Origin of the sequence: Flavivirga aquatica, assembly GCF_001747085.1 — a bacterium.
In the GTDB taxonomy this organism is placed as follows: domain Bacteria; phylum Bacteroidota; class Bacteroidia; order Flavobacteriales; family Flavobacteriaceae; genus Algibacter_C; species Algibacter_C aquatica.
Genome location: NZ_MDJD01000049.1, coordinates 57,672 through 173,014 on the forward strand (window position 1 = coordinate 57,672; position 115,343 = coordinate 173,014).

The following is a 115,343-nucleotide window of genomic DNA, read 5'->3' on the forward strand; positions in this document are numbered from 1 at the left end:
CCTGTTGAAAAGCTTCAGTTTTTAAATCCATCATATAAATTAGATATAATTCCTTTTATCAAGGATGAAAATTATACATTAAGGTTACCTATTGATGTTATTGGTGATTTTGTAAATAATGAAGATAAGATTTATGCATTTGCTAAGGCTGAGTTTGATAAAAGAGAAAAACCATTACCTCAATTTTTTAATGCACAAGATAGAGTAAGATACCGTGTGAGGTCTGGTGATTATTTAGGTAAAATATCTAGGAATTTTGGAGTTAGAGTGAGTCAAATAAAAAAATGGAATGGTTTAAGAAGTAATAATTTAAGAATAGGACAACGCTTAACTATTTATCCTAGAAAACCATATGTAGTAGCTTCTTCCGTTAAAAAATCTAAAAAAGTAAAACCTATTTCTGGAAAAGCTATAACTTATACAGTCTTAAGTGGAGACTCACTTTGGAGTATTTCACAAAAATTCCCTGGAGTTTCTGTTCAAAATATTAAAGATTGGAACGGTATTAGTAGTAATAAATTAAAACCAGGAATGAAACTTAAAATATCTAAAGGATAAATTCCTAAAAATTAAAACTTATGAGAAGATATATTCTTTTTTCGGTATTATCATTAATGATATTAACGGCTTGTGGAGATAAAAAAAAATCGAACAAAACATTTCTTCCAGACTCTTCAGGTACTATTAATAATGTATCTGTCGTTACAGAAAATGAATTTTGGAATGGTCGAGTAGGAGAAGCTATAAGAAATGTTTTAGCTAAGCCTATATATGGTTTACCGCAAGATGAACCTACATTTACTATTAGTCAAATACCACCAGCAGTTTTTTCTGATTTTGTAACAAAGAATAGAACCGTTTTAAAAATTGAAGTGAATAAAGAAGCTGGCATAAAATTTTTAAAAGATGTTTATGCAAAACCTCAAAAAGTTATAGTTATTTCTGGGAAAACTAAAGAAGACATTATTAATGTAGTTACAGAAAATGAGTCTAAAATAATTGAAGTATTTAGAAATGAGGAATTAGCAGAAAGACAACGCCAAATGGCTAAATCACCTCATAGCTTTAAAGTTATTAAAGAAACATTAGGTTTGACTGTAGATTTTGCTTCTGTTTATAGAATGGCAAAACAAACAGATAACTTTTTATGGATTAGAAAAGATATTACTACAGGAACTTCTAATTTGATGATTTATGAGCTACCTATTAATGCTATTAAAAGAAATGATAGCGTTGTAAATCAAATAATAAAAATTAGAGATTCTATAGGCAAGGTTCACATAGAAGGCCCTATAGAAGGTTCTTATATGATTACTGAAAATGCCTATACACCATTTCATGGAGAGACTGTTTTAGATAATAAACCGACTTTAGAAACAAAAGGTATTTGGGATGTTAAAAATGCACGTATGGGTGGTCCTTTTATTAATTACGCTATTGAAGATAAAATTAATAAACGTTGGATCGTTATTGAAGGTTTTGCATTTGCGCCTTCAGTTGAAAAACGAAACTATATGTTAGAGCTTGAATCTATAATTAAATCTATTAAAATAGATTAATAAAGATTTCTTATAAACATAAAAACCAGCATTCTGCTGGTTTTTATGTTTATAAATAAAATAGGTTTTATTCTTTTTTATCGTCTTTAGACTCTTCCTCTTCTTTACTAGCGTCTTTAAATTCTTTAATACCGCTACCTAATCCACGCATTAATTCTGGTATTTTTTTACCTCCAAATAAAAGCAAAACAATAACTACAATTAGTGCAATTTGCCATGGACCAATCATTCCTAAATATATACTTGATGATATCATAACTATTTCTTTTGTTACGCAAAGTTAATAATTAAAGTTTAATAAAGTCGTTTTAAGAATAACTTTAGCATGTAGAGAGTCAAGTCTTGTGATAATTTTATTTAATTTTGTTTTCAACATGAAAAAAGAGAAAAAAGAATCTAAAAAAATAAAACGTAAATTACTCGATAAATATCGATTGGTTATACTTAATGAAAACACATTTGAAGAGCGTCTTTCATTCAAGTTAAACAGATTAAATGTTTTTGTGTTTGGTTCATTATTGTCCATATTTTTAATCACTTTAACATACTTATTGATTGCGTTTACACCGCTTAGAGAGTATATTCCAGGGTATTCATCGACAGCTTTAAAAAAGAAAGCCATGTTTTTAAATTATACGGCAGATTCTTTACAACAAAAGGTCGATTATAACCAACGCTATTACGAGTCCATAAAAAAAGTGCTAGAAGGCGAGGCTAATGAAGTTGATTTTAATAAGGACTCTATAATTAAAGCAGTGAAATTAGAAGCCAGTGAGGTCGATTTAAAACCGATAGCAGAAGACTCTCTTTTAAGAGAGAAAGTGGATAAGGAAGACAAATATAATTTGTTTGAATCTGCTACATCGTCAACAAATTTTGTGCTATTTCCACCAGTAAGTGGAGGAACAATTAGTGAGTCGTATAATGCAAAAGAGAAACATTACGCAGTAGATATTGTGGTAGCAAAAGACACACCTATAAAAGCGACAGCAGATGGAGTAGTTATTTTTTCAGAATGGACAGCCAATACAGGTTACGTTATAATTATTGAGCATAGTTATGGCTTAATTTCGGTTTACAAGCATAATGCTTCTTTAACAAAAGTACAGGGTGATCTAGTTAAATCTGGAGAGGTTATTGCAACTGCAGGAAACACAGGAGAGCTATCTACTGGTCCTCATTTGCATTTTGAACTTTGGAATGATGGTTATCCTATTAATCCAACAACTTTTATAGATTTTAAATAATGGGGTCATTAAAATCTGTTTTAGCAAAACCATTTGCTAAACGCGTTTATAAAAAAATTCAGAAATGGGCAAGAAAACCCATAGAAACACAAGAGCGTGTATTTCAAGATTTGATAGTACAAGCTACAAGCACAGAGTTTGGAAAAGACCATGACTTTGTAAGTATAAATAACTATGATGATTTTGTTAAACGTGTACCAGTAAGAGATTATGAAGCGCTTAAACCTTATGTAGAAAAGGTTGTAGCCGGAGAAGAGGATATTCTTTGGAAAGGCAAACCTATTTATTTTGCTAAAACCTCAGGAACTACATCTGGATCTAAATATATTCCTATTACCAAAGAAAGTATGCCTAGTCATATTGAGGCTGCAAGGAATGCTATTTTAATGTATATTCATGAAACAGGAAATAGTAAATTTGTTGATGGAAAAATGATTTTTTTACAAGGTAGCCCTATCCTTAATGAACAAAATGGTGTTCAATTAGGTCGTTTATCAGGTATTGTAGCTCATTATGTACCTAAATATCTTCAAAAAAATAGATTGCCTTCATGGGAGACAAATTGTATTGATGATTGGGAAACTAAAGTAGATGCTATAGTTGAAGAGACCCTACCAGAGAATATGACTATTATTTCTGGAATTCCATCTTGGGTTCAAATGTATTTTGAAAAACTCCAGGAAAAAACAGGTAAAAAAGTAGGTGCTATTTTTAAAAATTTCAATCTATTCATTTTTGGAGGGGTTAATTATGAACCTTATCGAGCTAAGTTTGAAAATTTAATAGGAAGAAAAGTAGATAGTATAGAACTATACCCAGCTAGTGAAGGTTTTTTTGCCTTTCAAGATAAACAAGATGAAAAAGGGATGCTGCTTCAGTTAAACTCGGGTATTTTTTATGAATTCATAAAAGCAGATGAGTTTTTTAATGAAAACCCTAAACGAATTACCATTAAAGATGTTGAGGTCGATGTAAATTATGTCATGATTATTTCTACTAATGCAGGGCTTTGGGCATATAATATTGGAGATACAGTTCAGTTTACTTCAACAAAACCTTATCGTGTTATAGTTTCAGGTAGAATAAAACACTTTATTTCGGCTTTTGGAGAACATGTTATTGGTAAAGAAGTAGAACAAGCTATACAAGAAGCGCTTTTAAATTCAACAGCAAGTGTCTCAGAGTTTACTGTGGCTCCACAAATAAACCCTAAAGAAGGTTTGCCGTATCATGAATGGTTTATTGAGTTTGAAAATGAACCTGAAGACCTTTCAGCTTTAGCTAAAAAAATTGATGAATCTCTTCAAAAACAAAACACATATTATTTTGATTTAATTCAAGGTAAGGTATTACAACCTTTAAAAATTAATAAAGTTAAAAAATCAGGATTTCAAGAATATATGAAATCTATAGGTAAATTGGGTGGACAAAATAAATTACCTAGATTATCTAATGATAGAAAGATTGTAGAAGGCTTTTCACAAATTAATTAGGGTAAGAATTGTTTTAAAATACATGTTCTTCTTATATGTGTAGGTAAAACCTTTCAGAACCATATAGGCTTGTAGGGAAAAGTAATTGTGTTATTTTTGTTAAAAAAGAAGATATTAATATTAAATTATAAGAAATGCAAAAAAAGATAGCGTTGATTACTGGTGTTACTGGACAAGATGGAGCTTACCTTAGTGAGTTTTTATTAAAAAAAGGTTACGAAGTTCATGGCGTTAAAAGAAGAGCATCTCTTTTTAATACCGATAGAATAGATCACTTATATCAAGACCCGCATGTAGAAGACCGTAATTTTTTCCTTCATTATGGAGACCTTACAGATAGTACTAATTTAACAAGAATTATTCAAGAAGTTCAACCAGATGAGATATATAATTTAGCAGCAATGAGCCATGTTCATGTATCCTTTGAGATGGCAGAATATACCGCTAATGCAGATGGTATAGGAACATTAAGAGTTTTAGAAGCGGTTAGGCTTTTAGGTCTTGAGAAGAAAACAAGAATTTATCAAGCATCAACTTCAGAGCTTTATGGTAAAGTTCAAGAAGTTCCTCAAACAGAAACAACACCTTTTTATCCTAGAAGCCCATATGCTGTTGCAAAAATGTATGCATATTGGATAACTGTTAATTATAGAGAAGCCTACGGGATGTATGCTTGCAATGGTATTTTGTTTAATCATGAATCTCCCATTAGAGGAGAAACTTTTGTTACACGTAAAATTACTAGAGCGACTTCAAAAATAGCTTTAGGACTTCAAGATAAAGTGTTTTTAGGGAATTTAGATGCTAAAAGAGATTGGGGCCATGCTAAAGATTATGTTCGAATGATGTGGATGATTCTTCAAGCAGATGAAGCAGAAGATTGGGTGATTGCAACAGGTAAAACAACATCGGTTAGAGATTTTGTTAGAATGTGTTTTTCGCATATTGGTGTTGAATTAGAGTTTAAGGGAGAAGGAGTTAATGAAAAAGGATATATAAAGGCATGTAATAATCCAAAATATAATATTGAAATAGGAAAAGAAGTTATTGCTATTGATGAAAAATATTATAGACCAACAGAAGTTGATTTGCTTATTGGAGATGCTACTAAAGCTAAAGAAAAATTAGGGTGGATACCAGAATATAATTTACAAGATTTGGTGGATGATATGATGAGTAGTGATATAAAACTCATGAAAAAAGAACAATTTCTTCAAGAAGGAGGCTATAGAATAAAAAACTATTTTGAATAGTGTTATGAATAAAGATTCTAAAATATATGTTGCTGGTCATAGAGGGCTTGTAGGAAGTGCTATTCTTGAAAACCTTAAAAAAAAAGGCTATTCAAACATTATTACCAAAACACATAAAGAGTTAGATTTAACAAAACAAATAGATGTAGCTAATTTTTTTGATAGAGAAAAACCTGAATATGTAATTTTAGCAGCAGCTAAAGTAGGAGGTATAGTAGCAAATAATACCTATAGAGCTGAATTTATTTATGAAAATATGATGATTCAGAATAATGTGATTCATCAAAGTTATTTAAGTAAAGTCAATAAATTATTGTTTTTAGGAAGTACTTGTATTTATCCTAAAAATACGACTCAACCAATGAAAGAGGAGTATCTATTAACAAATACTTTAGAGTACACTAATGAGCCCTATGCTATTGCAAAAATAGCTGGTATAAAAATGTGTGAGAGTTATAATTTACAATATGGCACTAATTTTATATCGGTAATGCCAACTAATTTATATGGACCGAATGATAATTTCGATTTGGAAAAGTCTCATGTATTACCAGCATTGATTAGAAAAATTTATTTAGCAAAATTACTATCAGAATCAAAAGAAGACGATGTAATTAAAGATTTAAATTTAAGCTCAATAGAAGAAGCTAAAAAATATTTAGAGAAGTTTGGCGTAACAAAAGATAGTGTGGAAATTTGGGGAACAGGAAAACCTATGCGTGAGTTTTTGTGGAGTGAAGATATGGCAGAGGCATGCGTTTTTATTATGGAAAACAGAAACTTTAAAGATACTTATTCAGAATCACAAAAAGAGATTATAAATACACATATTAATATTGGTTCAGGTAAAGATATTTCAATAAAAGATTTAGCAGAAAACATTAAAGATATAATCGGTTTTAAGGGAGACCTTGTATTTAATACAGAAAAACCAGACGGAACAATGCGTAAATTAACAGATGTTTCAAAGCTGAATAATTTAGGGTGGAATCATAAAGTTGAAATAAATGAGGGGATAAAAAAACTTTATAAATGGTATCTTAATAATTAAAAAAATCAGGGTTTTAAAAATAAATGAAGTCCATAGGAAAATTTAGAAAAGTAAATAAGTTATTAAACCTACCTAGGCGATAGAAAAGATTATTGAAGTTTTATCTCATATTAATTAAGTCAAATAATATATCTTTGGCAAGATATATAAGCTATGAATAGTAAAAAACATTATGAAAGAACGAGGGCTCAAGAGAGCTCTAATGCTATAGAGAGGATGTACGTTACTATGCGTCATTTGTTTAATAGAGGGTTTTATAAACCCATGGGTATTTCTGGAGAAACATTAATAGAGTCCTTATTGCTTTTACGTCCAGAAATATATGGATCTATTGGAGAAGAAAAGGCAGAATTAGAAGGCTTGCTTTATGTTATTGATAGGCTTCCCATTGGAATTGAAGAATGTTCCTTTATTAATTTGACAAGTGACGAAGGTTACTCGAATTCTCATTTTAAGCCTTTAATACCTAAAAAAAGACGACGTAATTGTTATAGAATAGATGATGAACAGATGAATATTGAGATTACTCGGGGTCGTTCTGAAATCTATGATATTTTAACACATCTTACATTTCTTTTTATTGAATCACATAAAATAAGTAAACGCGTTTTAATTGATGAAGAAGGTTCTACTACTAGGGATTGGATGAAACTTGAAAAAGTGGTTTTATCAAAAAAGAAACTTACTCAAGAAGAACGAGAAGTAGCAATTACCCATACAGCTAATATTTTAGGAAGAACCTTTAATGAGTTAACAGAAGTTTATAATGAGTTTGCTATACCTACACAGCCAGAAAGGTTACTTCATATTGTATATTGGTTAAGTAAATTAGCTATAGAAGAAGAGGTTAATCATGTTAAAAGAACGATTACTTTTAGTTCTATTTTAAGAGATCAGATAGGACATCATATACATGGTGAAATTTGGGCAGATAAAGTAAAAGGAATACTATATGAAAATGATTTTCTGGAAAGACCAATTCATATAATTAGTGCCAACATGCATAGCGTTATGAACACGCTTTTTGCTTCTAATGCTTTAAAGCAAAATAGATCTAAAAAAGATGTTTTTGAAGTATATGAATCTTTGAGTAATAGAGAAAATGAAGGATTACGAAATAAGGTAAAAAAAGAAGCGTTACAAAAAGGCATGATTTATATCAAAGATAAATCGGGAGCCAATATAGATGTTCAAGTTTTTGATACTACTAAAATAGATATTGCTAAAACAGATATTAAAATAAACGAAACTGTTTTAAAACAAAAAAAACCTATTATATTGGTCATGGATTATGCTTTTGGAGAACAAGCATACGAAACTATTGATGAGTTACTTAAGCCATATAATATACAAGGAAAACAGATTCATTTAAACGTAGAGTCTGTATCTATTATGGGTAAAGCAGGTATATTAGAAGGAGATAAAGGAGATATTATGATACCGTCGGCGCATATTTTTGAGGGAACTGCGGATAATTATCCTTTTAAAAATGAACTTAAAAAAGAAGATTTAGAAGGTCAAGGCGTTGATATTTATGAAGGCTCTATGATTACTGTTTTAGGAACTTCATTGCAAAATAAAGACATTTTAAAGTTTTTTTATAATTCAACCTGGCAAGTTATAGGCTTAGAAATGGAAGGAGCACATTATCAAAAAGCAATTCAAGCAGCTTCAAAAGTTAGGGGAAGTATAAGTTCTAATGTGAAAGTAAGATATGCTTATTATGCTAGTGATAATCCTTTAAAAACAGGAGCTACATTAGCTTCTGGGGGTTTAGGGGAATCAGGTGTTAGACCAACGTATTTAATAACAAGAACGATACTAGAACAAATATTAAATTAAAATTATATTATGAGTAAAGATTTGCATCAACCACAGCAATCTGAAGAAGTAGATTTAGGACAACTTTTTAAGTTAATAGGAAGTACTTTTGACAAGTTTTTTAATTTTATAGGAGGAATATTTAAGAAAATATTTTTATCTTTTGTTTGGTTGTTATTTTTTGTTAAGAAACACATTATTAAGTTTGTAATTGCAGGTGGTATTGGATTAGTATTAGGAATTGTGTTAGAGAAAACATCAGACCCTGTTTATAAATCATACATCACAGTTAAGCAAAATTATAATACAGGAGAAAATTTATATAATACAATTGGTTATTATAATGATTTAATTAGTCAAGATATTACAACTTTAGAGAGCGTTTTGGGTATTGATGAAAATCAAGCAGCTTCTATATTAAAGTTTGATATGGAATCAGCAATTAGTGAAAACCAAAAGCTAGAGAATTTTCATTTATACATAAAAGAATTAGATACTTCTTTGGCTTCAAAAATTGATTACAAAACTTTTGTAAAAAATTCTAAAGATTATTCACATCAATTGCAACAAATTACTATAAAATCTAAAGTTAGAAATAATTTCAAAGAAGTATTTGAAAAACTTATTAATAATATTAATTCAAACCCGTATTTTAAAAGAGAGCAAGAAAAAGATTTAAAGGAGTTGAAAAATGAAGAATTAGCATTAAAGGAGGCTTTAATTAAATCGGACTCTTTGCAAAAGACGTATAAACGAGTTTTAGAAAGAAGTGTTAATAAATCAGGATCAGAAATAGGGATTACTATTGAAGGGAAAAGTGATAAAAATATAACGAGAGAGTATGATTTATATCTAAATGATTTAGATTTAAGAAAAAGATTAGTTGAAAATGAAAGAAAACAGGAAGATAAAAAGTATATTTTAGAGATGATATCAAGTAAGCAAGATAGTGGAACTATTGATACTAATAAAGAGTTTTTAGGATTGTCATTAAGTCCGAAGTTATACTATATTTTTATAATGCTTGGACTTACATTTATATTATTATTAGGAATACAGTTTATGAAGTTTTTAGAACGAATTAATAATATTGATTAAATACTAAATCTTATTTACAAAAAATATGAAGTATAATATTCCAATTTTAATAACTGGAGGTGCTGGGTTTATAGGATCTCATGTCGTAAGACTTTTTGTTGAAAAATACCCACACTATAAGATATATAATCTAGATGCACTTACTTATGCGGGTAATTTAGAAAACCTTAAGGATATTGAAAATAATTCTAATTATACATTTATCAAAGGAGACATAACTAATGAACATTTAGTGATGAGCTTATTTGAAAAATATAAGTTTGAATACGTTATACACTTAGCAGCAGAATCGCATGTAGATAGGTCTATTAAAGACCCTTTGGCGTTTGTTAAAACAAATGTTATAGGAACTATGATTCTTTTAAATGCTTTTAAGAATTTCTGGAAAAATGATTTTAGTGATAAACTTTTTTATCATGTGAGTACAGATGAAGTCTATGGTTCTTTAGGGGAAAGAGGTTTGTTTACAGAAACAACACCTTATGACCCAAATTCACCATACTCAGCATCTAAAGCAAGTTCAGATCATTTTGTAAGAGCGTACGGAGAAACCTATAAAATACCATATGTAATAACAAATTGTTCTAATAATTATGGTCAAAATCAGTTTCCTGAAAAATTAATCCCTTTATTTATTAATAATATAATAAATAATAAACCTTTGCCTGTTTATGGTAATGGAAATTATACTAGAGATTGGCTTTATGTAAAGGATCATGCAATAGCAATTGATTTAGTTTTTCATAAAGGAAAAAATAAAGAAACTTATAATATTGGAGGTTTTAATGAATGGAAAAATATTGATTTAGTAAAACTATTATGCCGTCAAATGGATAAAAAATTAGGTAGATCGGAAAATAGTTCGGAAGAGTTAATAACTTTTGTAGAAGATCGACCAGGTCATGATTTAAGATATGCTATTGATGCTTCAAAAATTAAAAGTGAACTAGGATGGATGCCATCGGTAACCTTTGAAGAAGGATTAAGTGAAACAATAGATTGGTATTTAAGCAATGAAATTTGGTTAAATAATGTGACTAATGGAGTTTATCAATCTTATTATGAAAAACAATATAATCACTAAGAGATGAAAGGAATTATATTAGCAGGAGGATCTGGTACTAGGTTACATCCATTAACGTTATCTGTAAGTAAGCAATTGATGCCTATTTATGATAAACCAATGATATATTACCCACTTTCAACACTAATGTATGCAGGTATTAAAGAAATATTAATTATTTCTACACCAAAAGATTTACCACTATTTCAAGATTTATTGGGAAATGGTGAAAAGTACGGATGTAGGTTTGAATATGCTGTTCAAGAAAACCCTAATGGTTTAGCCGAAGCTTTTATTATTGGTGAAGAGTTTATTAAAAAAGATAAAGTAGCACTAATCCTTGGAGATAATATTTTTTATGGTACAGGTTTGTCTAAACTTTTACAAGCTAATAATGATCCAAAAGGGGGTGTTATTTATGCTTATCATGTTCATGACCCAGAGAGGTATGGAGTTGTTGAGTTTAACGAAAAAGGAAAAGCTATTTCTATACAAGAAAAACCTAAGGAACCTAAATCCAATTTTGCTGTGCCAGGAATTTATTTCTATGATAATACCGTAGTTAATATTGCTAAAAACATTAAACCAAGTCATAGAGGAGAACTTGAAATTACAGATGTGAATAAAGAATATCTTAAACAAGGAAAACTTAATGTAAGTATATTAGATAGAGGAACAGCTTGGTTGGATACAGGAACGTTTCAGTCTCTAATGCAGGCATCTCAATTTGTTGAAGTAATTGAAGAACGCCAAGGTCTGAAAATTGGAGCCATAGAGGCTGCAGCATTCGAAATGGGGTATATTAATAAAAAAGAATTTAGAGTTTTAGCCGAACCTTTGCTTAAAAGTGGATATGGTAAAAATTTGTTAGGATTACTTAATAAATAAATAATGACGGTAAAAGAAACTAAATTAAAAAACTGTTTTATAATAGAACCCAAAATTTTTGAAGATGAGAGAGGCTATTTTTTTGAAAGTTTTAATCAGTTAATGTTTAATAAATTAACAGGTAAAAGCGTAAATTTTATTCAAGACAATGAATCCTTTTCTTCAAGAGGAGTTTTAAGGGGTTTACACTACCAAGTTGGAGAATATGCCCAAGCAAAATTGGTTAGAGTGATAAAGGGCAACGTATTAGACGTAGCGGTTGATATAAGGAAGGATTCATTAACATATGGAGAGTATGTAGCGATAGAGTTATCAGAAGATAATAAAAAGCAATTATTTATACCTAGAGGGTTTGCTCACGGGTTTATTGTTTTAAGTGAGACAGCAATTTTCTCATATAAATGTGATAATTTTTATAATAAAGAATCAGAAGGAGGTATTATTTTTAATGATAAAACTCTTGCTATCGATTGGAAATTATCATCAGATAAATTTATTGTATCCGAGAAAGACAAGGTCTTACCAGCAATGGAAAATGCTAGACTATGAAAAATATTTTAGTAACTGGAGGTAGAGGGCAATTAGCTTCTTGTATTAAAGTTTTAGATAATAAGTTGATTGATTTTAATTTTATCTATGTAGATTCTGATGGATTAGATATTACCAAAAAAACAAAGATTGTTGCTTTTTTTGAAAAACAAAAAATCGACTATTGTATAAACTGTGCAGCTTATACCGCTGTAGATAAGGCAGAATCAGATCAAGAGTTAGCTAAAAGTGTTAATGAAACTGGTGTCAAGTATTTAGTAGAGTCATGCAAGAAATTTGACGCAATATATATACAGATATCTACAGATTTTGTTTTTGATGGAAAACAATCAACACTTTATAACGAAGAGGATGATGTAAACCCATTAAACGTTTATGGGCTGACCAAGTTTAATGGAGAAAAAGCTACCTTAGCGCATAAAAAACATTTTATAATTAGAACATCTTGGTTATACTCAGAGTATGGGAATAATTTTTTAAAAACAATGCTAACATTAGGACAAGAAAGAGATGTGCTTAGTATTGTTAGTGACCAAATAGGCACTCCTACTTATGCTGGAGATTTAGCAGAGATTGTTTTAAGGATAATAAGAGATAATAATAGTTCTTTTGGAATTTACCATTATAGTAATGAAGGTGTAGCAAGTTGGTATGATTTTGCGTATGCAATTTTTGAAGAAATAAAAATTAATATTAAGTTACTTCCAATTAGAACTGAAGCATATCCAACACCTGCTAAACGGCCAAGTTTTAGTGTTATGGATAAATCTAAAATTAAAAAAGAACTAAATATTGAAATACCATATTGGAAAGAAAGTTTAGAGAAGTGTTTAAAGAAAATGGTTCTTTAGTTTTGCTATACCTTGGCTAAGAAAGAAAAATGATTCTATATTAATTTAGTTAATAAAAAAGAAATTTTACTAGAAGAAACTAGGTTACAGAATACAAAAAAAATTATGATTTTAGGAAAATATAGTAGGATATGTTGAAAATTGAATTGGGAAGTAATAGAATCTTTGGTCTAGATTTATTAAGGTTCTTTGCTATTATTATGGTATTGATTTCTCATGGGAGATCAATTTTAAATCCTATTTTTAATTCTACAGATTTTATGTCTTTGGGAGGATTTTGGGGAGTAGAATTGTTTTTTGTTTTAAGTGGGTTTTTAATTGGAGGGATTTTAATAAAAATATTCGAAAAAGAAGATTCATTTGATAAAGAAATAATACTGTCGTTTTGGAAAAGAAGATGGTTTAGAACACTTCCAAATTACTATCTAATTCTTATAATAAATGTTTTAATTGCAATTGCAATTGGTCGATTCGTTTTTAACGATATTAGATATTATTCGATTTTTTTGTTTTTTCAAAATTTTTTCACTCGTCATCCTGGTTTTTTTGGTGAAGCATGGAGTTTAGCAGTAGAGGAATGGTTTTATTTAATTTTTCCTGTAATTTTATTTTTTGTCAATAGCTTATTGTTTCCTTTACAGAAAAAGCAGAGTAAATTTCTTATTAGTATTATAATTGTTTTTCTGTGTTCTTTTATTTTGAAGTTAATTACAGTAATATATTTAAATGCGGAATGGGACTCAGGTATAAGAAAGATAGTACCGTTGAGGTTGGATTCAATTTTGACGGGAGTATTGTTTGCTTGGTTGAATTATTATAAAATAGATGTATTTGTTAAATATAAAAAGATAATGTTGGTATTTGCATTTTTTTTATTGACAATATCTTTATTTAATTATTACAATGATATATTGAAAGAAGGTATACTAGAATCTTCTTTTTTTAGTAAAACATTATATTTTAATATAACAAGTTTAGGATTTGCATTTTTATTGCCATATGCTAATTCAAACAGAACAGTTGGTTTGAAATCAATATGGAGAAAAGGAGTAACTTTAATATCTCTTATTTCGTATTCAATGTATTTAATACATTATTCTTTTGTTTTTTTAGTTATCAATAGGCTTTCTAAGATTAATGATTCTATTATGTTTTCCATCATTATGTACTGTTGCTATTTTGGGATTACAATTATATTTTCCATTTTATTGTATAAATATTTTGAAAAACCAATGACAGATTTAAGAGATTTTAACTCAAATACGAAAGGTTTAAATAGTGTTAAAAGTTATGTAAAAAAAGGGGTTATGGTCGTTAGTAATGCTATAAAACCATAAGTTTATGATATTTGATACGTAATGTTTAAAAATAAATTATTTTTAATTATAAGAGAAGTAATGAGTTTTAAAATTTTAGATTGCACGCTTAGAGATGGAGGTTATTATACCAATTGGGATTTTGATAAACAATTATTGATTAAATATAGTAGAGCAATGGAGGAATTACCAATTGATTATGTTGAAATTGGCTATAGAAGTATTACTTTAGAGGGGTATTTAGGTAAGTGTTTTTATTGTCCAGAGTATGTAATGAAAGAGCTAGAAGCCATAAATTTCACTAATGTTTCAAATAATTCTCCTATGGTTTTAGCTGTCCAAACGGCTTTGGATCTTGGAGTAACATCTATTCTAATGACTGGGTTTGATGACTATGATGATTCTCTAAACCAATCACAGTTAATGTTGGCTTAAGAAAATCAAAAAATAACTAGCGACATTATAAAAATTAAAAACGTCACAGTTTCTACTGTAACACCAACAAAATATAAATAAAAATAGCTTCAATTTATAATTTAATATAATGATAACAGTATTTTTACCTTGTAGGGCAGGGAGCCAAAGAGTCCCTAAAAAAAACACTAAAAATTTCTCAGGAATAGAAGGTGGATTACTACGTATTAAATTAGAGCAATTACTAAAAGTTTCAATGATAGATAGAATAATTGTTTCTACAAATGATCAAGAAGTCATTAGAATTGCATCAAAAATAAGCAGCGATATTGTTATTGATGTTAGACCAGAATATTTGGCTACATCTTTAACTAGTACAGATGATTTAATAAATTATGTGCCAAAAATAATCAAAGAGGGTCATATTTTGTGGACACATGTAACATCTCCATTTTTAACCAATACGGTTTATGAGGATGTAATAAAAACATATTTTGAAGTTTTAAAAAAAGGTGAAAATGATAGTTTAATGACGGTTAATAAAGTACAGACTTTTTTGTGGAATAAAGAAGGTAGTATTAACTATGACAGGAATATTGAGAAATGGCCAAGAACACAAACCTTACCCGAACTATTTGAAGTAAATAGTGGTGTTTTTATTAACTCTAGAGATAATTATGTAAATGGAGGTGATAGAATTGCTGAAACTCCTTTTCTTTATAGGACAAAAGGCTATGCTTCTTTTGATATTGATTGGGAACATGATTTTAGCTTAGGTGAATTAATATATAAAAAACTCAATGAATAATATACAAAATGTCTTATGGGGTTTTGATGGTGTTATATTTGACTCATTAGGATTTATTAAAGAAAATCATAATAAATATAAGCTTCATATTATTTCTTGGGTATTTGATGATCAAGCCCCCTCTTTTTTATGTAAAGGAATAGATATATTGATAAGTTCTCAACATTTAAACAGTAAACAATGTCTTTAGCTCGAAATACTTTATTTGTTTCACTTGCTAATTTCTGTACTACTTTGTCCAATTTAGCTTTAACCATAGGATTAGCTTGGCTATTAATAGATAAAGAGGACTTTGGAAAGGTACAGCAGCTATTTATGATAGCGAGTTTTACATTGTCTATCTTGTCTGGTTTCCCTACGGGTTTAAGTTATTTTTATGGTTTTCATAAATCCTATAGTGATAGAGTTAAGCTTTTCAAAAAGTTTGTGTTATCAATGTTAATTGGTTTAGGAGTAATTTGTATAGGCATATTTGCATTTAAAAATGTAATTGCTGTAAGTTTTGAGAATAATTTGATAATACATTATTTCTTTTTATTTATAGGAATAGTTTTTTTAAAAGCTCTAACAAGTTATTTTGTTAATTATTTTGCTATTATTAAAAAGACAGATAAACTTTTTATAATAAATTTTTCATATTTTATTTTTATAATGGCGTTTTTGACTTTATTATGGTTAAAAAAGGAATTAGTTTCAATTGAATTAATATTAGTCTATATTCTTCTCCTAGAAATAGTAAAAATGATTTTTTGCTTTTTATTTATTATGAAGTATTTAAAAGTCAAGGGAGAGCTACTAATTAATAAAAAAGAATTCTTATATATTTTACCAATCACAGGAGTAACTTTACTAAATACATTATATGTCTTTATAGACAAGTATATGATTTCGGTAATGCTTAACCCTAAGGCTTACGCAGAGTATCAAGTAGGAGCATTTATTATACCGTTTGTTGGGATAATTACTGGGTCAATAATGGTAACGTTGTTACCTGTTTTTTCAAAACTATCTAAAGAAGAAAAATTTAGTGAAATAGTTTCTATATTAAAAGAAACGACAAAAAAAACCACGTTACTTTTAATCCCTATTTTTTGTTATTGTTTAATTTTTGGAAAAGAGCTTATAATTTCAGTTTATTCTGAAAAGTATTCTTTTTCTGGTGAAATATTTAAAATATATACGTTGCGTTTTTTTACTACTGTAATACTGTTTTCAATAACAATGGCTTCTATCGGTTTGCAAAACTGGGTGGTATTAACGGCATTTATTTCGTTAGTTTTAAATGTAATATTAAACTATTTTTTCATATTGAACTATGAGGTGATGGGAGCAGTTTATGCGACTATAATTACTGGGTATTTGGGAATAATTCTTCCAATATATCTCATAAATAAAAAGTTAAAAACAAAATTTTTAAATTATTTCCCTTTAAAAGAATATGCTTTTATTGTTTTGACATCAATTTTGGTAGCATATATAATGTATTTCATTGCATTTAAAATTTTGATGTTATCTGGAGTTTGGTCATTGTTTATGGCTGGGTTCTATTATTTTATTATTTTATTGTTTTCTAATAAATTATTTAAAGTTTTTGAAATGAAAAACTTATTTGAAAATCTACGATCAAAAATAGGAATATAGTATGAACGTTTTTTCTTTAGAGAAGCTTAAAGAACTTGAGCACCAAATAGGAGATTATAAAGAATATGATTTGTTTAAAATTATGGCTATTGAATTAGCTTTAATTAGCTCGAACAATGAAGCTATAAAACTAGCTACTTTTGGCAAGTTTTTCTTTTTTTATAACTTTGAGAAGTTAAGATTAAATAGAAATTTGTTTTTTGCTATTGGAAATCACGGTAGAAAGGATTATAACGAAATAATAAATTATGTAAAAAATAAATTTGAAAAATCGTCTTATTCGTTTTTTGATTATGGTAAAGCAAAAATAAGGCTTAAAATAAATGTAAAAAATATTCTAACATCGCTTATTACTGGAATACGTCTTAAAGGAAATATAAGTTACAAAAATAGATTCCTAATTGCCTCAAAAATTTGTTTTTATAAAAACACTATAGATAATCTTGAAAAAGTAAAACTTGAAGACTCTTTAAAAAAAGCAATTGTATTTAGCAGTGTTCATCCTTTAGAGGGACTGTTTTTGTATTTTTTTAAGAAGAGAAAAACACCTGTATATTCATTACAACATGGAGTATACTACATTTACAAGAAAACTCCGCCTATAGATTGTATTCTTTATGAAAACTTTAATGCCGATTTTCACTTATGCTGGGGAGAGTATTCTAAAAAAGAATTGATTAGTTATGGAATAAATAGAGATAAAATACTAGTAGCAGGTTATCCTAAGAATTCTGAACTGAGAATTAATACAAATATTATTACTGAAAAGTGTATTGTTTTGTTAGCTAGATCTATTTTTAATGAATCTAATAAAAAACTTATTTCAGTTTTAAAACAATTTATTAAAAAGGAACCAAAAGCAGAATTTTATTTTAAATTACATCCTTCGTTAAATAGAGGAGATTATAATGATGTTTTAAATACCAATAATTTTTTTCTCATTGATGATGAAATAACGTTGAAAGAGATTTTAATTAAAAGCGATTATTCAAAAGCTATTTGTGTTTATACTACAGCTTATTATGAAGCCTATCTAAATGGAATAGTTGCATTGAGATATTATGATGGTAAATCAGAACTTTCTGAGGGTGTTCAAGATGACGTTTTTGAAAATATAGATGATTTGCTAAGAGTATTTAATTTGAGTTTTTCTAAGAATGAGATAGAAAGAAAATTACAGCATGTAATAGGCTTGAATGTAGATAACTATTTTGAAATTTTAAATTAAATTAACTTGATATCAGACTTAGCTTTTTTATTAATAGGAACGTTGTTTTACATCCTTTTTTTTTATTCTTTTCTTTTAAAGAATAAAACGCCCTTTTTTATAACATGCCTTTTTTTGATAATTGCTCATGATTTTATATTTATAAATTTAAGTTTTTTTGCATCTAAAACTACAACGTATATTCTAAAAGCGTGGCAAGAATATCTTTTTTTGTTTTTATTATTAATATTTCTATATAATAAAAATAAAATTCAAAAACAGGTATTTAGTATTTTTATAATAATAATATTTTTATCTATATACGGTTTTTTCATTTCTATATTAACATCGCAAGATTTATTAAATACTATACTGTCTTGGAGAAGTTATTTATTGCCAATTATGATACCATGTTTATTATATATAAACAATGGGTTTAAGAATGTTTCGATAAAGACATTAATAACTACATTAAGTGTAGTTTTGTTTGTTTTAATTATATATGCTAAATATCAAACCTTTTTATTTGATATGTCAGGGGGACAAAACTTAACGTTTTTAAAAGGAGATTTTAGAGCCAATGCTAGACGAGCCATGAGTGGATCATTATGGTTTTATGATTTTTTTGGAGATGATCATTTAATACCAAGGTGGTTTAATATGATTAGAGATAATAAATTAAGAGCAACAAGTATATTTGTAAGCCCAATAATTTTTGCTCAATTTTTAGGTGTCTTAGGTTCTATTTTTTTAGCGTACTATCATAGAGGTATAAAAAAAAGAAAATATTTAATTTTAATAATTGTGTTAATTGCTCTATATGGTGTTTTATTATCACAAGTTAGAGCTGGTTTTGTGTATTTCGCAATTACTTTTTTAGCTATTTATGTATTTAAAAAATTCAAGCAAAATTATATTTTATTAGTACTAGTGCCTCTTACATTTGTTTTTATTACTTTTTTTGGCTTAATATTCTTTAAGTTAGGAGATTCTTCTTCAGTTGGAAGACTAAATCAGTATGTTGATTTAATTAATAATTTTAAAATTTTTGGTTACGGTTTAGGAGCAAGAAGAGCTATAGTTTATTATGACTCACTCATAATATCTACAATGATGGCGTTCGGGGTTTTTAGTTTTTTATATTTTAAAGTACATTTTACGTTATTAAAAAGTATTTTTAAAATTGAAAAAAGTCAAGTAAGAGGAGATTCTATTAATTTTTTAGGACTAGGTTTATTAGGAAGTTTTTCTGCATTCATTTACTTCATATTTTTCCATTATTCTATTGGGTCTACACCATTAAGATTTTTGTATTTTGTGGCTTTTTATTTTATGTATAAAATTTATGAAGATGATAGTTAAAAACAATTTTTTTTTAATTGGAGTTGTATTATTTAAAGAAAAACTTTTAGAAGCTTCAACTATATGTTCACTCATTAAAATAGTAGATGATCTCAATAAGTTTGGATCTAAATTAGTAATTTGGGATAATAGCCCATATAAACAAGAAGAAAAGGATTGCGAGTTCTTAGAGTCTTTATTTAATCAATTTTACTACAAGCATACTCCAGAAAATATGTCTTTAGCTAAAGTATATAACAATATGTACAAAGCTAATTTAGGTTATAGTTTTTTTGTACTCTTTGATCAAGATAGTGAGTTTTCAGTAGATTATTTTAACAAAGTTCTATTAGAAAGTTTTATAAATAAAAAGATAAATCTTTTTTTACCCATAATTAAAACAGGTGATTTAATAGCGAGTCCTGCTAATCGCTTTTTTGTAACAGGTAGATATTGGAAAGAAAAGAGAACAGGGTTAGTTGATGCTAAAAACAAGCTTGCTATTACTAGCGGAATGGCTATTTCAATTAATTATTTAAAGAAAGAATTTAAAGAGTTTAATGAAAATTTAAATTTATACGGAATAGATTCTCATTTTATGATAAATTATGAAAAATTCAATGACTATTTTTTTGTTTTAGATTATGAAATGAAACATGATTTGTCATATTTTAATAATGAGGATTTAGAAAAAAAATTATTTAGATTTTTGAACCATAAAGAATCAATAATTGAAGTCTACAAGAAAGAATCTGTTTTACTAAATATTATTTCTAGGTTCTTTATTTTAGGAAGTAGCATAAAAATGTCAATCTTAAATAAAGATATAAGATTTCTTATAAAAAAGAAGAATGGATAAAGAAAAGGCAAGTAAGATAAAGGTATTAATGGTAAGTAGGTCAACATTGTATAGTTCTCCTGGTGGAGATACAATACAAATTAAGGAAACTGCAAACTTTTTAAGGAAATTAAAAGTATGTGTTGATATAAAACTTACAAATGAATTAATCAATTATGATGATTATGATTTGATTCATTTTTTTAACATAATCAGACCTAATGACATTCTTTATCATATAAAAAAAGCAAAGAAGCCTTTTGTAGTTTCGACGATATATGTTGACTACACGGAGTATGAGCATAAGAATAGAGGAGGACTTATGGGGTTAATCTCTAAAATATTTTCGCCAGATCAAATAGAATATATTAAAACAATTGCTAGAGCTATAATTAACAATGAAAAAATATATGATTTAGAATATATTTTTAGAGGACATAAGAATTCTATAAAAAAAGTTATAGAAAAATCGAGAATGTTACTACCAAACTCTAAAAGTGAAATGGATAGAATTGTGAAATCTTATGGATTAGAGGCAAATTATAGAGTAGTACCAAATGCCGTTAATCCATTGCTTTTTGATAATTTAAACGAAAAAAGAATAGAGAGTAATGAAAGGTCAGGAGTAATTTGTGTTGGTAGAGTTGAAGGGAGGAAAAATCAATTAAATCTAATAAAGGCTTTAAACGATACTAATTATAATTTATATATTATAGGTAACCCCTCTCCAAATAATATTAAATATTATGAAAAATGCAAGGAAGTAGCAAAAGAAAATGTAATATTTATTAATCATTTAAGTCAAAATGAACTTATAAAATATTACAAGAAAGCAAAAGTACATATATTGCCTAGTTGGTTTGAGACGACAGGTTTAACATCTCTGGAGGCTGCTTATTTAGGTTGTAACATAGTAGTTACAGATAAAGGAGATACATTAGAGTATTTTAAAGATTTTGCAAATTATTGCGAACCAGATGATATCGATTCTATAAAAAAGGCAGTTAAATTAGCTTATAGTAAAAAAAACAATGATAAGTTTGTAAAGTATATTGAAGAAAATTATACTTGGCAAAAAACGGCAGAAATAACAAAAAAAGCATACCTTGAATCAATTACTTAAAGCCTGTAGAAAAACTCTAAATAATCAATATTTAAAGGAAAATATTTTTTACATATCAATATGTCTTGTTGCATTCACAATGCCTCTAGATATGAATATAAATACATACGCAATAATATTTTCTTTATCTATTGCTGTGATTAATTTTATAAAAAAAAAGCAGTTTACATATTTTAAATCTATTGTAATTTTACCTGTTTTTTTTTTAATATTAATCTTATCATTAATAGTTACTGATAATATAAAGGGAGGATTAAAGTTTTTAGAATATAATTTAAGTTTTATTGCAATACCTTTTATTTTTTTTCAATTCGGAAAAGTAAACCAAAAACAAAAAAGAACTCTTTATAATTGTTTTTCTTTTGGAGTACTATTAATAGCGGTTTTTTTGTTGATAAAAGCGGTTTTTAGATTCATAGAAATTGGCAGTACTGAAGACTTTTTTTATCATGCTTTTACATCTCCAATTGATTTCCATCCTGTTTACCTATCTATCTATGTTTATTTTTCTATATTAATCACAATTTATTTTATGATTAAGAAGAAAAAGATAGAAATCTTAAATGTGATTAAATTAATTTTTTATCTGTTTACCTTACTACTGCTATCTTCTAAAAGTATATTAATATTTACAAGTATTACATTATTAATACTTATAATTTATAATTTAAAGTATTATAAGTTAAAAATATATTCATTTTTTTTTGTTTTATTAGTTGTTTTAACATTAGTTCTAAAGGTTGGTTTTATAAAAAACAGATTTAGTGAAGTCTTAAATATTAATAGTTTAAGTGAGTTGAAAGAGGAAAGAATGACAGATTTTAAAAAGGTCAATGGCTTGACTCTACGATTAATGTTTGTTAAATTCTCCATCCAAGATTTTATAGAAAGCCCTAAAAATATACTTTTTGGAGTAGGGGTCGGAGATAGAAAAGAATTTTTAAATTCTGTGTATGAGAATCATAATATGGCTAGAAAAATAAAAGAGAAAAGCTTAGGGTATTATAATTATAACACTCATAATCAGTATGTAGAGATTTTTTTAGGGTTAGGCACTGTTGGACTTTTATATTTTATTTGGATGTTTTTTTATTGTGTAAAGCGTACAAAAGAAGAATTTATAGCAAAATATATTTATGGATTATTAATTTGGAGTTTCTTTTTTGAAGCTGTTCTTAATAGAAATAAAGGAATAGTTTTCTTTGTGTTTTGGACAACTGTTTTTCTATGTATAGAATATAGTAGCGAAAAAAATAATAGTATAATTCTAGATTAAAAGACTTATAAGTTTTATGAAAATAGCAATATTAGGAACAAGAGGAGTTCCAAATAATCATGGAGGTTTTGAACAATTTGCAGAGTTTTTTTCTAAATACTTAGCGGATAAAAACCATGAGGTTTATGTTTATAATTCTCATAACCATCCTTATCAGGAAAGGATGTGGGAAGGTGTTAATCTTTTACATATATATGATCCAGAATTTAAAATGGGAACAGTTGGACAATTTATATATGATTTCAATTGTATAAGAGATACAAGAAAAAGAAATTTTGATATTATTCTCCAATTAGGATATACTTCAAATTCAATTTGGCATTGGCTTTTGCCTAAGAAATCTATAATTATAACAAACATGGATGGTTTAGAATGGAAACGATCTAAGTATTCAAGTTTAGTTAAAAGTTTTCTTAGATACGCTGAAAAATTAGCAATTAAATCGAGTGATTATTTAATTTCGGACTCTATAGGGATACAAGATTATATTTTAAAAAAATATAAAAGGTCATCTAAGTTTATTGCATATGGTGCATCAATTTTTCACAAACAAAATGAAGACGTATTAGCAAAGTTTAATGTTACAAAGTATAATTATTGTGTTATAATAGCGAGATTAGAGCCTGAAAACAATATTGAAACCATAATTGAAGGATATCATAAATCAGCTGTTCCATACAATTTAATTGTTTTTGGATCAATAAATAGTTACGGTAAGTATTTGAAGTCAAGGTATTTAAGTGACAGTCGGATATGTTTTTTAGGGGCTAATTATAACCTAGATGAATTAAATAATTTAAGATTTTTTTCCAGGTATTATTTCCATGGACATTCTGTAGGCGGAACAAACCCATCGTTGTTAGAAGCAATGGCATCTAATGCGTTAATTATAGCAAATAACAATATATTTAATGAAGCAATATTAGGAAAACATGCTAAATATTTTAATGATTCTAAGGATATTGAAAATCTTTTAAATCAAGATGTATTATTTGAGAACAAAGAAAATTATACAAAAGGAAACATAAAAAAAATTGATACTTTGTATAATTGGGAGAAAATTAATGATACTTATGAAAAGTATATTCTAGAACAGTTGGAGAAAAAAAATAAAGATGATTAATAATAAATTAATTTCAAAGTTTAACCAAAACCTAATTATAGGTTTTATTGGGTTTAGTTTTTTCTTTGATTTCATTGACAAAATTGATATATTTTATAAAGCTGATTTTTTTAAATTTAATAGAGCTCTTAAATTTTTTTTTGTTCTGTATTTGGTGTTTTTTAATGCTAAATTTTTTAAGTATATATATATGAACCTCAGACATGTAGTTTATGCTTTTGTAATAATATCCATTGTTTTTTTATTAAAAAACAATTATTCTTTGCTGTATTTAAATGAATATATAAGGTATGTTTTTGTGTTATTTGTCTTTCCGTTATTGTATCATACCCATACGCATCAAAATTTATTGCCAAAAGTTCATTCAATATTTAAAGTATTTATTATAATAAATGCAATATTGATTTTAATTGGTTTTATTTTTGAAATTAGAGTTTTTCAAGTGTATAGTTCGCAAAGATTTGGTTTTAATGGTATTATTTTAAGTCAAGGGGTAACACCATATATTTATTTAACTGCAACAATTTTATTTTGGTTTCTTAAAGATAAAAAAATGTTAATACTAACATTGTTATTATCTATTGTTTCTGGAGTTAAAGGGGTGTATTTTGCTGAATTTGTATGCCTTAGTTTATTAGTATTGTTTAGTGAAAAAAACAGTAAAGGATTTAAAATAAAAGTTATAGTTACTCTGTCTGTTTTTTTTATTCTTTCAGTCTTAATTATATTTAGTCAACCTACATTTAGAAACGTAATTAATTCCGATGGTTTGTTATCTGCTTTGTTCTCTAATAGAACAGATTACACATTAGAATTATTAAATCAGATAAAACCTGATAATTTTAATATTTTAATAGGAGCAATAGACTTATTAAAAGTGAGATTAGAACTTCAAATAATTGATGTTGTTTTGTTTTTTGGAATTATTGGTTTATTGGTTTATTTTTCATTTTTCTATTTTATTCATAAAGAGTTTATAAAGGGAAGTGTTTCCAATATCTTTTTTTTTACATGCCTTTTTCTCTCATGTTTGAGCGGCAATCTTTTATATATTCCATTTGCTTCATTTTTATTTTTTACGATGTTATTATGTTTGTCTAAGTTTTATTCTAAATAGTTGATGTATTAAAAAAGACCTAGTTTAGATTCGATAACATAATTTTGGTATAAATGATTAAGTAAAACTATATAGAATTGGCAATAACTTACAGTATTAGATTTAAAATATTTAACGATTTTAAAAATAGATATACTTAATTAATTTTTTAAACTTACTTTATTACTTTTGTTCAATAATTTGTGTGTATGAATATAAAAAATATCTGCTGCATTGGTGCAGGCTACGTAGGCGGTCCAACTATGGCTGTAATAGCTAAACAATGTCCTAATATAAAAGTTACTATTGTAGATATTAATGAAGCGAGAATAGCAGCATGGAATTCCGTTAATTTTGATGATTTACCAGTTTTTGAACCAGGTTTAGCAGATATTGTAAAAGAAACAAGAGGGAAAAATTTGTTTTTTTCAACAGATGTAGATAAGGCAATAGATGAAGCTGAAATGATTTTTATTTCTGTAAATACACCAACCAAAACCTATGGTAAAGGAAAGGGAATGGCTGCAGATTTAAAATATATTGAACTATGTGCAAGACAGATAGCAAAAGTAGCTAAACAAAATAAAATAGTTGTAGAGAAGTCTACTCTACCAGTAAGGACTGCTTCTGCTATTAAAAGCATATTGGATGAGACAGGTAATGGTGTTCAGTTTCAAATTTTATCAAATCCAGAGTTTTTAGCAGAGGGGACAGCAGTACAAGATCTATTAATGCCTGACCGAGTACTAATAGGAGGAGATACATCAACTAAAGAAGGAGAAATAGCAGTTCAGTCTTTAGTAAACATATATTCGGAATGGATTCCTAAAAAACAGATATTAACAACTAATGTTTGGTCTTCAGAGCTTTCTAAACTGACAGCTAATGCTTTTTTAGCACAACGCGTTTCATCTATAAATGCGATGTCTGAAATTTGTGAAAAAACAGGAGCAGATGTTAGAGAAGTTTCAAAAGCTATTGGAATGGATTCACGAATAGGCTCTAAGTTTTTAAATGCTTCTGTTGGATTTGGAGGGTCGTGCTTTCAAAAAGATATTTTAAATTTAGTTTATATTGCTAAAAGTTATGGTTTAAATGAAGTTGCCGACTATTGGGAGCAGGTTATCATAATGAATGAGCACCAGAAAAATCGTTTTTCAGATAATATAGTAAGTACATTATATAATACTGTTTCTGGAAAAAAAATAACATTTTTAGGATGGGCATTTAAAAAAGACACTAATGATACTCGCGAATCTTCAGCTATTAAAATTGCTGATAATTTATTAAGTGAACAAGCTAAAATATCTGTCTACGATCCAAAAGTAACTCCTAGTCAAATATATTCAGATATAGATTATTTAGGAACCAGAGCTTATGAAGACAATAAGGCTTTGTTAACCGTGTCAAAAGATGCTTATGAAGCCTGTAATGAGTCTCATGCAATAGCTATATTAACAGAATGGGATGAGTTTAAAAATTACGATTGGAATAGGATTTATAAGAATATGCAAAAACCTGCTTTTATATTTGATGGAAGAGGAATCTTGGACAAGAATACAATAGAAAGTATTGGTTTCACGTATTATAAAATAGGTAGTGGAAATTAGGTAAATATGAAAAAAGTATTAATAACAGGAGCTGCTGGGTTTTTGGGGTCACATTTATGTGATCGACTTATAAAGGAAAATTATTATGTTATCGGAATGGATAATTTCATAACAGGAGATAAAAAAAATCTTGAGCATTTAAATAAAAATCCAAATTTTGAGTTTATTGAACATGATATTACAGAATTTGTAAAAATAGAAGGAGGTCTGGATTATATATTACATTTTGCATCACCAGCTAGTCCTATAGACTATCTAAAAATACCAATTCAAACTTTAAAAGTGGGATCTTTAGGAACTCATAATTTGTTGGGTTTGGCAAAAGCTAAAAAAGCAAGAATATTAATTGCATCAACTTCTGAAATTTATGGAGACCCTCTAGTACATCCACAAACAGAAGATTATTATGGAAATGTAAATACTATTGGTCCAAGAGGTGTTTATGATGAAGCTAAACGATTCCAAGAATCTATAACAATGGCTTATCACAGGTTTCATGGCTTAGAAACAAGGATTGTTCGTATATTTAATACTTATGGTCCAAGAATGAGACTTAATGATGGTAGAGTTATCCCAGCTTTTATGGGGCAAGCCTTAAGAGGAGAAGATTTAACTGTTTTTGGAGATGGATCTCAAACACGATCATTTTGTTATGTAGATGATCAAGTTGAGGGTATTTATAGATTATTGTTAAGTGATTATGTGGAACCTGTAAATATTGGAAACCCTCATGAGATAACGATTAAAGATTTTGCAGAAGAAATTATAAAATTAACAGAAACTAATCAAAAGATAATTTATAAAAATTTACCAATAAACGATCCTTTACAGCGCCAACCAAATATATCGTTAGCTAAAAAAGTATTAGATTGGACGCCCAAAGTTGGAAGAGAAGAGGGTATGAAAATTACATTTGATTATTTTAAAAGTTTGACAGATGAAGAACTTTTTAAGAGCGAGCATAAAGATTTTAAAAACCATATAAAGAAATAAGTGGATTATAAACAAGGAAGATATTCAGGTTTAATAAAACCATTATTTGGATTTATTGATCTTGTCATTATAAATATGACAATTTATCTATTTGAAATAAATTTAAACAACACACCCTTGTTTAGTTTATATATATCCATATTATGGATAATAATTTCAGTGAAAAATCATTTTTACGAAGTTCAAAGACGCTCTAAAATAATCCAAATTATACCACTTTTATTAAGACAAATGCTGCTTTTTGCAATTATCTTATATGCGTTTATAGGTTTTTTTAAACAACCAGTCATTAGTAGATTGGGGCTAGGTAATTATTTTTTATGTGTTTTTGTTGCAATTTTTGTTTTTAAGATTTTTACGTTTTTTTTAATAAAAAAATACAGAACAGTTTTAAGTGGAAATACTAGAAATGTTATTGTTATTGGTAAAAATGAGAAAACTAGACAATTAATAAAAACATTTAATGCGAGATTAGATTTTGGATATATTTTTAAGGCCCAATTTAGCATTAATGATGAGTATTTTTCTTTAGAAAAGTGTTTTAGGTATATTATAGATAATAATATTGATGAAATATATTTTTCTGTTGCAGAGTTAACTAATAAGCAGATAAATGAATTAGTTGATTTTGCAGATAATAACTTAAGAGAACTAAAATTTATACCAGATAATAAGGATATTTATTCTAAAAAACTTAAATATGAATATTATGATTATATTCCTGTTTTATCTTTAAGAGCTATTCCTTTGCAGGAATCAGTAAATAAATTTATTAAAAGATCGTTTGATATATTATTTTCTGCTTTTATTATAATTTTCGTGTTATCATGGCTAACTCCAATTTTGGCTATTTTAATTAAATTAGAATCAAAAGGTCCTGTTTTTTTTAAGCAGTCTAGAAATGGTTTTAATTATAAAGAGTTTGATTGTTATAAATTTAGGTCTATGATGCCTAATAAAGATGCACATTTATATCAAGCTACAAAAGGAGATTTAAGAGTTACTAAAGTTGGAGCTTTTATTCGTAAGACAAGTATAGATGAATTACCTCAATTTTTTAATGTGCTTTTTGGAGATATGTCTGTTGCAGGTCCACGACCGCATATGGTAAGTCATACAAATATGTATGCTCAAAGAATTGATAAGTTTATGGTACGTCATTTTGTAAAACCAGGTATTACAGGTTTAGCTCAAATAAGTGGATTTAGAGGCGAAATTGAGAAAGATAAAGATATTATTAATCGAGTGAAGTATGATATCTTTTATATTGAGAACTGGTCTTTATTATTAGATTTAAAAATCATTATACAAACCTTTGTTAATGCTTTAAGAGGAGAAGAAAAAGCATACTAAAATCATCTTGAAACCACTAGTTTCTATAATAATGCCCATTTATAATTCTGAAGATTTTCTTTCAGCGGCTATATCTAGTGTTATAAATCAAACTTATAAAAATTGGGAATTATTATTAATTGATGATAAGTCAACCGATAAATCTTTAGAAATAGTCCATTTGTTTTTGGACAAGCACTCCAATATTAGGTTTTTTAAGAATGAAACTAATCAAGGAGCAGCTATTTCAAGAAATGAAGGGATTAAGGCAGCAAAAGGAGGTTATATTGCCTTTTTGGATGCGGATGACTTATGGAAGCCAGAAAAATTAGAAAAACAATTAGCATTTATTAATAAAGAAGGATGTGATGTGTGTTTTAGCACTTACGATTTAATTAATGAACAAGGAGAGCTATTAAATAAACAAGTTAAAGCATTAACTATTGTAGATTATAATAAACTTTTAAAAAGTAATTATATAGGTAATTTAACCGGTATTTATAATGCGAAAACTTTAGGTAAAGTCGTATCACCTAATTTGAGAAAAAGACAAGATTGGTTATTGTGGTTAACTGCAATAAAAAAATCTAACAAACCAGCTCAAGGTATTCAAGAGTCTCTTGCTTATTATAGAATTAGAAAAAACTCAATGTCATCAAATAAATTCAATCTTGTAAAACATAATTATTGGGTTTATAAGAAAGGTTTGGGATTTTCTAGAGTAAAATCTATGTATTGTATGTTTGTTTTTTTAAAAGAACATTTTTTTGTAAAATCTAAACAAACAACTTTTACAAATAAGATTTAAATTGCTTTAATTTACCTCTATTAGATCTATCTAAAGTTGTTTTTTGTTCAAAAATAATTGTTAATCCAGGTTCTAAGTACTTTTCGATAGCTTTATTAACACTTTGTATTTTTATATCAGTAAGTTTTTGAGAGCTAGTATAGCTTATTTTAAAAGTATCTATTTTTTGTTGTTCAATAATAAATTCTTTAACATTCAAATTATCTTCGATAACAGTTTTAGTTATATAGTAAAAAGTTAATCCAGCAGCTTTTTTTCCACTAGGTAAAATGGCAATATCGTTTGTTCTACCAATTAGTTTTTCGAGAATAAGCTTATTCTTTAAACTTTTTTGAGAAAGTACTCCAATATCACCTAAATCATATCTTATAAATGGATGAGCCTTATTGTAAAGAGATGTAATAACTATGCGTCCTTCTTGTCCGTTTGGTAAAGGGTTATCATTTTCATCAAGGATTTCAACAAATAAATCATCAGTATTAACAATCCATTCATCCTTTGTATTTTGAAAAGCAATTAATCCAAGCTCAGCAGCACCGTATTCATTTATAATTGGTATTCCAAATTGAGTTTCTAATAAGATTTTATCAGATTCAAAAAGCATTTCAGATGTAACGATACAAGCATTTAATGTAGGGCATATGGTGTTTAGAATAATGTTTTTTCGGTTCAAGTATTTAGCAAACTGTACTATGGAACTTGTATACCCATTTATATAATGAAAAGGAGTAGATTTAAATTTTTCAAGCATCTTTTTAAGCTGAGAATCACTTAAATCAAAAACTGAAAATCTATAACGGTTACTTAAAGCATCTTTTAAGCGCTCCTTATAATATCCTTTTTTGTCTAAAGGAATACCATAGAAACGAGCCTGTTTAGAGGTACTAAAGTTTAAATTGAACCAATCATAGCGATCTATAAAACCAGCCCAAGTTAAAGCGTGGCAAAATTTGTCTTTTGCAAAAATAAAGGGATTACCAGAAGAGCCAGAAGTTTTATTTATATAAACATTTTTTTTAGTAAACCCTTTAGATAACCTATTGGCTAATGGTTGTTGTAAATCATTTTTTGTCATTACAGGGAGACTATTCCAATCTAACGGATTAGTGTTTTTAGCAAAGTCCCTATAAAACGCGTTATGTTTTAAATGATAAGAAACTATTTCTTGCTTTTTAGTTTCATTATAAACTTTAAAGTCGTTTTCATTTTTGTTTTGAATAGTTTTTAAAACCTGTTTAGCTTCCTTGATAGGAAATCCATTGATACGTAATGAAAGGTTGAATAAATTCAAAAGCAAATGATGTTTATAATAACAAAAAAACAAATCTAAATATAAATCCTAATTTTAAACTTGAATAATAGAAAAAAATAGTAATGAATTCGTTACAGATTCTAAAAACACACTATTTTTGCATTTCAATAAAAATAATATACAATGAATATCTTAATTCTTGGTTCTGGCGGAAGAGAACACACATTTGCATGGAAAATTGTTCAAAGCCCAAAATGCGAACATCTATTTGTAGCACCAGGAAATTCAGGAACAGCAGAAATAGCTACTAATGTAAATATTGGTGTAACAGATTTTGAAGCGATTAAAGAATTGGTTTTAGATAAAAACATTGATATAGTTGTTGTAGGGCCAGAAGATCCTTTAGTGCAAGGTGTTCATGATTATTTTTTGAATGATGAAGCCATTAAACATGTTTCTGTTATTGGACCACAAAAAGTAGCAGCAGAATTAGAGGGAAGTAAAGAGTTTGCTAAAGAATTCTTATACCGACATAATATTCCAACAGCAGCTTATGAAAGTTTTACAAAGGAAACGGTTGAAAAAGGCTATGTTTTTTTAGAAACCTTAAATCCTCCTTATGTACTTAAAGCAGATGGTTTAGCAGCAGGAAAAGGAGTTGTTATTTTAAATGATTTAGATGAAGCTAAAGCGGAACTAAAAAGTATGTTGGTTGATGCTAAATTTGGAGCAGCAAGTACAAAAGTCGTTATAGAAGAGTTTTTAGATGGTATTGAGTTAAGCTGTTTTGTATTAACCGATGGTGAAAACTATAAAATTTTACCAACAGCAAAAGATTATAAAAGAATAGGAGAAGGCGATACAGGCTTAAATACAGGAGGAATGGGAGCAGTATCTCCAGTACCTTTTGCAACTGAAGAATTTCTTGCTAAAATAGAAGAACGTATTGTAAAGCCTACAGTTAACGGTTTTAAGAAAGATAATTTACCTTATGTAGGGTTTGTATTTATTGGGCTTATTAAAGTAGGGGACGATCCTAAAGTAATTGAATACAATGTGCGTATGGGAGACCCAGAAACAGAAGTTGTTCTGCCAAGACTTAAAAATGATTTTGTTGAAATATTACAAGCCATGTCTAATGGAACATTAGATAAAATCAATATTGAGATTGATGAGCGTGCGGCAACTACTATTATGTTAGTGTCTGGAGGTTATCCTGAAGCTTATGAAAAAGGAAAAGAAATAGTAGGTGTAGAAGCTATTGAGGGTTCTATACCTTTCCATGCAGGAGCACAAATACAAGAAGATGGAAAAATAGTGACTTCTGGAGGCCGTGTTATGGCTATAACGTCTTATGGAGAGACGTACCAAGAGGCTATAAAAAAATCTTACCAAAATATAGAAAAACTACATTTTGATAAGATGAATTATCGTAAAGATATTGGATTCGATTTATAAAAAAGAATGTGAAGAAACACTTTTGTCTTCTTCATTATTATCATTAAATATTTTTAGTTGCTTCATCCAGTAAACCATAGCAACAAACCCAATTATAATAAAAATCCAAGAAATTGTATTAGCTGCAAACCAGTTTTCAAGTTCTAATGCTCTTAAAGCATCAAGAGGCGTTAAAAGCACATTTACAAATAAATCTTGTATAGCGTAAAATAAATCTTTCATGAGTGTTTGTTTATTGTTTTCTAACCATTATATAGTTAGTATATTTACGGGGCAAAAATACAAAAACAGTTAATGATAACAAGTATTTTTAATAAATCTAAGCCAATAAACTTTATCCTTGTTTTTTTTATTACGCTTTTAGCTTTTATTATAGCTAGAATAGGACAAGTGAATGAGGGGGATACTTTGATGTTTGTTATAAAGCAAGTTGCTGTGCTTTTTATAGCCTATATATCTATTTTGCTTTTAAATTTTATAGCAAGTAAGAATAGTTTAACTATAAAAAACAACTATGAAATTTTATTGTTTAGCTTATTTCTGTTATTGATTACGCAAACGACAAGTCAATCAAATGTGCTTTTATCTAATTTTTTTGTGTTGTTAGCGCTCAGAAGAATCATGAGTTTGCGTTCTCAAAAAGATGTTAAAAGAAAGCTTTTTGATGCCTCTTTATGGATTGCCATAGCCTCTTTATTTTATTTTTGGTCTATTCTATTTTTTGGTCTAATAATTTTTTCACATATTTTATATGTAGATAATAATATTAGACATTGGATTATACCATTTTTAGGGGTTTTTACAATTTTTGTTTTATCTATAGCTATTTCTATAGTCTGTTATGATAGTTTTTTTGAGATATGCAATATTACACCACAGGTGAGTTATGATTTTAGTAATTATAATTCTTTAAAATATTTAATAGCCATTACGCTTCTTTTTTCTTTTGGAATATGGTCATCAATATTTTACCTTCAAAATATTAAAAAGCAAAAAAAAGCATTTAGAGCTTCATTTAAAATCATAATAATAGCAGCGATAATAGGATTCTTAATTGTAACTCAGGTACCAGAAAAAAATGGTAGCGAGTTTTTATTTTTGTTTGCGCCTTTAGCTATTATTATTTCAAATTATATTGAAATTATACAAGAAAAATGGTTTAAAGAGGTATTTGTGTCTATTCTAGTTATAATACCCTTTATACTTTTAATGTTGTAGTTTTTCTCCAAAAGCTAGATCACCTGCGTCACCTAGACCAGGAACTATATAACCCTTTTCATTGAGCTCTTTATCAATAGCAGCAATCCATAAATGGATGTTAGAATTAAGATTTTTTTCAACAAAATTAATTCCTTTTTGTGCACCTATAACACTAACTAAATGGATTTCCTTAGGCGTTCCAAAAGGTTTTAAAGCTTCAAAAGTAGCTATCATAGATTGTCCAGTAGCTAACATGGGATCTGCTAAAATAAGTGTTTTGTTATCTAAATTAGGGCAAGCCAAGTATTCAACAATAATTTCAAAACTTTCAGGATCGTTTTTATGGTGTCTGTATGCAGATATAAAAGCATTCTCGGCAGTATCAAAATAGTTAAGTAATCCATTGTGTAATGGTACACCTGCTCTTAAAATAGAACATAAAACAATATTGTTTTCTGGTAAATTTATATTGCAAGTTCCTAAAGGTGTTTTAATTGTTGATGGTTTGTAGTTTAGGGCTTTACTCATTTCGTAACCTAAAATTTCACCAATACGTTCAATATTTCTTCTAAACCGCATGCTATCTTTTTGGATATCAGTATTTCTAATTTCCGAAATAAAGGTGTTTAATATAGAGTTTTGCTTAGATATATTATGAATATGCATGAGGTCTAATTAGGTTTTTCAATAGTAAAGTTAATTAAATATAAAGTATATTTACGCTTTAAAATTTTATAGAGTATGTTTACAAGTATAGCCAACAAAATATTTCAAGATGTTATTGAAAAATACCATATCATTAATACAGTAGATCAACCTTTTGAAAATGCTTATCCAGAAAGCGATTTATTAGAACATTTGTTATATAGAAAATGTTGGATTGATACTGTACAATGGCATTATGAGGATATTATACGTGATCCTCAAATAGATCCAGTAGCGGCTTTGACTTTAAAACGTCAAATAGATGCATCCAATCAAGACAGAACGGATATGGTGGAGTATATAGATAGTTATTTTCTGGAGAAATATAAATCTACAATTGCCAAAGAAAATGCTACTATCAATACAGAAAGTCCAGCTTGGGGAGTAGATAGGTTGTCTATTTTAGCTTTAAAGGTTTACCATATGAATGAAGAGGCAACTCGTGAAGACGCTTCAAGTGAGCATAAAACAGCTTGCCAAAAGAAGTTAGACATTTTGTTGGAACAACGCGTAGATTTATCAACAGCTATAGATACACTTTTAAGTGATATAGAAAAAGGTGATAAATATATGAAAGTATACAAGCAGATGAAAATGTATAATGATGATGAGTTGAATCCTGTTCTACGTTCACAAAAATAATTATTTGTCATCCTGAATTGTTTTCAGGATCTCATCCTTTTAAGTTGAGATGTCAAAATTACCTAAACACATTTTAGTTATTCGTCTCTCTGCAATGGGAGACGTTGCTATGACTGTTCCTGTAATACGAGCATTAGTTCAGCAATATCCAGAAGTAAAAGTAACTATTTTAACACGTGGTTTTTTTAAGCCCTTTTTTAGAGATCTACCAAGTGTTAATATTTTTCCAGTAGAGGTAAAAGGAAAGCATAAAGGTGTTTTAGGGATGTATAAACTCTCAAAAGAACTTAAAAAGCTAGGAATTGATGCTGTTGCAGATTTGCACAATGTATTACGAAGCAATATTTTAAAATATTTTTTCTTTGGAAAACCTTTCATTCAAATAGATAAAGGAAGATCTGAAAAGAAAACTCTAGTATCCGGTGAATTATTTCAGCAATTAAAAACAACGCACCAGCGATATGTTGATGTTTTTAAGACTCTAGGGTACAGCTTAGATTTATCCAATCCTTCATTTCCTAATAGAATAGTTTTAAATGAAAAAACTCAAGAATTAATAGGTGTAGGTTCTAAAAAACGAATTGGAATAGCGCCTTTTGCAGCTCATGAAGGAAAAATGTATCCTTTAAATTTAATGAAGGTTGTTATTGAAACACTTTCAAAAGATTATAAGGTTATTTTGTTTGGAGGCGGAGCCAAAGAAGTTGATATTTTAAATAACTTAGAGAGAGATTTTGAAAACGTAATTAATGTGGCAGGAAAGCTATCTCTTGATGAAGAGTTAGACGTTATTTCAAATTTAGACATTATGCTTTCTATGGATTCTGGAAATGCGCACATAGCAGCTATGCTAGGAATTAAAGTAATTACTATATGGGGCGTCACACATCCATTTGCTGGTTTTGCACCTTTTAATCAGTCTAAAGACTATGCATTGTTACCAGATAGAAATCAATTTCCAGAAATACCAACATCAATTTACGGGAATAAATACCCTGAAGATTATAAAGAAGCTTCGGGTAATATTTCTCCAGAAACGATTGTTAAAAAGATTAGATCTATTTTTTAAAAGGATAGAACTCCAATAGTCTAAACACTTATATTTTTAAACATCATCAAAATCAATAACAATTTTAGGTGTTGTTGGGTGTGCTTGGCAAGTAAGAATTAAACCTTCAGCAACTTCGCTTTCGGTTAAAATATTGTTTTGTCTCATAGTCGCTTCTCCTTCTTTTACTCGAGCTAAACAACTACTGCAAATACCTCCTTGACAAGAATAAGGAGCATCTAAATCTTCATCTAAAGCGGCCTCAAGAATAGTTTGCTTTTGAGCCATTTCAAATGTAGTAGTTTCATCATCTACAGTAACAGTAATCTTTGTGTTACCAGTAGCTACTATTTCTTCTTGTATTTCAGCTGGTTTTGCGGCTTTAAAAAGTTCAAAGTGGATGCGGTTTTCATCAATATCATGCTCCGTTAAAACATCTTTTACAGTATGAATCATAGCTTCTGGTCCGCAAAGAAAAAAGGCATCAACATCAATATGTTTATGCTTGTTTTTCATTACATAATTAACGGTGCTTTTTTCTATTCGTCCAAAAATAGCATCATTTTCGTCTTGTTGACTAAATACAAATTGAACAGAAAAACGATCTTTATATTCATGTTGAAGCTCTAAAAGCTCGTTTAAAAACATAGTGTCATTAGTTTTTTTATTGCCATAAACTAATATAACTTTACTTAAGACCTCTTCTTCTAAAGCACATTTTATAATACTTAAAATAGGAGTAATACCACTACCAGCAGCAAATGCAGCAATGTTTTTTGTTTTATTGTCATTAGGTTCAAAAACAAAACGTCCTTTTGGTGGAGCAACTTCTAGAGTGTCTCCAACTTTTAATTCATTATTGGCATAAGCAGAAAAAGTACCGTCTTTCACTTCTTTTATAGCAATCTTTAATTCGTTGCTTTTAGGAGAAACACATAAAGAATAATCACGTCTTACTTCATTTCCATTAATAGTAGTTTTTAAAGTAATGTATTGACCAGCTTTGAAATTATAGGCTTCTTTAAGGTTTTGAGGTACATTAAAAGAAATACTGATAGCTTTATCGGTTTCTCTTTGTATAGCTTTAATTGCAAGTTTGTGAAATGATGACATGTATAAATTTTTGACAAAAATACTAAAGTTGATTTGTAAAACTTTAATTTGTTTGTAACAATTAAGTCAAAAGCATTACTAACAGTTAAAATCTCGATATTTTTATTGGAAATTAATCCATTAAACATTAAAATGAAAAAAGTATTATTATTCTGTTTATTTATGATACCTATAGTTTTTTCAGGCTCAAGATAATTCAGAATTTAAAAAAGAAACTATTGAATATTTTAAATTAATTGCTCCTGCAGTGATTTATAAAGATCATTATAAATGAAATAGGGGAGGTAGTGCCTCAAGAAATTTCAGAAAAATATAATTAGTTAAACTATGATTAAGCATTTTTTAAGTTTAGAATGGAAGGGTGCTTTTAGATCTCTTAATTTTGGGAAAAACTTAGCGATAAAAATCTTTATGGGTTTTATAGGGGTTTGGATTCTTTTAATGTTTTTAGGAACAGGGTTAAGTTTATATCCAATACTAAAAAAAATATTTCCAGAAAAAGATCCATTACTTGTTGTGAATAGTTTTTTGTTTTACTGGATTTTAGGGGATTTAATTTCGAGATTTTTCATTCAAAAACTACCTGTAATGAGAGTAAAACCATTATTAATATTACCAATTAAAAGAAGTAAAGTTATAAATTATGTTTTAGGCAAATCGTCACTTTCATTCTTTAATTTTTTATCACTTTTTATAATTGTTCCTTTTGGGGTCTCTTTAATTGTTAAAGGTTATTCTTTAAATTCTGTTTTAATCTGGATGTTGGCAATAGCAATAGTAACTCAAATTAATAATTTTTTAAATTTTATTATTGAGAGTTTTTCGTCAAAAAAAGAACTGTCATTTTTGCCACTAATAGTGTTTTCTGGTGTTTTGTATGGGTTGAATTACTTTAATGCTATTTCTTTTAGTGAGATAATTGGTTCAGGGTTTAATGCTATTTATGAATCTCCAATTTTTGTTATAATTCCTATTGCTATTCTGGCATTATTCTATATTATTAATTTTAAAATTTTGTATAAGAAGCTGTTTTTAGATAGTTCGTTAAAAAGTAAAGTTGAAGCTGTTAATACATCTAATTTAGAGTGGACTAAAAACTTTGGAGATATAGCTCCTTTTATGCAGTTAGATTTAAAATTAATTTGGAGAAACAAACGAACTAAATCTACTATTTGGATGCTCGCTTTAGGATTACTCTACGGTATGTTTTTTTATCCAAATCCAACTTATGTAGATAAACCATGGTTTTTTATATTCATAGGTGTTTTTACCTCGGGCATTTTTTTAATGAATTTTGGGCAGTTTATTCCAGCTTGGGATAGTAGCTATTATAAAATGCTAATGAGTCAAAATATCAAGTATGAAAAATATTTGAAATCTAAATTTACGCTAATGGTAATTAGTGTGTTAATCTTATTTCTTTTAAGTGTTCCATACGTTTATTTTGGTTGGGAAATATTATTAGCGCATTTTGTCACAGCGATATATAATGTAGGTGTTAATACGCATGTTATTATGTATGGAGGGGCGTATAATCGCAAAAAAATAAACCTAGATGAAAAGGCAACTTTTAATTATCAAGGTACAGGTGTTGTACAGTGGTTAATAGGTATTCCTCTAATGGTGATGCCTGCTTTGATTTTTGGAGTCTTTTATGCTGTTTTTAATTTAGAAGTAGGATGTTTAGTAATTGCTTTATTAGGGATTGTAGGTATTGTGTTTCATCAAAAATGGATGTCATTAATCACAAAAAAATATTTAGATTCAAAATATAAAATGATTGACGCTTTTAGTCAAGATAATTCATAAAATGTTATGATAACTACATCTAATTTATTAAAAAAATATAACAAAAATCAAGTTTTAAATATAAAACTCTTAGAAATCCCTAAAGGACAAAGCTTTGGGTTGGTGGGTAACAATGGCGCTGGAAAAACTACCTATTTTAGTTTGCTTCTAGATTTAATTAAGCCCACAGCGGGTTATATAGAAACTAATGGTGTACGAGTAGACGAAAGTGAAAATTGGAAACCATTTACAGCAGCATTTATTGATGAAAGTTTTTTAATAGGTTATTTAACACCAGAAGAATATTTTTATTTCATTGGAGAGTTAAGAGGTCAAAATAAAGCTGATGTAGATAAGCTCGTGTCAGGGTTTGAAGATTTTTTTCATGGTGAGATATTGGGTCAAAAAAAGTATTTGAGAGACTTAAGTAAAGGAAATCAAAAAAAAGCAGGTATTGTAGCCGCTCTTATTGGAAATCCTAAAGTTATAATTTTAGATGAACCCTTTGCCAATTTAGATCCAACAACACAAATTCGCCTAAAAGGGATTATAAAAAATCTAGTAGAGAAACAGGATGTTACTGTTTTGATTTCTAGTCATGATTTACTTCATATAACAGATGTTTGTGAGCGTATTGTGGTATTAGAACATGGGGAAATTGTAAAAGATCTAGTTACAAGCGAAGCAACATTAAAGGAGTTGGAAGCTCATTTTTCTAGGACAGAAGTTTTGTAGTAATAAGATTTCTTAATCTATTTCTTTACGAATAAATAAAAGTTTGATAAGAGGAGTGCTCTAGTCAAAAGTCTATACATTTTATGGGTTAATTCAAAAAGATGCTTATTTTTACCAATCTATATAATAATAGTGTGAGATTATAGTTATTATTTTATACTAAAAAAACTAGCGTTGAAAACACCATTTAAAGCCATACTAGCTATTGTTCTTTCTACTTTTTTCGTAGTAAGTTGTTCAAGAAAAAAGAATAATTTTGTTACGCGAAACTTTCATGCGGTAACCGCAGAGTTTAATGCGCTTTATAATGGTCATGTAGCATTAGAGCAAGGAAGAATCAGTCTTAACGAAGCATACTTCGACAATTATTGGGAGGTTTTGCCAGTAGAGCGTATGCAAATAGTTGAAGATAATATGGCTCCTGGTCAATCGCCTAGAAACGAAAGTTTTACTAGAGCAGAAGAGAAAGCAGCAAAAGCTATTCAGAAACATAGTATCAATATTGAAGGGAAAGAAAAAAACCCTCAAATAGATGAAGCTTATTTGTTGTTAGGTAAATCAAGATATTTTGATCAGCGTTTTATACCAGCACTAGAAGCTTTCAATTACATATTATACAAATACCCTGCTAGCGATAAGATTAATCAAGCAAAGGTGTGGCGGGAAAAAACTAATATTCGTTTAGATAATAATGAGCTAGCAATACAGAACTTAGAAAGGTTATTGCGACAAGAAGATTTGGAGGGACAAGATTTAGCTGATGCAACATCTATACTTGCTCAAGCATATTTAAATACCAAAGTTATAGATACTGCTATTACACAGTTAAAAATAGCATCAAAAGCGACAAAAAGTAATGAGGAGCGCGGGCGTTACCTTTTTATACAAGGTCAATTATACAATAAGCTAGGTTATAAGGATAGTGCTAACGTTGCGTTTGATAAGGTAATTGCTCTTAATCGTAAGACGCCTAGGATTTACATGATAACTGCTTATATAGAAAAAATTAAAAATTTCGATTACGAAAATGGCGATAAGTTAGAGGTGAGAGAACTGCTTTCGGAGCTTGAAGAAAATAGAGAGAACCGTCCATATTTGGATAAGATATATCATCAAATAGGAGAATATTATTTAAAGAATAATTTAGATTCTTTAGCTATAGTTCATTACAATAAATCCTTACGTACTAATACAAAAGACAAATTATTAAAAGCTAGGAATTATGAAATTCTTGGAGATATTAATTTTGATAAATCTGTTTATCGTGAGGCAGGAGCTTATTACGATAGTACGATGACTAATTTAGTGCTTAACTCTAAACCATATCGAACTATAAAACGTAAAAGAGATAATCTTGAGGATGTTATCTATTATGAAGCTATTGCTAAGGTAGACGACAGTATTATGAATTTAGTAAACTTATCGGAAGAAGATCGTGTTGCTTATTTCGAGTCTTTTATTGAAAAACTTAAAATTAAGGCTGAAGAAGAAAAAGAAAGAGAAGAAGCGGCTAAACGTAATAGTGGTTTAGTAACGGTTAATAATGCACTAGGAGGTGCTTCGGGAATTAAATCGGGAGGTAATCAAGGTGCTTTATTCTATTTTTATAATCCTACAACGGTGGCGTACGGTAAAAATGAATTTGTAAAAGTATGGGGAGATAGAACATTAGAAGATAATTGGAGGTTGTCAAATAAAGGAGCTTCAGGAATAGTTGCGGCTTCAGATAATAGTGTTTTAGATTTAGCATCAGAAGAAGAGAAGTTTGATCCACAATTTTATATATCAAAAATTCCTTCAGAAGAAAAACAAATTGATAGTATCTCTAAAGAACGCAATTATGCATATTATCAATTAGGATTAATTTACAAAGAGAAATTTAAAGAGTACGGATTAGCAAAAAATAAATTTCAGAACTTACTTGAAAGTAATCCAGAAGAACGCTTAATATTACCATCTAAGTATAATCTATATAAGATATACGAGGCGTTAGGTGAAAATGGTGAGGCTACAATTGCTAAAAATGAAATTATAGCAAAGTATCCAGAATCTAGATATGCAACTATTTTGAATAATCCAGATCAGGCATCCGAGCGAGATGAGAATAGTCCTGAAAGTTTATATGAAGCACTTTATGAGCAGCATGTAAAACAAGAGTATGCTGAGGTTATTTCTAAAAGTGAAAATTACATTAATATATTTGATGGAGAGCCTATTGTTTCAAAATTAGAACTTTTAAAAGCAATAGCAACAGGGCGTTTACATGGCTATGAAGCTTATGGAAAGGCTATAAATTATTTAGCAATTACATATGCTAATACACCAGAAGGTAAGCAAGCACAAAATATTGAAACTAATATTTTACCTAAATTAGCAGAGAAAGAATTTGTTGTAGAAAATGATAGTATAACGAATAATTATAAAGTCATCTTTCAATTTAAAAGCCAAGAGTCTGATAAAATTTTAGAGTTTAAAAAGATATTGGATGAGGTTTTAAAAGATATGAGGTATTATACCTTAAAATCATCAGTAGATGTTTATGATGTTAATACAACATTTGTAATTGTTCATGGTATAAAGAATGCTCAAGTAGCTAAAACTTTTGATCAGTTACTAACAGAAGAAAATAAGAAAAAGATAAAAGAACCTTATTTTTCAATAGCATCTGCAAATTACCAAATCATTCAAATTCATAAGAATTTGGATGTTTATATGAATAAAGATAACAACTAAATATAATACATTATGTTCACCGACACCAAAAAAGAAAAGCAAACAACAGAAGGGAAATCTAGTCAAAACCTAATAGCACAAGGGACTAAAATGGTTGGCGATTTTAATAGTGAAGGAGATTTTAGAGTCGATGGTATTATAGAAGGAAATGTAAAAACTTCTGGAAAGGTAGTTGTTGGTAGAGCAGGATTAATTAAGGGTACATTACAAGGCACAGATGCTTATTTTGAAGGTAAGTTTTCTGGTAAGTTAACTTTGTCGGGTACATTAACTTTAAAGTCGTCTGCGCATGTTGATGGTGATGTAGTGGTTAGTAAATTAGCAGTAGAACCAGGAGCTATATTTAATGTAACTTGTGTAATGACTAATAATGCCAAAAAAGAAATAAATAATGGCAGCAAACAACAACGAAGACCAGAAGCCGAAAAAACAGCTTAATCCATATATAGGATTTACAACTGTAGCGTTTCAAATGGGGCTAACTATTTACTTAGGAAGTGAATTAGGTAATTGGTTAGATCTTAAATATGATAAAGCTTTTTGGAAACCTACATTAACATTGTTTTCTGTTTTTATAGCTATGTATCTTGTAATTAACCAAGTTGTAAAAATATCGAATAAAAAATAGTTTATAAAGAATAATGATCAAACGTATTATATATGCTACTATAGTTATATCACTTTTATTTATAGTAGCATTTAATCTTCATAATTATATAAATACTTCAATATTGTCGTTTTCGTTATTAAATGTTTATAGTTTTCATGCTATAGCAGCTATAATAGTGTGTATAGTTGTAGAGCTTGTGGCTAGTAAATTACCTAATCAAGCAGGATATGCCTATTTAATGCTCATTTTTTTTAAAATTGGCGCATTTGTGCTTCTATTTCAAACTTCAGTGTTCTCTAAAGTAGATTTAACTCAGTCTGATCGTGTAGGATTAGTCGCTCCTTTATTTGTTTTTCTATTAGCAGAAGCTTTCATTGTTTACAAGACTTTGAATATCAGTAATTAGTGTTTTTTTTGAGGTGAATTTTTTATTAAAAAATTCTAAACGAAAAAGAGTTTGGTATTTTAAATTATTCCGTAGATTTGCACAAAATTTACAAAGCATAAATTTCATTAGTTAGAAAAAGTATGATGGTAGCAAAAAAATCTATCAAGTTTATTGCAGTTTTAATATTATGTTCAATTACAGCATTTGCTAGTGATGAGAAGAATAATCATAAAGGCAATAAAATAGACTCACCTACAGAAATCAAGGAATATATTAAACATCACTTAAAAGATTCACACGATTTCCATTTATTTACTAACAATGAAACTGGAACTCATGTGAGTTTTTCGTTGCCAGTTATTGTTTGGACAAACAATGGTTTAAAAACCTTTATGTCTTCTGCCTTTCATCACGATGATAATGGAGAAGTTATTGTTGACCAAGGTGATACGAGATTAGTAAAACTTCATAGTAAAATATATGAGTTAGATAATGGTGCTTCAACGGTTAGTTTTGATGAGCATCACCACCCAACCAATGCACATAAAGTGTTAGACTTTTCTATAACAAAAAGTGTTTTTGGAATGCTGTTAGCAGGGTTGTTAATGCTGTTAGGTTTTGGCGCTTTAGCAAGAGGTTACAAGAAAGGAAAAGTTATTCCTACAGGCTTCTCTAGGGTTTTAGAACCTTTAGTTCTTTATGTTCGTGATGAAATAGCAAGACCAAATATTGGAGAGAAAAAATACAAGAAGTTTATGAGCTTCTTATTGACTGTATTTTTCTTTATATGGATATTAAATTTATTAGGTTTAACACCATTAGGCTTTAATGTTACGGGACAAATAGCTGTAACGGTTTGTTTAGCATTATTCACTATGGTTATCTATATGTTTAGTGGTAGTAAAGATTTCTGGGCTCATACACTTTGGATGCCAGGTGTACCAGTAATATTAAGACCTATTTTAGCACTAATCGAATTAGTAGGGTTTATAGTTATTAAACCTTTTTCATTATTAGTTCGTTTATTTGCAAATATGACAGCAGGGCACTTTGTTGTTATGAGTTTAATAGCATTAATGATTACTATGAAAGAAGCCTTTGGTCCAGTAGCATCAACAGGTATGTCTTTAGTGTTAGCATTATTTATATCGGTTATTGAAATTTTAGTAGCCTTTTTACAAGCATTTATTTTTACGATGTTATCATCGTTATTTATAGGGATGGCAGTTGAAGAACATGACCATCATTAATAAGAATTTGTTTAATTAATATATTTCAAAATCAATTAGTATGTACAATTTAATTGGAGCAGGATTAATCGTAATCGGAGGAGGAATCGGATTAGGTCAAATTGGAGGAAAAGCAATGGAAGGTATTGCTCGTCAACCAGAAGCAGCTGGAAAAATTCAAACTGCAATGATCATCATCGGAGCCTTATTAGAAGGTTTAGCATTTGGTGCATTAATCTTAGGGAAGTAAAATTCCTAGAAAAACAAAGAAACAAGTTTCTGTAACGGTTGGTTACAGAAACTGTTTTAAATTAAACAAAACAGAAATTAAGTAATCTAGACCAAATGGAAACTTTATTAAATGATTTTTCAGTAGGCTTATTTGTTATGCAAGCCTTAATCTTATTAATATTAATTTTATTAATGAGGAAATTTGCCTGGAAACCTATTCTAGGTGCTTTAGATAGTAGAGAAGAGGGTATTCAAAATGCATTAGACTCTGCCGAAAAAGCGAAGATGGATATGGAAAATCTTCAAGCAGATAATTTAAAAATGTTACAAGAAGCAAGAACTGAGCGTGAAGAAATGCTTAAAGAAGCTCGTGACATGAAAAATAAAATGATTGAGGACGCAAAAAAAGAAGCAAATGAAACAGCTTCTAAACTTATTACTCAAGCACAAGCAACTATTGAGTCTGAAAAGAAAGCAGCTATTGCAGATTTAAAATCACAAGTAGCTATCCTATCAGTAGAGATCGCAGAAAAAGTAGTACGTACTGAATTATCTAACAAGGATCAACAATTAAAATTGGTTGAAACAATGTTAGGTGAAAAATCATTAAACTAAGTTATAATGGCGGGAGCAAGAGCAGCAATACGTTACGCAAAAGCAGTATTAAGTTTAGCATCAGATCAAAAAGCAGCAGATGTTGTTAAAAAGGATATGACGTTAATAGCTAATACTATTGTAGATAGTAAAGAGTTAAGTGATGCGCTTCAAAGTCCTGTAATAAGTTCTTCAATAAAAAAATCGGTTTTATTAGAAGTTTTTAAAGACACTAATAAAACGACAATTAGCTTAATAGATATCTTAGTTGCAAATAATAGAATTGATATTTTAAAAGATGTTGCTTTAAAATATAATCAATTATTTGATGCTTCAAAAGGTATAGAGTTGGCAACTGTTACAACGGCAATAGCTTTAACAGACGATTTAAAAAAGAGCGTTTTAGCAAAAGCTAAAGAACTTACAGGAAAAAATGTTGAAGTAGAAAATATTATAGATGAAAACATTTTAGGTGGTTTCATTTTACGTATAGGAGATGTACAATACAACGCAAGTGTTGCAAATCAACTAAACAAATTAAAAAGAGAATTTACATTAAATTAAAGGAGTTTAGATACAGATGCACCCGTGTCTTATGTCTAACATCTAAATACTAAATAAAGATGGCAGAAGTAAAACCAGCTGAAATATCAGCAATCTTAAAACAACAACTATCGGGTTTTGAAGCAAGTGCTTCATTAGACGAAGTAGGAACTGTATTAACTGTAGGTGACGGTATTGTTCGTGCTTATGGATTAGCTAACGCTCAATATGGAGAATTAGTAGAATTCGAAGGTGGTTTAGAAGGTATTGTACTTAACCTTGAAGAAGATAACGTAGGTATTGTATTATTAGGCGCTTCTAAAGGCGTTAGAGAAGGATCTACTGTTAAACGTACATCACGTATTGCTTCTGTTAATGTAGGTGAAGGTATTGTTGGACGTGTTGTAGATACGTTAGGTAATCCAATTGATGGTAAAGGACCTATTTCTGGAAAAACTTACGAAATGCCTCTAGAGCGTAAAGCGCCTGGTGTTATTTATCGTGAGCCAGTAACAGAACCATTACAAACAGGTATCAAATCTATTGATGCTATGATTCCTGTAGGTCGTGGTCAACGTGAGTTGGTTATTGGTGATCGTCAAACAGGTAAAACAGCTGTTTGTATAGATACCATCTTAAATCAAAAAGAATTTTACGATGCAGGTGAGCCTGTATATTGTATATATGTTGCCGTAGGTCAAAAAGCATCTACAGTAGCTTTAATTGCTAAAACTTTAGAAGAAAAAGGAGCTTTAGCTTATACTACTATTGTTGCTGCAAATGCATCAGACCCTGCTCCAATGCAAGTTTATGCGCCTTTTGCAGGTGCTGCAATTGGTGAGTATTTTAGAGATACTGGACGTCCAGCTTTAATTATCTATGATGATTTATCTAAACAAGCAGTAGCTTACCGTGAGGTATCATTATTATTACGTCGTCCACCAGGACGTGAGGCGTATCCTGGAGATGTATTTTTCTTACACTCACGTTTATTAGAACGTGCTGCAAAAGTTATCAATAATGATGAGATTGCTAAGAGCATGAACGATCTTCCAGATTCGTTAAAGCCAATTGTAAAAGGTGGGGGTTCTTTAACAGCTTTACCAATTATTGAAACACAAGCGGGAGATGTATCTGCATATATTCCAACAAATGTAATTTCTATTACAGATGGACAAATCTTCTTAGATGGAGATTTATTTAACTCGGGTGTACGTCCAGCTATTAATGTAGGTATTTCGGTATCTCGTGTTGGAGGTAATGCACAAATTAAATCAATGAAAAAAGTATCTGGTACTTTAAAATTAGACCAAGCACAGTTTCGTGAATTAGAGGCGTTTGCTAAGTTTGGATCAGATTTAGATGCTGTTACTTTAAATGTAATTGAAAAAGGTAAACGTAACGTTGAGATCTTAAAGCAAGCTCAAAACGATCCGTTTACAGTTGAAGATCAAGTTGCAATTATTTATGCAGGATCTAAAAATTTATTAAAAGATGTACCTGTTAATAAAGTTAAAGAATTCGAAAGAGATTTTATTGAGTTTTTAAACGCAAAACACAGAGATATTTTAGATACTTTAAAAGCAGGGAAATTAACTGATGAAGTTACAGATACATTAACAGCTGTAGCAAAAGATTTATCAGGAAAATATTTAGCATAATTAATATTCCCTCGAAAGAGGGAATCTTATTTCATATTTTAAAATATGGCAAATTTAAAAGAAATACGTAACAGAATATCATCAGTATCTTCAACGATGCAGATTACTAGTGCCATGAAAATGGTATCTGCTGCTAAGTTAAAGAAGGCGCAAGATGCTATTACAGCAATGCGTCCTTATTCAGATAAGTTAACCGAGCTTTTACAAAGCTTGAGTGCGACTTTAGATGCAGATTCTGGAAGTGCATATTCTGAAGAACGTGAATTAAAAAAAGTACTTATAGTTCCAATTACTTCTAATAGAGGCTTGGCAGGTGCTTTTAATTCAAACATTATTAAAGAAGTTAACAGGTTAGTTTCTGAAACTTATGCTAATCAAGATGTATCTTATTTAGTTATAGGTAAAAAAGCAAATGATGCTTTTAAGAAAACTAATAACGTTATTGCAAATAAAAGTGAAATCTATGATGATTTAACGTTCGATAATGTCTCTGAAATAGCTCAATTGTTAATGGATAAATTTGTTTCAGGTGAATTCGATAAAATCGAAATTATTTATAACAAATTTAAAAATGCAGCAACTCAAATTATAATGACTGAGCAGTTTTTACCAATAGTTCCTGTTGAAGGAGAGGTTAATGCTAATTCAGATTACATCTTTGAGCCATCAAAAATCGAAATTATTGAAGAGCTAATTCCTAAGTCTTTAAAAACACAATTATATAAAGGTATTAGAGATTCTTTTGCTAGTGAACATGGTGCACGTATGACGGCAATGCACAAAGCAACAGATAATGCAACAGAGTTAAGAGATCAGCTTAAATTAACTTATAACAAAGCGCGTCAAGCAGCAATTACTAACGAAATCCTTGAGATTGTTGGTGGTGCCGAAGCATTAAACAACTAATCGTTGTATAGTTAATTTTACTATCAAAATATAATATCAAGCCTCACTTTTAGTGAGGCTTTTTTTATTTTTAAAATTTTCATGTGACATTTTTTGATTTTGTATCTAAAGGGAAAATCAAATAAAAATGTATATCATGAAATCAATTAAAACATTTACATTATTAGCTATTATTTTTCTTAGTATATCTTTAGGTACTCAAAACAAGGCTTTTGATGTAAAGGTTATTGGAAAAGGAGAACTTATTCTATTATTTCCTGGGTTTGCATGTACGAAGTATGGAATAATGTTGTAAAAGAATTATCAAAAACGAATGCATGTCATGTTTTTACTCTCGCTGGTTTTGGTGATGTGTCCACAATAGAAAAACCTTGGTTACCAAAAGTTAAAGTAGGAATTGAGAATTATATTTCTGAAAACAAATTAGAAAAGGCAACATTGATAGGGCATAGTTTAGCTTTATGGTTAGCAACAGATGACACATTTGAATTTGCCAAAATTATTGTAATAGATGCACTGCCTTCTATAGGAGCACTTATGATGTCTAACTTTAAAAGTGAAGACATGGTATAATCATTACAAATAAATCAATTGTACCAATGTATTAATACCTTAAATAAGGATAGCAAAAGTATTATTCTATTAGAATTAGAAGGCTTACGACAAAAAGAAATAGCAGAAATAATGGGACTTAGCCATGAAGCAATTCGGGTAAGAATCTATAGAATTAAAAATGAATTAACTAAATGTGTTAAACAATGATAATTTTTGAAAATATAAAATCCCAATGGGAAAATCAATCTGAACTAATGCCGCCTAAAAATGGTTCTAAATTAATTATTGAAAGAATAACTTTTATTAAAAAGAAACAACGAATTACCAATGTTATATTGAGCATAACAGGGATAATACTAATCGCGTTCTTTTTTTATATAGCAGCATATAATAATGTTTTAGTTGCCGTAGCATTATTATTAATGCTTGGTTCATTATTAGTAAGAATAATTATTGAACAGTTTAGCATTAAAAAGCTTAAACAAATAAAAGTTACTATTAGTGCTACTGCTTTTAAGCAAGAAATGATTAATTATTATAGGAAGCGAATAAGGACACATTATATTATTACTCCAATTGTAATTGTATGCTATGCTATTGGTTTTATTATATTATTACCTTTTTTTAAAGAAAGTTTGTCTAATGGCTTTTATACTTATATTCAAGTTTCGTCGATAGTTATTTTAGTGGTTTTGACACTTTTTATTATAAAGGAAGTATAAAAAGAGTTATTAATATTAAAAGAGTTTTTTGAATAGTTTGTCTGTATGTAAAGAGAGAGTGTTTTTTGAATAAATTTAGAAGCACAAATAAAAGTCAGTTAAGATTAATCTTAGCTGGCTTTTACCACAATCAAACGAATTTCCAACATGTCCTTAAATAATGAAGCAAAACCAGAGTCATTATTAATATTATCTAACAATACATCTTGAATATTTCCTATGGTTTGGTTAGGCACTTTGTTTAAATCATCAAAACCTTTACGACTACCTGGCTCTAAATGGATAGTAATTCCTTTTTACCAGAAATGTTTTTAAAGTAAATTTTACGATCACTATAAATTTGAGCTGTAGCATAACCTGTTGCAATATTTTCAGCATGACCATTTATAATTACACCATTTTGTGGAATTCTATGAAATGTTGTTAAATCATAGCTTCCTCCACTAAATTTACTATCTGCTATAATAAATACAGATGGATTTTTTGTGTAGTTATCTTTTATAAAGAAGTTTGAAATAGCAAAGTTATTTACAAAAGCAATTTTAAAAGGAGATGCAGATTGTGCACGATTAAAATTACTCCAGCTTCAACCTCAATTTGTGTATTTGATTTTAATTTCACCTAATGTATAGTTACCTCTCTTAAAAAGGAAAATACCTACAGCCCTAATTTCAAAATAGACATAAATATTTATGTTAATAATATTTGCTGATAATAAATTAAGGCATGATTATTTGGAAATAAAAGAAAAGGAAAAGAAGGCTATTTTTCTGAAAGCAAATTTTAAAAATATGCCCATATTTAAATGGATGAAAACAAAATAATCTAAAATAAATAACAGTTTTAAGATCTACAATCATGTTTCTCTCGTAAATGCTGTAAATTAAAGATATTATTATGAAAAAAATTTCAATGTTATTATTAGTAGCTCTAGTTTTTTCTTGTGTTTCAAAGAAGAAGTATGTTGCTTTAGAAGAAGAAAAAGGTCAAATTGAAAGTGAATTAACAAAAACAAAAGTGGCTAATGAAGAGTTAGAGGCTAAGTTTCAGGCAATACAAACCAGAGTTGATTCATATAATTCTAAAATATCATCTTTAAAAGAAGATATTGGTACTCTTACTAAAGAAAATAATTCTAAGCTTGATGTTATAGATAATGGTACTGTAATTTCTAATGATGCTAAAGTGAAAATGCGTGCTACCTTAGCTAAGGTTGATCCTGCTAAGCTAAGCCAAGCTAAAACTCTTAAAGATTCTATGAATTTAGCTGTAGCTCATAATTTAGAAAAAACGATGCAAGCAACTAGTCTTAAAGAAGACGAAGATATTGCAGTTAATATTAATGAAACTGTGGTTATGATTTCTATTTCTGATAAGATGTTATTTAATAGTGGAAGCTATCAAGTGAGCTCTAAAGCAAATAAGATTTTACAAAAATTAGCTGATGTTATAAACTCAGAAGAAAGCTTAGAAGTAATGGTTGAAGGACATACAGATTCTAGAGGGATTAATACAGAAAAGATTTCAGATAATTGGGATTTAAGTGTTTTAAGAGCAACATCTGTAGTTAGAAAATTACAAAATAAATTTAAAGTGGCACCTGAAAAAATGATAGCAGCAGGAAGAAGTAGTTTTCAGCCACTTACTGATAATAAAACGCCTAAAAGTAGAGCAAGAAACAGAAGAACACGTATAGTTATTCTTCCAAATATTGATAAATTCTTTGCTTTAATGGGATCTTCTAATGAAGAAATATAGTAAATTAATTTATTGAAAAAATAATAAAAAGAGCATCTAAATGAGATGCTCTTTTCTGTTTATAAGAGTATTATTTATGGGAAAATGGTTGGTTACTCTTAAAAACATAATCTAAAATTATTTTTTAGGACTCAATGTAGCTTGAATAACATTAGATGTAATGATATATTTTTTAGCAAAATCTTGTATTTTTTCAAGTGTTATGTCATCAATTTTATTTTTATAATCTTCAAAAGAGATATGCTTTCTTTTAAAAAGCTCTATGTTAATAATTTCCTCTTCCCAAAAAAAATCGCTTTGTTGGTTGTCTTTTCTATTATCTAAAAGATATGTTTTTGCATTTTTTAAATCGGTAGAATAAGTGTCATCATTAGTCAGGTTATTTAATTCTTGTTTAATAATCCTTATCATGTTTTCTGTCTTTTCTGGATCTGAATCCAGATCAATGCTAACACTTAGTTCGCTTTTTGGTATATCTGTTAATGTTACATAGGATTGTGAGCCATAGGTACCGCCTTCATCTTCTCTAAGCGTCGATAAAAACCGAGTATAAAGCATAGCCTCTATTACTTGAGAGATTAAGGCGTTTTCTGTAGTATACTCTATTTTATTATTTACAAGATTATAACTTATACTAGTTTTAGGAGTTTGCATATCTTTTTCTATTTCTCTTATAGAAATTCCTTTAGCACTTTCTATTTTGTGATCTATAAAACTTTCTGAACTAGGTTTAGTACTCAGATTGCCTAAATATTTTTGTATAAGAGGAAGTGCTTTTTTATGATCAAAATTTCCAATGAAAACAAAACTAAAATCATTAGCATCAGAAAAGCGTTCTTTAAAAATGGTTTTGCATTGTTCAAAAGTAATAGCATCAAAATCTTCTTCCTTATTTGGGAAGGATCTTGGGTGTCCATTAGAAGATAATATACTTATAGCATCATAAAGTTCGCTTTTTTCTGTATTTAGATAATAGCGTTTGAAATCGTTTTTCCAATCTTGTTTCTTATTTTCGAAAACAGTTTTATCAAATCTTGGTTTTTCAAAATATAAATAAGTTTGTTGAAGCATGCTTTCTAAATCTTTAACTAATCCTCTGCCTTGAATGATATCGTGAAATCCTCTATAACTTAAACTAACTCTAGCAGATTGTGTTGAAAGTTTTTGAGATAAGTCTGAAGCATTAAAATCTCCTAGTCCAGAATTTTGAACAAGTTCAATAGCAGAATCAATGAAAATTAAGTCTTTGGTTTTTAAGCTTGCTAAACCTCCTGGGCTAACGGCTTGCATAGAGATATTACTGTTTTTTTCTTTAGAAGGCATTAGTATAACACGAACCCCATTATTAAGAACATAACCTTTAGCTTCACCAATACCTTCAATATTAAATTTGTCTTTTATTTTTTTGATAGGTAATTTTTCAGACAATAATGGTTTTTTTAAGACTTCATCAAGGTTGTCATTAAACTTTTTAATTTTACTTGCTTTTACTTTTTTTATTACTGCTAAAATTTCTTTTTGAGAAGGATAGTTTGTGTCATCATTTTCCGGTCCAGAGATGATAATAGTACATTTGTTTAAGTCTTGAAAACTATTTACATAATTACCTATCTCTTCAGTAGTTATACTAGGTAATGTTTTATCTAAAAAGTCTAAAGTCCATTTAGCAGATAGTACAGGTTTAGCTTCTATAAAATAACTTACCAATTGATTTGCCCATGCAGAATTGCTTTTATCTTTTTCTCTGTCTGCTCTATTTTCGAAAGAAACTTTTAGGTTCTTTTTAGCCAAGTCTAGTTCACTTTTTAGAAAACCATATTTTTTTACTCTTTCTAACTCAGTAAAAGCAGCAGCGACAGCATTTAATTCTTGTCCTGCTCTTGGTGATATTGATATTTGGTTTATTCCATCTAAAGCGGTTAGTTTAGTGTGTCCCACCCTAATACTTTGAGCAGAAGATTTTTGTTTATTAATAACTTGTCTGTAACGTTTGGAAATCATACTTGAAAACAGACTTTTTATAAAGTTTGAACGTAATTGGGCTTCGTTAATGATTTTAGGCTCTTTTTCTCTGAAAATAAAAGTCATATTTACATCAATAATATCGTCTGCTTTTTCTGTAGCTAGAAGATATTGTGTTTCTTTATTTTCTGGAATTTCAATATAAAATCGCTCTTTTGGGTTTGTTGCTTTTGGAATTTTAGAAAAAAGAGCCTTTACCTTATTTTCTATAATATCTACATCAATGTCTCCTACAATAATTATAGCTTGTAAATCTGGTCTGTACCATTTTTTATAAAAATTTCTTAATAGATCACTATTAAAAGATTTTATATAGCTAACATCTCCCATAACATCCCTGTCTGTGTATTTTGAATTATTATAAAGTGCAGGCCATGTCTTTTTTTGAAGCGTATAATTTGAACTTTGAAGTTCTCTCCATTCTCCTGATATTATATCACGTTCGTCATTAATATCTTTTTCACTTAAATTAAGTGATCCAGACCAGTCATGTATCATTAACATGATTTGATCTATAAAGGCGTTATCTTTAGCAGGAACTTGTTGAACATAGTATAGTGTTTGATCCCAATTGGTGAAAGCATTATATTGTTCTCCAAGAACAAACCCTTTTGATTGTAAAAAGTTATCTATACCATTGCTTTCTTGAAAGTTTTTAGAGCCTTTAAATGCCATATGTTCCAAGAAGTGGGCTAAACCATCCTCATTATCCTCTTCAAGTATAGCGCCTACATTTTGAGCAAAATAAAAACTTGCTTTTCCTTTAGGGTTTTGATTTTTTAAAATGTAGTAAGTCATACCATTGTCCAGCTTTCCTTGTTTTATTTCACTGGGTAATGGGATTGTCGTTTTAGTTTGAGCTCGAGTAAATGTGCTTAAGAAAGCTATTAGTGTTATACTTACGCTTAATTTTATTTTGATCATCTTTATAGATTTTAATTTAGTCTTAATTTTATTTTTCTTCATGAAGAAATTTGTTTAAGCAATTTTTTGTTTGAGATAAGTCTAAACTTTTATTTAAAATTTTTCCATTCCTATCTAAAAGGTAAATGGTAGGTATAAAACTTAAATCGTAGGACTTAAGCTGATCTCTTTTAGAATTAGTAATTAATTGAGGCCAAGTTAATTGATGCTTTTTAATAGTTTTTTGCCATGGTTTTATTTCAGGATCATCAGAAATACTTACGATTTCAAAATCTTTTCTGTCATAAGATTTATAAAGTTTTTTTAATTCAATAAAATCATCCTTACAACTATTTCCACACCAATGAGTCCAAAAATAGAGTAGGACATATTTTCCTTTGAATGTACTCAAGGAAGTTGGTGTTCCTTCTGCCGATTCTAATAAAAAGTCTGGTGCTGCGGTATTTTTAGCAAGTTTTCTTGCTTTTACTAAAATATTTTGACACATTCTTGTATAATAACTATCCTTCTGTTTGGATTGAAAGATTTTGCATATCTTTTGCATATCTTGAATGGAATAGGTGTAATCATCAAAGCCATTTCCTTCATTTAAAATGATATAAGGAGCAATTTTAGAATGTCCATTTTCAATAACAAAACGCATTCTTAAATCGTCTATTTTTTCATCTAAAAGAGTTTTAGAAGTTAAGATTTGTTCTTTGTAAATGGGATAAGAATGATCTAATTTGTTTAATTGCGTACTATCATTTTGGTGCCAATTATACAAGTTTTTAAATTCAGGAAGACAATAAATACTATCTTCTTTATGTAGATATTTGGTAAAAAGTGTATTTACTTCAGAGTTTATAATAGTTGGTTCTAAACCTATATAATTATCGTGTTCATATAAAGGTTTTTCAATGTTTAATTGTATTTGCATTTTGGCAGGTTCTAAAATAAAAAATGCTTCATACTTATGGTTTACAACTAAATAGCATTCATGTATGTTTTTAATAGAACCTTGAAGGTGAAATAGTCCATCTTTTATCTCTGCTTGATTAAAGACTTGACCAAATTCATAATATGTGTAATCAATTAATTCAACTGTGCCCTCATTTATTCCATCAATAGTTCCCACGATGTAGTACATAGGTAATGTGTGCTTCTTCGTTTCACATGAAATAAAGAGACACATACATACCAAGTACAGAGGCCATTGTTTTTTAAATTTTATTTTACAAATAGAGGGCATTTATAATGGTTTTTAATGACCAAAAATAGTGTGTAATTCATTGTCTAAATCTTCTGCGTAAAGATCTATAGCTATTATTTTTCCTTCTTTGTCTATTAAAAAAGTAGTTGGTAGTTTTGATATATTGAATTGTTTAGATACTGTTTTTTCTTTGTTGTCAATAACTTGAGTCCAAGATGGTTTGTGTTTGTTTAAAGCTTTAATCCATTGTTCTTGATTAGGATCCGAAGATATTCCAAGAATTTCAAAGCCATCTGTTCTGTACTTTTTGCGAAGTTTTTCTAAATGAGGAAAAGCAGCAACACAAGGTTTACACCAGTAAGCCCAAAAATCTATTAAAACATATTTACCTTTAAAAGAAGATAGGCTTATGGTTTCTCCATTTCTATTCTTTAGCGCAAAATCTGCTAAAGTAATGCCTACTGCGGTATTTCTTGAAGCGACCACATATTTTTTAATACTTTCATAGTACTTGTTACCGTTTAAACTGTTATCGTAAGCATCAAAAAAGTCAATAATTTCTTTAGCATTAAAGGCATCATTAAAGCGATAGTCTTCAAAAAGAACAATATATGGAGATACCATTTTATCATTATGTTTCACAATGAAATCTTTTTTGATTTTCATAAGCATGGAGTCTCTTTTAGAGGAGATGTTTTTAAATTGATGCATTTGTTTATTCAACAAATCAAAATCTGCATAAAGGTCAAACATCGTCTTGTCAAAAGCTCTTACTTTAACAAATTCGGGAGATGTTAAAATGTTATATCGTTTATCTCTGTATTGTGTAAAAAGAGTGTTATTTATAGTTCCAGTTCTTTTAGCTCTTACTTCTATTCCTGTAAAATATTCAGTATAAATGGTGTCTCTTGGAGAAATTTCGACGTTAATAGTTCCTGGTTCTAAAAATACAATGGTATTAATAGTGTCTCCAAAGGTTAGTTTTACTGCTCTAGGGTCATCAACTTTTATATTGTCAAACGAAAATTTTCCATTTTTTAAACTTACAGTGCTTATCGTGTCAATGCTTTCGTTATCTAAATCGGCATTAATTTCTGTTATTGAAATGCTGTTTCCATTAACATGTCCTTTAATGGTACCAGTTATAGATGCTATAGTGGAATTTTTAACAATAGACTGTTCTTCTTTCTTTTTTTGAGCACAAGAAAGGGCTGTTCCTGATATAATAGTTAAGCCAATTAAAATGGCAGTTATGCTTTTAATGTTTATATGTTTCATGCTTTTGGGTTAAGAATTTTATATTTAGTGAGTTGTTTTATTTAATTAAGACTTGATCATTTTTTATAGTATAGGAAAGATCGTTGTCTGTCTTGAAAGCATTTAATATTTGATCTAAGGTTTCATCAGTAAACTTTGCAGTAAAAATTTCATGATCGAGTGCTTTGTTTTTATTAATTATGGTAACATTGAATCTACGTTCTAACGTTTTTAAAATTGAAATAAAGGGGGTTTCCTTGAAAATGAGTTTTTGTGATATCCATGCAGTGTGGTTGTAGGTATTAACTGTTTTTACAAGTGCTCGTTTTGAATGTTCGTTGTAGGTCGCCATTTGCCCAGGAACAAGACTAATTAGTTTAGTTGTATTAGCTAGAGTATGTTTTAATTTAATTTTAACTAAGCCTTCGACTAATACTGTTTGCGTGGTACTATTATTATCGTAAGCAGAAACATTAAATTGAGTGCCTAATACACGAACATCCATGCTATTCGTATTAACAATAAAAGGATTTTTAACATCACTAACCACATCAAAAAAGGCTTGCCCAGATAGGCTTACTTTTCGTTCACCAGTTTTAGGGAATTTTGTTGGGAATTGTAGTTTTGTTCCAGCGTCACAATATACTTTTGTTCCATCTGAAAGTATAATTCTAAGGGTTTGACCGTAGGGTACTTTTATTTCCTGAATTAATTGTTCTTTTTGAGAATTGTGATCTATTGTATTATAATTTATTTCCTTTCCATTTTGAAAGGCTATAATTTCTCCGTTAGCATTTGTAATTTCAGTATTTCCTGATGTTTTAATATATTTTGTGCTTTCTCCTAAAATATTTAACTGTATTGTTTTTTCTTGCTGTTTTGTTGTTAATTGGTGTTTATTTTCTTCAGTCTGGTTTTGAATAAAAAAGAATAAACCAAAAGATATTCCAATAGCAATAGCTGCATATTTTAAAGTAGATTGCCAAATAGATGTTGTAGGTTTTGGAGTAGTATTTTTAGAAGTTTTAATTTTTTGCTCAAATTGAGTCCAAGCTTTTTCAGTATTAATAGTATTATACAGTTCTTGTTTTGAAACTACCGATTTAAGATATTCTGAATCTTCGGTCTTAAATGTACCTGTAGAAGAAACATCATTATCTTTTTTAAAAAAGATATCAAGAGCTTTTTTTAATCTTACTATTGCTTTTTTTCTAGAGTCCAAAAATTGTTTTTAGTTATAACAACTTAAAAAGAAAAGGGTGTTACTAGAAAATTGTTTTTTAAAAAAAAAAGATTAATTAGGACTAAAAAAGGTAAGTTTTGAGTTAATTTTAACTCAGAAATTTCATGGCGTATGGTAATTAACGCTTTTCTTATCTGGCTTTCTACTGTACGCTCAGAAATATTTCGCATAGAAGCAATTTCTTTATATTCGTAATTTTTTAATTTACTTAATATAAATATCTCTTTTCGCTTTTGGGGAAGTTTGTCTATAATATTTTTAAGAGCAGATAATCTTTCTTGATTTATTTCTGCTTCTGAACTTTCAATATCAATAATAACTTCCATACGTAGTTGTTCTCTTAAAGAAATCTTACGTTTTTCGTTATTACAAAAATTCATGTACTTGTTGTAAACAGACTTATATAAGTAAGCATTTAATGAGGCTATAGAAAGGGTTTCTCTTTTTATCCATAATTGCATAAGTTGTTCTTGAACAATATCTTCAGATAGGCTAGCATTGCCTGAAAGTGAAAACATGTAGCGACATAACTTAGCGTGGTAGGTAATGTAAATTTGCGTATAAGCATCTTTATCGCCTAGCTTAAGTTGAGAGAGTAATATTTCTTCTTGTTTACTGGTTGCCATTTACAAATTTCAAAATACGAAATATTTACAAATAAAAGTAAAAAAAGTTTATCATTGGGTAAGGGTTACGAAAAACTTTTTGGTCATAACCTTGAAAAATAGCATCAAATGACCAATTTATCTAGCATTTCGGTTTTAACAAATAAATTATTAGAAGGAAAAATTTCTGATAGTGAGGCTAAAGAATTAGATGTATTACTCTTACAAAAAGAGAATGCGGAATTCTTTAAGAATGCTATTAAAGATGATTATTTGTTTAAAACTGTTGGAGAAAAATTTGATACAGGTGAGGCTATTTTTAATGCATTAAAAGAAATTGAGAATTCTGAAAGAAAATCATGGAGGTTTCCAAAGAAATTCTATAAATATGCAGCTACTGCGGTTTTATTTTTAAGTATAAGTTCAGCTTGGTTTATATCTAAAGGAAATAAAGAGGTCGCTCCTACGGTTGTTAATACCTCAGAAAAAAATATAGAACTATTATTAGATAATGGTTATAAGCAATTAATAAAAGGGGACGAAAATTATAGTATTAAAAATGATCATAATACTACGATAGGTCACTTGAATAATGATAAATTAAGCTATTTAGAAAATTCGACGCATACAGTAGCATATAATACTTTAAAGATTCCTTATGGGAAAAAGTTTCAGGTTATTTTATCAGATGGAACTAAAGTCGACTTAAATTCAGGGACTGTTTTTAAATATCCTGTTAATTTTGTAGAAGGTCAACCTAGACAAGTATATCTTGAAAATGGTGAAGCTTATTTTGATGTTACTCATGATAAAGAACATAGGTTTATCGTTAATACAAATAACCATAATATAGAGGTTCTAGGAACTCAATTTAACATATCTTCTTATAAAGAGGATTCTGTAATAAGAACAACACTTGTAGAAGGATCTGTACGTGTTTTTGATTCGTCTAAAGAACGTAAAGCTTTGCTTTTAATTCCTAATGAACAATCTTCATGGGATAAAAACAATAAGGTTATTAGTAAAAATGTTGTAGATCCTTACTTTTATACAGGTTGGCGCACAGGAGAGCTTTTGTTTAAAAGTAACTCTTTTGCTGAAATTGTTAAAAAGTTAGAACGAAATTTTGATGTAAGTATAACTGGTTATAATGAAAAATTAGGGCAAGAAAGATTTACAGCAAGGTTTGAAAATGAAACTATAGAGCAGATAATGCGCTATTTTAGCGAGGTTTACATGTTTAATTATACTGTTAAAAGGGACAAAATTATTATAGTAGTAAACTAAAAAACCGAGAGGTGCTCCACCACCCCTCGGTAGAATTAAAAGTGATAAAATAAAATATCACCTAAACTAACATTCCAAAAATATGAAAAAAACTTTAAAGAGCACTGGGCGTGTATGCATTTTGCTGTTAAACCCCAATCTAAAAATGAAACTTACTTACTTCTTTTTTATAGCATCCTTTTTTCAGATATATGCTAGTAGCTATGGGCAAAATACAAAAGTAACTCTTGATTTAGATAATGTAACGGTTGAAAAAGTTTTTAGCCACATTGAAAAAATCACAGACTATAGATTCCTCTACAATATAAGTAGTGTGGATTTAAATAGAAGAGTTTCATTGAGTTCTGATAAAGAACCTTTGAACGGAGTTCTAAAGCGACTTTTTAAGTTTACCAACATAAACTTTAAAGTGCTTGAAAAGCAAATTGTCCTTAAAGTTTTAGAGAAAAATAATATTAGTAATGAAACAGCTGTTCAGCAATCTATTTCTGGTCTGGTTGTAGATGAAAATGGAATTCCATTAGCTGGAGTTACTATTTTAATTGCTGGTACTCAAAATGGTGTAGTTACAGATTTTGATGGTAAGTTTACTTTACAAGCGAAGAAAGGTGATGTAGTGGTGTTTAATTATTTAGGGTATATTGACCAAGAAGTTCCAGTTACCGAGGAAACGGTTTATAATATCCAAATGAAACCGACTTCTTTTGAATTAGATCAAGTGGTTATATCAACAGGATATCAAACTATAACAAGAGAAAGAGCAACAGGTTCTTTTGGTACAGTTGGAGCTAAAGTTTTAGAAACTAAGATAGATCAAAACATACTATCAAAAATAGCAAATGAAACTCCTGGTTTATTATTAGATAATAATGAGGGGTTTTTAGTTCGTGGAATTAATTCTATTAGTGGGCAACGTACACCGTTAATTGTTGTTGATGGAGTAGCATTGCCTGAAGGTAGTAACGTTTCGAATATAAATCCTAACGATGTAAAAAGTATAAATGTTCTCAAAGATGCTGCGGCATCGTCAATTTGGGGTATAAAATCAGCCTCAGGTGTTATTGTTATTGTTACTAAAAAAGGTTCTAGAAACAGTAAAACGATGGTAGAGGCTTCAGTTAACACATCTATAACATCCAAGCTAGATATTTTTGATACTAATATAGCTGGTCCTAGTACACAAATAAACTACCAAAAAGCGTATTTTAATGCTAATAATATAAATGTTGGAGTTGATAATTTATTTTCAGGACCGACAGAAACAATTGATGCTAACCAATTTTCTCAGCTTAATCCTGTCTTAGAAACATTATTAATGCAAGAAAGAGGTGAATTAACTCAAAGTCAGGCTAATGCTAGATTAAATAATTTGTCTCTTTTAGATGCTAGAAAAGAATATAGTAATAAAGTGCTTAGGCAAACCATTTGGAATCAGTATAATTTAGCTATATCCGGTGGGGGTGAAAAACAAGATTTTAGAGCTTCAATTACATTTAATAATAATGAAAGTGGATTAGTAAATGTTGATTCTAAACAAATTATAGCTAACATTAGGAGTTCTATAGATCTTTCAGATAAACTTAATGTTAGTTTTATAACAAATTTTTCGCAATCATTAGAGAATGCAGGACCTACTCAATTAAATGATGGTTTATCTATATTTTTTGATAATCCAGCAACACCGTCTGGTTTTTTATCTAGTATACCAATTAATAGTCGTTTATTAGATAATTCAGGTAATTATGTAGCTCAATTTGGAGGAGCCAATAGTGGTTTTTCTGATTTTTTATTAAGTAGAGGAGTGCCATACGATTATACTTATAATGTGCTTCAAGAGTATGATAATGCAGATAATACTATAGATAATGCAAATTTAAGATTGCAAGCAGCTCTTAATTATGAGTTTTTTGAAGGGTTGGATTTGTCGTTGACTTATAGATATGCGCTAAATGCAAGAGAGACAAAAAATTTATTTAATGAAAATACGTTTGCCGCTAGACATCGTGTTAATCTTTTTGCTCAAATAGATTCTAATACTAATAGAGTTAATAACCCAGATACAGATTATGTTTTAAATAAGGGGGCTATTTTAAATAATTCCTTTTTTAGAAGAGCTTCACATATTTTAAGAGGTCAATTTAATTTTGATAAAGGGTTTAAGGATGGTTTACATCACATTACAGCGATAGCGGGATATGAAGTAGGTATAACAAATTTTGGAACAGATTCTAGGCGTTTATATGGATACAATGATGTGTCATTAAAATTCCAACAAGAGCTTGATTTTGGTAGGTTGTATGACAATTTTTATAATGATGCTCTTCCTTTAACTAGAAATTTTAAAATTCCTGAAGGGAATTTTTTAGATGATCAGCAAGATAGAATTTATTCTTATTATTCTAATTTGGCTTATACATTTAATGATAAATATACTCTATCAGGAAGTATACGACTAGATGATCAAGATTTTTTTGGTGCCGAAGATGATTTTAGAAATAAACCATTATATTCTGTTGGTTTAAAATGGGATGCATACGAAGAATTGTTTTCTTCTAGTAATATTGTCAATTCACTATATTTAAGGGTTTCTCATGGTACTAACGCTAATACAGGAGATAAAGAAGCAGGGCGTTTTTTGACTATTGTAATACCTCAACGGACAAGTGCTATATTTGGTAGTCAATTTGCTAGGATAAGTAATATCCCTAATAATTTATTACAGTTAGAAAAAGTAAGTAAAACTAACTTTGGTGTTGATTTTAGATTACTTGAAAATTTTATTAGTGGTAGTGTTGATTTTTATTCAGAAGTTAGTGAGAATTTATTTTCTTCAATCGCTTTTAACTCCACATTGGGAATTAGTGAACAAGAGGTCAATGCAGGTGAATTAACAAACAAAGGACTTGATGTTGAGCTTAATTTTGATTTTAGTAAACCTCAGAGTGCTTTTTCTTATAACACAAGCTTGAATTTTAGTTTAAATAAAAATGAATTAACAAAAGTAGAGTTTGATAATGAAGATATTTCTGCTCATATAAGAGGGGCAATACCTAGATTAGGGAAAGCTCTTTCTACAATATATAGTTATCGTTATGCTGGTTTGGATAATACTGGTGCTCCTCAATATTTTGATAGAAATGGAGATATTATTGATTTAAGTGAAGATGGTTCAGAAATAAAAGAATCGGAAGATTTAAAGGAAGAAGGGACATTAGTTCCTATTTATTATGGCTCATGGATTAATGAGTTTGCATATAAGAATTTTTCATTACGTGTATTAACTAGTCTTAAGGCTGGTCATGTGTTTAGATATAATAATAGGTTTATACCAGGTCAGTATGGAGATGTTGTTAATGTAACAAAAGATTTTAACAACCGTTGGAAAGAAGCTGGAGATGAAAATCAAACATCAATTCCTGGAGTTCCAACATTTTCTGCAGGAGGAGGAGTAAAATATAACTATTATTCGAGTGTAGATTCTTTTGTTGATGACGCTTCTCATATAAGACTTAATCAAATTAATTTTGGATATAACTTACCATTAATTGTATTAAAAAAGATAGGGTTTGATAGTTTAAGAATGAGTTTTCAAGTAGATAATGTAGCTGTTTGGAATTTTAATAAATGGGATGTGGATCCAGAAAATCAATTTTTCCCTCTACAAAGAGCATTCAGTTTTAACATAAACACTAGATTTTAAAAATGAAAAAATTTACATATAAAATAGTAATCCTGTTATTAACAGTAGTTGTTTTTATTTCTTGTTCTAAAAATGAATTTTTAGATATTGATCCGCAGGGTATAGCAATTCCATCAACAATTGAAGATTATAGATTGTTATTAGATGATGCAGAAATATATACATTAAAGCATGGGTTAACACCTTACGCATCAGATATAGTTTTACTTGATGATAATTTAAATGATGAATTGGGTTATTCTCAAGAACAACGTAATTTGTATAGGTTCAATGAGTTTATTTATGGTGCTACTAATGATGATGATGATTGGAATACTTATTATGGACAAATATTTAATATTAATATTGTTTTAGACGGTTTATCAAAATTAGAAGATGAGGTTTCAGGAAATAGTGTTGCTCAATTAAAAGCAGAAGCAAAATTACATCGCGCTTATGCGTATTTTAATTTGGTTAATATTTATGGTTTGCATTATAATCCTGCTACAGCTGCTACAGACCTTGGAGTTCCTATAAGGGAAGGCTTCGACTTGTTTAATGTTGACTTAACTCGAGCAAGTGTACAAGGGGTTTACGATTTAGTTATTGATGATATAACGACAAGTATAAATAACTTAAAAGATACGCAACCATTGGAATTAAGCTTTAGACCGTCAAAAACTGCTGCTCATGCTTTATTATCAAAAGTGTACTTGTATCAAGGAAAATATCAAGAGGCTTTAGAGAATATAGAATATGCTTTGGATTTGTATGATGTGCTAAGAGATATAAACCAAGAAGAAACAGATTCTTATACTGCTGAGGGGACATCTGTTTTAACAGTAGAAAGGTATTGGCCTAATATTATTGAAGATACTCAAGTAGTTTGGCATAAGGGCTTTATACTGGATTTATCGTTTACTGAGACTTATGGAAGTCTTTTTGAAAGTAATGATATGAGAAAACAATGGATTATATATTTTCCAACTGCATTCTCAAATGAAGATAAGGAAAGTTCTGTTTTGGGTTATCAATTAAGAGCAAATCAAAAGAATGAGTCAGGAACAGAAGGTATTTATACACCAGATATGTATTTAATACGAGCAGAATGTAATGCGCGTTTAGGAAATATACAAGCATCTAATGATGATTTAAATACTTTACGAGAAAAACGATATGAAACAGGGACTTATGTGCCTTTAAATATAACTGATAAAGACGAGTTATTAAGGTTTGTTAAAGAAGAAAGGTTAAGAGAGTTTCCTGGTACAGTAGAGCGTACTTTTGATATTAAACGTTACAATATTTTTGATAATGATAATATTACTATAGATCATTCTTTTATTGATGATAATGGAGTTTCACAAGCTGTTATTATATTACCAAATAGTAAAAAATGGGCACAACCAATAGCTCAAAAGTATATCAACTTCAATCCAGAAATAAAGCAAAATCCAAGAGACTAAAAAATATAAAAGATGAAAAAAATAATATATACTTTAAGTCTTGTATTACTAATAGTTTTTAGTAATTCATGTGAAGATCAACATAATGAAGAGCCAACAATAATAACAACAGAGGATATAACCTTGGATGCACTATTAAGACCTCTTGATAGTCACATAGGTACTGTTTTAGGTTTATCAACTAATTCACAAGTAAAATTTTCAATAGTATCACAGAATGTTGAAGGTGCAGTAAAAATTGATCAGCAAGGAAACATTATAGTAGATGATACATCTGCTTTCGATGCAGAAAGGGTGAACACAACAATTATAGTAAAAGTATTGGTGAGTGATAATAGTGTAGAAGAAACATCTATTGTTACTATAAATTTAAAATATAGAGATACTGATGGAGATGGGGTTTTTGATTTTGAAGAAGTAGATAATAATACTGATTTAAATAACCCTTGTGATCCTGTTCAAGATAAAGAGTATACAGGATTTGATGTTACAAATAAAATTTGGTCAGTAGCAGATTGCGATGATGATGGTACAACCAATGGTGAAGAAGTTAATGATGGTACAAATCCATATGATCCATGTAATAATAATGTAGCTACCTCTATATGGGCTGGATCTGTAGAACTTACGTATTTTGGTTCTACTAATACTGTTTCAACTACTGCTAGTTGTAGATCTTTAGGGATACAAGGCGATTGGTTTGATTTAAATTTTGGAGATTTTTCATTTTGTAATGCTTCTCCTGAATTTGATGAAACTATATTATCTTTTGTTCCAGAATTTGAAGGCGCAAAAAAGGGAACTGTAGTTATAAATAATCAAATTTATTTGCCAACATGTGATAGTTTTAGTCTTATCCAAAGTACTTCTTTGGGTACTTATGATGAAGATACTAAAACGATTATATTTGAATTTGGTCAATATTTTGAAGGAGAAGACCCAAATGATCCAGATTTTTTTGGGTATAATTTTGATGGCGAAGTAATTATAAAAGCAATACCATAGAAATTGGTTCATATAAAGAACTTTTAAAAGAACAGCTATGTTTCTTTTCTCCTTAAAGAGATATATGTTTAAGTTTTAATACTACTATAAAGCTGAACAAATTTGAGAATTGACCTAATATTTAACTAAAAAAGTTTTACCATAGACTCTACAGAAAATATTAGGTCAATTTTTAATAAATACTATAAAGGATTAGTTGTGTTTGCTAATACTTTTTTAATAGATATAGACGAATGTGAGGACATCGTTCAAAATACATTTCTACAATTATGGGAATCTAAATTAGTTTTTCCAAAAGAGATCGCTTTAAAATCTTATCTCTACATTACGGTAAAAAACAAATGCCTCAATAAAATTAAGCATTATAAGGTTAAAGAAAACTATCAACTTCAAAACAAAAAAAGGAAAGAAGATAGTGTTTTAATGGAAGAAGGTATAATTATTCAAGAAAGTGCTAAATTACTCCATGAAGCAATTACTTTTTTAAGTCCTCGTAAAAAAGAAATAATCGATTTAGCTCTAAAGGGATTATCTAATAAAACCATAAGTGAACGGTTAAGTATTAAAATAGACACTGTAAAGTCGCTAAAAACTAAAGCTTATAAATTTTTAAAAGCCTATTTAGAGAAAAGAGATTAGCTATACTCTAGCTTAATTACTCTAATAGGAAGATCAAAAATAGTAAGTTGCTATAGTCATAGTAGTTTCATTAAGTATATTGATTTTGCTTATAAAACCTTATTTATATTATGGCATTTATTTTGCAAGAGCTATATTTATGGGCTTCAAATTACTTAACATGAAATTATTTAAAAATACTTTTACGCTACTAATACTGTTTTTAGGAATGCTTAGTTTTTCAAAATGTGCAAGTACCCAAAAATTAGAAAAAAAACTCCCTATTTCTATAGGTGATGTTTATTACGAACATTGGGTTGCTGGTATTAAAGGAGGTGGCTCTGGATTTAATGTTTTTATTCCTGTTACTAATAATACAGAATCTTTTATTTTAGATAGTGTGTATTTTAAAGGAAGAAGAGCTAAATTAGAATATAAAAATAAGTCGACTTTTATTGGACGTTTTAAAACTAAAGCAAATCAAAAACAAGATTATGTAATGAGTAGTGACTCTAATGAGGAATATGGAAATACGGTCTATGATTTGCCTAAAAAGATACCTTTTGCATTAAAAGAAGATGAGTGTATTGTAAGTTATAAAGAAAATAAAACAACCAAATACTATAAGATTTCTAATATTATTAAAAAAGAGTCACAATCCTATCCTACAGAGCTACGTAAGAGGCAATAACTTATCTTTGTTTAATATTTTCTAAAAAAAACAATCGTTGGGCGTATTAAAAAAGTTTTTTAAAGACACCATTATTTATGGTTTGGCAATTGTTTTGCCTCGCCTTATAAATTTTCTATTAGTACGTTTACATACAGATATTCTTCCTAACGAAGGGTATTCAGAGAATACAGAGTTCTATATCGTAGCTGCATTTTTTAATGTGATACTTACATACGGTATGGAAACCGCTTTTTTTAGGTTTTTTAGTAAGAATAAAGAGAAAAATAAAGTATTATCAACAGCTATTATTTCAATTGTTTCTAGTACAGTTATATTAGCATTGGGCTTGTTTATATTTAGAGAATCAATTTCTCATATACTTCATGTAAATATTGAATTTTACAATTTATTAGTTGCAATTACTGTAATAGATACGCTAATAGTTATTCCATTCGCTTATTTAAGAGTCACAGGAAGACCAATTAGATTTGCCTCAATAAAACTTATTAATGTTCTTATTATAGTTGTATTAAATATCTTATTTCTATCTAATACATATGGGGTAGAGAGCTTACAAAACTTATTTAAAGTAGATAATAAAGTTGAATATATATTTATAGCCAATCTTATAGCGAGCACTGCTGTTTTATTGTTTGTATCTCCATACTTCTTTAAAAATAAGCTAGTATTCGATTTTAAAGTATTAAAGCAACTACTTAATTATGGTTGGCCAATAATGATTGCAGGATTAGCTTTTGTAATTAATGAAAATTTAGACAAATGGTTATTACCTCAAATGTTAGATAAAAATATTAATGGTGCTTATAGTGCTTGTTATAAACTGGCAGTGTTTATGACACTTTTTATTCAAGCGTTTAGAATGGGAGCAGAGCCCTTTTTCTTTAACCATTCAAAAGAAGAAAACGCTAAAAAAACTTATGCTATTATTCTTAAATATTTTACCATTATTGGAACATTAGGATTATTAATAATAACAGTTTATATCGATTGGTTGCAACCAATTTTTATTAAAAAAGAAAGCTACTTAATAGCGCTAGATATTGTTCCCATAGTTTTATTAGCTAATCTTTGCTTAGGTATTTACCATAATCTATCCATATGGTATAAGCTTACAGATAAAACACGTTATGGTATGTATATTTCCATTGTTGGAGCAATTATAACCATACTATTTAATATAATATATATTCCTATATTAAGTTTTATGGCTTGTGCTTACGCTACACTTTTAGCTTATGGTATAATGATGATCCTTTCTTATTCTATAGGAAAAAAACATTATAAAGTACCTTATGCTATAGGAAGAATAGGGTTTTATTTAGCGTTTAGTATAGTACTATCTTTTTCAAGTTATTATTATTTCGAAAGAAATATTCTTATAGGAAGTGTATTTTTGTGTTTATTTATAGGAACTATAGTGTTTTTAGAAAAAAGAGAATTAAAGCAATTATTAAAAAGGTAGTATGCAAATTAAAATAATTAATAAATCCAATCATGAATTACCAGACTATGAAACCATAGCGTCTGCAGGAATGGATTTACGAGCAAATATATTAGAATCAATCACGTTAAAACCTTTAGAAAGAACTATAGTTAAAACAGGTTTGTTTATAGAATTACCTATTGGTTTTGAAGCACAAGTACGTCCAAGAAGTGGATTAGCAGCAAAAAAAGGAATTACCGTTTTAAATGCTCCAGGAACAGTTGATGCAGATTATAGAGGAGAAATAGGAGTTATTTTAGTAAACCTTTCAAATGAAGAATTTATTATTGAAAACGGAGAGCGCATTGCGCAATTAGTTATAGCAAAACATGAGCGTGCCGAATGGGTTAAAGTAGAACAACTTTCTGAAACCTCTAGAGGGGAAGGTGGTTTTGGTAGTACAGGGACTAAATAAAAAGTCTCTTTAATTCCTTATTAGGGAAAATGCACAGGAATAAAAAATTAAAATAAAGTTTAACATAACAATTTCTCTCTTTTTGGGAGGTTAATAGGAATATGAAAATAATAGTACCAATGGCGGGACGAGGTTCTCGTTTACGTCCACACAGTTTAACAGTTCCAAAACCATTAATTCCGGTTGCTGGACAACCAATAGTTCATAGGCTAGTAAAAGATATAGCTAAAGTATTAAATCAGCCAATTGAAGAAATCGCTTTTGTACTTGGAGACCCTGCTTGGTTTGGTGACGATGTCGTTAGTAGTTTAGAAGATTTAGCAAAAAGCTTAGGGGCAAAAGCATCTATTTATCGTCAAGACCAACCCTTAGGAACTGGTCATGCTATTATGTGTGCAAAACCATCGCTTTCTGGCCCTGCAGTTATAGCTTATGCAGATACATTAATTAAAGCAGAATTTGATTTAGATTCTACTGTAGATAGTGTTATTTGGACTAAAAAAGTTGAGAATCCAGAAGCTTATGGTGTAGTTAAGTTAAACGAAAACCAAGAGATTGTTGAGTTGGTTGAAAAACCAGAAGCTTTTGTGAGCGATCAAGCGGTAATAGGTATTTATTACTTTAAAGATGTAGCAGTTTTAAAAGGAAAGTTACAGGAAATACTTGATGAAAACATTATGAATGGTGGAGAATACCAGATTAACGACGGTATTAAACGTATGATGGCAGAAGGAAAAGTATTTAAAACAGGAACTGTAGACGAATGGATGGATTGTGGAAACAAAGCCATAACCATAGAAACAAATCAAAGAATGCTAGGCTTTTTAAAAACAGATGCTAAAGAACAATTGGTTGCAGATTCAGTAAAGTTAGATAATTCGAAAATTATTGAACCTTGTTTTATTGGTGAAAATGTAATACTTAAAGACACCACTATTGGTCCTTATGTATCTATTGGGGATAATAGTGTGGTAGAGAACTCAATCGTTAAAAATAGTTTAATTCAGACCTCTACAACCATTAAAAATGCTAATTTAGATAATGCCATGATTGGTAATCATGTTAAATATGATGGGAAATTTACAAGTATAAGTATTGGTGATTATTCTGTATTAGAATAATATTCTTGTATTTCAGTTATACTATTAAATTATTTTAGAATAGCTTTAATGCAACAACTTGTGATATTACTTAATTTATGAAATATAAAAATTACATTCTTTTTCTTTTTCTCGGATTATTATTAATTCCGCAGATAAATTATGCTCAAGATGTTAATAAAATACCTGATGATGATTTAGGAGATAATGAAGATGAATTTCAAGAGTATTTTTACGAAGCATTAAAGCAAAAGGGGATTGAGAATTATGATAGAGCTGTTGAGGCACTTTTAAAATGTATAAAATTAGACGGTTCTTTACCTGTTTTATATTTTGAATTAGGTAAAAGTTATAATAAGCTTAAAAACTATGGAGAAGCTGAAGCAGCACTTAAAAAAGCAGTTAATAAGTCACCTAGTAATGAATGGTTCTTAGATGAGCTTTATGGGTTTTACACAGAACAAAAAGATTACGATAAAGCCTTAAAAACGGTTAAGCAATTAGTTAAGTATCACCCAGATTATAAGGAGGATTTAGCATCGCTTTATTTTAGAATAAAAAAATATGATGATGCGTTGCGGCTTTTAGATGAATTAGATGCTGATTATGGTATTTCTGTTGCTCGTGATGTTATGCGAAATAGGATTTATAATAGCACAGGACGTAAAAAAGATCAAATTAAAAATTTAGAGTCACGTATTGAAAATAATCCAGACAAAGAATCGAATTATTTGACACTTATATTTCGTTATAGTGAAAACAACCAAAAAGAAAAAGCTTTTAAAACAGCTAAAAAGCTATTGAAAAATAATCCTAATTCGCAATTAGTACATTTAGCTTTATACAAATTTTATTTGGATGATAATATGGCAGAAAAAGCTATAGAATCCATGAAGATTGTGGTTAAAAGTACCGTGATTAAGCCAAAATCAAAATTTAAAGTATTAACAGATTTTGTGAAATTTGTTAAAGAAAATCCAAAATACGAAGCAGATCTGGTTGAGGTTACGACTATAGTTGGTGAATCAAATAATAGTAAAACACTTTTAGAATTAGGACAATATTATTTAACAAGAAAAAATAAAGAAAAAGCTTTAGAGTATTTTGAAGCAGCGTTAAAATTAGAATCCAATAATTTTAAAGTTTTGCAAAATGTATTGCTGCTGTATATAGATTTAGAGAAGTATAATTTAGCAGAAAAAAAGAGTAGCGAGCTTTTAGAACAGTATCCAGCGCAACCTTTATTGTATTTAATAAATGGAGTAGCCTTAAATAAATTAAACAAACCTAAACAAGCTGTTGAGGTTTTAGATACAGGTTTAGATTATGTTATTGATGATAACAAAATGCAAATTGATTTTTATAACGAATTAAGTAAAGGCTATGTGTTGCTTAATAATACTATAAAAGCTAAAACGTTTAGTGATAAAGCAAAACAAATAGAAAGTACAAAATAATGAATAAATACGCTTTACTTATTTCAATTTTATTAACGTCGTTAGTATATAATTGTAAATCGTCAAAAACAATTAGTGATTCAGGTGAAGTTAATTACAAGTTGTCTACGAAGCAATTAATAAAAGAAAATGCAAAACAAACTCCAGATTTTAAGACCCTTCAATGTAAGCTTAAAATAACGTATTCTCAAAAAGATAAATCGCAGACGCATTCTGTGAACTTTAGAGTCAAGAAAGATGAGGCATTATGGATTAATGCTACTTTTTCTATTATTAGAGCTTTGGCTACGCCAGAAAAAGTGAGTTTTTATAATAAGTTAGATAATACTTATTTTGATGGAGATTATAAATATTTAAGTGATTTGTTAGGAACGGAATTAGACTTTCAAAAAGTTCAGAATTTATTACTTGGAGAAGCTTTGTTTAGCTTAAAAGAGGGGAATTATAAAGGCGGTTTTAATGACGGCTCTTATGTGGTTCAACCTAAAAAACAACGTGAGCTTTTTGAAATATTCTTTTTATTGGATCCATCGTTTTTTAAAGTGAAATCACAACAAATATCGCAACCTAAAGAATTTAGGCACTTGCAAATTGATTATATGTCTCATCAAGAAATTGAAAAGCAATTGTTTCCTGAGCGTATAAAAGTAATAGCAGTTGAGGCAGAAGAAGAAGTAATAATAGGATTAGAGTTTAAAGGGCTTTCTTTAAATGAAGATTTAAGGTTTCCGTTTAAAATACCTTCTGGATTTAAAGAAATAAAACTTTAATGGCGGTTGTTAGTAAATACACATATAAAATAGCATTACTATTTGTTTTTTTGTTATGTAACACTTTAGCTTTTTCGCAAAATAATAAGCAAAAAGAGTTAGAAACACGTCGGCAAGAGTTGCGTAGAGAAATTCAGAAAATTAATGAATTACGTGTTGAAAATAAATCAAAAGAAAAATCTCAACTTTCTTTAATTGAGGACTTCAATTATAAAATAAGTGTTTTATCTAATTTAATTAAAGTTACAAATCAGCAAGCTAATTTGTTAACGCGAGAAATAAACTCAAATCAAAAGAAAATAACAGTACTTAGAGACGAATTAAAGGCGTTAAAGGAAGATTATGCTGCAATGGTAGTAAAGTCTTATAAAAGTAAAAATAAGCAGAGTAAAATCATGTTTTTATTGTCTTCAGACAATTTTAAGCAGGCTTATAAACGATTGCAGTATATTAAGCAGTATTCAGATCATCAAAAACAACAAGGTGAGACTATAAAGGAAAAAACTGTTGAATTACAAGGTGTTAATAAAAACTTGTTGAAACAACAAGAGGTTAAGAAAAAATTAGTTGCAGATAATAGGCAAGTTCAAAAAACATTAGAAGTAGAGCGTAAGCAGCATGAAGTTGTAATGAAAAGAATTAAAAAAAACTTGTCATTATACGTTTCTCAAATAAAGAAAAAGCAAAGGGAAGCTGATAGAATTGATGCAGAGATTAACCGTATTATTCGAGCAGCGATTGCTAAATCGAATAAAAAGAAAGGTAAATCGGCAGGTTCAAAAACATTTGCTTTAACAGCTGAAGAAAAAGTATTAGCTTCTAATTTTACTGCTAATAAAGGTAAATTACCTTGGCCTGTAGAAAAAGGAAGTGTTAGACTGCGTTATGGAACACAACCACACCCTATTGATAAATCGTTAACCATAAAAAGTAATGGTGTTCGTATTGCTACCGAAAAAGGGGCTCAAGTTAGAGCTGTTTTTAATGGTGAAGTAAGTGAGATACTTAGAATGAGAAATGTAAATCCTATAGTCATGATTCGTCATGGAAATTATTTGACACTATACAGAAACCTGTCTAAAGTTTATGTGAAAAAAGGGGATAAGGTAAAAACAAAACAAGCTATAGGAGAGGTTTTTACAAATCCTAATAATGGTGAAACTATACTAAGGTTTACCATCTCTAAAGGGGCTAGTACAGTAAATCCTGCAAGTTGGATTTATAAGATGTAACAATCCCTAGCTTTCGAGAATGTTCTTTTTGGATTTGTTTTTTATAAATTTAAGAAAGAGAAAGGAAATAAAGTAAACTATAACGAGAATCTCATTATTCTTAGTTTTTTAACCAACCAGCTATGCTTCTTCTTTCTCTAGTTAAGGAAGGGTGGACTTCATGTTCCATTTTATCACTTCTAAAAAATACCATTCGTCCTTCTAATGGAGAAATATTTTTTTGTGCCCTATTTAAGGGGTATAAAGATAGTTTACCATCGTCTTCGTCCTTCCAATTTTGGTTTAAGTATAAGACTATAGAATATTTCCGCCCCTTTTCATTTTTGAACTGGTCAAGATGTCTTTTGTAAAAACTTCCCTGTTCATAGTTAGCGTAATGACTTTCAAAAGTTTTTATTGAGGTAAAGCATGTTTTATTTAAATGATTAATAAACCACCAGATTTTATTTAAATAAAGCGTTTCATATTTATTTTTGCTTTGTTCTTCAATCCAATTGACATTCCATTTCTAATTAATTGGTTTTTTTGAAAATTAATTTTATTGCCTATCCCTGCAGATTTCATGTTTCCTGAAGCATTCAGGGTTGTCATGTTGGATCTTAATCCAGCCATGGTACTATGTGATAAAAAATCATTACAACAGCCGTATTTGTTATTAATAAGCCCTTGAATTAGTTCTTCGAATTGGTTTTGCTCCTGAATTTCATCATCACTTATATTCATATTGTTTAGCTTAAAACTAAGTGGATTGATTTGCACAAAGAATTTACTGCAAGAACGTTATTCTTTAAGTCATTCCATCTTATTTTTTTATAAACTTGAGTTTTATTAATAAATTAGGTTTTTTTAATAGAAAAAGACAGGTTTTTAGTAGGTTAAAGTGTTGGTATATAGTTTTTAATATAAAATGGCGCTATGATAATTTATTCTAAATTTACAGGAATATTCTTTGTAGATTCTACACCTATTAGAGTTTACAAATCCAAATGGATAAGTAGCAATAGAGTTTTTAAAGGTATTGCTACTGGAGGAAAACCTGCAATGAGATGGTTTTATAGGTTTAAATCATAGCTTTCATTGAAATTCGACGTTGCGTTAGGGATTGAAGCGGCATCCTTTTGTTTTTTCTACAAAAGATATAGCTGAAAGCCCGACCTTTTAGGTAACGCCCAAAGTATTAATCAAATAAAGCTTTCAATTCGCTAGCTTCATTGGGTTTTATTTTTCCGGCCAATAGTAAACTAAGTTGTTTACGACGTAAGGCTGCATCAAAACGTTTCTTTTCTATATCGGTTTCTGGATGTACTTGAGGAACAGCTATAGGTCTTCCTGTTTCGTCAACAGCAACAAAGGTGTAAATAGCTTCATTAGCTTTTGTTTTATCACCAGATTCGCGATCTTCTATCCAGACATCAATAAAGACCTCCATAGAGGTTTTAAAAGCACGAGACACCTTTGCTTCAACAGTAACAACACTTCCTAAAGGAACCGCTCTGTTAAAGGCTACGTGGTTCACAGAAGCTGTTACCACTATGCGTCTAGAATGGCGTCTTGCCGAAATACTTGCTGCACGATCCATACGTGCTAGTAATTCGCCACCAAATAAATTATTTAAAGGATTGGTTTCTCCAGGTAAAACCATATCCGTTAAAATCGTTTTAGATTGTTCGGGTGTTTTTGTTTGCATCAAAATTATATTAATGATGTAGCAAAGGTAAAACGATTTTAGGATTTAAGAGGTATGAACAATTAGAAAAAAACTAGTCTAGTTTTTTAACTAATAACCAAGCATCTTTATTGTAATTGTCTTTAATGTCTTGAAGTGCTTCTACGGCTTCAAATCTGTCCTCATAGCTAGCATAGGCAACTTGATGTAGACCGTATTTGTTTACTCCAATTTTTCTAGCGCTAAAACCATTTGCTTTTAATTGTGATATTTTTTTGTCGCAATTTTCTTCAACTCTAAAAGCACCAGCCACAATGTGATAATTGCCAGTTTGTTTAGTTATATTTAAAGTTGTAGCAGGAAGTGGATTTAAACTGAAAGTTGCTTGTTGTATTTTAGTGTCTAACTGTTTTGTTGCTTTTTCTTGAGCTAATTGATTATGTTCTTCAACTTGATTAACATAAGCGTTAGAGGCAGCAAAACCACCCATTGTTAATGCTATTAAAACAACGGCAGCATATTTTAAATAAGATCTGTTTTTACGTTTTTCTTGAGTAACAGTAATTGGAATTACTTTTTCAATAGCTTCAACTTTTTCCTTATAAACCTCACGATTTACAGAAGGAGATACAAATTGAGATAATCCAAAAGAATCTGTTAAATAATTTAAGTGGTGAGATGGTTCAAATAAAATTTTACCTTCACTATTAAAAACAATGTCTCCTATATTTTTAAAAGTAAGCGTTTCATTTTTAGTTAAACGTTCTTTTAATGCTTCAACATGTTTTGCAATTTTTCTATTAGCAATCTCAAAAGGTATTTTTTCTATATCTGAAACATAATGCGCTAATAAACCATCATTCTTTTGAATTTGCTCATTAAATGATACCATTTTTTTTGGCGCATAAAAAGCATTCGTAGTTTCATGAATAGTGGCAGATACGCGTTGGGTTAAAAATGCACCAAACTCAGGAATGGTAACACACTCATATCTATATAGTAAGTCGCTTATATATGTTTCTAGTTGCATAATAACAAAGTTATAAAATAAAACTTTTAGATAAAATTTAAGCGGAAGTATTTATTAACAGTTTAAAAATTCTTTTATTGTAGATTAAAAATCAAAGATATAGAATGACAGAAAATGATTTGCTTTACACTTTAGCTTTGCAAAATGTACCAAATATTGGTGATATTATAGCAAAACGATTGATGTCTCATTGTGGTAGTGCTGAAGCCGTTTTAAAAGAAAAAAAGCAAAATTTACTTAAGATTGATGGTATTGGAAGTGTTATATTAAATAATTTATTTAAAGCTGATTATTTAAAAGCTGCCGAAAAGGAAATTGATTTTATAAAAGAAAATAAGATCAAGGTGTCCTTTTTTATGGAAGACATTTATCCTGAAAGATTAAAACACTGTATTGATAGTCCTATTTTGTTGTTTGAAACGGGAAATATTAAGTTAGAGCAGCAACATGTTATTAGTATTGTTGGAGCAAGAAAAATAACAACGAGTGGTATTGCCTTTTGTGAATCATTGGTAGAGGCTTTATTGCCTTATAATCCAGTTATTATTTCTGGGTTTGCTTATGGAACAGATATAACGGCTCATAAAGCTGCTATTAAAAATAATTTGCAAACCATAGGATGTTTAGCACATGGGTTAAATCAAATTTATCCTAAATCACATAAAAAGTATATGGTTGATGTGGAAAAAAATGGTGGTTTTTTTACCGATTTTTGGAGTAGTGATACTTTTGATAGAAACAATTTTTTAAAAAGAAATAGAATTATAGCGGGTTTAAGTGAAGCAACCATAGTTATAGAATCTGCTGAAAAAGGAGGGAGTTTAGTGACCGCAGATATTGCGCATTCGTATAATAGAGATGTGTTTGCTGTTCCTGGGCGTACAACAGATAGTCAAAGTATTGGGTGTAATAACTTAATAAAGCAGCAAAAGGCACATATGCTTACTACTCCTCTGGATATTCCTTATATATTAAATTGGAAGTTAGAGGATAATAAAAAACCAGTAATACAAAAACAGTTGTTTGTTGAATTGGATGCTACAGAAAAAATAATTTATAACTACTTAAAAGAGAATGAAAAGCAACAACTAGATGTCATTGCTATTAATTGTAACCTTCCAGTTTTTAAAGTAGCTGGTGTTTTGCTATCAATGGAACTGAAAGGTGTTATTATGCCTTTGCCTGGTAAATTGTTTGAGATTATATAATAAGCTTACTTATTAACAAGTTTTAATTGCTTATCAAAAGTAACTCCATAATGACTTTCTAGATCTTTTTTTATTTTTTTGAAAAATTTAGTTTCTGGAGGCATTTTGAGATTATTCCAAAATGCTTCGTTGTATTTTATATCTATTTTTTTATTCTTGCTAATATTACTTTTTTTTGAAAAGTTATTGTTCCCATTATGTCTGGAGTTACTATTAAATCCACTGTTGTTTTTTCGTGAAAGACCAGTATTCGATTTTATAGTTGTATCAAAAGAATTGTTATTTTGAGTTAATTTGTAGTCATTTATTGGATCTATTTTTTTTCTATCGGTAATAACATCTAGAACAATAAATTCGTATCTAATAGATACTGGTAGCTTAGAGCTGTTGTGTCCAAGTTTTTTTAAATGGGTTATAGTATTGGGGTTTGTTATGTTTTTTTTCGTATTCCACTCTCTTTTATGATAACTAAGGTGTAGTTTACCAGATGTGGCTTTATTATACACATAAAGACTGCTTTTGCCTTCAATCCTGTAAATGCCGTAGTCATTTAAGCCGACGTATAGTTTTAATTTTTTATCATTCTGTAATATTATAATGTCTTCACCCTCATATGAGGTATCACCTATTTTTTTCCAAATAGATTTTTTGAATCTACGAGGATTTCTTATTATATTGAATGTAGTTAAGTTTTTAAATGTACCTATTGGTTCTTTATTGTTTTTGTATATCCTATAATCTGCAGATTGTCTGCGTTCGGTTATTTCATATTTTAAAAAGTCATTAGAAAAAAAAGGACCTCTATCTAAAATTTTTATATAGTATTCTATAAAGCGTTTTGCTTTTCCAGTTTCAGCTGTAGTCACTCTGTATAGTGCATTAATTTGATGGGTTTTGCTTATTGTTGATTTTTTTAAATTTTTTAAGGCTCTTATAGCATATTCATTAGGATTTAAAAGTTCAATTTCATCTAAAGAGGTTATGCTTTCCTCCAGAACTATTTTTTTTTCTTTTTGTGCTAAAAAATCTTTAATACTTAAAGAGCGTTTTTTATATCCAATACAACTAATAATTAAGGTGTCCGAGTAATCATTTTCTGTAATAGTAATTATAAACTCTCCATCTTCGGTACTATAAACTCCAGTTGTTTTATTATTAAGTAATGCAATTGCTGCATATGGAACAGGGAAATCTGTAGAATCAATAAGAACCCCTTTTAGTTCTATTTCTGTTTGAGAATATATTGAACATGGGATAATAAACGATACGAAAAGTGTTAGGTAGCTTAGTTTTAATAAGGCCATATTTTATAGAAACGTTAAGTTGTTTAAAATGTTAATCTTAGTTAACTTTTTTCAAATCTATTACTTTGATAGTAGAATTATGTATCTGCTAGTAATTAAAATGTATCAGTAAAATATCGAATAACAATTGCTTCTTATAAATTATAATAAAAAAGGGCAATAAAATATTTAAAATAGCAAAAAACCTTAATATCCAACTTTCTCACGAACACGTTTTAATACATTATTAGCAACGTTTTTTGCTTTTTCTGCACCAATAGAAAGCGCTTTGTCAATTTCGTTGAGGTTATTCATGTAGTAATTGTATTGTTCGCGTTGTGTTGCAAAAGTTTCAATAATCAGTTCAAATAAAGCTTGTTTAGCGTGTCCATAACCGTAGTTGCCATTTTCATAGTTTGCTTTCATGGTTTCAATTTGAGCATCACTAGCTAATAAGCTATAAATAGCAAAACAATTACAAGTACTCCAATCTTTAGGGGCTTCAAGCGGTGTACTATCAGTTTGGATACCCATGATTTGCTTACGTAGTTTTTTATCTGCTAGAAAAATATTGATGGTATTATTTCTACTCTTGCTCATTTTTTGACCATCAGTACCAGGGATAAGCATCGTGTTTTCTTGAATTTTTCCTTCTGGTAACACAAAAGTCTCACCTACTTTGCTATGAAAGCGAGAGGCTACATCTCGAGTCATTTCTATATGTTGTAATTGGTCTTTGCCAACAGGAATAATATTTGCATCATAAAGTAAAATATCTGCAGCCATTAACATGGGGTAGGTGAATAAACCTGAATTAACATCTTCTAATCGGTCTGCTTTGTCTTTAAAACTATGCGCTAATGTTAAACGTTGGTATGGAAAAAAACAACTTAAATACCAAGAAAGTTCTGTGACTTGAGGGATGTCGCTTTGTCTGTAAAATACAGTTTTTTCAATATCTAAACCAAACGCTAACCAAGTTGCTGCAGTCGAGTAGGTGTTAGCACGCAAGGTTTCCGCATCTTTAATTTGAGTTAGTGTATGTAGGTTTGCAATAAATAAGTAAGAGTCATTTTCTGGGTTTTCAGCCATTTTAACAGCTGGAATAATGGCGCCTAAAATATTTCCTAAATGTGGTGTTCCTGTGCTTTGTATCCCTGTAAGTATTCTTGCCATAATATTACCTGTAAAATACAGGTATTTCTTTAGTTAGTATTCAAAATAAATTTATCTAAGCAAAGGTAAATTTTTTAACTCAAATTATGTAATAGATTTTTTATTGTATAATTTGGATTTTATGGAATTGCTCGATACAATTATGTATTTTTGATTTCGATGAAAGTTTTTAAATATATTTTTTGGGTATTGTATCGCATTTGGTTTTATATACTTGTAGCGGTGCCAATACTTATTATGTTTCCTCTTCTTTTAATTTCTATTTTAAAAGAATCTTGGTATCCGTTTTTTTTTAAAATAGCTCGAGTTTGGGCAAGATTTATTTTAATAGGTATGGGGTTTCAGTGTCGTATCGAGCGGGATGAGATTCCAGAAAAGCATAAAAGCTATATGTTTATAGCTAACCATACTTCTATGGCAGATATTATGCTTATGTTGGTTTCTGTTAAAAACCCTTTTGTTTTTGTTGGTAAAAAGGAGTTAGCTAAAATTCCGCTTTTTGGTTTTTTCTACAAACGTACTTGTATTTTGGTAGATAGAAGCTCGGCAAAAAGTAGACAAGCTGTTTTTTTAAGAGCACAAAAACGATTAAAAACAGGAGTAAGTATTTGTATTTTTCCTGAAGGCGGAGTACCAGAAGAAGATATTGAATTAGATAGTTTTAAAAATGGAGCATTTAGATTAGCAATTAATCATCAAATACCTGTAGTGCCATTAACATTTGTTGATAGTAAAAAACGTTTTTCATATGTTTTTTTTAGTGGTAGCCCTGGTTTAATGCGGGTGAAGATGCATAATTTTTTGTCTACTAAAGGACTAACAACGGATGATACGAAGTCTTTAAATGAAAAATCAAGAGGTATTATTTTAGAGCAATTAAATTTTTTTAATAAATAGTTTATTGTACTAATAATTGACTAAGAAAACATGATTAAAAAAAAACTGCTCTATGGCACAGTTCTATGATTAACTTTTGAGATGAAATAAAATTAATATTTGGATCTAACCATAAACCTAAAATTTAATAGAGAATCCAGTATAAACACCTAGAATATAAGGTTTGAAATTACCAGAGGTATTATTAAATGTGTTAATTTGGTATTTAAAAATGGGTTCTAAATTCAAATCTATTTTTTTAGAGATTTGATAGTTTAGTCCTAAACCTAAATTAGCACTATAGCTTACCTTGTTTATATTGTTAGCTTCACCTAAAAAGGTTCTTGATCCATTTTCAGCTTCAGAAAATATTTCATTATCATTTAAAAAGAATGAACTAAATCCTCCAATTACATTAACGCCTAATTTTTTATTAGAAAGGATATATTTAATTTCCAGTGGAATTTCAATATATCCTAAAGCTTGATTAATTGAAGTATTTGAAGATGTAAATGGTTCAGGTATAGGATTATCACTATCTAAAGATTCTGCACTAATAAGAGAAAGAGCTACAGCATTACTGTCGTTGTTTCTAGAATTAACATTTCTTAGAGAACTATTATCTGTGTTAAGTCCTAGAGATTGGAAGGCTACTACGTTATTGGTATTGTAGCCAAGGTTAACTTTATTAATACCAGAGCGTATACTTAGTTTACTATTTATAGCATAACTAGCGGAAATACCATAACTCATGTTTAACTCGCCACTTTTAGAGTTGTTGTTAAATTGAGGGTCTATTGATGAGCCTTCTCCATTTAAAGTGTTAAAATAAACAGGTGCTGCATTTGGAGCAATACTCCACTTATTGGAGCTGCTTTTCTCTTCTTTAGTAGTATTTTTATCTAATACTTCTTCTATAGTAAGTGAATTCTCCTTGGTTTTATTCTTAACTATAGTTTCAGTTATTTCTTTTTTTGCTTCAGAAACTATTGTGTTTTTTACGGTGTTATCAATTAGTTTTTTAGCTTTTTCTTTGTCTATTAATAAGGCTTCTTTTTTAGTAATATTTTTATTTTCTGAAATATTAGAAGCAATACTAGTTTTATTTTTTTCTTTATTTGAAAGATTTATAGTGTTGTTCTTTTTTTCGGAATTATTTGAAACAGCATTATTTGTGCTTTTTTGGTTAAATAGATTTTCTGAAGATAAGTTTGATTTATTTAGCTGTATTTCATGTTCGGATTCTTTTACCTTTTTTAAATTCTGTTTTATGCTATTGTTATCTGCAATAACAACATTCTTTGATTGATTACTTGTGTTTAAAGAATTAGAATTTAATGTTAAACCTGTTTTGTATTTGTTTTCTTTTTTATTTTTTGAAGTTGAGGTTTCTGCAACTTCCGAATCCATAGGAAGTGCTGTTTTCTTGATTTTGTTAGAAAGATTAGTTTCTTTAGTATTTGCTTTTTCTAAAGTTGTATCTTCTGTATCTACGATTAAACTATTATTATTAGTAGTAGTAAAGTAAATGTTTCCTATAGCTAAGAATAGCAGTAATAAAGCGGCAGCTCCTGCATAGCGCCACCATATAGGAATAATACGACGTTTCTCCTTTTTTTTATTAAGCTTAGCTTCAATGTTTTTCCAAACAGCATCATCAGGGGCTTCTTCAAAATCTTTAAAGTGCTCTTGGAATAGTCTGTCTATATGTTTTTTATCATTCATTATAATGATTGTGAATGTTTTACTGTTTTATATTCCTCAATAGTCTGTTTCAAAATTTGTCTAGCACGAGCTAAATTAGATTTTGAAGTTCCTATATTTACGCCTAACATATTTGCGATTTCTTTATGAGAATACCCATCTAATACGTAAAGGTTAAATACTAATCTATATCTATCTGGTAAATCTTGAATGATTTGTAAAAGATAGTCAATGGAGATGTCTTCCTCATTAACTTCTAATTCAACATCTTCAACGTGATTTTCATTTATAATATCAAAAACTTTTTCATTCCTGTATCGTTGTAATACTGTATTAATAGTAATGCGTTTTAGCCAACCTTCAAAAGATCCTTTATTTTTATATTGTTCAATTTTTTTAAAAATTGTCAAAAATGCATCTTGCAAATTATCTTGCGCTTCAGTATGATTGCGAGAATATTTCAAGCAAACAGAGAACAACTTACTCGAAAAGAGCTTGTATAGTTCTCCTTGAGCTTTAGTGTTATCAACTTTACAATCTTCTATGAGTTGGTTTAAACTCAAATCTGAATAAGTATTATAAATTAATTAAAATTAATCGTTCACAGGGACTTCTACTATCAAATACTGGGATTCTCCATCTGCATCTCTTCCTTGCCAAAACCTGAATATGTAAGAGCTGTTACTAGTTACTGTAAAGTTAAAAGATTTTTCTATCAATTCATTTTCAAGAGCTTCACAATTGTCTTCGTTAATAATTAGAGTTTTTGGAGCAATAGTACGTTGGTTATTTTCTTTTGCGTAAGCAAAATCTTCAAGAATTATATGGCATGTTGAAGGTCTTAAATAAGAAACAGTAATAGGGTATGTTTCTCCTAATTCAAATTCACTAGGTATATCTACACTTTCAATAGGTAGAATGTCTACATGACTATTTTGAGTGATGTTATCGTCATCATTAATACATGAAGTGAATAGCGTAAGTATTAAGCAGAGCGCAAAAAGTTTTTTCATTAGCTGTTTCTTTTTTTAAGGCTACATATAGAACTCGTATAATAAAAATTAAATATGTATTAGTTTACACATTGTTTTCTATCAACTAAAGAGATACATATGTTTACATTGTATAGATACGAGAATGTTAAAAAGGTTGCGTGTAAAATCAAAAAATCCCGAATTAACGGGATTTTTTATGTTGTTTCATTTAGGAAATAAGATGTTTCATTTAAATTTAGAATCATTTTACACCCGAAGCAGTATTATTTTTCTGAGACTATTTTTCTAACCTTGGTTTCGAGCTCGTCCATAAGCTCAGGATTGTCTTTTATTAATGCTTTTACAGCATCTCTACCTTGACCTAGTTTTGTTTCGTCGTAACTAAACCATGATCCGCTCTTTTTAACAACATCATGCTCTACTGCAATATCTAAAATTTCACCAACTTTAGATACGCCTTCTCCATACATAATATCAAACTCTGCAGTTCTAAAAGGAGGAGCTACTTTGTTTTTAACCACTTTTACTCGAGTTTTGTTACCAGCTACATCTCCATTGGTTTCTTTTATTTGAGTAGAACGCCTTATGTCTAATCTAACCGAAGCATAAAATTTTAAAGCATTACCACCAGTAGTTGTTTCTGGGTTACCAAACATAACTCCAATTTTTTCACGCAATTGGTTAATGAAGATAACAGTACAGTTGGTTTTGCTAATAGATGCAGTTAGTTTTCTTAAGGCTTGAGACATTAATCTGGCATGTAAGCCCATTTTAGAGTCTCCCATTTCACCTTCAATTTCACTTTTAGGTGTAAGTGCAGCAACAGAGTCTACTACAACAATATCAATAGCACCAGAACGAATTAAATTATCGGCAATTTCTAAAGCTTGTTCACCATTATCAGGTTGCGAAATAATTAGATTGTCAATGTCTACACCAAGTTTTTCAGCATAAAACCTATCGAAAGCATGTTCTGCATCAATAAAAGCAGCAATGCCTCCAGATTTTTGAGCCTCGGCAATAGCATGTAATGTAAGTGTTGTTTTACCAGAAGATTCTGGACCGTAAATTTCTATAACACGCCCACGTGGATACCCGCCAACACCTAAAGCAATATCTAAACCTAAAGAACCTGAAGAAATGGCTTCAACATCTTGTATAGCCGCATCACTCATTTTCATTACGGTTCCTTTTCCATAGGCTTTATCTAGTTTGTCTAATGTAAGTTTAAGTGCCTTTAACTTAGCTTCTTTTTCGCTACTCATTTATCTTTTTTTTTCTGAAGTTATGCTTGCTAAATTACTACATCTTTTGTCACAATACAATAATATTTTTCATTACTAAGAATACTATTTTCTTTTTTCAGAAATTAAAATAATGAAGATTCTTGCGCAACCTTTTTAAGTCAACAGTATCTACTAATTAGAAGAATGAGATTTTGCTATGAAAAAGAATTAAATGAAATTTTTCAAAACAAACTATCTGTAAAGTCGATGGTAGTTAAAATCGTAAGTTATTTTTAAGTCAAATTAAAAAAACATTAACTAAACAGATTAGTCAAGAAAAAGCACTTTATGTTTATTAAAGTGCTTTTTTATTGATAGGATATTAGTGTTTAGTTAAAAATTGTATTTTTGCGCTTCAAAATATTCTTTAACCTTATAAATTAGTATAGCATGCAACTGTACAACAAATTAAGTTCAAAAGAAAGAGCAGAATTAATCGATCAAGCAGGAAAAAATCGATTAACACTTTCTTTTTATCAGTATGCCAAAATAGGCAATCCACAAATTTTTAGAGATCATTTGTTTATTACTTGGGACGCCTTAGATGTTTTAGGTAGAATTTATGTAGCCCATGAGGGTATTAACGGTCAGTTATCATTACCAGCAGATCGTTTTAACGAATTTAAAGCACATTTAGATAGTATAGACTTTTTAAATGGGATACGATTAAATGTTGCAGTTGAGCAAGACAACAAATCGTTTTTAAAGTTGAAAGTAAAGGTGCGTAAAAAAATAGTGGCAGATGGTTTAAATGATGAGTCATTTGATGTAACTAATAAGGGTGTTCATCTGGGGGCTGAAAAGTTTAATGAATTTATTGAAGATGAAAAAACCGTTTTGGTTGATATGCGTAATCATTACGAAAGTGAGATAGGGCATTTTAAAAATGCTATAACGCCAGATGTAGATACCTTTAGAGAATCTTTAGATATTATTGAAGATGATTTAAAAGCACATAAAGAAGATAAAAATTTGGTAATGTATTGCACCGGTGGTATTCGTTGTGAAAAGGCTAGTGCTTATTTTAAACACAAAGGGTTTAAAAATGTATATCAGTTAGAAGGCGGGATTATTGAATATACCAGACAGGTTAATGAGAAAAATATAGAAAATAAGTTTTTAGGACAAAATTTTGTGTTTGATGATAGAAGAGCGGAACGTATTAGTGATGATGTAATAGCGAATTGTCACCAATGTGGTAGTCCTTTCGATGTGCACACAAATTGTGCTAATGAAGCTTGTCATTTACTTTTTATACAGTGTGATTCTTGTAAAAGTGAGATGAATAATTGTTGTTCAGATAATTGTAAAGAGATAAATGCTTTACCTTATGAAGAGCAAAAAGCGCTTAGAAAAGGGCAAGGGAATAGTAATGATATTTTTAAAAAAGGCCGTGCAGATCATTTACCTCATAAAAAAAACTTGAGAAATATTTATGAGGTTTTAAACGAAAATAAAACTGAGTGATTATAACAAACAATCTTTCTTTATTAGTCTTTAGAATAATCTTATATTTACATCGAAAAGATTTATTTTGAGAATACTTTAAAAAGATCTCCTTAAGTTTTTATGCAAATATATTTTTGTGTTAACTTGACTTAAACTAGATATGAACCTTCATTCGTAATAATCTAATTATTAGCGAATTCAATATATAAAATATATGGCTTGCGCAAGTTGCTCAACTAAAGACGGTCAACCTAAGGGCTGCAAAAATAATGGAACCTGTGGTACAGACAGTTGTAATAAACTAACTGTTTTCGATTGGTTGTCCAACATGTCTTTACCTAATGGAGAAAAACCATTTAATTGGGTTGAGGTACGTTATAAAAATGGTAGAAAAGAATACTATCATAACACAGAAAACTTAACACTTAGTATTGGAGATGTTGTTGCTACACAGGCAAAAGCAGGGCATGATATTGGTATGGTTACCCTTATGGGAGAATTAGTGCGTGTTCAAATGAAACGTAAAAATATATCTGAAAACCTAGAGGAAGGACTTAAGATTTATAGAAAAGCGAGCCAGAAAGATATTGATATTTGGTCTGCAGCAAGAGATAAAGAAGAGCCTATGAAGGTTAAAGCTCGCCAGTTTGCTATTGATTTGAAATTGCAAATGAAAATTTCAGATATTGAATTTCAAGGAGATGCTAGTAAAGCGACATTTTATTATACTGCAGAAGAGCGCGTAGATTTTAGAGAACTTATAAAAGTATTTGCGCGAGAGTTTAGAACGCGTATAGAAATGAAACAAGTTGGGTTTCGTCAAGAAGCAGCAAGACTTGGAGGGATTGGTTCGTGTGGACGTGAGTTGTGCTGTTCTACATGGTTAACAGATTTTAGATCTGTAAGCACATCTGCTGCACGTTATCAACAATTATCTTTAAATCCGCAAAAACTAGCAGGACAATGCGGTAAGTTGAAGTGTTGTTTGAATTATGAGCTTGATACTTATTTAGATGCTTTAAAAAGTTTTCCAAAAACAGATATAAAATTACAGACAGAAAAAGGTACTGCAGTTTGCCAAAAAACAGATATTTTTAAAGGGCATATGTGGTACGCTTATGAGGGGGAATGGATGAATTGGCATAAAATAACAACAAGTCAAGCTAATGAAATTATAGAGCTAAATAAGAAGAAAGAAAAAGTTGTTAGCCTTGAAGAATACGCTTTAGAGGTTATTGAAGAAGCTAAAACTGAGTTTGAAAATGTTGTTGGACAAGATAGTTTAACACGTTTTGATAATCCAAAGCGTTCAAATAAGCGTAAAAATAATAGAAGGAAAGGGAGTCAAGCTAATAAAAAAGAGACAACAGGTAGTAATAACTCAAGAAAGAATAATTCGAATAAAAATAGCTTAAATAAAAGTAGCTCAAGTAAGAATAAACCAAATAAGAACAATTCGAATAAGAATAATAGAAATAAAAACAGTAGAAAAAAACCTCAAAACAACAGTAAAAATGCTGCAAAATAGAGTTTTATTATTTTTCTTAATATGTTTTTTAGTATTAGTGTCTTGCGATTCTAATAGTGTTTTAGATACTTATAAGGCAGTTCCAAACAAATGGCACAAAGATTCTATAATTAGTTTTAAAATCAACCCGCCAGATTCTACAAATGCCTATAATTTATTTGTTAATTTAAGAAATACCAATGCTTACAAATACAATAATTTATTTTTAATTGTAGAGATGGTTTTTCCACATGGAAAAACCGTAAAAGATACTTTAGAATATAGAATGGCAGAACCTAGTGGTAAACTTTTAGGGACTGGTTATACAGATGTTAAAGAAAATAAACTTTGGTATAAAGAACAGGTTGTTTTTAAAGAAATAGGAGAATATACTGTTAATATTCAGCATGCTATGCGAGAGAATGGAAAAGTTAATGGGGTTATAGAACTTGAAGGGGTTACAGATATTGGTTTTAGAGTAGAAAATATTATAAACAATAACTAAAAATGTCACATCGAGTGATTTTGCTTCATTAGGTCTTTTGACTTCTCTCAGGACTAGCTATAGTCTATGTGAAACAAAATAGTATCGAGATGTATTATCTAGAATAAAGTACATGGCAAAAGTAAAAAAAGTAAAAAAAGAAACGATTCAAGATTTTTCAAAATATATCCGTTGGTTTTGGATGCTATTTTTAGGAGGTGTATTGATAGTCTTTCTGGTATTTTTATTAGCTTCTTGGGGATTATTGGGAGACATGCCAGATCATACCCAATTAGAAAACCCTAAAACAAATTTAGCAACAGAAATTATTTCTTCTGATGGAAAAACATTAGGGAAATTTTATTTAAATGATAACCGAACACCTATAACTTATGATGAGCTACCGCAGAATTTGGTAGATGCTCTAGTAGCTACTGAAGATGCACGTTTCCATGAACATTCAGGTATTGATGCTAGGGGGACTTTAAGAGCAATAGCTTTTTTTGGGAAAAATGGAGGGGCAAGTACGGTGTCTCAACAGTTGGCTAAACAGCTGTTTCATAAAAGAGAAAAAGCTAATATCTTTAAAAAACTTTCTCAAAAAATTAGAGAATGGGTTATTGCGACACGTTTAGAGCGTCAATACACTAAAGAAGAGATTATAGCACAATATTTTAATATCTACGATTTTTTAAATAATGCAGATGGCATTAGAAGTGCTTCAAGAATTTATTTTAGTAAAGAACCAAAAGATTTAAGCATCAAAGAGTCTGCGATGTTGGTGGGTATGTTTAAAAATTCTGCGCTTTATAACCCTAGAAGAAATCCAGTAGGTGTAAAAAATAGACGAAATGTTGTTTTATATCAAATGGAAAAGTATGGTTATATTACGAAAAAAGTAAAAGATTCACTTCAAAAAACAGAATTAGGCTTAAAATATTCTCCAGAATCACACCGAGAAGGTATAGCTACATATTTTAGAGGCTATCTAGATGGTTATATGAAAAAATGGATTAAGAATAATTTGAAACCAGATGGAACAAAGTATAATTTGTATAACGATGGGTTAAAAATTTATACAACTATAGATTCGCGAATGCAGAAATATGCAGAGGTAGCTGTACAACAACACATGCCAAGGTTACAAGCCGAATTTTTTGTTCAAAATACAACAAAACGTAATCCAACGACTCCTTTTTTAGATTTAAATAAAAAAGAAATTAATAGTTTATTAAAACGTTCTATGAAACAATCAGAGCGTTGGAGGCATATGAAATTTGATTTGAAAAAATCTGATAAGGAGATAGAAGCATCATTTACTAAGCCAGCACAAATGACAGTTTTTACCTGGAAAGAGGGGAGAGCTTCAGAGGTTGATACTATAATGAAGCCAATAGATTCTATACGTTATTACAAGTCGTTTTTAAGAACAGGAGTGATGTCTATGGATCCTTTAACAGGCCATGTTAAAGCTTGGGTTGGAGGAATGAATTATAGGCATTTTCAGTATGATATGGTAAAACAAGGAAAACGTCAAGTAGGTTCTACATTTAAACCTTTTGTGTATGCAACAGCTATAGATCAATTGCATTATTCGCCTTGTGATGAATTTCCAGATACACCATTTTGTATTGAAGAAGGTAAATTTGGAAATGCAGAAGAATGGTGTCCTAAAAATGCGGGGGGAGAATATGGAGGTAATAGAACTTTAAAAAATGCTTTGGCAAATTCTGTAAATACGATAACTGCAAGATTAATTGATAAGGTAGGTCCGCAAACGGTTGTAGATTTAGCTAAAAAATTAGGGATTAAATCAGATGTACCATCTGTGCCTTCTATAGCTTTAGGAGTTCCAGAAATAAGTCTTTACGAAATGGTTGGTGCGTATTCAACATTTGCTAATCAAGGCGTTTATACAAAGCCAGTCATGGTTACAAGTATTGAAGATAAAAACGGTACTGTTTTGTATCAATTCAAGCCAGAAACACGTGATGTTATAAGTGAAGAAACGGCATATGTAACTGTAAAATTAATGGAAGGTGTAACGCAATCTGGTTCTGGAGCACGATTACGAACAAAAGGTGCAGATAAATATAGAGCAGATTATAAAGAAATCATTACAGGATATCCTTATCAATTTACTAATCCTATAGCAGGGAAAACAGGAACTACCCAAAACCAGAGTGATGGTTGGTTTATGGGGATGGTGCCTAACCTAGTGACTGGAGTTTGGGTAGGAGGAGAAGATAGGGCTGTTCATTTTAAAACCGTTAAATATGGTCAAGGAGCAGCTATGGCATTGCCTATTTGGGGATTGTATATGAAAAGTTGTTATGCAGATGAATCTTTAAATGTTTCTAAAGCATCATTTGAAAAGCCTAAGAATCTTTCTATAAATGTAGATTGCTCTAAGGAGACTAATGATAATGATGAGGAAGGACCTGAAGAGGTTCCAGATGACTTAAGTTTTTAATTTGCGTTTATGTAGATAGAGGCTTAATATAAAAAGTCCGCTTTACTATTTGAAAAATTAATAAAAAACCATTCTTTTTAGAATGGTTTTTTATTTGTTAATATTTTCGACATATCATTCAATTATTCGTAATTTTATATAATAAAAATTGGATAATAATGATTAATAAGAAAGTAGCTAGTGTTCAAGAGGCTCTTGAAGGGGTGTCAAATAATATGACCTTTATGCTTGGTGGTTTTGGGCTTAGTGGTATTCCTGAAAATGCTATTTTAGAATTGGTTAAACGTAAGGTTAGTGGATTGACATGTATTTCAAATAATGCAGGTGTAGACGATTTTGGTTTAGGTTTATTGCTTCAGCAAAAACAGATTAAAAAAATGGTTTCGTCTTACGTTGGTGAGAATGATGAATTTGAACGCCAAATGCTTTCTGGTGAATTAGAAGTAGAACTTATTCCTCAAGGAACACTTGCAGAACGTTGTAGGGCAGCGCAAGCAGGGTTTCCTGCAATTTATACTCCTGCAGGTTATGGAACAGAAGTTGCTAACGGTAAAGAAACCCGTGAGTTTGATGGTAAAATGTATGTTTTAGAATATGCCTTTAAAGCAGATTTTGCTTTTGTAAAAGCATGGAAAGGCGACGAAGCTGGAAATTTAATTTTTAAAGGAACAGCTAGAAATTTTAACCCAAATATGTGTGGTGCAGCAAAAATAACTGTTGCAGAGGTTGAGGAATTAGTGCCGTTAGGAACTTTAGATCCCAATCAAATTCATATTCCAGGAATTTTTGTGCAACGTATTTTTCAAGGAGAAGTTTATGAAAAACGTATTGAACAACGAACTGTGAGGCAAAAAGATTAAAATACTTGTCATTCTGCCTTTCGTTTTCGTTAAAGATGAATTTCGGAAGGAATCCACTTTTAAAATATTAAGGTTCAATTAAAAAGGTTCTCGTTTTCACGAGAATGACAAAAATAAAAGATAGATGCTAGATAAAACGGGTATAGCAAGGCGTATTGCAAAAGAAGTTAAAGACGGGTACTATGTGAATTTAGGTATTGGTATTCCAACTTTAGTAGCTAATTATGTTAGAAATGATATTGAAGTAGAATTTCAGAGTGAAAATGGTGTTCTAGGTATGGGACCCTTTCCTTTTGAAGGAGAGGAAGATGCAGATGTTATTAACGCAGGAAAGCAAACTATAACAACCTTGCCAGGAGCAAGCTTTTTTGATTCAGCAATGAGTTTTTCTATGATACGTGGACAACACGTTGATTTAACTATTTTAGGAGCTATGGAAGTTGCTGAAAACGGAGATATTGCGAATTGGAAAATACCAGGGCGTATGGTTAAAGGTATGGGGGGAGCTATGGATTTAGTAGCAAGTGCAGAGAATATTATAGTAGCCATGATGCATACTAATAAGGCAGGTAAATCTAAACTGTTAAAACAATGTAGTTTACCATTAACGGGAGTTGCCTGTGTAAAAAAAATTGTTACTAATTTAGCTGTAATTGAAATTACAAATAAAGGATTTAAACTATTGGAGCGTGCTCCAGGCATTTCTATAGAAGATATAAAGAATGCTACTGAAGGTACTTTAATTGTTGAGGGTGATATTCCAGAAATGATTATATAAGGTTGTTATTTTTGTCTTATTTCTTGTTTTAAGGCTTTGTTTTGGATTATAGCTTTTGTTGGTTTTAATAGCTGGCATGGTATATATTAATTTTGTAAAAATTATTGTAAAATTTTTCAACAAAATGATGTAGTTTATTACTTGTAATTCTATCCTAAAAAAAATATATTGTGCTTAAAATGTTAAAAAAACATGTTTTTTGTCGATTTTTTATGTTTTTAAACCGATTTATTGAAAAATAGTTTGATATTAGCACAACCCAAAGAAACCAAATTAATATATAGATTGCCCTCTCAAATCTACCATAAACTCTAACTTATGAATGTTGCAACAAATCTACCTGAACAATCTACTAATGATGAAAGCAAATTCAAAGAAACTGTTAAACAGAACTTACAATTTGTGAAAAGTATAATTTATTTAACAAAAAAAATATTTATGCTATAATCCTTTAGGGATGGCTTGAATTAATTTTTTAGTATAATCTTTTTTTGGATGATTATAAATAATATCTGCATCGTCCAGTTCTTCAATTTTACCTTTATTCATAACTAATAGTTGGTCTGACATATATTTGACTACAGCTAAGTCGTGAGATATAAATATATAAGTAAATCCAAAAGCTACTTTTAGCTCATTTAATAGATTAAGTACCTGTGCTTGAATAGATATGTCTAGTGCAGAAACAGATTCATCGCAAACAATTAACTTTGGCTGTAAAGCTATAGTTCTTGCGATACCAATACGCTGTCTTTGCCCGCCAGAAAACTCATGAGGGTATCTGTTAAAATAATCTTCAGATAAGCCAACTCGATTTAAAATATCAATAACCTTTTCTTTACGTTTTATATCCGATTTGTAAAGTTTATGCACTTTCATGGGTTCCATAATAGCTTCACCTACAGGTATTCTTGGGTTTAATGACGAGTATGGATCTTGAAAAATAATTTGAATGTCCTTTCTTAATTTTCTTGTGTCTTTTTTTGATAGTTTGGTAATATCAATACCTTTGTATAAAATCTGTCCAGTCGTAGCTTTGTCTAACTGTAGAATGGCGTTACCAAGTGTAGATTTTCCACAACCAGACTCACCTACTAAACCTAAAGTTTCTCTTTCATATAATTTAAAGCTAATATTATTTACAGCCTTAAAAGTATTTGGTTTAGTAAACCAACCAGATTTAGATATATATTCTTTTTCAACATTAATTACTTCTAGTAAAGGCGTTGTGTTATAAAGAATTTCATGGTTTTTTTTACGTTGTTGAGTTGTTATTACCTCATTAGAAGTTGTATTATTTAAAAAGTCCTGAATGGTTGGTAATGTTTTTAATCTAGTATCTAATGTAGGTCGAGAATTTATTAATGCTTTAGTGTAATTATGCTGCGGATTTTTAAATATTGAAGTGGCTAAACCTGCTTCTACAATATCACCTTTATACATAACTAAAATACGGTCTGCAATCTCTGAAATTAAAGACAAATCATGGGTTATAAAAATGATACTCATTTTAGTATCTATTTGAAGCTTTTTAAGTAATTCGATGATATCTTTTTGTACAGTAACATCGAGAGCTGTAGTAGGTTCGTCTGCAATTAAAATATCGGGTTTACAGGCAATAGCCATGGCTATCATAACCCGTTGTTTTTGCCCTCCAGAAATTTCATGAGGATACTTATCGTATGTGTGTTTTATATCAGGTAGTTTTACTTTCTCAAAGAGTAATAAGGTTTCCTCCTTAGCTTCATTTTTAGACAATTTTGTGTGTTGTAATAGTATTTCTTGAACTTGTTTCCCACAAGTCATAGATGGGTTTAAAGAACTCATAGGCTCTTGAAAAATCATAGCTATTTTATTTCCTCGTATATTTTGAAATGATTTATTTGGAAGTACCGTTAAATCTATCTCATTATAAAGAATGCGCCCCGATGTTATTTTAGATATATGCTTTGGAAGTAAACCTAGAATAGCTAATGAAGATACAGATTTTCCCGAACCAGATTCTCCTACAATACCTAATATTTCGTTCGAATTTAAGTTATAAGAGATATTATGGATTACTTCATTTTTTCCAAATGAAATAGAAAGATCATTAATATTTAAAATATTTTTTTTCTCCATTTATATATGAATAATTTCATCGTTGGTTAAAAGGTCATCCCCTCTTAATCTTAAAAGTATTTGTGCTACTGCAATAGTATCTTTTTCACAATAAATGATAATGCGATCTACTTCGTTTTCTTCGTAATACACTCGATACACTTCACTACCATCAATATCATCTTTTGGAGATGGAATGCCTAAAACATTAGTTAGCAATTTTAAAGAGGTGAATGCTTTATAGTCACCAAATTTCCATAATTCCAAAGTGTCTAAATGTGGAACTTCCCATGGCTTTTTACCAAAGAGATTGAGTTTGTAAGGAAGTTCTATATGATTAATAATCATACGGCGAGCAATGTATGGAAAGTCAAATTCTTTACCATTATGCGCACAAAGTAAATGTTTGGTTTGATTAAAATGAGAATTTAATAGATTTTTAAAGTCTTTTAAAATTTTCACTTCATCACCATAAAAAGAGGTAACTCTAAATTTTCTTAAATCACCTTGATACGTAAAATATCCAACAGAGATGCAAACGATTTTTCCAAATTCAGCCCAAATCCCTGCACGATCATAAAATTCTTCAGCAGTGAAATCTTCTTTACGTTGATATTTTGATTTATGTTCCCAAAGAGCTTGTTTAGTATCATCTAAATCAGAAAAATACTGAGTTTCAGGAACGGTTTCTATATCTAGAAATAAAATATTTTCAAGATTAAGCTTATCTATCATTTATTTAGCATTTTATAGGCTTCTTCTATATATACAGAAATATCATTAGTGTAAATATCTGAAGGTTGATTTCTAGATGATTTTTGATGACCTAAACGAACAATAATAATATTATCCTCTGGCTGTACAATAACATACTGGCCTAGATGACCTTGCATCATAAAAAAATGTTTTCCATTTTGTTTTTTTAGCCAAAAGCCATAACCATATTCTGGACTTTCTTGAAAACGTGGTTTTATAGATTTCGCAACAAAAGTAGAATCTAAAATTTGTTTACCATTCCATTTCCCATGGTTTTTATATAATTTTCCAAAACGTGCAAAATCTTTAGCATTACTAGAAATGCAACAATAGGCTTTTACTAAATCATGGCTTTTACTATCTACCTGCCATAATGTAGAGTTTTCACATCCAAGAGGTTTCCAAAAACTTTCGGTTAAATAATTATACATTTTTTTGCCTGTAGCTTTTTCGATAACCATGGCTAACATTTGTGTATCCCCACTGGCATATTTAAAATGTTTTCCAGGTTCATCAACGACTTTTAATCCTAGCATTACTTTTTCTAAATCATCATCGAAATAGGCTCGAGTTGTAATAGATAAAGGGGAATAGTATGCCTCATCCCAATTAGTACCCGATGCCATACTAGATAAGTCGCCAACAGTCATTTTAGCTGCTAAACCATTACTAAATTCAGGAATAAAATCACTTACAGGTTGATCTATGCTTTTAATATACCCATCTTTAATAGCTTTTCCCATAAGTCCAGATACATAACTTTTTGCCATAGAGAAGGAGTTGGATTGCGAGTTTGCATTAAAACCACCATAATAATTCTCAAACCAAATACTGTCATTTTTTATAATAACATATGCAATGGTTCCGTTTGCTTTATTTATTTCATTTAGCTTATTAGTCTCTTTTATAGAGTTATAGTTTTTGTGATTAGGCCATGGTTGAGGTGTTCCGTTTTCTATAACTTGATTATGGAATTCTTTGTAATCTTCTAAATAAGCAGTGGTGTGTCCTTTTAAATAAATCGTTCTTACAGCTTTAATTAAGTAATCTGTATCGGTGACATATAATATTATAATTAATAAACCTAAAAGAATGGCAACCCATTTGAAGAGTTTTTTTAAGAATTTCATTTAACTAGTTTTAAGAATTTTATTGTTATTCTGAGTATGAAGATTTAAAGATAATAAAATTAATAACCAGAAATAAAGGAAAATATTACTATTCCTTTTTGTTTTATATAATCTTTTGTATTCTAAAATAAATTCTATAACAATAATTTCGTGCTTAATAATCATATGTTTTCTATAATAAATCATATGTTATATACTAGTGATAACGAAAAGTTTTACTTCGTTGTAATTATAATTACAGGATTAATATGTATAACAAAATTTGGATTTATAGTTTTTTAATGTTTTCAATTATAATGTATTCTCAAGAAGAGAATAGACCTAATTTTTTGGTTATTTTAGCCGATGATTTAGGGTATGGAGATTTAGGTTATACTGGTACTAAAGATATATCTACGCCTAATATTGACTGGTTAGCCAAACAAGGTGTTGAGATTACTAATGGTTATGTAACTCATCCGTACTGCGGACCATCTCGTGCTGGATTAATTACAGGGAGGTATCAAGCTAGGTTTGGTTTAGAAATAAACATTACCAATTCTCACTTCGATGAACATAGTGGTTTACCTACTACAGAAAAAACCTTTGCAAGCCGTCTAAAAAAAGTAGGCTATACAACAGGAATTATTGGTAAATGGCATTTAGGAGCTTCTTACTTATTTCATCCTAATAACCGTGGGTTTGATTATTTTTATGGCTTTTTATCTGGAGGGCATTCTTATTTTCCTGAAAATGTGAATATTATACGTTCTCTTAGGGTAAAAGGGAATTTAAATAATGAACCTCATTATTCTGCCAATGAGGGGGCTTATTGGCCATTACTACGCAATAATAAAAATGGAGAGTTTAATGAGTACTTGACAACAGCTTTAAGTAAAGATGCTGTAAAATTTGTTAGTCAAGTTAATAACAAGCCTTTTATGTTGTATTTGGCATATAATGCGCCCCATGCACCTTTGGAGGCTCCAAAAAAAACTATTGAAAAATATGCACATATAAAAGATAAGCGTAGACGAATATATGCCGCTATGATAGATGAAATGGATCAAGGTATAGGTTTGATTATAGAAGCATTAAAAAAAACAAAAAAGCTAGATAATACTGTTATCTTTTTCTTATCAGATAATGGAGGAGCTCGCCCCAAAATAAATAAAAAAACAGGAAACATGTCGGCTTATAGTAATAGCGGTCTATATAGAGATGGAAAGGGCAGTATGCGGGAAGGTGGATCTCATGTTCCTTTTATTATACATTGGCCAAAAGGAATAAAAAGAACAGGTAAATTTGATGGTTTAGTTTCTGCTTTAGATATTGCTGCTACAGTGACTTATTTGGGAAAAGGTGATACTTCAGGTTATTCATTAGAAGGCAAAAATTTAATTCCTTATTTAAATGGTGTTAAAAAAGAATCTCCGCATCAAGAATTATTTTGGAGAACAGAAATAGGCAGATGGTCAGTACGTAATTTGGATACTAAATATTTATTAAATGATGAAACGGGAATACCTGAATTATATGATATGAAAAACGATCCTTATGAAACGACAGATATTTTAAGCAGGTATCCTAGGAAACGTAAAAAAATGGCAAAACTATGGAATGACTGGAATAAGAAAAATATAAATAACGTGCTGCTTCAAGCTAACGTTTATCAAAAAATGCGCTTGAAGTTTTATAAAGATTTACATGAATCTCTTGAGCAAAAAGCAACAAAAAAGCCTATAATGATAATAGAATAGTTTTAAAAGGTAGTTGGTGTAATTTAGGAATTAAAAAAGAGATTGCTGTTTATATGGGCTTTCGTGTTCTAAAAGCCATTTTTTACGATGTAAGCCACCAGCATAACCTGTTAAGCTACCATCACTACCAATAATACGGTGACAGGGTACAATAATCCAAAGTGGATTTTTACCATTGGCATTCGCTACAGCTCTTATGGCTTTTACGTCTCCTAATTGTTTTGATAATTCTAAATAAGTCATGGTTTTTCCGTAGGGAACTTGTTCTAATAATGTCCATACTCTTTTTTGAAAATCTGTGCCTTGGGGATTTAATTTAAGATTAAATTGTTTACGATTTCCTTTAAAATATTCATTGAGCTGTATAACGCAGTCTTCAAGTTCAACAGGAATTATGTCTGTAATTTTTTCTTTTGAATTAAGAACTGTTATATCAGTTAGACCATTAATATCTCCACTAATTTTAGTAAAACCTAAAGGTGTATTTATAGTGCAGGTTTCCATTAATTGTTTTCTGTGTCTTTGTTGTCCTCTAATATGCCTAATTTTTCTGCTCTTGATTTCCAGTTTTTTCTAGCTTGGGCTTGTAAGTCTGAAACATTATCGCTTTCATCCATTATTTCTAAACCAAGTAAAGTTTCAATAACATCTTCCATAGTTACTAACCCACTAACCGTACCATATTCATCAACAACTAAAGCCATGTGATTTTTGGTTTTAACGAGTTGATCAAATAAGCTTGGAATAGCAATATTACGGTCTACTATAATAATATGTCTTTTAATTTCAGAAAGTTTTTTAGTACGATTATCAAGAGCCATTTCTTTAAAAACTTCGTTTTTTAAAACAAGACCCTTAATGTTATCTTCATTATCTATATAAACAGGGATTCTAGAAAAACGTAAGTTGAGGTTTTTATTAAAAAAATCTTCAACAGTTGTAGTCTCGCTAATAGTCTTCATAACTGTTCTTGGTGTCATTATGTCTTTAGCTTTAACTTCTTTAAAAGTTAATAGGTTTTTAATGACTTTACTTTCGTTCTCTTGAAAAACACCTTCCTCTTGAGCTAAATCTGTCATAACTATAAAGCTTTCACGGTTTAAAACACTTCCATGACCTTTGCCTCCAATAAGTTTTGTAGTAAGCTGTAATAACCATAAAATACCTGTCCATTTTAAAGGAAAAATTAAAATGATTAGTGCTTTTGAAGTAAAATTGGCTAGATTTTTCCAGTATGTAGCTCCTATAGTTTTTGGAATAATTTCTGAGGCTACTAAAATTAATAGTGTCATGATAGCAGATACAACACCAACAGTGTTTATGCCAAAAAGCTCTATTTTATATGGAAGTTTTTCTGCGGATATACCTACCATCATTGCACCTAAAGTATGAGCAATAGTATTTAAAGTAAGTATGGCAATTAAAGGTTTGTCTACATCTTTTTTAAGGCTTTCTAATGTAATAGCATAGTCTTTGCCTTCCAGTTTTTTAAGGTTTATAAATGTAGGAGTAATGCTTAGCAATACTGCTTCAAGTATTGAACATAAAAAAGAAAAGAAAATAGAAATGGTTGCCCAAAGTAGTAATACACTCATTAAAAATAAATTTTATTTTTTGCTAATTTATAGAATAATTATAAAAAGTAAGAGGTTTACTCCTTGTATTATAATTCAATTTTTTGATTATGAGTTTAATTGTCATAACTTTACAATAGTAACCTCGTGATTTTCTCTTATAATGACAAGCATAAAGCGCTTTATTTTATTGTTTATTATTATTTATGGCCCTTATGTTTTAGCACAAAATGTAACTTCTGCTAAAAGAGATACATTAAATTCGATATTTAAAAAATCTGTAAAATCCTTAGAGTCTTATAATTATAAGGATGCTATAAAGTATAGCTCAAGGCTTATAGATTTAAGTACGCTGTATAAGGATGATTATCATGAATTTTTAGGATACGATTTATTAGGTACTGTTTATCGTAAAATTGATGACTCAATAAGTGCTAAAGCAAATGCAGAAAAGGCGCTTCAAATAGCTTTGGAGTGTAAATCTGATAGCCTTATATCTTGGAGTTATGTTAATTTAGGAGTGATTTATAGTGAAAATGAAAACACAAAAGATAAGGGGATTGTTTTTTTTGAAAAAAGTGTTGCATTAAATGAAAAATTAAAAAATGAAGAAGAGGTATATCTCATTTATATAAATTTAGCCTGGTCTTATTTGGATTTAAATCAAGAAGATGAAGCTTTTAAAATTTTGAAGAAGGCAAATTCTATTTCAGGAAACCCTAAAATTAGTAGATTAAATAAAGAATTTATTAGGTTTTTATTTGGAAGGTATCATTATCAAAAAAAGAATTACAGGCTAGCAAAAAAAAAGCTCATTTCTGTAGCAGCAGTTGCAGATCAAAAAGCGTTTCATGATCTAGGGGGAGAGGTTTATAATTTTTTAACAAAACTTTATTTTGACACAGGGGATTATAAGAATGCTTATTTAAGTCTTGAGAAAACAAACTACCATGATGAAAAAATTTTTGATGCAGAAAAATTAGAAGCAACAGAAATAGCGAGTGCTAAATTTAACATTAGAGAGTATCAAAAAGATCTTGATGTTGCATTGAAAAAGAAAAAACTTTCGGATGAACTTTTTAAGAAAACAAATCAAATAAAAACAGCTTTTATTATTACAACATTTGTGTTGCTTTTTGCATTAATAGCTTTCTTTTTACTTCTTAATTCTAGACATAAATATGTAAATAAACTGCAGACTAAAAATATTGAATTAACAGAAGCTAAAGAAAAGGCAGAAAGATTATCAAAAGTAAAAAGTAAGTTTTTCTCAACTGTAAGTCATGAATTACGAACACCTTTATATGGTGTTATTGGAATTTCATCTATTCTTCAAGAGGATAAAAAACTTTCGGAGTATACAAAAGATTTAAATTCTCTTAAGTTTTCTGCAGATTATCTTTTGGCTTTAATTAATGATGTTTTGTTACTCAACAAAATGGATGCTGAGGCACTAAAATTAGAAGAGACACCTTTTCAATTAAATGTTTTAATTAATAGTATAATAAAGTCATTTGAATTTAGTTTAGAGCAAAATAATAATAAGCTTTCTGTAAATATTGATAATAAAGTTCCTAACTTTTTAATAGGAGATTCTATTAGGATTTCTCAAATTTTAATGAATTTAATAGGAAATGCAATTAAGTTTAATGAAAATGGAAATGTATGGCTGGATGTACAGTATGTTGAAGTCACTGATGAAGGGAAATATAAAACAAAATTTATAATAAAAGATGATGGAATTGGCATTCCTGAAGAAAAACAAGAGGTTATATTTGAGGAGTTTAATCAGGTTGTAAATGAAAATTATAGTTATAAAGGTACAGGGTTAGGTTTACCTATTGTAAAAAAACTATTAGACTTGTATGAGAGTGATATTTATTTAAAAAGTGACTTAGGTAAAGGCTCAGAATTTAGTTTCTTTTTAGATTTTAAAAAGAATGGTAATTTAAAAGAGAATATGTCTAATAAGTCAATAGATGTTATAGAATGTACTTCCGAAAATCTAAATAGAGATATTCATATTTTAGTAGTTGATGATAATAAGATAAACCAAAAAATTACTCAGAGAATTCTTGAAAAGCATTATTTTACATCTAGTACTGCAAATGATGGGGAAGAGGCTATTTTAATGATTAAGGAGCATGATTACGATTTAGTTCTTATGGATATTAATATGCCAAAAATGACAGGTATAGAAGCGACATTGGAAGTTAGAAAATTTAATTCTAAAATACCTATTATTGCTTTAACGGCTGTTGAAGTTAAAGAAATGCGTATAAAGATTTTTAATTCGGGAATGAATGATATTATTCCAAAACCTTATGATGTTTCTCAATTCTTATCTACTATTCTTAAAAACCTTGCTAAATAAAGAAGCGGTAGAATAATTTAGATGTAGTATTGAAATAATTTTACTTTGTTTCTCAATTTAACGTTTCGTGATTAAATCAAGAAACAAAGCATTTAATATTTTATTATTCTGAAAAGTGTAAATTTTCACTTTAATCGAACCCTCCAGAAATGCTTATTTTTTGTCCTGTTATCCAAGAGGCATCATTAGAAGCTAAAAATGTAGCTAGTTTAGAAACATCACTTGTTTTTCCAATTCGTCCAAGAGGTGTGTTTGCAATAATAAAAGTTTCCATTTCTGTATTAATAGGATTTCCTTCTGTTTGAGTAGGTCCTGGTAATATTGAATTTATACGAATATTTTTTGCTCCAAGTTCTTTGGATAAAACTCTTGTTATACCATCAACGGCACTTTTTGTAGCTGTATATAAAGATGTCATTGGTGTTGCTTTAACGCTTGCTACAGAGCTAATGTTTATAATACTACCTCCATTTTTTTCAAAATAATTTATAGCTTCTTGAGTGGTTAGAAGAACGCTTAGTACATTGGTGTCGAATTGATTATGAAACTCTTTTTCTGTAACCATTTCAATGGGTTCAAATTTATAAGTACCAGCATTATTAACCAAAATGTTAATTTCTCCAAAGGCCTCTTTCGATTTGGTAAATAGTTTTTTAACATCGTCTGATTTTGTAACATCTGCTTGAATTGCAATTGCTACACCTCCATTTTTTTCAATGTCACTAACAGTATGTTCTGCTCCGTTTTTATCTGTATTGTAATTTACAATAACTTTAATTCTGTTGCCATTGATTTAGCAATTTCGGCACCTATTCCTTTTGATGCTCCTGTAATTATAGCAACTCTATTCTGTGATTCTTCCATTGTTCTAAGTATTTGTTTTTACAAAATTAGATTGATGGAGTTTAGGAATTTTTGCTAAATGGCAAAAAATGCTATTTGGCTCGTATTCTACTTAAAGTATATTGAGAAATACCAAGATGTGAAGCAATATGCTTTTGAGAAACGCGCTGAATAATTGTTGGGTACCTTTGCATAAACTTATTATACCTAGTGTAAGCATCGTCAACAAACATTTCACTTTTAACAGTATATTTTTCTAATAAAGCCTTGGCTTTTAAAGTGTTTATAATTTGTGAAAAATTCGAAATATTTTTTTCAAAAAATTCAAAAGCGGTGCTTGTTATAGTAACAACTTCACAAGCTGTTATTGCTGTTATATTTTCTTTGGAAGGCTCTTTATTTATAAAACTATCTAAGTCTACAGCAAAATTATTTTCAATTGCAAAATATTTAATAAATTCTTCTTCATTAGAGTTGTAGCCTTCAACTTTAAAAATCCCTTTTTTTATATAGCTTAATTTTTTGCAAATTTCTCCGTTGGTATTATGTTTTTGTCCTTTATTATAAGTTTCAATTTTCATTCTTTCCTCCATTAAAAGGCGCTCATTATCTGAGATAGGGAGTATTGAATTAAAAAGATCTATTAAACTATTCATTTCTGAATTTTTATAAGAATAATTATTCAGCTAATAACTATTAGTACAATATAGAATTATGCTTTATTGCTTTAATTTTTTTAAAATTTAGAACCTGTATTTTAAGTTAAGAAATTAACTTAACAACATCTTTGGCAAAATAGCTAGCTATAATATCGGCACCAGCACGTTTAAAGGCCGTGGTCGTTTCCATCATAACTTGGTCGTGATTTAACCAGCCTTTTTCGGCAGCAGCTTTAATCATAGCATATTCTCCACTAACTTGATATATGGCTACAGGAACATCTACGTCGTTTTTAATGTCTCTTAAAATATCAAGATAAGAAATACCCGGCTTTACCATAACAATATCTGCACCTTCATCTATATCCATTTCGGTCTCTCTAATGGCTTCAAAACGATTAGCGTAATCCATTTGGTATGTTTTCTTGTCTTTTGGAATGTCAACCATATCTACAGGAGCAGAATCTAAGGCATCACGAAAAGGACCGTAAAATGCCGAAGCGTATTTAGCAGAATAACTCATAATTCCTGTGTTAATAAAACCTTCATCTTCTAAAGCTTCACGAATGGATAAAATACGTCCATCCATCATATCGCTAGGAGCTACAAAATTAGCTCCAGCTTGAGCATGAGATAAACTCATTTCGCTTAAAACCTCAGCAGTTTCATCGTTTAATACTTGTCCGTTTTCAATTATACCATCATGTCCGTAAGCAGAATAAGGATCCAGAGCCACATCGGTCATTACCAACATGTCTGGACATGTATTTTTAACGGTTTTAATGGCGCGTTGCATCAATCCGTTTGGGTTTAATGCCTCTGTGCCTTTATTGTCTTTTAAATTATCTGGCACTTTTACAAAAAGCAGTACCGATTTTAAACCTAATTTCCATAAATCTTTAATTTCACCTTCTAGTAAATCTAAGCTATAGCGAAAGTAGTTAGGCATAGATGCAATTTCTTCTTTTATTCCTTTTCCCTCAACTATAAAAAGTGGTACTAAAAAATCATTAGGTGTTATTATGGTTTCTTGAACTAAAGAACGAATGGCTTCGTTGGTTCTTAATCTTCTATTTCTTCTTAATGGGAACATGGTTTATATTTTTAAATAAAAAACGATTCAATTTATGGAATTGATTATTTTTAGCAAAGTTAATCATTATAACAATTTTCATATTGAGTTCATTGCTAGAAAAATTAAACTTTATTTATTCATGGAGAACCTATCAAGTTAGAATATTAAAGAATTTTGAAAAATATATTGAAGATAACCATTTTCATTTTATTGCTCCTCCTGGTTCAGGAAAAACGATATTAGGTATTGAACTTATAAAAAGAATAAATAAAAAAACACTTGTTCTTAGTCCAACACTAACAATAAGAAATCAATGGGAAGACAGATTGCAACAGTTTTTTACTGATAAGCAAGATTTTAAATCGGTCTCTTTCGATATTAAAAACCCAGAGCATATAACTTTTATAACTTATCAGTCGTTACACGCTTTTTATAAAACTTTTGAAACAGATGAAGCGTATTGTTCTTTTTTTAAAACAGAAAAAATAGAGGTCTTTGTTTTAGATGAAGCCCATCACTTAAAAAATGTATGGTGGAAATGTTTAATGAAGATAAAAGCTAATAAGGCATTTAATATTGTAGCTTTAACAGCAACACCTCCTTATGATAGTGAGCAAGCAGAACTCTCGAAATATTTTGAACTTTGTGGAGATATTGACGAAGAGATTTCTATACCAGAATTAGTTAGAGAGCAAGATTTATGCCCACATCAAGATTTTGTATACCTTTCTAAGCCAGACGATTTAGAAATTAATAAAATTGTTGATTTTAGACGAGAAATAGCAGATTTTGTAGATAAATTAGTAAACGATGATGTGTTTATTGTATTTCTAAAAAAACATCGATTTTTTAGTGATACTGCTTTGTTTTTAGGAGATATATACAGTAATATAGAGTACTTTTCTTCATTATTAATTTTTTTAAATACAGCAGGACTTAAAATTTCATATGAGAAATTAAAAGTTTTAGGTTTCTCTAAATCTGAAGCTATTGTGTTTCCAGAATTGACATTGAATTGGTTAGCTATTCTATTTCAAAATATTTTAATAAATGATAGGGAGCAGCTTTTGGAAGATAAAGATTATATTTTAAGATTAGAAAAACAATTAAAAAGACTTCATGCTTTTAATAATAAAAAGGTAGATTTTATTGGACAAGAGTCTATTTATAAATCTTTAACCAATAGTAAAAGTAAACTGAAAAGTATTGTTGAAATTTTGAGTTCGGAAAGTAATAGTTTAAAAGAAGATTTACGCTGTGTTATTTTAACAGATTATATTAGAAAAGAATTTTTAAATACCACTAAAGAAGCCGTTTCAACAATTAATAAAATAGGCGTTATTCCTATTTTTCATTTTACTAAAGAAGCTTTTCCCAATGCATCAAAAATAGCAGTGCTTACAGGAAGTATTGTTATAATACATCAAAACATCATAAAAGCTTTTAATAACTTAAAAGAGGAGGATGTGTTTTCTTATAATGCTCTAGACACAAATAATGGCTTTTTAAGTATATCTACTAGTCAATCTAATAAAAAATCTATAATTAGTATTATAACTAAGCTATTCGAAAAAGGGATTATTCAAGTTATAATAGGTACAAAATCTTTACTTGGAGAAGGTTGGGATGCGCCTTCTATTAATAGTTTAATATTAGCTTCTTTTGTAGGGTCTTTTGTGTCGTCAAACCAAATGCGAGGTAGAGCAATTCGTAAAGACGAATTAAAATCCAATAAAACAGGTAATATATGGCATTTAGCATGTGTAGATGCAACTCAAAAAACAGGTGGTCATGATGTAGAAATATTACGGAGGAGATTTGATACTTTTTTAGGAATATCTAATACAGATTATCCTTTTATAGAAAACGGAATGCAACGGTTAGATTTTCCAGAATACATTTTAGAACAAAATATTGATGTGTTAAACAAGGCCACATTAAAGTTAGCTTCTAATCGTTCTTTTACTGCAAAAAAATGGAACGAATCTATTGGTAACGGGATGAAGATAAGCAAAAAAATAAAGCTCAATTATTTAAATAAAGTATCTTTTAAGAAACAAAAAGAAATGTACTTTTTAGATGTTGTAAGATTTATTTTTATAAACTTAACAGGTGCTATGTTGTTATTTTTTCTTGAGTTTTTCTTAAGAAATTTGAATGTTGTATTAAATAAAGGAACTTTAGCTTTTTTGTATGCTTTAATAGCTTCTTTTTTATTGTCTTTTGGGTATAAATTATATAAAGCAATAGGTTTATATATAAAACATGGCTTTTTGTATAAAAAAGTTAATAAGATTGGGTATGTTGTTTTAAAGACATTTAGTGAATTAAATTTTTTAGATACAGATATAAAGTACCTTAGAGTAGAATCTTATGTTGAAAATGGAGGTGCTGTATTTTGTGGTTTATCAGGAGGAACCCAATTAGAAGAAACGCTTTTTGTTAAAGCACTAGATGAATTACTGTCTCCGATAAAATCACCTCGTTATTTAATAACTAAAACTAATTTTTTAAAAAAGAAGTTTGATATAGAAAATTTTTATTCGGTTCCAGAAATTTTTGGAGACAGGAAAAAAAATGCGTTAGTTTTTCAAAAACATTGGAAAACATATATGGGTAGTTCTAAACTAATTTATACAAGACAATTAGCAGGAAGAAAAATGCTTTTAAAATCACGCTTATTCCATGTTAGCAGTTCTTTTTTAAAAACGAGTAGAATGGTTAGTATATGGAAATAAATTACTCTAAATTCCTAACAAATTTTTCAACATTAAATTGAACATCATCTTCGCCTTGTTGGTCAAAAGGATTTTCTAAATGAGATTGAATATTGTCTAGCGCTACTAAAATAACACTAAATAATACAGGAACAGCAAATTGTAAACCATAGTTGTAGCTGGTTACGTTTTCTGCAAAATGAGGCCCGTAAATAATTGGTAAAACAACAATAAATATATCACTATAGGTACGTAATGTACGAGGTGTTCTGTATTGGTAAATATGTTTAATACGTTCAAAAGAAATCATCATTTTGCTTAAAAACTGATTGGAACGTGAGGCTTCTCCAGATGGCAAGCCATGAGCGCGTAAACTTTTTATAAATACAGAAAGATTGTTGAAATTTTGATATACACCTTTTTCAGTTTCTTCTAAATCTTGAACAGGGTTTGTAAATACTAGTGTACAGGAACTCAATAAGTTTTCAAGGTGTAGTTTGACTTCGGTTTTTAGTTCTTGCGGTGGATTTTCTAACCAATGCGATACTGCAAAGTATAGTGCTCTACCATGCGCTTTTATAGATCCATATTCGTCTAAAGCAACTTCACGGCGTTTATAGGCGCCACCAATAGAAAAGACTATTGGAAATACAATAGCAGTACCAATAAGTGTTAGGGGGAAATCCGCTTTAATATGAAAGTGTAAACAAAAAGCTGTCGAGGCTACAGATAAGCCCGTAATAACTAATGTTTTCCAATTAATAATTAATAAGGATCGTTTAATGGTTTTCAACATATTCGTGTGCTGTTGTTTTATTTTATTATTGACTTAGTCCTAAATATTTCCATTGCTTGTTTTCTTTTACGAAAGCAGATTTTTCGTGAATAATATCCACTTTTCCATTTTCGTAAAAATAGGCATTAAATGTTACTGTGCCTTCGGTATCATTTTGCATACCCTTAGTGCTATTCAATACTTCTAGTTTTATCCATTGTACAGATTTTGCCCATTTAACAATGGATTTTTTTTCTTTTATAGGTCGCGTTTTTGTATGATGACTTTGCATTAAATAATCGCCATTTGCTAATACAAATGCACTATATCTAGAGCGCATTAATTGCTCTGCTGTTAAGGCGTTATTAATATCTTTATGTGCTTTTTCGCAGCAATTAGCGTATGTTTTTAAACTTCCGCAGTAACAATTCATCTTAATCAACCCAATTAATAGGTGCTTGTAATATTTTAATTAAGCGTTCTTCTTCGCTTCCAGTTTCTGGATGGTGGTCGTAGACCCATTGTGCATGTGGAGGTAAACTCATTAGGATACTTTCTATACGGCCATTGGTTTTTAGACCGAAAAGTGTGCCTTTGTCATGTACTAAATTGAATTCTACGTAACGTCCGCGACGAATTTCTTGCCAGTTACGTTGCGCTTCTGTATAAGGTAAATCTTTTCGTTTTTCTACTATAGGTGTATAAGCATTAAGGAAACTATCTCCAACTTCGGTTACGTAGTTGTACCAATTATCCATAGACATATCTTCTGAAGCTTTGCAATAATCGAAGAATAAGCCACCAATACCTCTGCCTTCATTTCTATGTGTGTTATAAAAGTACTCATCGCAACGAGCTTTATATTTTGGATAAAATTCATGATTATGATTGTCGCAAGCTGTTTTACAGGTTTGATGAAAATGTTTAACATCTTCATCAAATAAATAATAAGGAGTTAAGTCTTGCCCGCCACCAAACCAGCTATCTATAATATCTCCATTTTCATTATACATTTCAAAATAGCGCCAATTAGCATGTACCGTTGGTACCATTGGGTTTTTAGGATGCAATACCAAGCTTAATCCGCAAGCAAAAAAATCGACATCTCCTACTTTAAAATAGGTCTGCATAGATTTTGGTAATTTACCATGTACTCCAGAAATGTTAACACCTCCTTTTTCAAAAACGTTACCGTTTTCAATAACGCGTGTACGCCCACCACCACCTTCTGGTCGTTTCCAGATATCTTCTTGGAATTTAGCTTTTCCATCAATAGCTTCTAGCTTGGAAGTTATGGTATCTTGTAACCTTTGAATGTATTGGTAAAACTTGTCTTTCATTGGTGTTAAATCATATTTTTTATTAAAACAGGAGTCTTTTTTAAACATTATTAATGTTTGTAGGATTCACAATATTTTAAGGTTTAGTTTTGTTCGATATTTGTTTTGTTGTATAGCTCGTAGAGTTCCATATCTAAAGGAGCTTCTCCTATTGGGGTATATTCATTTTTTAATGTTTTGACCCAAGTAAAATTACAATTTTTTGCGACCTTTATACTGGCAATATTACTTTTATGAACAGTAATCTGAAGGGTTTTTATGTCTAAGTTGTTAAAGGCGTGATTGGCTAATAAATGAATGGTTTTACTCATTATTTTTTTGCCTTCAAAAGTATAGCCAGTACAATAGGCGAACTCACCTTGTTTTTTATTCCAATCCAATTCTTTTAAATATGCTAAACCTACTAAATGATTGGTTTTTTTTTCTTTAATGGTGAATAAAAATTCTTCCTTTTTTTTGAATTGTTTTGTCTTTTTTTCTACAAAAAGTTTCGATAAATCTGGAGTTAAATTTTGTTCTAATGTTTTAGGAAAATAGCGTTTTAAACGGGTTTCATTAGCAACTATAAAATCGCAAAGTTTCCAAGCATCTTGTATTTTAATAGGTTCTATATAGAAGTTGTCAAAACTAAGCTGCGTTTGCATTTGCTACATTGGTGTTAAGTTTTAAAGCATCTACTGTTTTTATTGTGGCTGCGGTAACAGATAAGGGTAATACTAATATAACACCAATTATAGGAATTAATAAAAATAGCATAAAAACAATACCATTACCTATAGCTAAGCCACGATGTTTACGAACAAATTGAAGGCTTTCGCGGTATTTAAAATGGCGTTCTAAAGTATAATCCATATTACCAAAACCTGCATAGTAACTTTGCAGAGAAAAGAGCATTATGGTAGATAGTATATTAATAATTGGTATAAATTTTAATATTAATAATGGAATGGTTAAGAGTAACTCCATGAATAGATTTCTTATGTTTATTCTAATACCTCTCCATAACTGTTCTTTAAAGGTTGTATTTCTGTGTTTGTGAGTGGTATTTGTTGTTAAGTAAGCTTCTATTTTTTCTGAAACGGGGCTCATAAATGGAGCAGATAATGCCATGATTATGTGCTTATATAAAATAATGCCTATTACAATTATAATTAAACCACCAAGAATAGAACTGAAATAAGAAAATACTTTTTTACCAAATTCCCAAGGCCATACTTGTGAAATAAAGTTGCCAATATTGTCCGATAGACTATATGAGATAAGTCCAATAACAAGTGCTGTTACAAAACTAATAAGCATGGGGATTGTAAAATACCTCCAGAGTTTTAGTTTGGATATTAAACTAAAAGCTCCAAAATAGGCTTTGATTCCTAATGAAATGTCTTTAATCATGTTTTGTCTTTTAAATACTCCCCTTTTAATAGACCAAAATACATAACATCTTCTAATTTACCTAGATGCCCTTTGTATTCTTCTCGTAAAATCCCTTCTTGTTTAAATCCATTTTTTAATGCTACTTTTTGGCTCCCAATATTTTCGGGAGCAATACGGATAAAGATTTTATTCATATGTAATATATCAAAGCAATATGTTACAATTTCTGAAGTGAATTTAGATACTAGACCGTTACCTGCATAATCTTTTGCGATAAAATATCCTATTTCGCATTTATTAACACTGTAATCAATGTTTTTAATATTGATTAAGCCAACTATTGTGTTTTTTATAGTGTCTTTAATAAAAAAGGTAAAACAATTATTATTGTTTTCTTCTGAAACCCATTCTTTAAATAGTTTTTCTGAAGTTTCTTTAGTTTCACACCTTTTTACAGTACCAGAAAATCCTTTTTGAATATATGTTTTGTTCGTCTGAATTAAATTAAAAAACGCATTAAAAGAAATGTATTGAATTCGTTCTAATTTGTAATTTAAAGTATTCACGAGAATAAATTATTTATATTCTTTTACTGCATCTATAAATGCTTTGGCGTGGTCTAATGGAATGTTTGGTAGTATACCATGTCCAAGGTTTACAATATATTTGTCTTTGCCAAAGTCGTTAATCATTTGGTGTACCATTTTCTTTATTTCGGCTGGGGGCGATAATAAACGTGAAGGGTCAAAATTTCCTTGAAGCGTGATATTACCTCCTGTTAAATAACGTGCATTACGTGCGGAACATGTCCAATCTACGCCTAATGCAGATGCATTAGATTTTGCCATGTCACCTAGTGCAAACCAACAACCTTTTCCAAAGGCTATCACTGGTGCATCGTCTTTTAATGCTTCAATAATTTGATTGATGTATTGCCATGAGAATTCTTGATAATCTGTTGGAGATAACATACCTCCCCAAGAATCGAATATTTGCACAGCGTTAACACCTGCTTTTACTTTTTCTTTTAGATATGCAATGGTGGTATCTGTTATTTTTTGTAGTAATTGGTGTGCTGCAATTGGATTTGTAAAACAAAACTCCTTCGCTTTGTCAAAGTTTTTGCTGCCTTGACCTTGTACACAATAACATAAAATAGTCCATGGTGAACCAGCAAAACCAATTAAAGGAATTTCATCGTTTAATAATGCTTTGGTTGCTCTTATGGCTTGATATACATAGTCTAATTCTACGGTTACGTCTGGTACAATAACATTACCTACGTCTTTTTGAGAGCGAACAGGATTTGGTAAATATGGCCCAAAATTTGGTTTCATTTCTACTTCAATATTCATGGCTTGTGGAATAACCAAAATGTCACTGAATAAAATAGCAGCATCCATACCATATCTACGAATAGGTTGTACAGTAATTTCACTGGCTAATTCGGGGGTGCGGCAACGCGTAAAGAAATCGTATTTTTCGCGAATGGCTATAAATTCTGGTAAATAACGTCCTGCTTGACGCATCATCCAAACTGGTGGACGATCTACTGTTTCTCCTTTTAATGCTCTTAAAAATAAATCGTTTTTAATACTCATATCTTTTGTCATTCCCGTGAAGACGGATTTTTTTAATTGAAAATTCAACTTTTTTATTTACTATCTATAAAGTTTAAAAAAGATGTTTAAATATAATGTGCGTTTACCAACTCAATAACGCTTTCTACTGTAGGTATTTTGGCTATTCTAACATCTTTAAAATGTTTTCTTGCTTCTGTTGCTGTGGTTTCTCCAATGCAAAAAGCGATAATTTCATTGTCATTTTCCTTAATAAAGCTTTCTACTGTAGATGGGCTATAAAACATAACGCTTTCAACAGATTCATTTACTTTGCGACCATCAAATTTGGTTTGATAGGCTTCGATTTCATTAACTTTTATATTGTTTTCAGAAAGTATTGTTGGTAATGCGTCTAACCTAATATCGCTACAGAAATAGGTAACTTCTGTACCTTCTATATATTCTACTAAATACTCGGCAAGTTTTTGAGCATTTTTTTCTGTGTGCTTAACTTTACCTATTCTGTTCTCTACTAAACGTTTGGTACGACGACCAACACAGTAAATATTTTTAAATTGTAACTCTATTGCTGAGTAGTTTGCTAGCAAAGATTCAACAGCATTTTTGCTGGTTATTATAACGTTTTGAATTTCGTTTTTAAAGAAACGTGGATGTATTCTATTGGTGCTTATTTTAATGAAATCGTCACTTTCTGCTGTTACTTTTTCATGAAATAATAAGCGTTGGTCTTCTGTAAAGGATTTTGTTGAAAATACATTCGTTTTTTTGTTTGAATGTTTCATTTTATCCATTAAACGTTTACCGCCACGTTCTATAATGAAATCGGCACAATATGATGCCATATCATTATGTTCTCCTACTTTTTTAACTCTGGTAACATCGATTCGTTTAGTGCCATCGGGGCTTAATAAAACGCCTTTAAAGTTAATTTCTTCATCTTTTATATAAGCTAAGGCTCCAATAGGTGCGGTACAACCACCTTCTAGCTTATTTAAAAACTCACGTTCTATGTTTGTGCAAATTTCAGTTTCTTCATGATTAAGTTCTGCACAAATTGCCCTAGTTTCTTCATCTTCTTCAAGTGCAGTAATCATGATAGCACCTTGTGCGGGAGCTGGAATCATCCAATCTAAATTAATAGCTTCTTCTGGTCTTAAGCCAATACGACCTATACCAGCTGCAGCGAAAATTGCCCCATTCCAGTCTTCGTTATCTTTTAGCTTTTGTAAACGTGAGTTTACATTGCCGCGTAAATCTACAATGGTGTGTGATGGAAATCTATTTAACCATAAAGCACGTCTTCTTAAACTCCCTGTAGCAATAATAGCTTCTTTGGAACCTAAAAATTCTTCGTTGTTTTTAAAAATTAAGGTGTCGTTTACATTACCTCGTTTTAAAACTGCTGTTTGTACGATGCCTTTTGGTAAAAGGGTTGGTACGTCTTTTAAGGAGTGCACCGCAATATCGATATCATAATTTAACATCGCTATATCTAAGGTTTTGGTAAATATACCTGTAATGCCTAGTTCGTAAAGCGGTTTGTCTAAAACTAAATCTCCAGTAGATTTTACTGGAACGAGTTTTGTTTTGTGACCTAGTTTTTCAAGTTGTTGTTGTACTATTTTGGCTTGCCATAGTGCTAATTCACTATCGCGCGTACCAATTCTTATGGTTTTAGACATTGTTTAGAGTTCCTTCTAACCTAAATACTTTTTTAATAAGTTCGAGACTATCGTCTGTAGAAGTATCATCATCTTTTAAGTGATGAGCAAAGTGGTTAGTGATTTTTTGAATAATGTTATTGCTAATTAATTCAGCTTGAGCCTCGTTAAAATCAGCATTTTTTTTACGTTGCGCATCTAATTCTGCTGTTGCAAAATTTGTTAGCTTATGTTTTAAAGCTTTTATTGTTGGTGCAAATTTTCTGGTTTCTAGCCAGTTATTAAATTCAGTTTTAACTTCTTCTATTATAGTTTCAGCTAAAGGAATATGTTTTTTGCGTTTTTCTAATGTTTGGTCTGTTATTTTAGATAAATCATCTAAGTGTACTAGAGTAACATTGTCTAGTGTTTCAACATTAGCATCAACATTTTTAGGTATTGATAAGTCTAAAATTAATAGTTGCTTTTTTGACTGAATGATGTGTTTATCTATTGTTGGGCGTTGGGCACCTGTAGCTACAATTAAAATATCAGAATTAGTAATTTCTTCTTGTAAATTGGCATAGTCCTTAACTATCAAATTAAACTTTCCTGCAACTTGCTCTGCTTTAGTTTTGGTTCTGTTAATTAAAGTTATTTGATCATTTTTGGTATGTTTTACTAGATTTTCACAAGTATTTCTGCCTATTTTTCCTGTTCCGAATAATAAAATATTTTTATTAGAAATGTCTTCTACAGAGTTAAAGATA

109 protein-coding genes and 1 pseudogene (2 of these 110 cut by a window edge) are annotated in these 115,343 nt (G+C 29.6%); 73 read left to right on the forward strand and 37 right to left on the reverse strand.

The window, feature by feature from the left end:
• Window positions 1-558, forward strand: partial view of a LysM peptidoglycan-binding domain-containing protein gene (locus tag A8C32_RS13530; RefSeq protein ID WP_069830964.1) — the final stretch only. It extends 993 nt beyond the left edge of the window; the window shows 558 of its 1,551 coding nt (coding positions 994-1,551); the start codon falls outside the window, past its left edge; its stop codon occupies window positions 556-558.
• A 20-nt stretch (window positions 559-578) separates the two neighbouring features.
• The gene (locus A8C32_RS13535) at window positions 579-1,559 is read left to right on the forward strand and encodes a DUF4837 family protein (protein WP_069830965.1); all 981 of its coding nucleotides are present in this window, start codon (window positions 579-581) and stop codon (window positions 1,557-1,559) included.
• Between the two features lie 67 nt (window positions 1,560-1,626).
• On the opposite strand, the gene A8C32_RS13540 is transcribed toward A8C32_RS13535, so the two are convergent.
• Window positions 1,627-1,815 carry a Sec-independent protein translocase subunit TatA/TatB gene (locus tag A8C32_RS13540; RefSeq protein ID WP_069830966.1) on the reverse strand — a complete coding sequence of 63 codons (189 nt, stop codon included), beginning with the start codon at window positions 1,813-1,815 and terminating at the stop codon, window positions 1,627-1,629.
• A gap of 118 nt (window positions 1,816-1,933) precedes the next feature.
• On the opposite strand from A8C32_RS13540, the gene A8C32_RS13545 reads away from it, so the two are divergent.
• From A8C32_RS13545 to A8C32_RS13670, 26 genes are all read left to right on the forward strand, one after another.
• Window positions 1,934-2,806 carry a M23 family metallopeptidase gene (locus A8C32_RS13545; protein ID WP_069830967.1) on the forward strand — a complete coding sequence of 291 codons (873 nt, stop codon included), beginning with the start codon at window positions 1,934-1,936 and terminating at the stop codon, window positions 2,804-2,806.
• Window positions 2,806-4,299 (forward strand): GH3 auxin-responsive promoter family protein, encoded by a 1,494-nt coding sequence (locus tag A8C32_RS13550; protein WP_069830968.1) that lies wholly within the window; start codon window positions 2,806-2,808, stop codon window positions 4,297-4,299. Before A8C32_RS13545 ends, A8C32_RS13550 begins: the two co-directional genes overlap by 1 nt.
• Before the next feature lie 134 nt (window positions 4,300-4,433).
• Window positions 4,434-5,552: a GDP-mannose 4,6-dehydratase gene (gene gmd / locus A8C32_RS13555; RefSeq protein ID WP_069830969.1), complete on the forward strand. Its 1,119-nt coding sequence runs from the start codon at window positions 4,434-4,436 to the stop codon at window positions 5,550-5,552.
• 4 nt (window positions 5,553-5,556) lie between these two features.
• Window positions 5,557-6,603 (forward strand): GDP-L-fucose synthase family protein, encoded by a 1,047-nt coding sequence (locus A8C32_RS13560; protein ID WP_069830970.1) that lies wholly within the window; start codon window positions 5,557-5,559, stop codon window positions 6,601-6,603.
• Window positions 6,604-6,756: 153 nt separating this feature from the next.
• Complete coding sequence (locus A8C32_RS13565) at window positions 6,757-8,445, forward strand: DUF6909 family protein (RefSeq protein ID WP_069830971.1); 1,689 nt, start codon at window positions 6,757-6,759, stop codon at window positions 8,443-8,445.
• 9 nt (window positions 8,446-8,454) lie between these two features.
• Window positions 8,455-9,522, forward strand: a complete 1,068-nt coding sequence (locus A8C32_RS13570) for a hypothetical protein (RefSeq protein WP_069830972.1) — start codon at window positions 8,455-8,457, stop codon at window positions 9,520-9,522.
• Window positions 9,523-9,547: 25 nt separating this feature from the next.
• Window positions 9,548-10,606: a dTDP-glucose 4,6-dehydratase gene (rfbB, locus tag A8C32_RS13575; RefSeq protein WP_069830973.1), complete on the forward strand. Its 1,059-nt coding sequence runs from the start codon at window positions 9,548-9,550 to the stop codon at window positions 10,604-10,606.
• Between the two features lie 3 nt (window positions 10,607-10,609).
• Complete coding sequence (gene rfbA / locus A8C32_RS13580) at window positions 10,610-11,473, forward strand: glucose-1-phosphate thymidylyltransferase RfbA (RefSeq protein ID WP_069830974.1); 864 nt, start codon at window positions 10,610-10,612, stop codon at window positions 11,471-11,473.
• Window positions 11,474-11,476: 3 nt separating this feature from the next.
• Window positions 11,477-12,022, forward strand: coding sequence for a dTDP-4-dehydrorhamnose 3,5-epimerase (gene rfbC / locus A8C32_RS13585; protein ID WP_069830975.1), 546 nt, complete (start codon window positions 11,477-11,479; stop codon window positions 12,020-12,022).
• Window positions 12,019-12,873, forward strand: a complete 855-nt coding sequence (gene rfbD / locus A8C32_RS13590) for a dTDP-4-dehydrorhamnose reductase (RefSeq protein WP_069830976.1) — start codon at window positions 12,019-12,021, stop codon at window positions 12,871-12,873. Before rfbC ends, rfbD begins: the two co-directional genes overlap by 4 nt.
• Before the next feature lie 131 nt (window positions 12,874-13,004).
• Window positions 13,005-14,210: an acyltransferase family protein gene (locus A8C32_RS13595; RefSeq protein WP_069830977.1), complete on the forward strand. Its 1,206-nt coding sequence runs from the start codon at window positions 13,005-13,007 to the stop codon at window positions 14,208-14,210.
• Between the two features lie 60 nt (window positions 14,211-14,270).
• Window positions 14,271-14,624 carry a beta/alpha barrel domain-containing protein gene (locus tag A8C32_RS21130; protein WP_240491749.1) on the forward strand — a complete coding sequence of 118 codons (354 nt, stop codon included), beginning with the start codon at window positions 14,271-14,273 and terminating at the stop codon, window positions 14,622-14,624.
• A gap of 109 nt (window positions 14,625-14,733) precedes the next feature.
• The gene (locus A8C32_RS13605; protein WP_069830979.1) at window positions 14,734-15,411 is read left to right on the forward strand and encodes an acylneuraminate cytidylyltransferase family protein; all 678 of its coding nucleotides are present in this window, start codon (window positions 14,734-14,736) and stop codon (window positions 15,409-15,411) included.
• Window positions 15,404-15,601: a hypothetical protein gene (locus A8C32_RS13610; RefSeq protein WP_069830980.1), complete on the forward strand. Its 198-nt coding sequence runs from the start codon at window positions 15,404-15,406 to the stop codon at window positions 15,599-15,601. Before A8C32_RS13605 ends, A8C32_RS13610 begins: the two co-directional genes overlap by 8 nt.
• On the forward strand, window positions 15,592-17,052 hold the full coding sequence (locus A8C32_RS13615) for an oligosaccharide flippase family protein (protein ID WP_069830981.1): 1,461 nt from the start codon (window positions 15,592-15,594) through the stop codon (window positions 17,050-17,052). Before A8C32_RS13610 ends, A8C32_RS13615 begins: the two co-directional genes overlap by 10 nt.
• A 1-nt stretch (window position 17,053) precedes the next feature.
• Window positions 17,054-18,280: a hypothetical protein gene (locus A8C32_RS13620; protein WP_069830982.1), complete on the forward strand. Its 1,227-nt coding sequence runs from the start codon at window positions 17,054-17,056 to the stop codon at window positions 18,278-18,280.
• Window positions 18,281-18,790: 510 nt separating this feature from the next.
• Entirely contained in the window at window positions 18,791-19,621 is an 831-nt protein-coding gene (locus A8C32_RS20360) for a hypothetical protein (RefSeq protein ID WP_123803432.1), read from the forward strand.
• Entirely contained in the window at window positions 19,611-20,459 is an 849-nt protein-coding gene (locus tag A8C32_RS13630) for a glycosyltransferase family protein (protein ID WP_069830984.1), read from the forward strand. Before A8C32_RS20360 ends, A8C32_RS13630 begins: the two co-directional genes overlap by 11 nt.
• Window positions 20,452-21,561 (forward strand): glycosyltransferase, encoded by a 1,110-nt coding sequence (locus A8C32_RS13635; protein WP_083253351.1) that lies wholly within the window; start codon window positions 20,452-20,454, stop codon window positions 21,559-21,561. Before A8C32_RS13630 ends, A8C32_RS13635 begins: the two co-directional genes overlap by 8 nt.
• A gap of 532 nt (window positions 21,562-22,093) precedes the next feature.
• A complete protein-coding gene (locus A8C32_RS20720) occupies window positions 22,094-22,837 on the forward strand; it encodes an O-antigen ligase family protein (protein ID WP_165605845.1) in 744 nt (247 codons plus the stop codon).
• Between the two features lie 16 nt (window positions 22,838-22,853).
• Entirely contained in the window at window positions 22,854-23,960 is a 1,107-nt protein-coding gene (locus A8C32_RS13645; protein WP_069830986.1) for a DUF1972 domain-containing protein, read from the forward strand.
• 349 nt (window positions 23,961-24,309) lie between these two features.
• On the forward strand, window positions 24,310-25,077 hold the full coding sequence (locus tag A8C32_RS20365) for a hypothetical protein (RefSeq protein WP_205635396.1): 768 nt from the start codon (window positions 24,310-24,312) through the stop codon (window positions 25,075-25,077).
• A gap of 188 nt (window positions 25,078-25,265) precedes the next feature.
• A complete protein-coding gene (locus A8C32_RS13655; protein WP_069830988.1) occupies window positions 25,266-26,666 on the forward strand; it encodes a nucleotide sugar dehydrogenase in 1,401 nt (466 codons plus the stop codon).
• Between the two features lie 6 nt (window positions 26,667-26,672).
• Window positions 26,673-27,659 (forward strand): UDP-glucuronic acid decarboxylase family protein, encoded by a 987-nt coding sequence (locus tag A8C32_RS13660; RefSeq protein ID WP_069830989.1) that lies wholly within the window; start codon window positions 26,673-26,675, stop codon window positions 27,657-27,659.
• The gene (locus A8C32_RS13665; protein WP_069830990.1) at window positions 27,660-29,012 is read left to right on the forward strand and encodes an undecaprenyl-phosphate glucose phosphotransferase; all 1,353 of its coding nucleotides are present in this window, start codon (window positions 27,660-27,662) and stop codon (window positions 29,010-29,012) included.
• Window positions 29,013-29,019: 7 nt separating this feature from the next.
• Window positions 29,020-29,799 (forward strand): glycosyltransferase family 2 protein, encoded by a 780-nt coding sequence (locus A8C32_RS13670; protein ID WP_083253352.1) that lies wholly within the window; start codon window positions 29,020-29,022, stop codon window positions 29,797-29,799.
• Here A8C32_RS13670 and A8C32_RS13675 read toward each other — a convergent pair.
• Window positions 29,783-31,090: a phenylacetate--CoA ligase family protein gene (locus tag A8C32_RS13675; RefSeq protein WP_069830992.1), complete on the reverse strand. Its 1,308-nt coding sequence runs from the start codon at window positions 31,088-31,090 to the stop codon at window positions 29,783-29,785. The two genes, A8C32_RS13670 and A8C32_RS13675, sit on opposite strands and share 17 nt — an antisense overlap.
• Window positions 31,091-31,234: 144 nt before the next feature.
• Here A8C32_RS13675 and purD point away from each other — a divergent pair, with 144 nt between their 5' ends.
• Complete coding sequence (purD, locus tag A8C32_RS13680; RefSeq protein ID WP_069830993.1) at window positions 31,235-32,509, forward strand: phosphoribosylamine--glycine ligase; 1,275 nt, start codon at window positions 31,235-31,237, stop codon at window positions 32,507-32,509.
• Here purD and A8C32_RS13685 read toward each other — a convergent pair.
• Window positions 32,504-32,731 (reverse strand): DUF6341 family protein, encoded by a 228-nt coding sequence (locus tag A8C32_RS13685; RefSeq protein WP_069830994.1) that lies wholly within the window; start codon window positions 32,729-32,731, stop codon window positions 32,504-32,506. The two genes, purD and A8C32_RS13685, sit on opposite strands and share 6 nt — an antisense overlap.
• Window positions 32,732-32,803: 72 nt before the next feature.
• Between A8C32_RS13685 and A8C32_RS13690 the strand changes: the two genes are divergently transcribed.
• Window positions 32,804-33,727 (forward strand): DUF6427 family protein, encoded by a 924-nt coding sequence (locus tag A8C32_RS13690; protein WP_069830995.1) that lies wholly within the window; start codon window positions 32,804-32,806, stop codon window positions 33,725-33,727.
• On the opposite strand, the gene upp is transcribed toward A8C32_RS13690, so the two are convergent.
• Window positions 33,716-34,375 carry a uracil phosphoribosyltransferase gene (gene upp / locus A8C32_RS13695; protein ID WP_069830996.1) on the reverse strand — a complete coding sequence of 220 codons (660 nt, stop codon included), beginning with the start codon at window positions 34,373-34,375 and terminating at the stop codon, window positions 33,716-33,718. The genes A8C32_RS13690 and upp overlap by 12 nt on opposite strands.
• A gap of 75 nt (window positions 34,376-34,450) precedes the next feature.
• Between upp and A8C32_RS13700 the strand changes: the two genes are divergently transcribed.
• Both A8C32_RS13700 and A8C32_RS13705 read left to right on the forward strand, forming a co-directional pair.
• On the forward strand, window positions 34,451-35,056 hold the full coding sequence (locus tag A8C32_RS13700) for a DUF4254 domain-containing protein (RefSeq protein ID WP_069830997.1): 606 nt from the start codon (window positions 34,451-34,453) through the stop codon (window positions 35,054-35,056).
• 49 nt (window positions 35,057-35,105) lie between these two features.
• Window positions 35,106-36,125 (forward strand): glycosyltransferase family 9 protein, encoded by a 1,020-nt coding sequence (locus A8C32_RS13705; RefSeq protein ID WP_069830998.1) that lies wholly within the window; start codon window positions 35,106-35,108, stop codon window positions 36,123-36,125.
• A 36-nt stretch (window positions 36,126-36,161) separates the two neighbouring features.
• On the opposite strand, the gene A8C32_RS13710 is transcribed toward A8C32_RS13705, so the two are convergent.
• Complete coding sequence (locus A8C32_RS13710) at window positions 36,162-37,217, reverse strand: ferredoxin--NADP reductase (RefSeq protein ID WP_069830999.1); 1,056 nt, start codon at window positions 37,215-37,217, stop codon at window positions 36,162-36,164.
• A 327-nt stretch (window positions 37,218-37,544) separates the two neighbouring features.
• On the opposite strand from A8C32_RS13710, the gene A8C32_RS13715 reads away from it, so the two are divergent.
• The 17 genes from A8C32_RS13715 (at window position 37,545) to A8C32_RS13785 (ending at window position 51,670) form a co-directional block, all read left to right on the forward strand.
• Complete coding sequence (locus A8C32_RS13715; protein ID WP_069831000.1) at window positions 37,545-39,026, forward strand: DUF5687 family protein; 1,482 nt, start codon at window positions 37,545-37,547, stop codon at window positions 39,024-39,026.
• Window positions 39,027-39,032: 6 nt separating this feature from the next.
• On the forward strand, window positions 39,033-39,740 hold the full coding sequence (locus A8C32_RS13720; protein WP_069831001.1) for an ABC transporter ATP-binding protein: 708 nt from the start codon (window positions 39,033-39,035) through the stop codon (window positions 39,738-39,740).
• A gap of 174 nt (window positions 39,741-39,914) precedes the next feature.
• On the forward strand, window positions 39,915-42,473 hold the full coding sequence (gene porW, locus A8C32_RS13725; protein ID WP_069831002.1) for a type IX secretion system periplasmic lipoprotein PorW/SprE: 2,559 nt from the start codon (window positions 39,915-39,917) through the stop codon (window positions 42,471-42,473).
• A 12-nt stretch (window positions 42,474-42,485) separates the two neighbouring features.
• Window positions 42,486-42,911, forward strand: coding sequence for a bactofilin family protein (locus tag A8C32_RS13730; protein ID WP_069831003.1), 426 nt, complete (start codon window positions 42,486-42,488; stop codon window positions 42,909-42,911).
• Complete coding sequence (locus tag A8C32_RS13735; RefSeq protein ID WP_069831004.1) at window positions 42,865-43,101, forward strand: AtpZ/AtpI family protein; 237 nt, start codon at window positions 42,865-42,867, stop codon at window positions 43,099-43,101. The genes A8C32_RS13730 and A8C32_RS13735 overlap by 47 nt, the downstream gene beginning before the upstream one ends.
• A 13-nt stretch (window positions 43,102-43,114) precedes the next feature.
• A complete protein-coding gene (locus A8C32_RS13740; RefSeq protein ID WP_069831005.1) occupies window positions 43,115-43,489 on the forward strand; it encodes a DUF6168 family protein in 375 nt (124 codons plus the stop codon).
• 122 nt (window positions 43,490-43,611) lie between these two features.
• The gene (gene atpB, locus A8C32_RS13745; protein WP_069831006.1) at window positions 43,612-44,721 is read left to right on the forward strand and encodes a F0F1 ATP synthase subunit A; all 1,110 of its coding nucleotides are present in this window, start codon (window positions 43,612-43,614) and stop codon (window positions 44,719-44,721) included.
• Between the two features lie 40 nt (window positions 44,722-44,761).
• Window positions 44,762-44,950 (forward strand): ATP synthase F0 subunit C, encoded by a 189-nt coding sequence (gene atpE / locus A8C32_RS13750; protein ID WP_004569351.1) that lies wholly within the window; start codon window positions 44,762-44,764, stop codon window positions 44,948-44,950.
• 95 nt (window positions 44,951-45,045) lie between these two features.
• On the forward strand, window positions 45,046-45,546 hold the full coding sequence (locus tag A8C32_RS13755; RefSeq protein WP_069831007.1) for a F0F1 ATP synthase subunit B: 501 nt from the start codon (window positions 45,046-45,048) through the stop codon (window positions 45,544-45,546).
• A gap of 6 nt (window positions 45,547-45,552) precedes the next feature.
• Window positions 45,553-46,089: an ATP synthase F1 subunit delta gene (gene atpH / locus A8C32_RS13760; protein ID WP_069831008.1), complete on the forward strand. Its 537-nt coding sequence runs from the start codon at window positions 45,553-45,555 to the stop codon at window positions 46,087-46,089.
• Window positions 46,090-46,148: 59 nt separating this feature from the next.
• Window positions 46,149-47,729: a F0F1 ATP synthase subunit alpha gene (atpA, locus tag A8C32_RS13765; RefSeq protein ID WP_069831009.1), complete on the forward strand. Its 1,581-nt coding sequence runs from the start codon at window positions 46,149-46,151 to the stop codon at window positions 47,727-47,729.
• Window positions 47,730-47,774: 45 nt separating this feature from the next.
• On the forward strand, window positions 47,775-48,635 hold the full coding sequence (gene atpG, locus A8C32_RS13770) for an ATP synthase F1 subunit gamma (RefSeq protein WP_069831010.1): 861 nt from the start codon (window positions 47,775-47,777) through the stop codon (window positions 48,633-48,635).
• Window positions 48,636-48,771: 136 nt separating this feature from the next.
• Complete coding sequence (locus A8C32_RS20725) at window positions 48,772-48,930, forward strand: hypothetical protein (RefSeq protein ID WP_165605846.1); 159 nt, start codon at window positions 48,772-48,774, stop codon at window positions 48,928-48,930.
• Complete coding sequence (locus tag A8C32_RS13775) at window positions 48,903-49,208, forward strand: alpha/beta fold hydrolase (RefSeq protein WP_069831011.1); 306 nt, start codon at window positions 48,903-48,905, stop codon at window positions 49,206-49,208. The genes A8C32_RS20725 and A8C32_RS13775 overlap by 28 nt, the downstream gene beginning before the upstream one ends.
• An 18-nt stretch (window positions 49,209-49,226) precedes the next feature.
• Window positions 49,227-49,397, forward strand: coding sequence for an RNA polymerase sigma factor (locus tag A8C32_RS20015; RefSeq protein ID WP_240491750.1), 171 nt, complete (start codon window positions 49,227-49,229; stop codon window positions 49,395-49,397).
• Window positions 49,394-49,912 (forward strand): hypothetical protein, encoded by a 519-nt coding sequence (locus tag A8C32_RS13780; RefSeq protein ID WP_069831012.1) that lies wholly within the window; start codon window positions 49,394-49,396, stop codon window positions 49,910-49,912. Before A8C32_RS20015 ends, A8C32_RS13780 begins: the two co-directional genes overlap by 4 nt.
• Window positions 49,913-50,809: 897 nt before the next feature.
• Complete coding sequence (locus A8C32_RS13785) at window positions 50,810-51,670, forward strand: OmpA family protein (RefSeq protein ID WP_069831013.1); 861 nt, start codon at window positions 50,810-50,812, stop codon at window positions 51,668-51,670.
• A 117-nt stretch (window positions 51,671-51,787) separates the two neighbouring features.
• Here the strand turns inward: A8C32_RS13785 and A8C32_RS13790 are convergent, their stop codons facing one another.
• From A8C32_RS13790 to A8C32_RS13810, 5 genes are all read right to left on the reverse strand, one after another.
• Entirely contained in the window at window positions 51,788-54,658 is a 2,871-nt protein-coding gene (locus A8C32_RS13790; protein WP_069831014.1) for a M16 family metallopeptidase, read from the reverse strand.
• Window positions 54,645-55,745 (reverse strand): TlpA disulfide reductase family protein, encoded by a 1,101-nt coding sequence (locus A8C32_RS13795; RefSeq protein ID WP_069831015.1) that lies wholly within the window; start codon window positions 55,743-55,745, stop codon window positions 54,645-54,647. Before A8C32_RS13795 ends, A8C32_RS13790 begins: the two co-directional genes overlap by 14 nt.
• 114 nt (window positions 55,746-55,859) lie before the next feature.
• Window positions 55,860-57,086 carry a TlpA disulfide reductase family protein gene (locus A8C32_RS13800; RefSeq protein WP_069831016.1) on the reverse strand — a complete coding sequence of 409 codons (1,227 nt, stop codon included), beginning with the start codon at window positions 57,084-57,086 and terminating at the stop codon, window positions 55,860-55,862.
• 37 nt (window positions 57,087-57,123) lie between these two features.
• Complete coding sequence (locus tag A8C32_RS13805) at window positions 57,124-58,287, reverse strand: FecR family protein (RefSeq protein ID WP_069831017.1); 1,164 nt, start codon at window positions 58,285-58,287, stop codon at window positions 57,124-57,126.
• 23 nt (window positions 58,288-58,310) lie between these two features.
• On the reverse strand, window positions 58,311-58,934 hold the full coding sequence (locus A8C32_RS13810) for an RNA polymerase sigma factor (protein ID WP_069831018.1): 624 nt from the start codon (window positions 58,932-58,934) through the stop codon (window positions 58,311-58,313).
• A gap of 108 nt (window positions 58,935-59,042) precedes the next feature.
• Here A8C32_RS13810 and A8C32_RS13815 point away from each other — a divergent pair, with 108 nt between their 5' ends.
• The 12 genes from A8C32_RS13815 (at window position 59,043) to A8C32_RS13870 (ending at window position 74,119) form a co-directional block, all read left to right on the forward strand.
• Window positions 59,043-60,200, forward strand: coding sequence for a FecR family protein (locus A8C32_RS13815; protein WP_069831019.1), 1,158 nt, complete (start codon window positions 59,043-59,045; stop codon window positions 60,198-60,200).
• Between the two features lie 145 nt (window positions 60,201-60,345).
• The gene (locus A8C32_RS13820; RefSeq protein WP_069831020.1) at window positions 60,346-63,900 is read left to right on the forward strand and encodes a SusC/RagA family TonB-linked outer membrane protein; all 3,555 of its coding nucleotides are present in this window, start codon (window positions 60,346-60,348) and stop codon (window positions 63,898-63,900) included.
• A 2-nt stretch (window positions 63,901-63,902) separates the two neighbouring features.
• Window positions 63,903-65,345, forward strand: coding sequence for a RagB/SusD family nutrient uptake outer membrane protein (locus A8C32_RS13825; protein WP_069831021.1), 1,443 nt, complete (start codon window positions 63,903-63,905; stop codon window positions 65,343-65,345).
• Window positions 65,346-65,357: 12 nt separating this feature from the next.
• Window positions 65,358-66,350 carry a cadherin repeat domain-containing protein gene (locus A8C32_RS13830; RefSeq protein WP_069831022.1) on the forward strand — a complete coding sequence of 331 codons (993 nt, stop codon included), beginning with the start codon at window positions 65,358-65,360 and terminating at the stop codon, window positions 66,348-66,350.
• Between the two features lie 168 nt (window positions 66,351-66,518).
• The gene (locus tag A8C32_RS13835) at window positions 66,519-66,989 is read left to right on the forward strand and encodes a sigma-70 family RNA polymerase sigma factor (protein WP_276205031.1); all 471 of its coding nucleotides are present in this window, start codon (window positions 66,519-66,521) and stop codon (window positions 66,987-66,989) included.
• A gap of 160 nt (window positions 66,990-67,149) precedes the next feature.
• Entirely contained in the window at window positions 67,150-67,659 is a 510-nt protein-coding gene (locus A8C32_RS13840; protein WP_069831024.1) for a hypothetical protein, read from the forward strand.
• 37 nt (window positions 67,660-67,696) lie between these two features.
• Window positions 67,697-69,124 carry an oligosaccharide flippase family protein gene (locus tag A8C32_RS13845; RefSeq protein WP_069831025.1) on the forward strand — a complete coding sequence of 476 codons (1,428 nt, stop codon included), beginning with the start codon at window positions 67,697-67,699 and terminating at the stop codon, window positions 69,122-69,124.
• Between the two features lies 1 nt (window position 69,125).
• The gene (dut, locus tag A8C32_RS13850) at window positions 69,126-69,560 is read left to right on the forward strand and encodes a dUTP diphosphatase (RefSeq protein WP_069831026.1); all 435 of its coding nucleotides are present in this window, start codon (window positions 69,126-69,128) and stop codon (window positions 69,558-69,560) included.
• A 101-nt stretch (window positions 69,561-69,661) separates the two neighbouring features.
• Window positions 69,662-70,681 carry a sugar nucleotidyltransferase gene (locus tag A8C32_RS13855; protein ID WP_069831027.1) on the forward strand — a complete coding sequence of 340 codons (1,020 nt, stop codon included), beginning with the start codon at window positions 69,662-69,664 and terminating at the stop codon, window positions 70,679-70,681.
• 77 nt (window positions 70,682-70,758) lie between these two features.
• Entirely contained in the window at window positions 70,759-72,117 is a 1,359-nt protein-coding gene (locus A8C32_RS13860; protein ID WP_069831028.1) for a tetratricopeptide repeat protein, read from the forward strand.
• Entirely contained in the window at window positions 72,117-72,887 is a 771-nt protein-coding gene (gene lolB1 / locus A8C32_RS13865; protein ID WP_069831029.1) for a lipoprotein insertase outer membrane protein LolB1, read from the forward strand. The genes A8C32_RS13860 and lolB1 overlap by 1 nt, the downstream gene beginning before the upstream one ends.
• On the forward strand, window positions 72,887-74,119 hold the full coding sequence (locus A8C32_RS13870; protein WP_069831030.1) for a murein hydrolase activator EnvC family protein: 1,233 nt from the start codon (window positions 72,887-72,889) through the stop codon (window positions 74,117-74,119). The genes lolB1 and A8C32_RS13870 overlap by 1 nt, the downstream gene beginning before the upstream one ends.
• Window positions 74,120-74,219: 100 nt before the next feature.
• On the opposite strand, the gene A8C32_RS21515 is transcribed toward A8C32_RS13870, so the two are convergent.
• Window positions 74,220-74,609 (reverse strand): 2OG-Fe(II) oxygenase, encoded by a 390-nt coding sequence (locus tag A8C32_RS21515; RefSeq protein WP_205635399.1) that lies wholly within the window; start codon window positions 74,607-74,609, stop codon window positions 74,220-74,222.
• Complete coding sequence (locus A8C32_RS20960; RefSeq protein WP_205635397.1) at window positions 74,567-74,842, reverse strand: 2OG-Fe(II) oxygenase; 276 nt, start codon at window positions 74,840-74,842, stop codon at window positions 74,567-74,569. The genes A8C32_RS21515 and A8C32_RS20960 overlap by 43 nt, the downstream gene beginning before the upstream one ends.
• Before the next feature lie 213 nt (window positions 74,843-75,055).
• Between A8C32_RS20960 and A8C32_RS20020 the strand changes: the two are divergent.
• Window positions 75,056-75,184: pseudogene (locus A8C32_RS20020) on the forward strand (transposase); the annotation flags it as partial.
• Between the two features lie 112 nt (window positions 75,185-75,296).
• On the opposite strand, the gene A8C32_RS13880 reads toward A8C32_RS20020, so the two are convergent.
• Complete coding sequence (locus tag A8C32_RS13880) at window positions 75,297-75,806, reverse strand: acyl-CoA thioesterase (RefSeq protein ID WP_069831031.1); 510 nt, start codon at window positions 75,804-75,806, stop codon at window positions 75,297-75,299.
• A gap of 73 nt (window positions 75,807-75,879) precedes the next feature.
• Window positions 75,880-76,815, reverse strand: coding sequence for an HU domain-containing protein (locus tag A8C32_RS13885; RefSeq protein ID WP_069831032.1), 936 nt, complete (start codon window positions 76,813-76,815; stop codon window positions 75,880-75,882).
• Between the two features lie 104 nt (window positions 76,816-76,919).
• On the opposite strand from A8C32_RS13885, the gene dprA reads away from it, so the two are divergent.
• Window positions 76,920-78,023 (forward strand): DNA-processing protein DprA, encoded by a 1,104-nt coding sequence (gene dprA / locus A8C32_RS13890; RefSeq protein ID WP_069831033.1) that lies wholly within the window; start codon window positions 76,920-76,922, stop codon window positions 78,021-78,023.
• A gap of 5 nt (window positions 78,024-78,028) precedes the next feature.
• On the opposite strand, the gene A8C32_RS13895 is transcribed toward dprA, so the two are convergent.
• Together A8C32_RS13895 and trpS are read right to left on the reverse strand one after the other, a co-directional pair.
• Window positions 78,029-79,327 (reverse strand): carboxypeptidase-like regulatory domain-containing protein, encoded by a 1,299-nt coding sequence (locus A8C32_RS13895; RefSeq protein WP_069831034.1) that lies wholly within the window; start codon window positions 79,325-79,327, stop codon window positions 78,029-78,031.
• A gap of 186 nt (window positions 79,328-79,513) precedes the next feature.
• Window positions 79,514-80,482, reverse strand: a complete 969-nt coding sequence (gene trpS, locus A8C32_RS13900; RefSeq protein WP_069831035.1) for a tryptophan--tRNA ligase — start codon at window positions 80,480-80,482, stop codon at window positions 79,514-79,516.
• A gap of 159 nt (window positions 80,483-80,641) precedes the next feature.
• Here trpS and A8C32_RS13905 point away from each other — a divergent pair, with 159 nt between their 5' ends.
• Window positions 80,642-81,379 carry a lysophospholipid acyltransferase family protein gene (locus A8C32_RS13905; RefSeq protein WP_069831036.1) on the forward strand — a complete coding sequence of 246 codons (738 nt, stop codon included), beginning with the start codon at window positions 80,642-80,644 and terminating at the stop codon, window positions 81,377-81,379.
• Window positions 81,380-81,496: 117 nt separating this feature from the next.
• Here the strand turns inward: A8C32_RS13905 and A8C32_RS13910 are convergent, their stop codons facing one another.
• The 4 genes from A8C32_RS13910 to recA all read right to left on the reverse strand — a co-directional run bounded on the left by A8C32_RS13910 (window position 81,497) and on the right by recA (window position 85,322).
• On the reverse strand, window positions 81,497-83,083 hold the full coding sequence (locus A8C32_RS13910; RefSeq protein ID WP_069831037.1) for a hypothetical protein: 1,587 nt from the start codon (window positions 83,081-83,083) through the stop codon (window positions 81,497-81,499).
• The gene (locus A8C32_RS13915) at window positions 83,083-83,625 is read right to left on the reverse strand and encodes an RNA polymerase sigma factor (protein WP_069831038.1); all 543 of its coding nucleotides are present in this window, start codon (window positions 83,623-83,625) and stop codon (window positions 83,083-83,085) included. The genes A8C32_RS13910 and A8C32_RS13915 overlap by 1 nt, the downstream gene beginning before the upstream one ends.
• A 30-nt stretch (window positions 83,626-83,655) precedes the next feature.
• A complete protein-coding gene (locus tag A8C32_RS13920) occupies window positions 83,656-84,075 on the reverse strand; it encodes a hypothetical protein (RefSeq protein ID WP_069831039.1) in 420 nt (139 codons plus the stop codon).
• A gap of 245 nt (window positions 84,076-84,320) precedes the next feature.
• A complete protein-coding gene (recA, locus tag A8C32_RS13925) occupies window positions 84,321-85,322 on the reverse strand; it encodes a recombinase RecA (RefSeq protein WP_069831040.1) in 1,002 nt (333 codons plus the stop codon).
• A 411-nt stretch (window positions 85,323-85,733) separates the two neighbouring features.
• Here recA and trhO point away from each other — a divergent pair, with 411 nt between their 5' ends.
• The 6 genes from trhO (at window position 85,734) to A8C32_RS13955 (ending at window position 92,894) form a co-directional block, all read left to right on the forward strand.
• Window positions 85,734-86,810, forward strand: coding sequence for an oxygen-dependent tRNA uridine(34) hydroxylase TrhO (trhO, locus tag A8C32_RS13930; protein WP_069831041.1), 1,077 nt, complete (start codon window positions 85,734-85,736; stop codon window positions 86,808-86,810).
• Window positions 86,811-87,006: 196 nt separating this feature from the next.
• Window positions 87,007-88,320 (forward strand): PSP1 domain-containing protein, encoded by a 1,314-nt coding sequence (locus A8C32_RS13935; protein WP_069831042.1) that lies wholly within the window; start codon window positions 87,007-87,009, stop codon window positions 88,318-88,320.
• Window positions 88,307-88,804 (forward strand): gliding motility lipoprotein GldH, encoded by a 498-nt coding sequence (locus A8C32_RS13940; protein ID WP_069831043.1) that lies wholly within the window; start codon window positions 88,307-88,309, stop codon window positions 88,802-88,804. Before A8C32_RS13935 ends, A8C32_RS13940 begins: the two co-directional genes overlap by 14 nt.
• Before the next feature lie 112 nt (window positions 88,805-88,916).
• Window positions 88,917-91,256 (forward strand): penicillin-binding protein 1A, encoded by a 2,340-nt coding sequence (locus A8C32_RS13945; RefSeq protein WP_069831044.1) that lies wholly within the window; start codon window positions 88,917-88,919, stop codon window positions 91,254-91,256.
• 158 nt (window positions 91,257-91,414) lie between these two features.
• Window positions 91,415-92,116: a CoA transferase subunit A gene (locus A8C32_RS13950; RefSeq protein ID WP_069831045.1), complete on the forward strand. Its 702-nt coding sequence runs from the start codon at window positions 91,415-91,417 to the stop codon at window positions 92,114-92,116.
• Between the two features lie 124 nt (window positions 92,117-92,240).
• Complete coding sequence (locus A8C32_RS13955) at window positions 92,241-92,894, forward strand: 3-oxoacid CoA-transferase subunit B (RefSeq protein WP_069831046.1); 654 nt, start codon at window positions 92,241-92,243, stop codon at window positions 92,892-92,894.
• Between the two features lie 441 nt (window positions 92,895-93,335).
• On the opposite strand, the gene A8C32_RS13960 is transcribed toward A8C32_RS13955, so the two are convergent.
• Genes A8C32_RS13960 through A8C32_RS13970 form a run of 3 tightly spaced genes read right to left on the reverse strand, consistent with a single transcriptional unit; the run spans window position 93,336 to window position 96,880 of the window.
• Window positions 93,336-95,015: an ABC transporter ATP-binding protein gene (locus A8C32_RS13960; protein ID WP_069831047.1), complete on the reverse strand. Its 1,680-nt coding sequence runs from the start codon at window positions 95,013-95,015 to the stop codon at window positions 93,336-93,338.
• Window positions 95,016-95,729, reverse strand: coding sequence for a 3'-5' exonuclease (locus tag A8C32_RS13965; RefSeq protein WP_069831048.1), 714 nt, complete (start codon window positions 95,727-95,729; stop codon window positions 95,016-95,018).
• Window positions 95,726-96,880 (reverse strand): serine hydrolase domain-containing protein, encoded by a 1,155-nt coding sequence (locus A8C32_RS13970; RefSeq protein ID WP_069831049.1) that lies wholly within the window; start codon window positions 96,878-96,880, stop codon window positions 95,726-95,728. The genes A8C32_RS13965 and A8C32_RS13970 overlap by 4 nt, the downstream gene beginning before the upstream one ends.
• 281 nt (window positions 96,881-97,161) lie before the next feature.
• Here A8C32_RS13970 and A8C32_RS13975 point away from each other — a divergent pair, with 281 nt between their 5' ends.
• Window positions 97,162-98,619, forward strand: coding sequence for a sulfatase-like hydrolase/transferase (locus tag A8C32_RS13975; RefSeq protein WP_069831075.1), 1,458 nt, complete (start codon window positions 97,162-97,164; stop codon window positions 98,617-98,619).
• Window positions 98,620-98,649: 30 nt separating this feature from the next.
• Here the strand turns inward: A8C32_RS13975 and A8C32_RS13980 are convergent, their stop codons facing one another.
• Together A8C32_RS13980 and A8C32_RS13985 are read right to left on the reverse strand one after the other, a co-directional pair.
• On the reverse strand, window positions 98,650-99,123 hold the full coding sequence (locus tag A8C32_RS13980; protein ID WP_069831050.1) for a methylated-DNA--[protein]-cysteine S-methyltransferase: 474 nt from the start codon (window positions 99,121-99,123) through the stop codon (window positions 98,650-98,652).
• Window positions 99,123-100,214 carry a CNNM domain-containing protein gene (locus tag A8C32_RS13985; protein ID WP_069831051.1) on the reverse strand — a complete coding sequence of 364 codons (1,092 nt, stop codon included), beginning with the start codon at window positions 100,212-100,214 and terminating at the stop codon, window positions 99,123-99,125. Before A8C32_RS13985 ends, A8C32_RS13980 begins: the two co-directional genes overlap by 1 nt.
• 142 nt (window positions 100,215-100,356) lie before the next feature.
• Between A8C32_RS13985 and A8C32_RS13990 the strand changes: the two genes are divergently transcribed.
• Window positions 100,357-102,567 carry a tetratricopeptide repeat-containing hybrid sensor histidine kinase/response regulator gene (locus tag A8C32_RS13990; protein WP_069831052.1) on the forward strand — a complete coding sequence of 737 codons (2,211 nt, stop codon included), beginning with the start codon at window positions 100,357-100,359 and terminating at the stop codon, window positions 102,565-102,567.
• 130 nt (window positions 102,568-102,697) lie between these two features.
• On the opposite strand, the gene A8C32_RS13995 is transcribed toward A8C32_RS13990, so the two are convergent.
• The 3 genes from A8C32_RS13995 to hemB all read right to left on the reverse strand — a co-directional run bounded on the left by A8C32_RS13995 (window position 102,698) and on the right by hemB (window position 105,162).
• Complete coding sequence (locus tag A8C32_RS13995; RefSeq protein ID WP_205635400.1) at window positions 102,698-103,360, reverse strand: SDR family oxidoreductase; 663 nt, start codon at window positions 103,358-103,360, stop codon at window positions 102,698-102,700.
• A 142-nt stretch (window positions 103,361-103,502) separates the two neighbouring features.
• Entirely contained in the window at window positions 103,503-104,066 is a 564-nt protein-coding gene (locus A8C32_RS14000) for a Crp/Fnr family transcriptional regulator (protein ID WP_069831053.1), read from the reverse strand.
• A gap of 106 nt (window positions 104,067-104,172) precedes the next feature.
• Window positions 104,173-105,162 carry a porphobilinogen synthase gene (hemB, locus tag A8C32_RS14005; RefSeq protein WP_069831054.1) on the reverse strand — a complete coding sequence of 330 codons (990 nt, stop codon included), beginning with the start codon at window positions 105,160-105,162 and terminating at the stop codon, window positions 104,173-104,175.
• An 83-nt stretch (window positions 105,163-105,245) separates the two neighbouring features.
• On the opposite strand from hemB, the gene A8C32_RS14010 reads away from it, so the two are divergent.
• Window positions 105,246-107,882, forward strand: a complete 2,637-nt coding sequence (locus A8C32_RS14010; protein ID WP_069831055.1) for a DEAD/DEAH box helicase family protein — start codon at window positions 105,246-105,248, stop codon at window positions 107,880-107,882.
• A 1-nt stretch (window position 107,883) separates the two neighbouring features.
• On the opposite strand, the gene A8C32_RS14015 is transcribed toward A8C32_RS14010, so the two are convergent.
• The 9 genes from A8C32_RS14015 to hemA all read right to left on the reverse strand — a co-directional run.
• The gene (locus tag A8C32_RS14015) at window positions 107,884-108,657 is read right to left on the reverse strand and encodes a hypothetical protein (RefSeq protein WP_240491751.1); all 774 of its coding nucleotides are present in this window, start codon (window positions 108,655-108,657) and stop codon (window positions 107,884-107,886) included.
• A 25-nt stretch (window positions 108,658-108,682) separates the two neighbouring features.
• Complete coding sequence (locus tag A8C32_RS14020) at window positions 108,683-109,069, reverse strand: YchJ family protein (protein WP_069831056.1); 387 nt, start codon at window positions 109,067-109,069, stop codon at window positions 108,683-108,685.
• Between the two features lies 1 nt (window position 109,070).
• Window positions 109,071-109,976, reverse strand: a complete 906-nt coding sequence (gene hemF / locus A8C32_RS14025) for an oxygen-dependent coproporphyrinogen oxidase (protein WP_069831077.1) — start codon at window positions 109,974-109,976, stop codon at window positions 109,071-109,073.
• An 83-nt stretch (window positions 109,977-110,059) separates the two neighbouring features.
• A complete protein-coding gene (locus tag A8C32_RS14030) occupies window positions 110,060-110,620 on the reverse strand; it encodes a GNAT family N-acetyltransferase (RefSeq protein WP_069831057.1) in 561 nt (186 codons plus the stop codon).
• Window positions 110,604-111,368, reverse strand: coding sequence for an EI24 domain-containing protein (locus tag A8C32_RS14035; protein WP_069831058.1), 765 nt, complete (start codon window positions 111,366-111,368; stop codon window positions 110,604-110,606). Before A8C32_RS14035 ends, A8C32_RS14030 begins: the two co-directional genes overlap by 17 nt.
• Window positions 111,365-111,916, reverse strand: a complete 552-nt coding sequence (locus A8C32_RS14040; RefSeq protein WP_069831059.1) for a GNAT family N-acetyltransferase — start codon at window positions 111,914-111,916, stop codon at window positions 111,365-111,367. The genes A8C32_RS14035 and A8C32_RS14040 overlap by 4 nt, the downstream gene beginning before the upstream one ends.
• A gap of 9 nt (window positions 111,917-111,925) precedes the next feature.
• Window positions 111,926-112,963 carry a uroporphyrinogen decarboxylase gene (gene hemE, locus A8C32_RS14045; protein WP_240491752.1) on the reverse strand — a complete coding sequence of 346 codons (1,038 nt, stop codon included), beginning with the start codon at window positions 112,961-112,963 and terminating at the stop codon, window positions 111,926-111,928.
• A 74-nt stretch (window positions 112,964-113,037) separates the two neighbouring features.
• Entirely contained in the window at window positions 113,038-114,615 is a 1,578-nt protein-coding gene (gene hemC, locus A8C32_RS14050; RefSeq protein ID WP_069831060.1) for a hydroxymethylbilane synthase, read from the reverse strand.
• Window positions 114,608-115,343, reverse strand: partial view of a glutamyl-tRNA reductase gene (gene hemA, locus A8C32_RS14055; protein WP_069831061.1) — the 3' portion only. It continues 527 nt past the right edge of the window; 736 of the gene's 1,263 nt are visible here — the last part of the coding sequence; its start codon lies beyond the right edge, outside the window; the stop codon is at window positions 114,608-114,610. Before hemA ends, hemC begins: the two co-directional genes overlap by 8 nt.

What these genes read in the sequence shown, in the direction of transcription:
- A8C32_RS13615 (WP_069830981.1), top strand. Translation starts at nt 15,592, where the DNA reads ATGTCTTTAGCTCGAAATACTTTATTTGTTTCACTTGCTAATTTCTGT.
- A8C32_RS14020 (WP_069831056.1), bottom strand. Translation starts at nt 109,069, where the DNA reads ATGAATTGTTACTGCGGAAGTTTAAAAACATACGCTAATTGCTGCGAA.
- A8C32_RS13730 (WP_069831003.1), top strand. Translation starts at nt 42,486, where the DNA reads ATGTTCACCGACACCAAAAAAGAAAAGCAAACAACAGAAGGGAAATCT.
- A8C32_RS14015 (WP_240491751.1), bottom strand. Translation starts at nt 108,657, where the DNA reads ATGTTGAAAACCATTAAACGATCCTTATTAATTATTAATTGGAAAACA.
- A8C32_RS13700 (WP_069830997.1), top strand. Translation starts at nt 34,451, where the DNA reads ATGTTTACAAGTATAGCCAACAAAATATTTCAAGATGTTATTGAAAAA.
- A8C32_RS13630 (WP_069830984.1), top strand. Translation starts at nt 19,611, where the DNA reads ATGATAGTTAAAAACAATTTTTTTTTAATTGGAGTTGTATTATTTAAA.
- upp (WP_069830996.1), bottom strand. Translation starts at nt 34,375, where the DNA reads ATGCATATTCATAATATATCTAAGCAAAACTCTATATTAAACACCTTT.
- A8C32_RS13855 (WP_069831027.1), top strand. Translation starts at nt 69,662, where the DNA reads ATGAAAATAATAGTACCAATGGCGGGACGAGGTTCTCGTTTACGTCCA.
- A8C32_RS13985 (WP_069831051.1), bottom strand. Translation starts at nt 100,214, where the DNA reads ATGAGTGTATTACTACTTTGGGCAACCATTTCTATTTTCTTTTCTTTT.
- atpH (WP_069831008.1), top strand. Translation starts at nt 45,553, where the DNA reads ATGGCGGGAGCAAGAGCAGCAATACGTTACGCAAAAGCAGTATTAAGT.
- A8C32_RS20720 (WP_165605845.1), top strand. Translation starts at nt 22,094, where the DNA reads ATGATTAAGAAGAAAAAGATAGAAATCTTAAATGTGATTAAATTAATT.
- A8C32_RS13720 (WP_069831001.1), top strand. Translation starts at nt 39,033, where the DNA reads ATGATAACTACATCTAATTTATTAAAAAAATATAACAAAAATCAAGTT.
- atpB (WP_069831006.1), top strand. Translation starts at nt 43,612, where the DNA reads ATGATGGTAGCAAAAAAATCTATCAAGTTTATTGCAGTTTTAATATTA.
- A8C32_RS13545 (WP_069830967.1), top strand. Translation starts at nt 1,934, where the DNA reads ATGAAAAAAGAGAAAAAAGAATCTAAAAAAATAAAACGTAAATTACTC.
- rfbB (WP_069830973.1), top strand. Translation starts at nt 9,548, where the DNA reads ATGAAGTATAATATTCCAATTTTAATAACTGGAGGTGCTGGGTTTATA.
- A8C32_RS13565 (WP_069830971.1), top strand. Translation starts at nt 6,757, where the DNA reads ATGAATAGTAAAAAACATTATGAAAGAACGAGGGCTCAAGAGAGCTCT.
- A8C32_RS13710 (WP_069830999.1), bottom strand. Translation starts at nt 37,217, where the DNA reads ATGTCATCATTTCACAAACTTGCAATTAAAGCTATACAAAGAGAAACC.
- hemF (WP_069831077.1), bottom strand. Translation starts at nt 109,976, where the DNA reads ATGAAAGACAAGTTTTACCAATACATTCAAAGGTTACAAGATACCATA.
- A8C32_RS13550 (WP_069830968.1), top strand. Translation starts at nt 2,806, where the DNA reads ATGGGGTCATTAAAATCTGTTTTAGCAAAACCATTTGCTAAACGCGTT.
- recA (WP_069831040.1), bottom strand. Translation starts at nt 85,322, where the DNA reads ATGAGTAGCGAAAAAGAAGCTAAGTTAAAGGCACTTAAACTTACATTA.
- A8C32_RS13780 (WP_069831012.1), top strand. Translation starts at nt 49,394, where the DNA reads ATGATAATTTTTGAAAATATAAAATCCCAATGGGAAAATCAATCTGAA.
- A8C32_RS13830 (WP_069831022.1), top strand. Translation starts at nt 65,358, where the DNA reads ATGAAAAAAATAATATATACTTTAAGTCTTGTATTACTAATAGTTTTT.
- atpE (WP_004569351.1), top strand. Translation starts at nt 44,762, where the DNA reads ATGTACAATTTAATTGGAGCAGGATTAATCGTAATCGGAGGAGGAATC.
- A8C32_RS13690 (WP_069830995.1), top strand. Translation starts at nt 32,804, where the DNA reads ATGATAACAAGTATTTTTAATAAATCTAAGCCAATAAACTTTATCCTT.
- A8C32_RS13800 (WP_069831016.1), bottom strand. Translation starts at nt 57,086, where the DNA reads ATGAAACATATAAACATTAAAAGCATAACTGCCATTTTAATTGGCTTA.
- A8C32_RS13860 (WP_069831028.1), top strand. Translation starts at nt 70,759, where the DNA reads ATGAAATATAAAAATTACATTCTTTTTCTTTTTCTCGGATTATTATTA.
- A8C32_RS13990 (WP_069831052.1), top strand. Translation starts at nt 100,357, where the DNA reads ATGACAAGCATAAAGCGCTTTATTTTATTGTTTATTATTATTTATGGC.
- A8C32_RS20360 (WP_123803432.1), top strand. Translation starts at nt 18,791, where the DNA reads ATGTCAGGGGGACAAAACTTAACGTTTTTAAAAGGAGATTTTAGAGCC.
- A8C32_RS13785 (WP_069831013.1), top strand. Translation starts at nt 50,810, where the DNA reads ATGAAAAAAATTTCAATGTTATTATTAGTAGCTCTAGTTTTTTCTTGT.
- A8C32_RS13960 (WP_069831047.1), bottom strand. Translation starts at nt 95,015, where the DNA reads ATGGAGAAAAAAAATATTTTAAATATTAATGATCTTTCTATTTCATTT.
- A8C32_RS13965 (WP_069831048.1), bottom strand. Translation starts at nt 95,729, where the DNA reads ATGATAGATAAGCTTAATCTTGAAAATATTTTATTTCTAGATATAGAA.
- A8C32_RS13920 (WP_069831039.1), bottom strand. Translation starts at nt 84,075, where the DNA reads ATGAAAAAACTTTTTGCGCTCTGCTTAATACTTACGCTATTCACTTCA.
- A8C32_RS13950 (WP_069831045.1), top strand. Translation starts at nt 91,415, where the DNA reads ATGATTAATAAGAAAGTAGCTAGTGTTCAAGAGGCTCTTGAAGGGGTG.
- A8C32_RS14000 (WP_069831053.1), bottom strand. Translation starts at nt 104,066, where the DNA reads ATGAATAGTTTAATAGATCTTTTTAATTCAATACTCCCTATCTCAGAT.
- A8C32_RS13620 (WP_069830982.1), top strand. Translation starts at nt 17,054, where the DNA reads ATGAACGTTTTTTCTTTAGAGAAGCTTAAAGAACTTGAGCACCAAATA.
- A8C32_RS13655 (WP_069830988.1), top strand. Translation starts at nt 25,266, where the DNA reads ATGAATATAAAAAATATCTGCTGCATTGGTGCAGGCTACGTAGGCGGT.
- A8C32_RS13870 (WP_069831030.1), top strand. Translation starts at nt 72,887, where the DNA reads ATGGCGGTTGTTAGTAAATACACATATAAAATAGCATTACTATTTGTT.
- A8C32_RS13660 (WP_069830989.1), top strand. Translation starts at nt 26,673, where the DNA reads ATGAAAAAAGTATTAATAACAGGAGCTGCTGGGTTTTTGGGGTCACAT.
- A8C32_RS13840 (WP_069831024.1), top strand. Translation starts at nt 67,150, where the DNA reads ATGAAATTATTTAAAAATACTTTTACGCTACTAATACTGTTTTTAGGA.
- A8C32_RS13645 (WP_069830986.1), top strand. Translation starts at nt 22,854, where the DNA reads ATGAAAATAGCAATATTAGGAACAAGAGGAGTTCCAAATAATCATGGA.
- A8C32_RS13735 (WP_069831004.1), top strand. Translation starts at nt 42,865, where the DNA reads ATGGCAGCAAACAACAACGAAGACCAGAAGCCGAAAAAACAGCTTAAT.
- A8C32_RS13605 (WP_069830979.1), top strand. Translation starts at nt 14,734, where the DNA reads ATGATAACAGTATTTTTACCTTGTAGGGCAGGGAGCCAAAGAGTCCCT.
- A8C32_RS13775 (WP_069831011.1), top strand. Translation starts at nt 48,903, where the DNA reads ATGTACGAAGTATGGAATAATGTTGTAAAAGAATTATCAAAAACGAAT.
- A8C32_RS14035 (WP_069831058.1), bottom strand. Translation starts at nt 111,368, where the DNA reads ATGATTAAAGACATTTCATTAGGAATCAAAGCCTATTTTGGAGCTTTT.
- A8C32_RS13705 (WP_069830998.1), top strand. Translation starts at nt 35,106, where the DNA reads ATGTCAAAATTACCTAAACACATTTTAGTTATTCGTCTCTCTGCAATG.
- A8C32_RS13885 (WP_069831032.1), bottom strand. Translation starts at nt 76,815, where the DNA reads ATGCAACTAGAAACATATATAAGCGACTTACTATATAGATATGAGTGT.
- dut (WP_069831026.1), top strand. Translation starts at nt 69,126, where the DNA reads ATGCAAATTAAAATAATTAATAAATCCAATCATGAATTACCAGACTAT.
- hemB (WP_069831054.1), bottom strand. Translation starts at nt 105,162, where the DNA reads ATGTTCCCATTAAGAAGAAATAGAAGATTAAGAACCAACGAAGCCATT.
- trhO (WP_069831041.1), top strand. Translation starts at nt 85,734, where the DNA reads ATGCAACTGTACAACAAATTAAGTTCAAAAGAAAGAGCAGAATTAATC.
- A8C32_RS13935 (WP_069831042.1), top strand. Translation starts at nt 87,007, where the DNA reads ATGGCTTGCGCAAGTTGCTCAACTAAAGACGGTCAACCTAAGGGCTGC.
- A8C32_RS13570 (WP_069830972.1), top strand. Translation starts at nt 8,455, where the DNA reads ATGAGTAAAGATTTGCATCAACCACAGCAATCTGAAGAAGTAGATTTA.
- A8C32_RS13955 (WP_069831046.1), top strand. Translation starts at nt 92,241, where the DNA reads ATGCTAGATAAAACGGGTATAGCAAGGCGTATTGCAAAAGAAGTTAAA.
- A8C32_RS13825 (WP_069831021.1), top strand. Translation starts at nt 63,903, where the DNA reads ATGAAAAAATTTACATATAAAATAGTAATCCTGTTATTAACAGTAGTT.
- A8C32_RS13535 (WP_069830965.1), top strand. Translation starts at nt 579, where the DNA reads ATGAGAAGATATATTCTTTTTTCGGTATTATCATTAATGATATTAACG.
- A8C32_RS13940 (WP_069831043.1), top strand. Translation starts at nt 88,307, where the DNA reads ATGCTGCAAAATAGAGTTTTATTATTTTTCTTAATATGTTTTTTAGTA.
- A8C32_RS13815 (WP_069831019.1), top strand. Translation starts at nt 59,043, where the DNA reads ATGACCAATTTATCTAGCATTTCGGTTTTAACAAATAAATTATTAGAA.
- A8C32_RS14030 (WP_069831057.1), bottom strand. Translation starts at nt 110,620, where the DNA reads ATGCAAACGCAGCTTAGTTTTGACAACTTCTATATAGAACCTATTAAA.
- A8C32_RS13685 (WP_069830994.1), bottom strand. Translation starts at nt 32,731, where the DNA reads ATGAAAGATTTATTTTACGCTATACAAGATTTATTTGTAAATGTGCTT.
- rfbD (WP_069830976.1), top strand. Translation starts at nt 12,019, where the DNA reads ATGAAAAATATTTTAGTAACTGGAGGTAGAGGGCAATTAGCTTCTTGT.
- A8C32_RS13790 (WP_069831014.1), bottom strand. Translation starts at nt 54,658, where the DNA reads ATGAAGAAAAATAAAATTAAGACTAAATTAAAATCTATAAAGATGATC.
- A8C32_RS13970 (WP_069831049.1), bottom strand. Translation starts at nt 96,880, where the DNA reads ATGAAATTCTTAAAAAAACTCTTCAAATGGGTTGCCATTCTTTTAGGT.
- A8C32_RS21130 (WP_240491749.1), top strand. Translation starts at nt 14,271, where the DNA reads ATGAGTTTTAAAATTTTAGATTGCACGCTTAGAGATGGAGGTTATTAT.
- A8C32_RS13975 (WP_069831075.1), top strand. Translation starts at nt 97,162, where the DNA reads ATGTTTTCAATTATAATGTATTCTCAAGAAGAGAATAGACCTAATTTT.
- A8C32_RS13610 (WP_069830980.1), top strand. Translation starts at nt 15,404, where the DNA reads ATGAATAATATACAAAATGTCTTATGGGGTTTTGATGGTGTTATATTT.
- atpG (WP_069831010.1), top strand. Translation starts at nt 47,775, where the DNA reads ATGGCAAATTTAAAAGAAATACGTAACAGAATATCATCAGTATCTTCA.
- A8C32_RS20960 (WP_205635397.1), bottom strand. Translation starts at nt 74,842, where the DNA reads ATGAATATAAGTGATGATGAAATTCAGGAGCAAAACCAATTCGAAGAA.
- purD (WP_069830993.1), top strand. Translation starts at nt 31,235, where the DNA reads ATGAATATCTTAATTCTTGGTTCTGGCGGAAGAGAACACACATTTGCA.
- A8C32_RS13945 (WP_069831044.1), top strand. Translation starts at nt 88,917, where the DNA reads ATGGCAAAAGTAAAAAAAGTAAAAAAAGAAACGATTCAAGATTTTTCA.
- A8C32_RS13540 (WP_069830966.1), bottom strand. Translation starts at nt 1,815, where the DNA reads ATGATATCATCAAGTATATATTTAGGAATGATTGGTCCATGGCAAATT.
- A8C32_RS13895 (WP_069831034.1), bottom strand. Translation starts at nt 79,327, where the DNA reads ATGGCCTTATTAAAACTAAGCTACCTAACACTTTTCGTATCGTTTATT.
- A8C32_RS13595 (WP_069830977.1), top strand. Translation starts at nt 13,005, where the DNA reads ATGTTGAAAATTGAATTGGGAAGTAATAGAATCTTTGGTCTAGATTTA.
- lolB1 (WP_069831029.1), top strand. Translation starts at nt 72,117, where the DNA reads ATGAATAAATACGCTTTACTTATTTCAATTTTATTAACGTCGTTAGTA.
- A8C32_RS13560 (WP_069830970.1), top strand. Translation starts at nt 5,557, where the DNA reads ATGAATAAAGATTCTAAAATATATGTTGCTGGTCATAGAGGGCTTGTA.
- dprA (WP_069831033.1), top strand. Translation starts at nt 76,920, where the DNA reads ATGACAGAAAATGATTTGCTTTACACTTTAGCTTTGCAAAATGTACCA.
- trpS (WP_069831035.1), bottom strand. Translation starts at nt 80,482, where the DNA reads ATGGCAAGAATACTTACAGGGATACAAAGCACAGGAACACCACATTTA.
- A8C32_RS13980 (WP_069831050.1), bottom strand. Translation starts at nt 99,123, where the DNA reads ATGGAAACCTGCACTATAAATACACCTTTAGGTTTTACTAAAATTAGT.
- A8C32_RS13755 (WP_069831007.1), top strand. Translation starts at nt 45,046, where the DNA reads ATGGAAACTTTATTAAATGATTTTTCAGTAGGCTTATTTGTTATGCAA.
- atpA (WP_069831009.1), top strand. Translation starts at nt 46,149, where the DNA reads ATGGCAGAAGTAAAACCAGCTGAAATATCAGCAATCTTAAAACAACAA.
- A8C32_RS13740 (WP_069831005.1), top strand. Translation starts at nt 43,115, where the DNA reads ATGATCAAACGTATTATATATGCTACTATAGTTATATCACTTTTATTT.
- A8C32_RS13820 (WP_069831020.1), top strand. Translation starts at nt 60,346, where the DNA reads ATGAAACTTACTTACTTCTTTTTTATAGCATCCTTTTTTCAGATATAT.
- gmd (WP_069830969.1), top strand. Translation starts at nt 4,434, where the DNA reads ATGCAAAAAAAGATAGCGTTGATTACTGGTGTTACTGGACAAGATGGA.
- rfbA (WP_069830974.1), top strand. Translation starts at nt 10,610, where the DNA reads ATGAAAGGAATTATATTAGCAGGAGGATCTGGTACTAGGTTACATCCA.
- A8C32_RS13905 (WP_069831036.1), top strand. Translation starts at nt 80,642, where the DNA reads ATGAAAGTTTTTAAATATATTTTTTGGGTATTGTATCGCATTTGGTTT.
- A8C32_RS13880 (WP_069831031.1), bottom strand. Translation starts at nt 75,806, where the DNA reads ATGCAAACAAAAACACCCGAACAATCTAAAACGATTTTAACGGATATG.
- A8C32_RS13810 (WP_069831018.1), bottom strand. Translation starts at nt 58,934, where the DNA reads ATGGCAACCAGTAAACAAGAAGAAATATTACTCTCTCAACTTAAGCTA.
- A8C32_RS13635 (WP_083253351.1), top strand. Translation starts at nt 20,452, where the DNA reads ATGGATAAAGAAAAGGCAAGTAAGATAAAGGTATTAATGGTAAGTAGG.
- rfbC (WP_069830975.1), top strand. Translation starts at nt 11,477, where the DNA reads ATGACGGTAAAAGAAACTAAATTAAAAAACTGTTTTATAATAGAACCC.
- A8C32_RS20725 (WP_165605846.1), top strand. Translation starts at nt 48,772, where the DNA reads ATGAAATCAATTAAAACATTTACATTATTAGCTATTATTTTTCTTAGT.
- A8C32_RS13795 (WP_069831015.1), bottom strand. Translation starts at nt 55,745, where the DNA reads ATGTACTACATCGTGGGAACTATTGATGGAATAAATGAGGGCACAGTT.
- A8C32_RS13910 (WP_069831037.1), bottom strand. Translation starts at nt 83,083, where the DNA reads ATGAATGATAAAAAACATATAGACAGACTATTCCAAGAGCACTTTAAA.
- hemC (WP_069831060.1), bottom strand. Translation starts at nt 114,615, where the DNA reads ATGTCTAAAACCATAAGAATTGGTACGCGCGATAGTGAATTAGCACTA.
- A8C32_RS13715 (WP_069831000.1), top strand. Translation starts at nt 37,545, where the DNA reads ATGATTAAGCATTTTTTAAGTTTAGAATGGAAGGGTGCTTTTAGATCT.
- hemE (WP_240491752.1), bottom strand. Translation starts at nt 112,963, where the DNA reads ATGACAAAAGATATGAGTATTAAAAACGATTTATTTTTAAGAGCATTA.